The organism is Pseudomonadota bacterium (assembly GCA_026390555.1).
Lineage (GTDB): Bacteria > Bdellovibrionota_C > UBA2361 > UBA2361 > OMII01 > OMII01.
This window is the reverse complement of sequence record JAPLFS010000063.1, coordinates 1-88,629: the sequence shown is the minus strand read 5'-3', so window position 1 is coordinate 88,629 and position 88,629 is coordinate 1. Positions and strand designations below refer to the sequence as shown.

Here is an 88,629-nt window from a genome sequence, read left to right as displayed (position 1 = left end):
CGCTAGATCTGGCGCGAGCAGTAAGGCAGAGCTGCGTGAGGTAATCTGCCTGGTTCCAGATCTTAGCGTGCCAGTATATGCCCGCTTGCGGCTAATCGCGAGTACAGCTCTGCAGGCCCTTCTGACTGTTGTATATGAGGGTGGATGTCGACTCTCCTTTGTGCCGCTAGCTCCCCGCATCGTACGGTCTAAGATTGAGGTGCTTGAGCAGATGCGCCTGGCTGTAGAGCGTTGTCTCGCGCACGAAGGGGAGGCACGGCTCGATATATTGGATGTTTTTGAGCTCTCATCAAACGGCACTAATGACACTCTTCCCGCCGCTATTCTTACGGCGCACCACTATCATGAACGGCTCTCTGAGAGATCCAAGAGCTACCTGGCAGAGCAACGTAAGGCCGGGAGGTGTAACCTTAGAATGCCGAGTGATGCCTGGCTTATCAGTAGGGACCGCGCTCTCTCAGAGCTCTTAAACACCCCCTCTATGCGCGCCGTGATAGGGGAGCTGCGCGGGGATGATGGCTGGATGCGCTGGATCTTTCACGCAGCCTCATCGATCCCCTCAGGTGATTTCGACCCAGCGGTCGCGCTTTTTGATGAATGCGCCTCGCCGCTATGGAACGTGCAGGTGCTGATTGAGCGCTTTAGGCAGCTATGTGCCAGCCAGTTGAGCGGGGTTGATCGGAATACCTTGGCGGGCATAATTGGTATCGATCAGCTCCTTAAAGGGAGTAGAGAGCGAGATTTGGCGTTGCGGTGTGTATTTATGCCCCTTTGGATCAGCCGGGCTATCCGTAATGGGGGAGTTTTAGAGTGGATAACTGTGCTAGAGGAGCTTGCTAGCCGGGGGCACGCCTTTCTTAATAGGCCCCAAACCCGCATGGCACTAGCCCAGGAGATAGATTCTCAAGGGACAACGCAGATTGCCGCTAGTCTAGCCCTCGGTCTTTCCAGTATACTACCGGTTGTTTCGGGTGGCGTATGTGTAGATCAGTTGTAGAGGACTCAGTATGAACAGCGGTGCAAAGAGTAATAGCGGAGCAGAGCTCTCTAATTCCACACCAGCGGGTATTCGTGCTGGTTCCGGTTATAGAATGAGATCCTCCGATGAGAGGCAGAGGATTCCCATGACAGGTCGCAGGCTAGGTGGTGATAAGTTAGAGATCCGGCTCGGGGCACTGCAGATCGTAGTCTGGTTGGGGCTCGCGCTCGGAGCGATATTCGGCTCTTACGGACTCGGCTTCGTTTCAGGGCGCGCGGTGGGCTTCGATAACGCCCGTAGCGCTTCGGGGGTTGAGGTAGCAAAGCTCACAATTAGCGACGTTCTTCCAGAGAGCTCCAATCAGAACATCTCAGGTATATACGACAAACTTAATGCTCCAGCGATTCTGGAGCAGGGTAGCACCTCATCTAAGGGTGCAAATGGCGCAGCCGAATCAAGACTAGCTAAGGAGGAGCGCGATCTAACCGCATCAAGGGTTAAAGAGATCCAGCAGGAGACGATCCCAGAGATAGAGGATGTATTCTCGAACGCTGAGTCAGTAGAGCAGCTCGAGGCGACAACTCCACGGAACGTGCGCCTTTTAGGTGGCGAGCAAGAGCAGGCAGTAGAGATCCCCTCACAACCTAAAGCTAGGGCTTATGAGCGCAGCGGGACCGTTGGAACTTTGCTTGATGAGCGTCTAGCTAAGGATGAAGAGCAGGAGAGTGGCCAGAAGCTTCTTGGTAACGTCACTAGTGGGGTAATAACTAAAATAGTTAAGGGTGATGAGGAGCTACAGGAGAAGGTAAATGTAGCGGCGCTTGCGAAGGTTCAGAAGCAGCCCGAGCCGGCTCTTAAAATTGCGGTAAAGAAGCGTCTTCCAAATGGGTATTTCGCCCAGGTTGCTGCGCCAAAGCAGCTGACACAGGCCGAACAGATCGCAAAGAAGCTTCAAAAGTCTGGATTTCCTGTAGTAATCGAATCAACAACGGTTAAGGGAGAGAACTTCTATCGCGTTGTGGTTGGTCCAGAAGATAATAAGATCCAGGCGCAGCGGCTAATAGCTCAACTGAAGGGCGAAAAATACCTAGTCAGCTCTCCGTTTATTATTAGGCGTACAAGCACCCCATAAACCTAAGCTCGGCAAAACTGCGTTCTATAAGCGAGCCTGACTAGCTAAATAGTTGCCTAATAGAACCTTTTTAAAGGCTTTTTACCTCTAATAAGCCGTGTGCTCTCAAGTTTAGCAGCCACAATGTCGATCATAACAAACAGTGGTTAGAGGCAGACTTCTCGAAAGAGAGAGCGCTTCAGTAGTGTATGGGGACCCTTAATATGAAGATCGGAGTTACAGTCGGTATTCCCAAGGAAACTGGGCACGGTGAAACCCGTGTTGCAGCGACCCCCGATTCGGTCAAGAGACTCATGAAATGTGGGTTTGACCTGAATATTGAAACAGGCGCTGGGGTAGCCGCCGGCTTTCTCGATAGCGATTACGAAGCTGCGGGTGCCAAGATCGTCTCAACTGAGGATGCCTGGTCAACCCCAATTGTAGCGAAGATTGCGCCGCCCACCTCAAAGGAGGCGCCTGCGTTACAGTCAGGGGCTATGATCGTTTCACTCATGGAGCCTTTTAGAAACGGCCCGCTGCTTGAATGGTTCGCGCAGCACAAAGTAGATGCTCTAGCACTTGAGGCGATCCCCAGAACCTCTCGTGCTCAATCGATGGACGTTCTCTCATCACAGGCTGGCATCGCGGGCTACCGCGCTGTACTTGAAGCCGCGCAGCACTACGGGCGCTTCTTTCCGATGATGATGACATCGGCTGGATCTGCGAAAGCTACAAAGGTAACAGTTCTTGGAGTCGGAGTAGCGGGGCTACAGGCGATAGCAACAGCTAAAAAACTTGGGGCAACGGTAGAGGCATACGATGTACGTCCAGAGGTTCGCGATCAGATCCTATCTCTCGGTGCCAAGCCAATTGAGATTAAACTCGATGAGTCCGGGGTCGGAGAGGGTGGCTACGCCAAGGAGCTCTCAGCCGAGTCAAAACAGAGGATACAGGCTGTACTAGATGATCACCTTTCTAAGAGCGACATTATCATTAGCACCGCAAATGTTCCTGGACGCAAAGCTCCGATCCTTATCTCTGAGGCGGTCGTAGCAAAGATGCGCTGTGGCTCAGTTATAGTAGATATGGCCACGCCCAGTGGTGGGAATTGCACCTTGAGCAAACCTGACGAAGTGGTTGAGGTGCATGGTGTAAAGATAATCGGGTACACAAATTATCCAGCTATGATGGCGACCGATTCAAGTAGCTTCTTTGCAAGAAATATCGTCTCGTTGTTAGATCTCTTTGTCGCGCCGCAGGAGAATGGAGGGGCGACCTATATCGTAAACCTGGAGGATGATATTATCGAAGCATCGATCCTCGTTCACCAGGGTATTATGCGTATGAAGGGAAAATAGGCTCTCTATGTCAGAAACAATGATAGCGATCTACGTTTTTACACTAGCATGCCTCGTAGGCTACCACGTAATTTGGGGGGTAACGCCAGCGCTGCACACCCCACTGATGGCCGTTACCAACGCCATAAGTGCGATTCTTGTGATCGGCGCCATGTTTGTAGCCGGCTCTGTCGAAGCATCTAACTCTGTCTGGATCCAGATGCTCGGTTTTTCTGCCGTAGTGTTGGCCTCAATTAATATCTTTGGTGGGTTCGTTGTGACCAATCGTATCTTAGCGATGTTTAAAAAGAGATCTTAAAAAAGATATACCATGCATCTAAATACCGATTTTTTCGCGTTTGCGTACCTCGTTGCGACTATCTTATTTATCTTCGGCCTTAAGAGCTTGAGCCATCCTAAGACAGCGCTGCGCGGTAACCGTTTATCTATGTTGAGTATGGGGCTCGCCGTCATGGTGACGTTCTTTCACCCGAGCGTAAGCAACTACGGCCTTATTCTTGCGGGACTCGCGATCGGCGCGCTGATCGGGGTGCCACTGGCTGTTAGGATTAAGATGACGGCGATGCCGCAGCTAGTAGCCATGTTGCATAGTTTTGTAGGTTTGGCAGCGGTTCTGGTAGCTGCTGGAACCTATCTGATGCATGCGCAGCAGGGGCATCTTAATGCCGTTCTCCTGCTTGAATTGATTATAGGAAGCGCTATTGGAGCTGTGACGTTCACCGGGTCACTGATCGCATTTGGCAAACTTCAGGCGCTGCTTGGCTCGGCTCCATTAGTATTCAAGGGGCAGCATCTGGTGAACGCGCTCTTAATCCTTGCGGTCTTTGTGCTTTCAGCGCTCTTTGCGGTTAACCACAGCGTAGTTTTATTTGCAACTGTGACGGCGCTCTCGCTACTCTTGGGATTCTTGATAGTTCTTCCGATCGGGGGCTCAGATATGCCCGTGGTTGTCTCAATGCTTAACTCTTATTCCGGCTGGGCGGCATCCGCCACAGGCTTTACCCTCAACAATCCCCTCCTGATAGCAACCGGAGCTTTGGTTGGCTCTAGCGGTGCGATCCTCTCTTATATCATGTGTAAAGCCATGAATCGCTCGTTGCTCAACGTTATCTTGGGTGGTTTCGGGAACACCGCCCAGGCAGCGGTTGCAGGTGCTAGCGCCAAGTCGTGTCGCTCCGCCAGCACCGAGGATGCCGCGTTTATGTTTGAGAACGCCTCAAGCCTGATAGTTATTCCCGGCTACGGAATGGCGGTCGCACAAGCGCAGCACGCTGTAAAGGAGCTCTACGAGCAGCTTCAGCACAGGGGGGTTGATGTTAAGTTTGCAATACATCCGGTGGCTGGTCGAATGCCGGGCCATATGAACGTGCTGCTAGCTGAGTCTGAGATTCCATACGATTCAGTGCTTGAGCTAGAGGATATTAACCCCGAGTTTGCACGGGCTGATGCGGTGCTTATCATCGGCGCGAACGATGTCGTAAACCCTGCGGCACGTACTAATAAAGCGAGCCCCCTATACGGGATGCCTATCCTCGAAGCCTACAAAGCTAAGATGGTGTACGTTATCAAGCGCTCTATGAATCCGGGCTACTCCGGGGTCGAAAACGATCTCTTTTACCTCGATAACTGTGCCCTTATATTCGGCGATGCTAAGAAGGTCTGTGAGGGGCTTGTTAACTGCCTCAAGTCAGCCTAATAAAAAAGGTGCGCACCTAACTTCAGCTAGTTGCCATATTTTCTAGCTACATTCACTTTAGCCAGCAGAGAACTATTCCGATATCTGATTCATATTGGGGGATAAAGCCGATATGGATTAAGCTATTAGTGTGTCCCAGTGGCACTCTCTGGCTTGCCTAAGTAACGCCATCCCCGCACGATGATCTTTATAAGCGATGACAACTCTAAGCGAACAAAATCCCTTTAATCTGGCGCTGCTGAGGTGTGCTGCGGGTACCGATGTCGGTATGCGGCGCGATGAGAACCAGGATTCGTTCGGAATTGTAAAGCACCAGAACTTTCAAGGCTATTTTATCGCCGATGGTATGGGCGGGGTGCATGGCGGTGCAACGGCCTCGCGACTGGCGATCTCAACCCTCGATGAGCTCCTGCCAACTAAGGGGAACGCCATCACGCCAGATGCTTTAATTGAGGTAGCGCAGGCGGCTAACGCCAAGATCTTTGAAAAGGGTATAGACGATCCATCGTTAGCGGGTATGGGCACGACCCTAGTCGGGTTAATCTTTACCCAATACGGATTGGTTTGTTTGAACGTTGGGGACTCGCGTGCTTACCGGGTACGTGGCAACTCAATTCAGCAACTCTCTGAGGACCACACCCTGGTGCGGGAGCTGTTACGTTCAGGGGCAATTAGTCCCGATGAGGTGGAGAACCATCCGGTCTCGCATATGTTGACGCGCTCAATGGGGCCGGTAATGGATGTTCAGATCGAAGCCAACATTGTACCGGAGCAGCCGGAGCTTGGAGATATATACCTACTCTGCTCGGATGGTCTCTATAATCTTGTGCGTGATCAGGAGATGCTCGGAGTTCTTCGAAAGAATCCCCTTGATGATGCCAATCAGATCCTGATTAATCTGGCAAATCAACGCGGTGGTGCCGATAATATTACGGTGCTCGTTATCTCTGTCGGAGAGCGTATCGGTAAGGGCCGCACGCATGAGTATCGTAAAGCGCGTGATAGCGCTGTTGCAAGTTCAAGTGCAGAGCTGCACGCTGATAAGTCTGATAGTCTTGAGTCTGCTGCACAGGCATTGGCCAGCAGTGAAGCGCTCTCTCTGTCGAGCATAGCGATCAGAGCACAACTAGATCAGATACCTCCCCCGGTGCAGGAACCGCAGGACCCCCGTTTGCGACGCGAGCAGGTTATTAAGAGTAGAGCTGAGATCGGTAAACAGAAGAATCGTCTCCCGGTTATTCTGTTGGTTGTAATGGCGCTAGTTTTTGGATTAACGGCGGGTGACATAGCGCGGCGTTTTGGGCTGGGCCTCGGTTCGTTTTCTCTCGGTAGCTATACTAGCTCTCAGGTGGAGCCAGGTGGTCCAACCTCCCTTACGCAGCTCTCAGCCGATCTTCTGATCAAGCGCGAACCTGGCAAAGTGGATCTAGGATTGCCCGATATTATCAAGCAGGTTCGTGAGCCGAGCGATACACAACTTGGTTTACGTCCGAGTGTTGAGGGGGCGTCTACAAAAACAAAGCTTATTCTGGAGCGCTCGGTAGGTAACCTTGAACAGCAGATTAAGCTGCTAGAGGGAGGTGGGCAGGCTGTTAATGCAGCCGAGCGCGCTGCCGCGCTTAAGCGAGCGGAGCAGCTAAAGCAGGACTTAGAGCAGGTGCAGCTTAAGGTCGAAGAGACCTCTCGGCGCGTATCGCAGTGGTACGGACGGCGTAAGCGTCTCGATGAGCCGGGGCAGGATGATATCTTTAAGGCTGCAAATCAACTTAAAGCTGCAGGCGCTTTTTCTGCGGCGAGTAAGAGCAAGCTAGAGGAGATCGAGGAACTTTCGTTCGGGTATTCGGAAAAAGAGGGTGAGCTAGAGCTCTATCCGGCCAAAGAAGCGCTACGGGCCGAGATGAATCAGATGCTTGAAAAGCGCACGCAATTAATGCGTGGGCTGCTGACCGATCTGAGTAGCTCAGTTGAGCAGGTTCTTGCCGGTATTTACGCCGAGTTTGAGGGGCTTAAAACACAACGTGACTCCCTCAATCTAGAGCTTCAAAACGCTATCCAGGAGATTGAAATTCATAACGCGATATTAGATCCGTCGCCAACTCGCCGTAACGTGCTGCGTCAGAAGCTTGAGGCGCAATTGGCAGATATCCGAGCAACCCTGGTGGGTGTTGAGGCCCGTTTGTAGGGGAACATTGCGCCGTAATAAGGCTAAAGCCCTGGGAACGCCGTTCTCCAGAACGGCTGGGTATAAATTCAGGAGTGCGATCTTTTTCATGGCCGGTTAGATACCGGTGCGTCCATAATAATTTGACAACGATGCTAGAATACTAGGCGACGGCGATGTATCCTATTAGCGGTTATGGAGGCCATAGTATTCTATGAAAAAGTTTGCGCTCTTAAGTGTCTCTGATCGAACCGGGTTGCCTAATCTCGCCGCTGCCTTAAGTAGGGCAGGGTATACCCTTTTAGCTACCTCCGGGACCGGCAAGGCGCTCGATGAAGCGCAGATCCCCTGGACCTCGGTTGAGTCCTACACCGGACTGGCGGAGCTGCTCGATGGACGGGTCAAGACCCTTCATCCTAAGATTCATGCTGGAATTCTCGCCAGACGGGATCAGAAGCACCATCTCGAGCAGATGGCGGCCGCCGAGATCGGCCAGATCGATATAGTAGTTGTAAATCTCTATCCCTTTATTAAGTACCTAGCCTCTGAGCGCGCACTAGATCCCCAGGAGATGACGGAGTTGGTTGATGTAGGTGGCCCAACTATGATTCGCGCAGCCGCTAAGAACCACCGCTTTGTACTCCCTCTGATCGATCCCTCTGATTATCCAGAGGTGATTGAGCAGCTCAGTGCTGGTACCCGTGTAGGTAACGGCGCAGAAGATAGCTTCTCAATTGAAACTAGAAGGCGCTACGCAGCTAAGGTATTCGCTACCCTTTCGCAGTACGACGGTGCCATCGCCACCTATTTTTCAAGTCTGTGTGGTTTTTCAAGCCAGTGTGGTGCTACGTCAACGCCAGGAGCGCTACCGCAGCAGGCGCAGGTCTCATTTGAGAAAAGAACGGAGCTACGCTACGGAGAAAACCCACACCAGAAAGCTGCAATCTACTCCGCTAAATCAGGCGAGCTAGCTCTCTTTGCTGGCCCGCACTGGACGCAGCTCGGCGGTAAGGAGCTCTCATATAATAATATGCTCGACCTCGATGCGGGGCTACGGCTGCTCTCGGATCTTACCAAGGACAAAACAACTGTCGCCATCTTAAAGCACCTTAATCCGTGTGGTGTGGCTAACGGTAGCGATGTGAGGGATGCCATTGAGCGCGCCAAGGAGTGCGATCCACGAAGCCATTTTGGTGGCGTGTTGGTGTCTAACACTAGGATTGATCTGGGCGCGGCAGAGGAGATTCGGGGCGACTTCGCTGAGATAGTGATAGCGCCGGGCTATACCCCCGAGGCGCTTGAGATGCTCCGTACCAGTAAGAACCTTAGGATCATTGAAGTCAATGGAGGCGAACTGCGCGGCTATGATCTACGAACCGTTGCAGGCGGGGTCTTGATTCAGGAGCCCGATATCAATCGCGTAACCATCTCGCGTGCTAACCTAGTAACGCCCCGTTCTCCGAGCGATGAGGAGCTCGCGGATCTCGATCTGGCGTGGCGCCTAGTGGGGCATGTTAAGTCAAATGCTATCGTGCTGGTTAGGGATGGATTGCTAATCGGAGTAGGGGCCGGCCAGATGAGTCGCATCGATTCAGTTGAGCTAGCAATTAGAAAGGCCAATCTGCACGGGCACCTCCTTAACGGAGCGGTTGCGGCATCGGATGCCTTCTTTCCATTCCCAGATTCTGTCGAGGCGCTTAGTGCTGTTGGAATAACGTCTATAGTTGCTCCGGCTGGCTCGCGGCGGGACGATGACGTTAAGGGGGCAGCGGCAGCCAAAAACGTGAGTCTGTTTTTTGCGGCCGATAGGCACTTTCGCCACTAAAGGAGACCGGTATGAAGGTTCTAGTTATCGGAGCTGGTGCCAGAGAGCATGCCCTTAGTTGGCGTATCGCGGCATCCCCACGCGTCTCAAAGGTCTTCTGTGCCCCTGGAAACCCGGGCATAGCGGAGGTAGCCGAGCTTCTTCCGATCGCACCAACCGCCACTAAAGAGCTGCTGCAAGCCGTGATCGATAACGGAATTGGTCTAACGGTGGTAGGTCCAGAGGTGGCGCTTGAGGCCGGAGTGGTAGATCTATTCGAGGCTAACGGTAAGGTTATAGTTGGTCCGACTAAGGCTGCGGCCCTACTTGAAAGCTCCAAGGCCTTTGCCAAGGAGATTATGCTTGAGGCTGGTGTGCCAACAGCCTCCCACCATGTTTTTAGCGAGTGTCGCGCGCTAGAGCGGCACTGTGCAGAGGTTGGTGCGCCCTTGGTGCTTAAGGCTGATGGGCTCGCTGCTGGTAAGGGTGTTTTTGTGATAGAGCGTGCTGCTGATTTTCCGGCGGCGATTGAGGCCCTCTTTGGAACACTAAGAGCCGAGCGGGTGGTTGTGGAGGAGTTTCTAAGCGGCGTAGAGGTAAGCTGCATCTTTGCTTCAAACGGCACGGAGCTTATTCCGCTTGCTCCTGCCCACGACTATAAGCGTCTCTGTGATAACGATCTTGGCCCTAACACCGGTGGAATGGGTTCGGTCTGCCCCTCACCCCGTATCGATGAGCAGGAGCTCACCTGGATTCAGGAGCATTGCGCAAATCCTATCCTAAGGGTGATGCGCGCGCGGGGTGCTCCATTTAAGGGCTTCCTGTATGCCGGGATGATGGTTCCAGCAGGCTTAGAGGGGCGGCCAGATGGGATACGGGTGCTTGAGTACAATACGAGGCTCGGTGACCCTGAGTGTCAGGCTATCCTGGTTAGGTTAGAGAGCGATCCGATTGAGCTCTTTGAGTGGATGGCGGGGGTTCGATCTGAGCGGCCTAAGCTTGTTTGGCGTAAGCAGGTAAGCACCTGTGTTGTTATAGCGTCGGATGGATACCCAGAGCAGCCTGTTAAGGGGGGCCAGATAACGGGGCTCGAGCTGGCGGCGCTTGTTCCTGGGGCGGTTGTTTTTCATGCTGCCACTACCCTTGATGCTCGTGGTAACCTGGTATCAAACGGTGGTCGTACGCTGACCATCGTTGGGCTTGGAGCGGATAGCGATAGCGCTCGTAGCGCTGCCTACAAGGCGGTCGATCTGGTGCAGCTACGTGGCCGTAGGGTTAGGCGCGATATAGGTATAGGTATAGGTAAAGGCGCATAAGGATGCTAGCTATGAATATTATATGGGCGAAGATTATCTCGCCGGCTACATTTACTATAGGACTAGTTGCTCTCTTCGCCTTCAACACTGCGGCCGTTGCAGATGAGCTTAGAATCCTTGATAGCACAGGCCTTGTTCGGGCGGTGCGCGTTGTGCGTGGGGCCGCCGCGGTGACCGTTAAGGTAGAGGGCGCGCAGCCTCCTGCAGGGGAGTGCGTCGCAGCAAATCTGGATGGTCTCGCTACAGAGAAGCGGCAGCCGATCTCTACCACAGGGGTATGCTTATTTACGGAGCTGGGCTCCGGCACATGGCAGATCGATCTTCCCCGTAAGCTTAGGTGGCGGGTTACTATCAGTGAATAGCAACTCAAGCCGCCTGCTCTATACTTCCGAGTTTGAAGAACAGCCAAACCTTGATTCACGACCGTTCTCTACCCTAACGAGCCGCGCGGGATGTTTAGAGCAGCTCGGTGAGAACAGGAACTTCGATCTGGTTATATTAGGTGGTGGGCTTACTGCGGCCCTGACTGCACACCAACTAGCGCTCAGAGGAATACGGGTGCTTGTACTTGAGGCTCGATACTTCGGTGCGCATGGGGTGGCGTGGCGTAACTCACTCTCAGGTGCAGTTTGCACTAAGCCCCTCGATATTATGCGAGGTCTAGCTAGTCTGCGGGCGTTCTCGCACACCATCGCACCGCATCTGATCTCGCTAACATCGCCAGATCTTCCAAGTGCAAAAACCATCTGGAGCGGCTTGGCGCTGAGAGGCTTAAGGTATCTATGGAGAGGGGCGGGGCGTCGGGCACCTACGACTAGCAAAGGATTTCCGGACCTTGATGAGGTTCTACTAATCCGCGAACTTATCCTAGCGGCGCGCCAGGAGGGGGCGTTAGCGCTCTCCTATGCGCAACCTATCTACGTAGAGGCTGAATCAGAGAGCGGATGTTATAACGTAGGCTTTCGCGATCTCTGCTCGAATAATAGCTATGAGGTTAGGGCTGGTGGTCTACTGATCGATCCGACCGACGGCACATTCCCAGCAACAAGGCTCGGCACTCATATCTTGAAGGTTCCAGAGAGGCTGCCCTCAACCGCGCAGGTTGTTTTTCAGGTAGAGCCCCGCACACTTAAGGGTGCGGGTCGTTTCGTGTCCTTTGAGCTGCCAGATAGCTCCTTAGTAACGGTCTCGTATATCAATGATGGTGTTATTGAGGTAGCGCTAGTGTGTGCTTTGAAGATGCCGGCGCCCACGGCGGTGCTAGCTATAGCGCGTGAAGCGTGTGAGCAGGCGGGGTGGGCCATTCGCGCGACCCTTAGTAGATGGAGCTCTGGGTGCAGCTACTCCAGAGACCTTAAGGTTAGGGAGCAGCAGGGGATCTTTACTATTGAGGAGCGGGGGCCGTGGGACTCTTTTAAGAGCTCCGCCAAGGTGGTGCGGACCATGGTGTTGTTAGCAGGCGAGAGGAAAACAGGTATCACTAGCAGGGCTTTGCCCGGTGTTGAGCGCGCCTGTGAGCTCGATGCCTTTCGCGCACTAGCGCGCACAAAGGGTCTCTCGGAGGGTACTATAGAGCTCGTGATTCAACGCTGGCGTGGGCGGGTACGTTATATAGATGAGTGCGTTGATGGCTTTAGAGAGGTTGTGCCTGGGGTGCTGCAGGGTGAGCTTGAGCTGGCTGTAGTTGGTGATCAGGTTCAATCGATTGAGGAGCTATGTTTTGGAACACTCGCGTTACACTACCTACCGGGCTGGCAGGAATTGGTAGCTCCATTAGCGCAGAGATTATCTGAGAGCTTTAATATTACGGTAGGAGCTGCTGCTATAACGCAGTCTATAGAGGAGCGGATAGAGGCGCGGATAGAGGAGCGCAGCTGAGGCCTTACGTCCTAAGCACTATCTTTCCAAACTGCTTGCCGTCCTCTAAGCGCTTAATCATCTTTATGCCGTCAGCGAGGGGCGCTACGGAATCGATCGGGGCTTTGATTTTATGTTGAAACATAAACTCCATCGCTTCGATAAAGTCCTGACGACCCCCCATGGTTGAGCCGATTAGCGAAACCTGTTTTGTGAATAGGATACGGTTATCGAATGAGAGCTCGTAGCCCTTGGTGTTACCGACAGTAACGATCCTGCCGCCACGCGCTACGGCACGCAGGCTTTTCGGCATGGTGCGTGAACCAACGTTGTCGACAACAACATCAACGCCGCGCCCCTTAGTGAGCTTAAGAACCTCGGTATGCCATTCCGGTTGTGCGACGTAATCAATAACAGAGGCAGCGCCCAACTCGTAGGCCTTCTCACGCTTCTCGCTACCAGAGGTCAGGGCGATTACGGTTGCTCCGGCTGCGCGTGACAGCAGTATAGAGAGCGAATTAACCCCACCTCCAGCACCCACTACCAGTACGGTCTCTCCAGCACGCAGAGCGGCGCGCTTAAACAACATACGCCAGCAGGTAAGGCCAACCAGGAGTGGAGCAGCGCCGTCCTCAAATGAAACTGTTTCGGGAAGTTTAAAGAGATTAGCTACAGGGACGCAAACGAAGTCGGCCATGCCGCCGCGCAACTGCTCACCCAGGATCTTAAAGCCGGGGCTAAGGCTATCCTCACCCTTACGGGTCCATTCGTCCTCTGATGTTAAGATTCCTGGATTAACTATCACACGGGTGCCAGGCGTCCAGGTTGTTCCGGGGGTATTAACCGCAACGATCTCACCCGATACATCAGATCCGGTTATATGGGGCATCTCAAGGTGCAGGCCGGGCCAACCTTTACGGACCCAGATATCGAGGTGATTAAGCGCCGCGGCGCGGACCCTTATCAGCGCCTCTCCTGGCTTAGGCTCAGGTTGTGGAAGATCTGCGTATTTAAGGGTGTCTATCTCGCCATGCTTCTCAAAAAATATCGCTTTCATATGCCACCTTGGTAAGAAATATCCACTAGATAAACATCCTTGAGGCCAGCCAAGCAAGAGAAAATTGTGTTAGTTATGAGTTGCACCTTAAAACTAAACAGATCCAACCCGAGTCCGAGAGCTCCTGTTCTAGAATCCAGCCGTGCTTTGAGCTGTATGTATCTATTACATGCTCCCACATTAATTCCGTAATCCCTGAAAGTATAAGAACGCATCCTGGTGCCGCCAGTCGTGTCACCTCTGCGCTAAGGGTAACGAGCGCCTCTCCGTAAAGATTAGCTAGGATAAGCGGAAAGGATTGGGTAATGGTTTGAATCGGATCGGTCGAGGCGTGAACTAATTCCTGAACCCTGTTGAGAGAGATATTATCAAGGGCGTTGTTAATAGCGAGTGGATCATTATCGATAGCTATTACCTGAGCGTTAAATAACTTGGCTGCGGCGATGGCTAGAATGCCGCTGCCGGTGCCGAGATCAAAGACCGAGCTAAATGTCTGAGAAGTAGAGATGCTACTTAGTAGCGTTAAGATCATCCGTGTTGTGGCGTGATGGCCCGTGCCAAAGCCGAGCCCAGGTATAATCTTGAGCGCATCCGAATCAACCTGACGTGGATCTTCGGCCGATTCTACCGGTACGATCTTTAGTTTTCCGGCCTCAAGTGGAAGCCATAGTTCGGGACACGCAGCCGACCAGTTTTTCTCCAAAACCTCCTCGCGCGATAGCACGTCGCAGCCGAGCTCCTCTGCCGCGGCAATTATGTGTAGCATCGAGTTGGCATTACCCTCAACGAAGCAGCAGATCTCAGGTGCGAGCTCAATGCTGGTGCCAACAGCCCCGGCCTCGATTAGCGTAGCGCAGATCGAATCAAGCTCATCAGTACTGAGCTGTGAGTCGTTAGGTGTGATAGTTATTTTGTACCAGGACATTTGGGGCTACTAAAGCACCTTCTTAATCTTCTCTATAAGTTCATTCTTTGGAACTGCACCAACAACCCGGTCAACCTCAACCCCACCCTTAAAGATGATTAGATTAGGGATAGCACGGACGCTATACTGCGAGGGGCTTTTTGGATTTTCATCTACATTGACCTTATAGATGGCCACCAGGCTACCAAGCTCTGTTGCAATCTCTTCCAGTACCGGAGCGATGCTCTTGCATGGGCCGCACCACGGCGCCCAGAAATCAACTACAACCGGTGTAGTTGCCTTAAGTACCTTATCTGCAAACTCTGCATCCCCAATCTCTAAAACATGACCGCTCATGGAAACTCCTTTTAAAAAACTTACTTATGCGTACCTACGCTCCACCTATATCGTCTGTGTAATGCCCATAAGGGCGGTCCTGACCGCAAGTGAGTAGAGCGGCCGTGGTGCCGCCGGCCGCTCAGCCGTATGGGGATTATTCAACAAGGTGCCACGGGAAGTAAATGCCCCAAATTAGAGCTTCGACTCCAGTTAGGGGCACAGGGCTAGCTAACTTTAAGCAATTTGAACCTATTTAGCCCTATGCGGCTTCTTAAGTTTAACGGAGTTAAAGTTAGACTCTGGCGCAGGGTACTAAGTTTATAAGGCATAATAAGGGGGGGGCTATGAGCAAGCTACTGCAAACTACGGGACTTAAGTCCAGTTATCCGATCCTTGCAGTTGATTCGTATGAGCGCGGTATCTCCATTGGCAGGATTGATCGCTGCGAGGATGGGCTTGATTTACAGATTGATGGTGAAAAGAGAGCCTTGATGCCACTAAGAAGTCGGTATGTGATGCGCTCAGGTGAGCCGCTAGCGGATCTTGAGCGTCATTTGGAGCGACTCTCCTCTCAGGGAGAGCTGCGACGTGCAACGGTAGTTTTCGGGGTAACAACTGACCCCTTTCATCCCTTCGATCAGAAGTTTGCGAGCAGTATGAAGTTCCTCGAGCTCTTTGAGCGCTATGCTCCTGGGCAGTTAATTATTCAGACCCGCTCACCCCTGGTTGTGATCGGATTGCCGGTGCTAAAGCGGATTAAGCAGAGCGTCTGCGTAACTATAGGGATCGAAACTCCGCTAGAGCAGGTGCATCGACGTTACACCCCAGATCTTCCAACGATTGAGGAGCGCTGGAAAACTGCACGCGCATTACGCCGCTTCGGGATCAGGGTGGGTATTCAGGTTGCACCGTTACTGCCTTACGGAGACTGGCGGGGCAGCGCCAAGGCCTTTGCTTCTGAGTTATGCGAGAACGGGGATTTTGTGACAGTTCGCTCAGTAGTGCAGGGCTGTGGAACCGCTAGAGCCACTACCCCGATAGCTAGGAAGCTGGCGCAGGATAGGCAGTTCTTCTGGTTACGACACGATACGCAGACCCCCCTAGTTGATGCGATTCAGGAGATCTCAGCCGAGCACCTGATTCACCCAGCATCAATGGAGCCCCAAGATCCTCAGATGAAGTTGTTTGGGCGGGGGTAGGGAATTATGGAGACCGGCCCTTTCATGGCCGTTATTTTCTATCTATAGCCCGCCACCTCTATACGCTACACTAGCGCTAAAATTGATCAGATTAGTGTGGGGTACGAGATGAGGGTAGCGATAGTTGGTGGGGTTCGAACCCCCTTTGTAAAGGCGGGCGGGGCGTTCTCGCGTTATTCGGCGCTTGAGCTTGGCAAGCATGTTGTTGTCGGCTGCGTTGAGAAGCTTGGGCTCGATGCCGCCCAGATTGATGAGCTGTATTTCGGTACAGTGCTGCTCGATCCCCGTATACCTAATCTAGCTCGCGAGATAATCCTGCGCTCCGGATTGCCGAAGTCTATTAACGGGCACTTCGTTTCTAACAACTGCATTACCGGATTGCTGGCAGCCAATGCTGCGTATGAGGCGATTAAATCAGGCCGCATCTCGTGTGCTATTATCGGCGGCAGTGAATCGATGTCGCAACCGACCCTGACCTTTCCCAGAAGGGGTGAGGAGCTATTTATTCGCATGAGTCGGGCGCGCTCACTCGGCCAGAGGCTTGCACTATTGGCTAAATTCCGCCCTGGGTTTATCGCCCCCCAGGCCCCAAGCCCCAAGGAGCCCTCAACCGGGCTAACGATGGGGCAGCACTGCGAGTTAATGGCGCAGGAGTTTAAGATTAGTAGAGAGGAACAGGACGCCCTGGCCCTGAGGAGCCATAGAAATGCTGGCGAGGCCCGTAGTGCTGGGGAGCTTTCCCAACAGATCCTAGCGTTAGGAGATGTGGCTGAAGATAACCTTATCCGCGCAGATACAACCCTTGCAAAGCTGCAAGCATTGCCTGCGGTCTTCGATCGCAGCGCGCTTGGTACGATTAGCGCTGGGAACGCTAGCGCACTTACCGATGGGGCTTCGGCTGTTTGCTTAATGTCAGAGAAGATGGCGCGTGAGCAGGGCATGCCGATCCTCGGTTTTATCGATGGTGTGCAATTTTCCTCGCTGCCCCCCGGGGATGGCCTCCTGATGGCTCCGGCGCTGGCCTTGCCTACACTCTTTAATCGCCTCGGGCTTACGGCTGCACAGGTCGATATATTTGAGATCCACGAGGCCTTTGCCGCGCAGGTGTTGTGTAACCTCAGGGTCTGGAAAGATGGCTGGCCTCGTTACGCAACGGCCGCAGTGCTTGGTGCAATTCCGCAGGAGAAGATCAACGTGCTTGGAGGTTCTTTAGCGCTCGGACATCCCTTTGCCGCTACCGGAGGCCGATTGTTGCTCAATACCTGCCAGGCCCTGCGCAACCGTAACGGTAGAAGGGGCGCTATCAGTGTCTGTGCTGCTGGGGGTGGAGCTGCTGCGCTAGCGATCTCAGTTGAGTAGGGGGGGGTGTGGCTAATATCGATAGTCGTTACGATCGTTGTTATTTTTAGGCTCGTACCCGTCGTTGTAGTCGTAGCGGTCCCTATCGTTATAGCTGTCGTTCGAGCGACCCCGTCTAATATCATCGATCTCCCGTTGCTGACGGCGAATCTCTTCTTGTTGTCTGCGTAGCTTCTCATCCTGTTGATCGGTGCGGTCCTCTTGGCGATCAGATTGTCCACCGATTAGCGCGCCTCCAAGCGCACCTGCCGCAGCTCCTACCGCGATACCACCACCGGTATTACCGGTCTGGTTTCCGACGATAGCTCCGAGTCCAGCTCCAAGGACCGAGCCGGTTAGGGCACCGGTCTCAGCGCCTGAAAGCTGCGGGCCGTTTTGAGAGCATCCGCTTATTATGACCGCGAGAGCTAGAGTTGTAAGGATGGCAGCACTTTTATTGTTTATATTCATAACAGCTATAATTATCTCTTGATATCTTTAGCAGCGCAACATGGTAGCTGCACAGACAATTGCCTCAAAGCATCTGCTACTTTTTATATCTATTTGAAACAACTAGATCTTTAAGGTAAATCAAAAAACACTCAAGCTCTTACAAAAAGTAGCCGTATGTACTTGTATCGGGGACAGCTTCCCCGAAAGTCGTAGCAGCTGTTGCAGTATCTTCGCTGAGTCTTGCAGTTGCAGTACCCAAACAATCGTGTTCCAGAAGTTAACTATTTCGTAGCTGTTTCCGCATTTGAGGTCTACTTGACAAAGGCAGACCTCTAAGAGCGGTAATCGTTGCGGTCGGTGTTGTAGCCTTACGACAATTAGTCGTGGGTTCCTGTCAAAGGATTGATGGGGAAACACCGAATATTTCAAGGAGGAAATACCTGTGTCAATAACTATTAACTCGAACTTGGCGTCTCTAAGAGGTCAGAGACTCCTATCCAATTCGTCCGAACAACTAACCCAAGTATACGCCAAATTGAGCTCTGGGCAGCGTATAAATCGGCCAAGCGATGATGCTGCCGGTTTAGCTATCGCTGATTCCTTGAGAGCTTCTCAGCGTGTAGCGACAGTCGCGGTCCGTAATGCACAAGACGGAATCTCGACGATCACTATCGCTGATGGTGCACTTAGCCAGATCGGCCAGGTGCTTACTCGATTGGCGGAACTGTCTGAACAGGCAGCTAACGGAACGTACTCGACTCAGCAGCGCTCTGCGATGCATAGCGAGTTCATAGCGTTGGGCTCTGAAATTGAACGTATCGCTACAACGACAACGTTCAATGGAGTGGCTCTACTCTCCGGTAATTCGCAGCTTGTTTTGCAGGTTGGGTTTGATTCAAAGTCAACGTCACAGATAACTGTAAGCCAACTGACTGGAACCCTTGCTGGGCTCGGTCTAGCAGCTTCGGGTGTATCTGCGATGTCGTACTCCATCACTGGAGATACGGCAGATGTTGCGCAGTCTGCAGCTAGGTTCGCACTAGAGGGTGTAAACGGTGCTATCTCATCGCTTACAAACCTTAGAGGAACCCTAGGAGCTGTAGAATCGCGACTCCTAACGACCATTAATAATCTCTCTGTTGCACGCGAAAACTTCGCATCTGCAGAGAGCCGCATCCGCGACATAGATGTCGCTGCGGAGGCTGCTGAGTTAACTCGACTCAACATCCTACAGCAGGCTGGTGCTGCCGTACTCGCTCAGGCGAATGCGCAACCACAGCTAGCACTTCAGCTCCTACGAGGATAATAATTGGGGCGGCTGTTCAGATCTGAACGGCCGCCCCTCGTTGTACCAGTAGGATTCACCCGTTCAGAGAAGGTTTGTCTGAGGAGCTCCCTGAGAAATAGAGGGAGTCGCTACGGGTACGTACAGAATTTGTGAAGTACTTGGATACGGAAGTAGACAGAGGCGTGACCACCCCGGGGAGCCGGGCCGGGAGTTGCTTAATAGAGAACTCACAGGCAGTTGCCGGGTCGGTACACGTTGTTTGTCCCTAGAAGTGGTCAAGTCCTTTGTCGTGGGGTGTGGGCTTCTCCCACACCCCTTTTTTAATCGATGAATTTCAGCTCGTTAGCCAACCTCTCTGACCCCCCTCATTTTTAGTTAAAGAATAAATCAAAAGATGCCGTAGGTATCTTTGAAGCAGTTGTAGTGTTGCAGTAAAAAGGTTGTACAGAAGTTTGATTTACTGAGGTCCCCAAAGTGGTTCTTAGCAGTTCTGATTTTGTACTCCTCCATAATTTACAGGGCAGGGATGTTCTGTAGAGATTCGGCGCATACATAACGGAGATAGCCTTCGGCTCTCTCCGCTGCCTACGGGAAACCGTGCATAGTGCCAATTTGTTCAAGGAGGAATAAGGCATGGCTATTACATTAGGCAATAATATCTCGTCTTTGCGAGCGCAATCGCGACTAGCAAAAACTGACCTTGCGTTAAACAAAACCTACGAAAAGTTAAGCTCCGGTCTTCGGATCAATTCAGCGAGTGACGATGCCGCAGGCCTCGCCATCGCTGATGATCTGAGAGCGAAGATTCGCATCGGTCAGGTAGCGGTGCGAAACGCAAACGACGGCATATCAACGATAGCGATCGCAGACTCTGCGCTGGGGGAGGTCGAAGGTGTGTTAACACGCCTTGCAGAGCTCGCGCAGCAGTCTTCAACCGGTACGTTCTCGTCGACTCAGCGTTCTGCGCTGCAAAGTGAATTTACGGCGCTTAGCTCAGAAATTGAGCGAATCGCGGTAACCACTGAGTTCAACGGGATAAAGATCCTGTCGGGCTCAACCAGCATAACGTTGCAGGTTGGATTTGATTCCGCCTCGACATCCCAGATTACGATTAATAACGTAACTGGAACGTTGGCGGCGCTCGGCTTGGCAAGTTCTGGTTCCTCGGTTCTGACCTATTCGCTTAATGCGAGTAGTCTTGAGCTGAGCCAGAGCGCGTCGCGCATAACGCTCGATGCAGTAACTGGCGCGATTCAGTCGCTAGCTCAAACGCGGGGTTCGTTGGGAGCTATTGAGTCTCGGTTGCACTTAGCGGTGAGTAACCTCTCAGTTGCACGTGAGAACTTCGCCGCTGCTGAGAGTCGCATCCGTGACCTCGACATCGCTGAAGAGGCGGCAAACCTGACCAGACTGAACATTCTCCAGAATGCTGGAGTGGCTGTTCTTGCTCAGGCTAACCAGGCTCCAGCGTTGGCGCTCAAGCTCCTAAGTTAATTGGGAGTGTAGGGCGGGGTATGAGCCCTGCGCGGGAGTAATCCTGCGCGGGGCTCATCTTTTTCGTGTATTAATGACCCTTAATCGTAATATGCGAGCCCGGGCGCGGCTTGCGGTAGGTGTGCCAGGCCGAGCCGCCACGCTGAAAAATCTCCCAGTACTTACGCGAGTGTCCACTTGAGCCGGGAGAGAGAGCGATATCGCCCTCCTGAACATTGAAGCTTCCGGTCGCAACGGTAACAGCCATCTCGACACCGTTAATCGAAACGAGCAGACGTTGACCGGGGCGCAGGTCGCAAAGTTCAGCATCGCCGTCCCTGATGGTGGTTTTAAGGTTACCAAATGAGTCTATATAGCCGACAGCAGAGAGCGGAGTGGCTGGGATAACAGTGTGCGGATCGAGCTGCTTTAATAAAAAGCCCCGCTCTTCACGCGCGGCGCGTCCGACTAACTGCGGAAAGTTATCCCTTGAACGGAACTGAGAACCGCTACAGTCAACGGCTATCGTCCAGAGCTCCGCCAGATCGTCGCGTATAAACGAGCAGGAGTGCCCTGCATTTACCGCCAGCACCCTGACCCCATTTTTAAGTACGCCGTATAGAAAACCCTCACCCTCGTTATTGACGCGCGCCTCGCTGCGATCCTTACGGGGAGCACAATTGGCGTAGATTAGGGTTTCGCTAGGTCTTAGGGCGGTCGACTGCATACCGAGTTGAGCCATAACGAACCCCGTCGATATCGTATCAAAGGATACAACGGAGGTAACGTGCCAGTGATAGTCGCCCGGGATCTGAGCCGCTAGGGCAGAGACGACCTCTGCGCATGCCAAATCACCCGGGGCGTAATCCAAGATCATGTGAATTAATTTCTGCATAGCACCTACCACTCCGTAATAGTAATTAAAATCCGCAGCGACTTGGCTAAAAGCCTCGTTGGGGTCGGTTGTTTCGCCAACATAACCCGTACAAATGTACCAAAAGAGAGATCCTTAGTCGCATATATCTTCAATCTAGAGCCGTAACTTGTTAGTCTAACCAGTTGAAATGCGGTAACATAACGGTGAGATAATGCAGATTATAGGGAGCGAGCGCCGGGGTATTGGAATCTTCCCTCCAAAAGTTGGCAGTACAACCCTAACGGTGCTATAAGGCTCGACAATTATCGCACCCGCATCGGTCTTAGTGCTTCGTAGATTGCGCTCCTTAGGAGTACAGTCTTCGCGGTCAATCGTGCGGGGAGGTCAAACTAAGACAACATAAAGGTAAAAAATGACAATTAGCAAGGACGCACAGCCGTCTGTTTCACCACTTCCGTCAACTGCTTCAGCAGTGCCGTCTCAAGCAGCAGCAGCTCCAATATCTGCAAGTGAGCCGAGACTTCCAATAACAATTAAAAATTTAATGGATGCCGGCGCACATTACGGTCACCAGACACAGCGCTGGAACCCTAAGATGCTTCCATTCATCTACGGCGCTCGTAACGGTGTACATATTATCAATCTCGATCTGACCATGAAGAAGTGGGAGATCGCTCGTAAGTATATCCTTGATCGCATAGCACTTGGCGGAAATATACTCTTCGTTGGAACGAAGCTTCAGGCTAAGGACATCATCCGTGAGGAGGCGATTCGTTGCGGAGCTTTCTACATCGCATCTCGATGGTTAGGTGGATGCTTGAGTAACTTTCAAACGATGAAGCATTCGATTGAGCGCATGCGCAAACTTGAAAACATGCTCGCTGAGGCAGCAACAGAGAACTCAAAGATACGCCTCACCAAAAAGGAGCGCCTAGATATCAGTCGCCAGGTTGGAAAGCTTGAGACCAATCTCGGTGGTATCCGTAACATGAGGAAGATTCCTGACGTTATTTTTCTAGTCGATGTGGTGAAAGAGGAGATCTCTATCGCCGAAGCACATAGACTACACATCCCAGTAGTGGCGCTCGTTGATACCAACGCAGATCCAGGAGAGGTCTCCTTTCCGATCCCATCAAACGATGATGCATCGCGCACGATCCGGCTCTTCGTAGCCGCAGTAGCAGATGCTGTTATTGAGGGTAGGGCGATCTATCAGGCTCGTGGAACAGCAAATGGTGGACAGAACGGTGGAGAGAGTAGCAAGCACAAGGATTCAGCTAACGGCAGCCACGGCGCAACCGTAACTGAGGGTGGCGCAGCTCTCGCATAGTTTTTAAGGGGTACCGCCCCCAGTTTCGACATATGTAGCCAGTTTTTGGCGCATGCGTTTGGGACTGGGGCGGATGCTCAAGCACCGATTGAATTTTCTTTTCTTCCATAGTTAGGAGTAATAGGTATGTCACAGATAACAAGTGGTATGATTAAAGAGCTTCGCGATATGACCGGAGCAGGGATGATGGATTGCAAGGCGGCTCTCAGCGAGGCTGAGGGCTCTATAGACAAGGCCATAGAGGTTCTTCGCAAGAAGGGGTTAAAGGATATTGAGAAGCGCTCCGGTAAGACCGCAGCCGAGGGCAGCATGGGTGTTTACACTCACCCAGGAGATCAAGTTGTGGCGATCGTAGAGCTTAACTGCGAGACGGATTTCGTTGCGCGTGGTGATGAGTTCCGCGCCTTGGCGCGCGATTTAGCTATGCACGTTGCCGCAATGAAGCCTACATATCTGTCGGTAGAGGATGTTCCCGAAGAGGTGCTCGCAAAAGAGCGTGAGATCCTGCTTGAGCAACTTAACGAAGAGCAGAAGAAGAAGGCTGATCGCATACTTCCCGGCAAGATTGAGAAGTTCCTTGAGGGCGCGGTGCTACTGCGTCAGATATTCATCAAGGATGAGACCGATTCAAAGACCATCAAGGATATGGTTGATGCGTTCGGTATACGGTGCGGTGAGAAGGTTTCATTGCGTCGTTTCTCTCGCCTTGAGATTGGAGAGGGTATCGAGAAGGTGCAGAGCAATATCGCTGCTGATGTAGCGGCGATGGTTGGAGAGCGATAACTATCATTCATAGGGATTCAGGATGGTAGAGATTCAGGAAGCAGGGGTAAAGTATAAGCGGATAATGCTTAAGCTCAGTGGCGAGATACTAGCCGGAGAGAACTCCGGCGGTATCGATCCAGATATCCTGAATCGGCTCGTAGCGCAGATCCGCGAGGTAAGTAGACTCGGTGTTCAGATCGCTATCGTAATCGGTGGCGGTAATATCTTTCGAGGTATTCAGGCTGGCTCGCAGGGGCTCGATCGTATCACCGGCGATTATATGGGCATGTTGGCAACCGCCATCAATGCACTCGCCCTGCAGGACAGACTCGAAGCTGAGGGGGTTGATACCCGCGTACTTTCTGCTATCGAGATGAAGGAGATCTCTGAGCCCTACATCAAGCGCCGCGCAACCCGACATCTCGAAAAGGGGCGGGTCGTTATCTTCGCGTGTGGCACCGGGAACCCATTCTTTACGACCGATACAGCAGCGAGTCTGCGTGCCATGGAGATGGGGGCCGAGATCCTGCTTAAGGGTACCAAGGTAGATGCAATCTACGACTGTGATCCGGTTAAGAACAAAGATGCGAAGCCCTTTACCAAGATATCATTTATGGATGTGTTGCAGCGGGGATTGCGGGTGATGGACACCGCCGCTATCTCTCTCTGTATGGATAACAACCTCCCTATAGTTGTCTTTAATGTGGGAGTTGAGGGTAATTTACGACGGATTGTGTGTGGTGAATCGGTGGGTACGCTTGTTCAGGGGTAGTCGCTGTTACTGAGGAGACTAAAATACTATGAGTTCTCAATTTGATAACTACAAGGCGCAGTGCGCCAAGGCGATAGAGCACTTCAAGAGGGATCTTGGGCGGTTGCGTTCGGGGCGTGCAACTCCAACTTTGCTTGAGGGGCTACAGGTAGAGTACTACGGCTCTATGGTTCCCCTTCAGCAGCTCGGTCTTGTAGCGGCACCAGAGTCGCGCATGCTCACCATACAGGTTTACGATGCGAGTGCGATTGAGAGTATCGAGAAGGCTATTCGACAATCGGAGCTTGGCTTTAATCCATCGCGTGATGGGGGGCTAATCAGAATCGTTATTCCAGCCCTGAATGAGGAACGTCGTAAGGATCTGATCAAGAAGGTCAATAAGATGTCGGAAGAGACCAAGATCTCTCTGCGTAATCTCCGTCGTGATGAGGTAGAAAACGTTAAGAAAAAGACCAAGGCCAAGGAGATGTCTGAGGACGATTCCCGCCGCGCTCAGGAGGAAATTCAGAAGATTATCGATAGATTTATCGTCGACGTTGATGCTGCTGCCGCAAGCAAAGAGAAGGAGTTGATAGAGGTCTAGCCCTCGTCAGATATCTTATGAGCAGTAACGTAAACGATGCGAGCTTTGCCACTGCAGCAGATAAATCAGTGCTGGGTAATTCAGAAAAGGGTGAGCCGGTTGAGTCTAGTCCTATTCTGGCTCTGAAGGTCGTTCCACGTCACATAGCTATCATCATGGATGGTAACGGGCGCTGGGCGAAGCGCCGGTTTCTTCCCCGTATCGAAGGGCACCGTAACGGCGCCAAGAGTGTCCGTGCCGTTGTAGAGGAGTGCCGCCGCCTAGGGGTGCGTTATCTGACACTATTTGCATTTTCGACCGAGAACTGGCGGCGTCCTCAGGAGGAGGTCGGTGGGTTGATGGGTCTCTTCGTTCAGTACCTTGAGGGCGAGCTTGAGCTGCTGCTTAAACATGATATTCGTCTGCGTGCTATGGGGGACCTAGCACGCTTGCCGCAAGCGGTGCGCGAGATTCTTGAGCGCAACGAGCAGCGGACCAAAGATCTTACTGGAATGGAGCTAATACTGGCGGTATCGTACGGTGGTCGAGATGAGTTGGTGCAGGCTGTTAAGAAGATCGGGCGGGGGATAAAAGCGGGCGAGATTAATCCGGAGGATATCACCGAGGAGTCTTTCTCAAAGGCGCTCTACCTGCCGGATGTTCCGGATCCTGACCTTCTGATTAGGACCAGCGATGAGACTAGAATCTCTAACTTTTTGCTGTGGCAGTTGGCATACTCTGAGATAGTAGTTTCGCCAGTGTTATGGCCGGATTTTTCGCGTGATGAATTTCATAGGTGTCTGAATGTCTTCGCAGGACGTAATCGTAGATTCGGGCTCACGCAGGAGCAGATTAAAGGGGCGTAGTATGAACCTTAATCTCTTCTCGTTTGAGCATAGTGGTGGGCTAAAAGATCGTCTACTGACGGCGCTAATCGTGCTTTCAGTTGCGCTAGCACTTTCGCTACTGGCGATCTATCTGCCCTATGGCCGGCTGCTGTGTGTGGCGTGGGCCATGACGGTGGTGGTGGTAAGTATATTTGAGGTGGTACGGCTCTTCGCACGTAATAACGACACCCTGGCATATCGACCCTTGCACGCTATTATTGTTTACACAGTGCTTGTGTTGCCCGGTCTTGCTGCGGCAAGCGTTGCAGCAACGAGCGTTTTTGGCTACGCAATCGATTGGACTCTGCTCTATCTCTCGCTTCTAGTTGCTGGGGTGGGTCTGGTGATAGTGCAGGTGTTTGAGGGACGAACGCAGCTCGATAACGCATCCCGTTTTGCTGAACGGTACGGAGTGGCGTTTTTGTTACTAGGCGTCTGCGCACCACAACTTATAGTACTAAGCGCGTTACCTAATGGGGTGCAGCTTGTATGGTGGCTCGCGGGGGTAGTTGCGCTCAACGATACGAGCGCTTACTTCGCTGGGCGCGCCTTTGGACGCCATACGATGGCGCCTGCGCTCTCGCCCAAGAAAACAGTGGAGGGTATGCTGACCGGTCTCGTTGTTGGAGCACTAGCCGGCGTAGTCTTATGGAGGTTCCTGTTGGGAGATGGAGTATCGACTGGAAAGCTTGTTTTTATCTCGCTCTTAGCAACTCTCGCGGCGCAGGCCGCCGATCTCTCTAAATCGTACCTAAAGCGCTTGCGTGGTGTTAAGGATACGGGGGCCTTCTTTCCTGGGCACGGCGGAATTCTCGATCGATTTGACGGCATGATCGGGGCCGCTCCGGTAGTTTTGGTAGCGCTGGCGCTACTTGGGGGGCTTTAGTAGCCATGAAACGGATCGCGATCCTCGGTTCAACCGGTTCGATCGGAAGATCTGCGCTGGAGGTAGTGCGGAATCATTCAGAATTCTTCTCAATTGAGCTACTCGTTGCAGGGCAACAGCACCTTGAATTAGCACAACAGATCCGAACTTTACGCCCGGCCATAGCGGGGCTCGCTAATCGTGCCGCTTTTACAGAGCTCTGCCGCGAGTTGGGGGTATCGGATGGGGCATCCCACTGGCAGGACACGCAACTTATCTGCGGAGAGGATCAGATCCTCTCGGCGATTAAGTCCTGTAAGGCCGAGGTCGTGTTGGCCGCTGTTGTTGGAATGGCCGGATTGTCTGGCGTGCTGGCAGCGCTAGAGGCTGGCAAAGACGTAGCGCTTGCTAATAAGGAGAGCCTGGTTGTTGCAGGGGCCCTGGTGCTTGAAAAGGCGCGCCAGAGTGGTGCTAGGATTATCCCCGTTGATAGCGAGCACTCCGCTATCTTTCAGGTGCTACAGGGGGCGCGGCGCTCGGAGCTCTCATGCTTAATCCTAACCGCCTCCGGTGGACCGTTTCTCCATACGCCGCTCGATCAGTTTGCAGGGATAACTCCAGAGCAGGCCCTTAAGCATCCGCAGTGGAGTATGGGGGCCAAGGTAACGATTGACTCGGCTACTATGATGAACAAGGCGCTGGAGGTGATAGAGGCGCGCTGGCTCTTTGATATTTCAAGCGCTGCAATCGAGGTCCTGATTCATCCACAAAGTATCGTGCACTCTATGATACGGCTCAGAGATGAAACGATTCTAGCACAGCTATCACTCCCCGATATGAAGGGGCCCATAGCCTATGCGCTGCGGTACCCAGAAGATCGTCTCCCTGGCATAATGCGTCCATTGGATCTTACAAAGATTAGGGAGCTGACCTTCCTACCGGTAGATGACGAGCGTTTCCCAAGTATTAAACGCGCGCGCGCCTGCCTTGAGGGAGCAGCCGGTGCCTGCGCCGTTCTTAACGCTGCTAATGAGGTTGCGGTTCACCTCTTCCTGAGTCATCGTATACCCTTTACCTCGATTCATATTATCATAGAGCGGGCCTTAGAGCGCTTTGGGGATATGGGGTATGAGTCTCTAGGGGAGCTTATGGAGCTCTGCGCAACGGTCAGTGAGTGGGCGCAGCAGCAGGCGAGTTAGCGATATTTAATTGTAGGTCTTATTATGGGAATCGTATTAGCGATTATTATCCTCGGTATTTTGGTTACGGTCCATGAATTTGGGCACTTCATCGTCGCAAAGTGGTGTGGTGTGGGGGTGCTTGAGTTCTCGGTCGGATTTGGTCCGAAATTATTTGCTTGTACAATTGGCGAAACTACCTACTCGCTACGCGCTATTCCGTTGGGTGGTTTTGTGCGCATGGCTGGAGATGACCCGGGGTTGGTGCATCACGGCAGAGCTCCTGGCGAGCAGGCCGGTGGAGCCTCTCCTATAGAGGGAACGCAGTCTACGCTCTCGCCGGAGCAGGAGCGGTTGTTGCAGGACGAATCGAAGTGGTTTCTTAAGAAGTCCTACCTAGCACGCTGCGCTATTGTTTTGGCTGGGCCAGTATTTAACTTTCTCTTCGCCTGGCTACTTGCTGCGGGCGTGTATTATGTAGTTGGACTACCTCATGTTCAGGACGGACCCGTAACGGTCGGGATGGTTCAGAGCGGGATGCCTGCAGAGAAGGCCGGCATTAAAAGTGGCGACAATGTGCTAACCGTTAATGGACTAACGGTAGCTACCTTTAAGGAATTCGTCGAGATCGTGCGTGGCTCGGGCGGTAAGCCCCTTGAGTTCAAGATTAATCGACCAAAGGAATCTAATGCTGCGGAGTTCGATGCCTTGACCATACAGGTACAGCCAGCCGCAGGCATGGCCGAGCTCGATGTGCTTGAGGGACGAACCGCTGAGACGACCTATCGGATTGGAATCTCTCCGGCGATGCACAACGTTACCTATGAGCCCGTTGGGCTCTTCGGTGCGATGACTGCTGGCAAGGATCAGGTAGTAGGACTATCGCTACAGACCCTGCGGGTGCTTAAGGCGCTACTAACTGGAATTCTTTCGCCAACCAAGACCCTCGGTGGGCCGCTAGAGATTATTAAACAGACAGCTGCCAGCGCTAATGAGGGGATCTTGGCGGTTATAGGGATTATGATCTTTCTTAACGTGAGCCTTGGGGTTATGAACCTGCTCCCCATTCCGGTGCTCGATGGTGGACATCTAACTATATTTACAATCGAGCTTCTGAAGGGCAAACCGCTCAGTATTCGTTTTCAGGAGACAGTGACTCAGATAGGAATGGTGCTCCTTCTAACCCTGATGATATTTGCATTTGGCAATGATCTGGTGCGGTACATCTTATAGATAAAATTGGTATAGAGTGACTAGCGTCGTTTTAGCTATCGATACATCGGGATCTTTTTGTAGCCTCGCGTTGCAAGATAAAGATGCCATCGCTACAGAGCTCTCGTCATCAGGTGAGGGCGATCATTTCGAGCAACTCCCCCGTTTGGTGCAACAGCTTTGCTTAGCAGCCTCTATAGCACTTAGCGATATAGATCAGATTAGGATAGGAACCGGACCTGGCTCCTTTACCGGATTGCGGATCGGACTAAGCTTCGCCAAGGGGCTCGCTAGCTCCCTGCGTATTGGGTTGGTCGGAGCCCCGTCGTTTGATGGGATGGCGGCGGCAGCGCTGCAGGGCGATGCTACAAGTAAGCGGGTCGTGGTGCTCTCAGATGCTAGACGAGACGAGGTTTTCGCTGCCATATATAAGCGTGGGGTTAACGGAGAGCTACTCACAGTAGAGAAGCCCCAGATAGTGCCTATCAGTAGCCTCCTAGAGCCACCCTGGAGTACATTAGAGCAGGGTGGTGATGCGTGGTATTCGCCGCTACGTGACTTCGTTCTGCCGGGAATAGCGCTTCGACCAATGGGGGCCGCTGCGCGTGGGTTGTTAGCGCTGGAGCTACCCAAGGAGCCCTTTTCTCTAGGTGCTATTGCTGCGTTGGAGCCCATATATATTCGGGAGGTTGCGGCCAAAACGATCGAAGAACGTCGATTAGGGGCTTGACACAGCCTTCAACCCTAGTTATGAGAAGGGTGGAAGATGTCTTGAGGCATCCTTCTTTGCGCCGCGGTATATACCGTTTTGGCGTACATATCGTTCAAGCGCATGCACCGTTCAGGTTGAGGCGCTGTACTTCATAAGTTCCATTCAGCATGATTCTGCCAGATTACCTTAATGGATAGGGCTTAAGAGCTAACTTGTAAGTCGTAACACGTAACAATTGTCCGCGTAATAATTGTCCCCGTAATAATCGTCCGCGTAATAATCGTCCGCCTAATAATCGTCTAACCCTACCTGGTTGAATTAAAAAACATGAATCTTAATGAACTAAAGCGACTGAAGCCTGAGGAGCTGATGAAGCTCGCAGCCGAGATGAATATCGAAGCTGCTAATACGATGCGTCGTCAGGAGCTGATCTTCGCTATACTAACAGTACAATCCGAGTCAAACGGCAGCATCTATGCCGGAGGCGTTCTTGAGAGCCTTCCAGATGGCTTCGGATTCCTACGCTCTCCCGATTACAACTATCTGCCAGGTCCAGATGATGTGTACCTCTCCCCAGCGCAGCTCCGCCGCTATGGGCTAAAGACCGGAGACATTATAGAGGGGCAGATCCGTCCACCACGTGAGAAGGAGGGTGAACGTTACTTCGCGCTACTTAAGGTAACCTCGGTAAATTACGACTCGCCAGATGTTCTTAAAACTAAGACCCACTTTGATAACCTTACTCCGCTCTATCCGAATGAGCGCTTAAAGCTTGAGAGCCAGAAGGGGGGCATTTCAACCCGTATCATGGATCTCTTCTGTCCGGTTGGTAAGGGACAGCGCGCGCTGATCGTAGCGCCACCACGTACCGGTAAGACGGTATTGCTACAGAATATTGCAAACGCGATTACTGAGAACCACAAAGAGGTGGTGCTTATAGTGCTTCTGATCGACGAACGTCCTGAGGAGGTGACCGATATGGCGCGCTCCGTTAAGGGCGAGGTGATTAGCTCAACCTTTGATGAGCCAGCTCAGCGTCACGTACAGGTGGCAGAGATGGTTATCGAGAAGGCCAAGCGTTTGGTCGAGCACAAGCGCGACGTTGTAATACTACTCGATTCGATCACCCGCTTAGCGCGTGCCTACAACACGGTAGTTCCGCCGAGCGGAAAGATCCTCTCGGGAGGTGTGGATTCAAATGCGCTGCATAAGCCCAAGAGATTCTTCGGTGCTGCTCGAAACGTTGAGGAGGGTGGTAGTTTAACTATCATCGGTACCGCGTTAATTGAGACCGGAAGCCGCATGGATGAGGTTATCTTCGAGGAGTTCAAAGGAACTGGTAACATGGAGATCGTGCTCGATCGTAAGTTAAACGAGCGTCGTATCTATCCAGCACTCGATCTGAAGGCATCGGGAACTCGCAAAGAGGAGCTGTTGCTAGAGAGCGACGTGATGCAAAAGGTGTGGCTCCTTCGTAAGGTGCTCAACCCGCTTAACACCGTTGAGGCGATGGAGTGGTTGATGAGCAAGATCGAGAACACCAAGAGTAACAAAGAGTTCCTCGATATGATGAAAGGCTAACTAGGGCTGAGAGCAGCAATGTCACCAGACCGGCCCGCTATAAAGATCTTAGCTGTAGATGATACGCCGGAGGGAGCATTTCTTCTGGAGCAGATACTGTCAGCGCGTGGGTATGAGGTGGTGATCGCCACCTCCGGAGCAGAAACCTTAGCCAAGGCCGAGAGTGAGCGACCGGATCTGATCCTGCTCGATGTCGTTATGCCTGGGCCGGATGGTTACGAGGTTACGAAGATCCTTAAATCGAATGCGGAGCTGCGCTATATCCCGATAGTGCTTCTGACCGGTAAGGATGCCCTAAAGGATATTATCTACGGACTCGATCAGGGTGCTGATGACTACGTTTGCAAACCGTACGATGCGCAGGAGCTAATTGCGCGCGTGCATGCTGCTGTGCGTACCAGCAAGCTTTACACTGAGCTACACGATACTAAGCAGGCAAACAACCAACTACAGGCCCGTCTGCAAGAGAATTTCTCCTTTGGTAATATAATCGGAAAGAGCAAAGCGATGGCGGAGCTCTATCAGGTGATGGCAAAGGTTGTTGATAGCGATGTCTCCGTGCTTATAACTGGAGAGTCCGGAACGGGAAAAGAGATGGTAGCAACGGCGTTGCATGTCAACGGCTCACGTAGCGCTAAGGCCTTCGTTGTTCAGAACTGTGCGGCATTTAATGAAAACCTACTGGAGTCCGAGCTGTTCGGGCATGTTAAGGGCGCCTTTACCGGAGCGATGCGCGATAAGCAGGGGCTTTTTGAGGTGGCGGATGGCGGAACGTTCTTTTTAGATGAGCTTGGCGAGATGAGTCCGGCCTTGCAGGTGAAGCTGCTGCGAGTTCTTCAGGACGGTACATTTATGCCGGTTGGTGGCACAAAGATGAAGCAGGTTAATGTGCGCATCATAGCGGCCACGAATAGAAACCTAGAGGAGATGGTCAGGAAGGGCACCTTTCGAGAGGATCTCTACTATCGACTGAACGTAGTTAACCTGATCCTTCCTGCACTCAGGGAGCGCAGCGGTGATATTCCACTTTTAGTTGAATCGTTCCTAACTAAGCTTGCCCACAAGAGCAATCGTGCTCGTAAAGCTATCGCTAAGGACGCCGTTTTTGCCCTTGAAAGTTATGCGTGGCCCGGCAATATCAGGCAGCTTGAGAACGAGCTGCAACGCGCCCACGTTATGAGCGGTAACGACGATATTATTACCCGTAGCTGCCTCTCGCCCTCTATCCTTAATGTTTCAGAGGCAGGTGAGGGGCCTGCCGTAGAGCGCGATGGTCGTCTTAAGGAGGCGCTTGAGGCGCTTGAGCGCGAGATGATTATAGCAGCACTTGAGCGTAGTAAGGGAAACAAGAGTGAGGCGGCGCGTCAGCTCGGAGTTTCGCGTTCTAACCTGATCGCCAAGGCGCAAAGCTTTGGGATGGATAATGAGTAGCGGTAGAGAGCCATGACTAGCGCCGTTCTACTCGTCTCATCGGATCTCTTCTTTATCTCAAAGATTAAGGAGGCCGCTGCCAACTGTTCACTCCAGGTTGTAGTTGCCCGTTCTCAAGTGGCGCTTGAAAAGGCGCTGCTTGAGGCACAGGGGAGCAAGGGGCTGTTTATAATCGATCTTGAGAAGGTTACGGCGCCGCTTGAATTCTTGAGCCGGATTGTAGCGGAGCTATCAGGTAGGGGCTGGAGCTGTGTTAGCTTCTTTTCGCATGTGCACCTTGAGACTGCGGCACAGGCTGAGGCTCTGGCGCTAGGGGAGGTGATGCCACGTTCGCGCTTCGTTAAGGTATTGCCAGATCTTCTGGCCTCCTTGTAACGTTGGGCAAGTCGTTCGATGTAACCGGCCTATCTGTCCCAATTCTTCAGGAGGACCATCATGATCCCTAGAACTATTAAAGCCGTTGCTATCGTAGTCTGTGTGGCTATTATAACGGGTGTTGCCGTTGGAGTATTGCTAGATAGACGTGTTCAGTACGCGACGAGCCGCTCGGAGCCCTCCGATATTGATCGAGCCTCCTTGGACATTTCAAAGCTTAGTAGGCCGTAACTCCACAAACATATCTCTTTATAACGCCGTTTCCTTTAGGTTAGATCTATATTTACCTGCAGCTAATTGCCCCCCTTCTATTCAGCGCTGCATCTTATCATGTAGGGTCGTAAATAGGAGCGGTTAAAGGACAAGGTTGGTCCCATTTAAAATGGAGGCTACTAGTATGATGGATCTGCTCTCACAATCCTGGCTCACCATAGCCCTTCCGGTTGTTATTCTTATAGGTTCGCTGCTTGTCAGCAAACTCCTGAAGCTCTCTCTTATAGGAACTATCATAGCAGCCTGTCTTCCACTTGGGCTGCCCTTTATTGAGTTGCCGTTCTCTGAGTTAATAACTCATCGAAATCCTGAATACCTGATTGGGGCGGGGTGGCTGGTGCTGCTTAGCGTTGCGGTCGGTTGGATACTAGTTCGTCCCCTGGCATCGGCGGCAGTACAGAGCTTCGGTATCGTTAAGCTCTCTTACTGTGTGGTGCTTGCAGCGGCCTTGGTTGTTGTGGCGTTGCTCCTTAGTGATTCAAAGTTGCTTAATACATATGCCCCTGGCTGGCGCGGGACGGCAGGGATAGTGCTGTTGTGTGCCTCCCTCCTAAGCATGTCGTTTGCGCTTGCAAGATTCTTTAAGGCCGCGGTGTTCTTAGCGTTATGGTCCTTCGTGTCCCTTGTATTGGCCAGCGAGATTTTGCTCGGAAAATTGCCGCAGAAGGTGCTACGCGGTGATATCAAACAGATTGAGCAGATGTTTCCATCCCAGAAGCTAAACGCAGTGCTTAAGGGACTTGGCGTTGAGGATGAGATCGCTAGGGTCAAAGAGGTTGTTCTGCAAGAGTCGTAGCAACCTATTCTACAGGCCTGACTCGCGTGTTAGCGGGCACTTCCTTTAAATCGCTCGGTAGCAAGGATCACTAGCGCTACGAGTAGGAATCCAACGCCACCCAGCTCCACTAGTTTATAAAACTCAGTCCGTGATCTAAGACGCCGCAGAAAGACGGTCTCGTTGTGGTTTGGTTCCTGAGTGGTGGCGAGGGTCTGTTTAAGTAGCTCCTCATGGTACGTCACCTTTGAATAGCCGAGGCCGATATTCCCAAGCCCTAGCAGCGTAAACAGTATGGCGCTAAGGCGGTATGTTGTAAGAAGGCGTTTTGAACTCATAGGCTGTAATGCCATAGTTTACCGCATACCACGACCCCGCAAGGTGCCATTTGTGATCAAAAAAGACTAGTGCAAACTGAGGTTTGATTGGTAGAAGTAGCTGGGTGATATGGTAGGGGGACGCAAAAAGTTATTTATTGCCTTATTAGGCGTGGTAACGATCGTGCTAGTCGTGTCTCTGCTATACGTAGTAGTGCCATTTTACTACTATTACTTCGACCTGAGGAATCATATGCGGCAAGCTACAGCAACTGCCGCAGTGTACTCGGATGAGGAGATCCGGCGCTCGCTAATGGAGGTAGTCAGGCAGCATGGAATAACATGTGGTGATCGGGACATGCAGATCCGACGTGAGGGTGGTACTATCAAGCTTTCGTTAAGTTATATAGAGAGGCTTGGATTTACTGTGATGGGGAGCGAGGTTACCCTATATAGTTTGCACTTTAATGCTGCGGCGGAGGGTAGTTTTAGGTAATTGGGGGAATGATTTTTCTATGAACACTAAGTACAAACCGATCCCGCGTGAATGGCAACTAGTTATGGACGAAGAGACCATAGCTCGCGCCATCTCGCGCATGAGCTTTGAGATCTTAGAGAAGGATCGCGATCTTAAGAACCTAGCCATCGTCGGTATTCGTACTGGAGGAGAGTTCCTGGGCAAGCGGCTTCAGGAGGAGATTCAGCGTATCGAAAAGATCGAGGTTCCTTATGGTGTTATCGATATCACCCTCTACCGTGATGATCTCTCTAGCGCACAGTCGCAGCCAACGTTGCGTGGCACCGATCTGCCGTTTAGGATAGCGGGTTCGCGTATTATCCTAGTGGATGACGTTCTTTTTACGGGGCGCACTATCCGTTCAGCGCTTGATGCGATTATAGATTTTGGTCGGCCACACAGGGTTGAGCTGGCGGTTCTGGCAGACCGAGGATATCGCGAGCTTCCGATTCAGGCTGACTATGTGGGCAAAGTTATACCCACGCAACGCTCGCAACTTGTGCGGGTTCGCTTGACTGAGATGGGGTATCGGGATGGCACATACCTAATTGAGCGTGAGGAGAAGTAGGGGGGTGCAGGGAGTCCCACTTATACTCCTAGGCAGGTCGCCTGGTTGATACCAGCAACGAATATCACTAGGGAGCTAAAAAACACCCCTCCAACCCCTTGTAAATTTGGCAGCACTCGGCTTAACTCAACTCTCGATGGTCGACCACTTGTTGGGAATAGAAGGGCTTTCGAAAAACGAAATAAATCGGTACCTCGATGCGGCACATTCGTTTGTAGAGGTATCTGAGCGGGACATCAAAAAGGTCCCAACCCTGCGCGGAAAGACGATAGTCAACATCTTTTTCGAGCCATCCACCCGAACCCTAGCCAGTTTTGATATCGCAGGAAAGCGTCTCTCTGCTGACACTATTAATGTTAGCGCTGGCTCCAGTTCCGTTAAGAAGGGCGAGACCCTACTAGATACAGTACGTACCCTTGAATCGATGAACCCAGATATCTTAGTGATCCGACACTCCGAGAGTGGGGCGGCGCACTTTGTGGCACGTCACCTCCACCGAGCCTCGGTTGTAAACGCAGGGGATGGTGCGCACGAGCATCCAACTCAGGCGCTTTTGGATCTTCTGACCCTGCGCCAGCACTTTGCTAAGAGTAAGCGCAGCATAGAGGGGTTGCGGATCGGATTTGTCGGTGACGTTAGGCATTCCCGCGTTGCTCGTAGTAATATCTGGGCGCATCTTGCGCTTGGTAACGAGGTGCGGCTAGTTGGGCCTCCAACGCTGGTGCCATTTGAAATGTCTGCCGTTTTCGGTGGGGGCTCGGTGCACGTTGTTCATAACATAGTAGATGGGCTGCGCGATCTCGACGTTGTGGTGTGTCTCCGTATGCAGCTCGAACGACAGGACCAGCACTTTATCCCGAGCCTTGATGAGTACAGTAAGGAGTACTGCGTCTCTGAAAAGTTACTGGAGCGCTATGCGCCAGAGAGCGTAGTGCTGCACCCCGGGCCGATCAATCGTGGGACTGAGATCTCTGGCGAGGTGGCGGATGGGCCACGCTCATTGATTAGGCAACAGGTTAATAACGGCGTAGCGGTTAGGATGGCGGTGCTCTACCTCTTGGCGCGTAGCGCACAGTCGCATGAGGAGATAATCAAATGAGTATCCTAGCTCCGATAGTTATTCAGGGGGGAACGGTTATCGATGCCGCCACGGATCGTGAGGGGTTATTCGATATCCTCGTTCAGGATGGCAGAGTTGCCGCAATTGAGAAGCCTGGGGTGTTACAGAGTCATGCTACGGCCGAGAAGATCGATGCCAAAGGTCAGTGGGTAATACCGGGTTGTATCGACCTGCACGTGCATCTGCGTGAGCCGGGAGAGGAGTGGAAGGAGACAATTCAGACCGGCGCTGAGGCGGCGGTGCTCGGTGGATTTACCAGTATCTGTTGTATGCCGAACACCAAGCCGGCCAACGATTCGGCCGAGGTAACGCGCTTTATTTTAGAGAAAGCAAAGGCTGCCGGTGCAGCTAGAGTTCTGCCGATAGGTGCGATCTCAATGGGGCGCAAGGGGCAGCAGCTTGCTCCGTACTCAGAGTTAGCGAAGGCTGGATGTGTGGCGTTTTCAGATGACGGCGATCCGGTTGCGGATGCTGGTCTGATGCGGCGCGCTTTGGAGTGGTGCTTGATGCTTGGGCTACCACTTTCGTGTCACGAGGAGGACAAGAGTTTAAGTTGCGGTGGGTGTATGAACGAGTCCCCACTCTCGCTCCGTCTTGGGCTGAATGGGTTTCCGGGTATCGCTGAGGATGTGATGATCGCGCGCGATATAGAGCTGGCCCGTTTTACAAAGGGCAGGGTTCATATCTGCCACGTCTCTACGGCGCGTGGCATTGAGCTTATCCGTCGAGCAAAGAACGATGGAATTAATATAACGTGTGAGGTTGCTCCGCATCACTTGGTGCTCGATGAGACTAGCGTTAGTAGCTACGATACGAACTATAAGATGATGCCACCCCTTAAGCCCTGCGAGGATATTGAGGGACTTTTTAAGGGGATTGAGGATGGAACCGTCGATGCTATCGCAAGCGATCATGCTCCGCACGATCTCGATAGTAAATTAGTCGAGTTCTCGCGCGCTACGGTGGGGATACTGGGGTTACAAACCAGCCTGCCGTTATTCGTAGAGCTGTGTTCCCAGGGTAAGGTCTCTCGGCGCCGGATGGTTGAGCTGCTCTGTTACGGACCGGCGCGATCTTTTGGGCTCTCTTCTGGAACTCTGCGTGTCGGCAGTGAGGCGGATATTACCGTGCTAGATCCGAAGCGTCGTTGGCGCTTTGCGGTTGAGCAGGTTCGTTCAAAATCAAAGAATAGTCCATTTCTCGGTCGTGAGTTAATGGGATTGGCTACGCATGTGCTCGTAGCTGGTCGGCGTGTTGTTCGAGATGGAAAATTGGCGGCTGAGCAGACTGAGCAGCAAGATATTCGGGGTTAGTATTTGTGATGAGAAGCGAGAGGAGACAGATACAGGAGGCTAGGGGAGAGCAGGGCTACTTAGCACTTGCAGATGGACGGATCTTTAAGGGGCGCTGCTTCGGCGCGCTGCGCGGGCCCTCTAATCCGGTTGAGGGGGAGGCGGTATTTAACACCTCTATGTACGGCTATCAGGAGATTTTGACGGACCCGAGCTATGCCGGGCAGATTATGTCCTTTACCTATCCGCATATTGGAAATGTTGGATGTAACGAAGAGGATGTTGAGTCTTCAAAGGTATACACCGAGGGTATCATCGTGCGGGCAGCACATAAGACTCCTTCAAATTTTCGCGCAACGATCTCACTTCCTGCCTACTTAGCACGACACGGTGTAATGGGGATTGAGGGGATCGATACGCGCGAGATCGTATCGCACCTGAGGGATAACGGCGCTCAGATGGCGGTCATGGCGGGTGGATTGGATCTAAATCCAGATGAGTTGGTCGATCGTGCCAAGAAGCTCAGCTCTATGGAGGGGCGAGATTACGTACGGCAGGTTGCTTGCAAAGAGATCTATACCTGGGATGCACCCTCCTGGACCCTCAAAGATGGTAATTCACGGCGCTTATCGCAGGAGCAGCTCGTTGCGCGACCGCACGTTGTAGCGATTGATTGCGGCATCAAGATAAATATTTTGCGGCTTCTGATCGATGTTGGATTTCGTGTAACGGTAGTTCCTGCTGGAACTACGTCGGCAGATATTATGGCGCTCAGGCCAGATGGGCTCTTTCTTTCTAACGGCCCTGGAGATCCAGGCACCCTTGGTTATGTGGTAAAGCCTGTGCAGGAGCTGCTCGGTAAGGTACCTATGTTTGGGATCTGCCTTGGCCATCAGATCCTTGGACAGGCGCTTGGTGGAAGCACCTACAAGCTTAAGTTTGGGCATCGTGGTGGTAATCATCCGGTGCGGGACGAGACCACCGGTAAGGTTGAGATTACGGTTCAGAACCACGGCTTTGCGGTTTACAAGCAGGGCTTGTCGAAGGATGTTTTTGTCTCGCATATTAATCTTAACGATCAGACGATTGAGGGCTTAGAGTCCAAGCAGGCTCGCATCTTCTCGGTGCAGTATCATCCTGAAGCCTCACCGGGGCCGCACGATTCGCGCTATCTTTTTCAGAGATTCCATGACCTGGTATTGGGAACTGAGTAGCTAATTTGAGGACTTATGCCAAGAAGAAACGATATAAAATCGATATTGCTTATAGGCTCTGGGCCGATAGTAATCGGACAGGCGTGTGAGTTCGATTATTCGGGCACACAGGCCATTAAGGCTCTGAAGAACGAGGGGTATCGGGTCATCCTTGTTAACTCGAATCCGGCAACTATAATGACCGATCCTGAGTTTGCAGACAGGACCTATATCGAGCCGATTACGGCTGATTTCGTAGAAGAGATCATTAGGATTGAGCGTCCAGACGCTGTGCTTCCGACTATGGGGGGGCAAACTGCGCTTAACATTGCGCTGGAGCTAGATGAGCGTGGGGTATTTGAACGCTACGGCTGTGAGCTGATCGGCGCCAAGATAGACGCTATCAAGACAGCAGAAGATAGAGATCTATTTAAAAAAGCGATGGATCAGATCGGGCTAGAGTCGGCGCGCTCGATAATTGCAACCTCTATTGGGGAGGCTGAAGATGCGGCCAAGAAGCTCGGATATCCATTGGTGCTACGGCCCTCTCGTACGCTTGGTGGAACGGGGAGCGGTATTGTATATGCGCCAGATGAGCTGCACCGTAAGGTTGCGATAGCGTTGGCAGCGAGTCCTAACCGTGAGGTTCTGGTTGAGGAGTCGTTGCTTGGTTGGAAGGAGGTCGAGCTTGAGGTCATGCGCGATCTTAAGGACAACGTTGTGATCGTCTGTGGTATTGAGAACTTCGATCCGATGGGGGTTCATACCGGAGATTCGATCACAGTTGCACCGATTCAGACCCTGACAGACAAGGAGTATCAGTTACTGCGCGATGCGGCCATCAAGGTAATTCGTCGGATCGGTGTTGATACCGGTGGATCGAACGTGCAGTTTGCGCTTAATCCAACTAACGGTCGCATAATTGTAATCGAGATGAACCCACGTGTTTCGCGCAGCTCAGCGCTGGCATCAAAGGCGACCGGATTTCCTATTGCAAAGATCGCAGCCAAGCTAGCTGTTGGATATACCTTAGATGAGATTCCTAACGATATCACACGCGAAACGCCGGCCTGTTTTGAGCCCTCAATTGATTACGTTGTGGTAAAGATCCCGCGCTTTAACTTTGAAAAATTTCCGATGGCTGACCGCGCGCTCGGAACTCAGATGAAATCGGTAGGAGAGGTGCTTTCGTTCGGTGCGACATTTAAAGAGGCGCTGCAAAAAGCGATCTGCTCAATGGAGCTTGATACCTACGGATTCGATCGTTTCAAACTGACCAAGGATCTCGGCCGTGGTGAGTTGCTTGAGGCCTGTTCGATCGGTGCGCCAGACCGTCTATGGCTTGTTGGAGAGGCCTTCCGCGCTGGGTTCTCGATGCGCGAGCTGTTCCAGGCAACTAAGATTGATCCCTGGTTCCTGGGGGAGATTGAGGAGATTATTCAACAGGAGCAGCAGCTCTCTGGTACTAAATTTGCGACACTTTCAGCGGATGAGCTACGCGAGTTAAAGTCTCAGGGCTTCTCCGATCGTAGAATTGCGGGACTGACGCAGAGTCGTGAGATAGAGGTCCGCGCAAGACGAAGGCAGTTCGGTATTAAGCCCTCCTTTAGGAAGGTCGATACCTGTGCGGCGGAGTTCGTTGCAAATACCCCCTATCTATACTCAACCTATGGCGGAGTATCAGAGGCGCCCCCTACCGATAAAAAGAAGATCATTATTTTAGGTGCAGGGCCTAACCGTATCGGACAGGGTATTGAATTTGACTACTGTTGTGTTCACGCAGCGATGGCGCTTAAAGCCGATGGTTATGAGACCATAATGGTAAACTGCAATCCTGAAACTGTTTCTACCGATTATGATACTAGCGATCGGCTCTACTTTGAGCCCCTGACCGTCGAGTCGGTAATGAATATAGTTGACCGTGAGCAGCCCTACGGTGTCATAGTTCAGTTCGGTGGGCAGACCCCTCTGCGCATATCAGGCGAGTTAGCGGCGCTCGGGGTGCCTGTAATCGGAACCTCCGTAGATTCAATTGATGCGGCAGAGGACCGCGAGCGCTTCTCTGCACTGGTGGAAGCTCTCAAATTAAAGCAGCCCCAATATGCAACGGCGCGTTCTACAGAGGAGGCGCTTAAGGCGGCCAGAAAGGTCGGATTTCCCCTTATGATTCGCCCCTCCTTCGTTCTTGGTGGTCGTGCGATGCGGGTTATCTACTCAGAGGAGGAGGTGCTTAGCTACATGCATGAGGGGGTCGAGGTATCACACGATCGGCCCGTTCTGCTTGATAGGTTTCTCGATGGCGCTATCGAGGTCGACGTTGACGCTGTCAGTGATGGCAAGCAGGTTATGATTGCAGGGGTGATGGAGCATATAGAGCCGGCCGGTATTCACTCCGGTGATAGCTCATGTTGCTTACCTCCACAGACGTTAAGTAGGGAAATAATTGAGGAGTTAAAGCGTCAGGCGCGGCTTTTAGCTGCAGAGCTGCAGGTCGTTGGATTGATGAACATCCAGTTTGCGGTGGCCAAGGGTGGAGAGATCTATATCCTTGAGGTTAATCCACGCGCATCAAGAACGGTGCCATTTGTCAGCAAGGCGACCGGCATTCCATGGGCCAAGGTTGCATCACGGGTGATGGCTGGAAAGAGTTTAAAAGAGATCGGGGTACGGGAGTGTGAGCCCAAGGGCTATGTTTCGGTCAAGGCCTCTGTTTTTCCGTTCAGTAAGTTTCCAGGGGTTGATACGATCCTTGGTCCTGAGATGAAGTCAACGGGAGAGGTGATGGGGTTGCACACCAACTTTGGTGGGGCCTTTGCAAAGAGCCAGTTTGCAGCAAACATTACGTTGCCTACTAAGGGCGCAGTGTTTCTCAGTATCAAGGAGGAGGATAAGGAGGGGTTGGGCGCCATCGTCGAACGCCTTGCAAAGCTTGGCTTCTCGATCATTGCGACGAAGGGCACCGCACAGTACCTAACGAAGATGGGTTTCAGGGTAGAGATAGTGAATAAGGTCAGGGATGGATCTCCGCACGTTGTCGACAAGCTTGGTAGGGGGGAGTTGGTGCTAGTTATCAATACTCCGGAGGGTGGTTCAAAGCCCAATATGGATTCAAAATCGATCAGAATTGTTGCGAACGAGCTCCGAATTCCAACCTACACAACCATCGCCGCTGCCGGGGCCGTCTCTCAGGCGCTAGAGATGGTAAAGGATAGCAGTTTTCTGACGGTAAAGGCGCTGCAGGATTACTACGAGATTAATTAGCAGGGATGATAAGTATTCACCCCTAAAATGAGCATCTCTAATCAGGAGACGATGTTGTTATTATGATAGGTAGCATTCAGTGCGTATTGTGCTGCTATCTCAGCAAGATTAATTTTTATCTTTGTTAGCGCCAGTTTGATAATGGGTAAGGGGTACTCTAAACGTGAGGCTGTGCTTCCTACCGATAGACATGCAGCTTCAGTTAAGGCATTAAAATCAGCGCGTTCAATCGCTTCACGCATCTTAGAAATCTGTCTTAGATGCGTAGGCAGCTTCTCTATCGTATCAGTAATACAGTCAGGAATATCGGTAGCAGGCGGAAATATGCTAGCAACCTTATTAGGAAATTCAAGTGTAGCGGACACCTGCTCTATAAATTCGCGTGCATTATCTATATGAAAGCTTCGATTCACTGATGTTTTCGCTTTGTCTATTTCCCCAAAGGCGGCCCATAAACAGAGTGTAGAGCTGTGAAGGTTCGTGTATATGAAGGATAGACTATCGTAACGTCGGAAAAGAACGCTCTCATCAGCAGTGTACATCTTGGCAACACCGCTAGGCACCGACGGCATGACCAAGAAGTCCGTGGGACTCTCCTGTTTTACCCTTAGATTACTGGGAAGAAACACCATATGTGTACCTTGGCTACGGTAGCAGATCGCTACTCATTGCAGAGAGAGCATAAGTTTCAGTTGATGAGACCCATAATATAACATGCGTATCTGCCACCGCAAATCTACCTAAAAACAACCGCCTTAATCAATAGTTTCGTTATCTTAGCGGCATAAATAACACGGAAAGGTGGTTTTTGCTCTGTAATATGGCCGGGTTGTGGGCATTTACAGCCTGAAGAGGCTTTGCTAGTGTCCATAATACCGTAGAAATATCGGTCGTTTATCCATCCAGGGGGCGCCGTAGTTAAGGTGTCCATCAGCTGATAGGGAGTTTGTATTTATGGCTCGAATTACCGTTGAAGATTGCCTCGTCCAAGAGAATAACCGTTTCTCATTAGTGCAGCTTGCATCCAAGCGTACTAAGCAGATTCTACAGGGTGGCACGATTCAGATCGCTGATAGAAGGAACAAGGCTGTAGTGACAGCACTGCGTGAGATCGCAGCCAGCAAGGTTCGCTTCATGACCCCAGAAGAGACGGAGGCATACGAGGAGCAGCGTGCACGTGAGCTCGAGGCTCAGCGCTCAGTAGAGATAGCGGAGCGTGAGCGTCGTCCAGAGATCGGAGCAGGGCTCTTCTCTAATGGCGGCGATGTGCGTTCGGTGGATTTTCTTAAGGACTCTCTGATGAAGACCGGATCTCTGCCTGCGTCTGATGACGAGAACGAGGTATAGTTGCTTCTCAATACTGATCGAATAGAGGGCTAGGGCGTTCATCATGTCCTTTGAGCAGATCGCTGAGGCTGTTAAAAAATATCATCCGACTCCGGATCTAGTTACCTTAAAAAAAGCATATGACTTTGCAGTCGAGTGCCACGCCGGACAGGTGCGTGCATCGGGTGATCCGTACTTTAAGCACGTCGAAGAAACGGCGCTGTTAGTATGTCAACTAAAGCTTGATGAGCCATCAGTAATTGCCTCTCTGCTGCACGATACGATTGAAGATAGTGAGATAACGCGAGAGGAGATTCAGAAACATTTCGGCCCAGGGGTGGCCGATATAGTTGAGGGGGTAACCAAGCTTACCCGTATTGAGTTTGAATCGCGCGAGGAAAAGCAGGCCGAGAACTTCCGTAAGATGCTGCTTGCGATGGCCAAGGATATCCGAGTGGTGCTGGTTAAGCTTTGCGACCGTCTGCACAACATGCGAACGCTCAGTTTTTTTAGCGAGGATAAGCAGCGGCGTATCGCAACCGAGACTCAAGAGATCTACGCACCACTGGCGAACAGGCTTGGTATTCACTGGCTGAAATCAGAGCTAGAGGATCTTTGTCTCCTTTATCTTCGTCCAGAGATGCATGCGCAGATTAATCAATACATTACAACGACAGCCCCAGAGCGTGATGCCTATGTTGAGCGCGTAACACAGGAGATTCAAAAGCAGCTTGCAGAGGCAGGGGTCTCAGCTGCAGTAAAGGGGCGCGGTAAGCACCATTACTCGATCTGGCAGAAGATGGATCGTGATAAACTCTCATTTGAAGAGGTCTACGATCTGCTTGGATTCAGGGTGGTGGTTCCAACTGTACGTGCCTGTTATGAGTCGCTCGGTGTTGTGCACTCAACCTGGAAACCTGTTCCTGGACGCTTCAAAGACCTGATAGCCATGCCCAAGCCAAACATGTATCAGTCGCTCCATACTACGGTGATCGGCCCGGATGGTCAGCGCATTGAGATTCAGATTAGAACCCCAGAGATGCATCGTATTGCTGAGGAGGGGATCGCTGCACATTGGCGTTACAAGGAGGGCGAGGGTGCGCCAACTTTTGATCTGCAGTGGGTCAAGGAGCTTGTTGAAACGCAACAATATCTCAAGAATCCCGATGAGTTTATCCAATCTGTTAAGGGCGAGCTTTATCCTGAAGAGGTATTTATCTTCACGCCAAAGGGGGATCTCGTACGTCTTTCGTCCGGCGCGACCCCAGTTGATTTTGCATACTCGGTTCATACCGATGTTGGCCACCATACGATAGGCGCACGGGTAAACGGGCAGATGGTTTCACTTGAGCATGTGCTTTCAAATGGTGATACCGTTGAGGTTATCACCTCTAAGAACCATGTGCCGAGCAAGGACTGGCTTAAGTTCGTACGCTCTACAAAGGCCAAGCAACGCATAAGAGCCTTCCTTAAGGCCGATGAGAATGTTCGCTCGCTGGCGCTCGGTATAGAGATCCTCTCTAAGGACCTACGCAAGGTCAAACTGAGCGTTAAGAAACTTGAAAAGGATGGTCGACTTCTACAGGTGGCTAACGATCTTGGCCTGAAAACAGAGGGCGAGCTATTCGCCGGTGTTGGGTACGGGCGTATCAGCACTGCAAAGATTATAGCCAAGCTGCTTCCAGAGGGCACCAATGTTGAGGAGAAGTTAACGGCAACAGCTACGCCGATGCAGCGCATCTTCCAGCGCGCAGCACTATCTAGCCGTGAGCGTATCGGTGTGCAGGTCTCCGGTATTGATAATATCCTGGTACGGTTTGCGAAATGCTGCGAACCACTGCCGGGAGATCGGATCGTTGGATTTATCACACATGGGCGCGGCGTAACGGTACATAATGCTGACTGTGGGCAGATACTTAATAGCGATCCGCAGCGGCGTGTGGATGTCAACTGGGATAAGGTCGTAAAAACCTCTCGTCGTGTGCGCATTACGGTTGCATCGCAGGACCAGATGGGACTACTTGCGAATGTGACCCAGGCTATTACCGCAAATGGAGCTAATATTACCAGCGCACAGATCAAGACCGAGCATGGTAGAGCAGCTATTAATTTTGAATTAGTTATCGATGATGCTCAACAGCTGCATAAAATAAAGCGGGCGATTGAAATGGTGCCCGGCGTTATCAAGGTGGAGCGGGTGCGACACCTTTCGCCATCTTCCAGTGCAGACGATATGGAGAATGATGCGTGAAGAGGTTGCTTCTGACGCTTGCACTAATCTTTTTTACTGCGCCGTCACTATACGCAGCCCCTTCTGTAGTTGCATCCCGTACGCAGGATGAGCAAAGTACTATCGACACTTACAAGCGTGCTAATCAGTCGGTGGTCTTTATTACCACCCGTACGTTCGTAGTTGATTCATTTACGTTCTTTGATGAGCTTAAGCCGCAAGAGGGAACTGGCACTGGAACTATAGTCGATGTGCAACGTGGTATAGTACTTACGAACCTGCATGTAATCGAGGGCGCGTTGGAGTCTGGGGGCAGCGTTGAGATTATGCTCCCTAATGGACACAACAGTAAGGCGAAGCTGCTTGGTTTTGATGTAGAGAGCGATATCGCTGTGTTGCAGCTCTCAGAGATCCCGAAGAGTATCGTGGCGCTGCCATACGGTGATTCATCGCGGCTTGAGGTTGGTCAACGGGTGCTCGCCATCGGAAATCCGTTCGGGCTTTATCGCAGTTTGACAGCCGGAATTATCTCCTCACTCGATCGAACCATGAAGACCCCGAGGGGCGCACTTTTAAAGGATCTGATTCAGACCGACGCTTCGATTAATCCGGGGAATTCCGGTGGCCCGTTACTTGATTCTGAGGGGAGGTTAATCGGAATAAATACGGCTATCTTAAGTCAATCTGGAGATTCTGCCGGGATCGGATTCGCAGTACCGATTAATAGCATAAAACGCATCCTGCCTGAACTAATATCGACCGGAAAGGTCAAGCGCCCCCGCATGGGATGGCAGTTAGTTGATACCGATCAAGGTCCTATGGCGCTCAGAACGATGGCAGATGGGGCGGCTGAGCTGGGGGGTATTAAAGCCGTTGAACGGGAGCTAAGTGAGAGGGGCTTCGTGCGGGGATATCAACGCGATATAGAGGGGGCGGACCTTATTTATAAAGTAAATAGAGAAAGAGTTCACAATCGAGATGAGGTGGAGGATAGTATCCGTCGATCGGCACGCTTAGAGAGTATCCGCTTTACTCTGCGGCGTGGGGGCATGTACGGGAAGGAGCGAGAGATATCAATCGTTCCGAAGTGGGAATAGATCCTAGCAGATGAAGATTAAAGTTCTTTCAGATACGGTAATTAATCAGATCGCAGCGGGCGAGGTGGTCGAGCGTCCATCATCGGTTGTGCGCGAGCTGGTAGATAATGCCGCTGATGCTGGCGCTAAGGATATCTGCGTAACCTTAGAGGCTGGAGGTCACAGCCGCATGCGTGTGCGTGATGATGGCTGCGGTATGACCCGTGATGAGGCCATCCTCGCGTTTGAGCGACACGCCACCTCGAAGGTCTCTGCAATCGAGGATCTGCTTAACCTGGCAACGCTCGGATTTCGCGGTGAGGCGCTCGCCTCTATCGCCGCCGTCTCTAAGGTCAAGCTTATAACTAGGAGCCGTGAGGCAGAGGTTGGAACCTCGATTACATTCAGGGGTGGAAAGCTCATAGATGTGCAGAGTTGCGCTTGGAACGAGGGGACCGAGATCGAGGTTGAGCACCTATTTTTTAATACACCTGCACGCAGAAAGTTTCTAAAGTCGCCCCGTGCTGAGCTGGCCCGTATTCGCACCTGGCTAATGCAGTCAAGTTTAGGACGGTTCGACGTACGATACCGATTGATATCGGATGGAGATGAGGTGCTGAACTTAGCACGGGCTAGGAGCATCGCTGAACGGGGAGCGCAGGTGTGCGCTGGGGACCTTATGCCGGTAGCGCTCGAAGAGGGTGGCATCTCGGTAACCGGTATGGTCGGCCATCCTGGGCAGGCGCTAGCTGATTCAACTGGACTTAGCATCCTTATTAATGGACGACTCGTCTCTGACAAATTGGTTGTTAGGGCGGTGCGTGAGGGCTACGACTCGATGTTAAAGGACCGTGAGTTCCCGGTCGGATATATCTCGCTCGCTCTTCTAGCGGAGGACGTCGATGTAAACGTGCACCCGCAGAAAAGTGAGGTCCGTTTCAGGCATCCTAACCAGATCTTTGCTGTGGTTCGTGGGGCGGTGCTGGCTGCGGTGCGGGGTATTCGTCAACCGATGTCGTTTGCTGCCGCTACTGTGGGTAACATGGCTACGCCCCCTGTGTTGATCTATCAGGGAGCAGTTGTAGGGTCACCGCAGCCGCTAGTGTTTGAGGCCCCGCGTTCGCTTGAGGACATGGTAAGGGAGGTTTTTCCTGACCCACCACGCTCCTTACTAGCTTCTGGGCAGCCAGTACAGAGGCAACCCTCCTTCTTTAAGCTTGAAGCGCCAGAGGGCTACGCAAATCCAAACCGTTATAGCAGCCCTCATAATACGGGGCCGTTTCGTTTCTCTGACATGCGCTACGTCGGGCAGGTGCTTGAGTGTTATCTGATCTGCGAATTAAACGACAAACTGGTAGTGCTTGATATGCACGCGGCACATGAGCGGGTCAATTATAATAAGATCCGACGCGCACGAGCAGAGCACACCCTGCAGGTACAGAAGCTCCTTATTCCGGAGGTTGTGCAGCTTACAGAGGAGCAGGTTACGGTGATTATGGAGCAGGAGGATGCGCTTAAGGCCCTCGCGTTTGAGGTAGAGCAGCTCTCTAGTGATACCGTTCGGGTGTGTGGAGTGCCGGGAATAATTTCACACCTTCGTCCAGCGAGTCTGATTAAGGAGTTCGCAGTTGAGCCGGTTATCGCTGGGTGGCGTGAGCGGCTTGAGGAGCGGATCGATCATATGGTGGCCCGTATCGCCTGTCACGCCAGCGTTCGCTCAGGTGATACGATGTCGCGTCCAGAGGCGTATGCGCTCTTTGTGCAGTTAGATGATGCAGAACTTTCCGCGGCCTGTCCGCACGGCAGGCCGGTGGTGACAGAATTTAGTCGTGATGGCGTAGAGCGGTGGTTCGGAAGGGACCGTTAGCTCATGACTATCCCCTACAAGACCGTCGCGGTGTGTGGACCAACCGCTGCTGGTAAAAGTGCGCTCTCGATATCGCTTGCACGCGCCCTTGCTGCAGAGGTAGTTAACGTTGATTCGGTGCAGCTCTACAAGGGGTTCGATATAGGCTCGGCAAAGCTAACAGAGCGTGAGCGGGGCGGGGTCTCGCACCATCTGCTCGATATCTTTGAGCCCACGACGCCGGTCAACGTGGCGCTTTTTAGAGCTGCGGCGCTTGATGCGATTAGTAACATCTCAGCCCGTGGTAAGATCCCGCTATTAGTTGGGGGTTCTGGGATGTATCTGACGGTTCTGCTGCATGGGTTGGCGGATGTTCCGGCAACTCCTGTAGAGATCCGAGAGGCGATCGCTATGCTTAGTCCAGAGGGGAGGTATGCCGAGCTTTCAGTAGCGGATCCGCAAACTGCAGAGCGTCTTAATCCAGGGGATCTTCAACGCGTTTCGCGAGCACTTGAGATCGTGCGGGTAACGGGCAAAAAGCCGAGCGAGCTATTTGCACAGCATAACTTTGCGCCAGTGGAGGTCGTTTCACTGGTGCTTGTAATCTGTCGACCCCGTGATGAGCTGTATAAACGGATCGAGGCGCGCTCTGCGTTGATGGTAGAGGGGGGGCTAGTTGAGGAGAGCCGCAATCTTCTTGAGCGCTATGGAGAGGTGTCAGCTCTGAATACCCTTGGTTATAAACAGGCCTGCGATCTACTTAAGGGGAAACTTGAGCTTAAGAACCTTGCTGCTGAGATATCGCTGCATACTAGACGGTTCGCCAAGAGGCAGATGACCTACTGGCGTAATGAGCCGCTTAAACGGGGCTGGCTAGTAAGACCGGGTCCTCAGGAGCTGGCACAGGAGGTAACTGGATTTGAATCCTTTCCTGCCCGCGCACAGTCACGCATAAAGAGCTTTCGCACCTTTGCCCTAACGCCAGCTGCCTTAGAGCAGGCTGTTAAGCAGCGGCTAGAGGAGCCTCTGGAGCGGACAGAGGTTTGGTATATCGTTTCTGCGGAAACTAATTCCAACTAATTCGAACACCTTTATTACGATTTTGACTAAGGAATGGGTAAGGACGATCATCTATACATAACAGCTATAGATGGGTGTCTTGTGAGCAGTAGGACTGAAGAAAAATTTACCAGAAAGCTAGAGGATCCCTTCTATAAGGAGTCTATTAAGATTAGCGATCTTCCGCTCGCCAAGCTTCTAAATCAAATCAAAAAGGTAGCTTCGAGCATAGATAACGAAGCCGATAAAGAGCAGTTCTTAAGTGAGGTATTGTGCAAGAGCTTCTTTAGCTTTTACCGCGCCGGCAAATCTTCTAGTATAACGACACTTCTAAAAAGCGCCACAGATCTGAAGGAACTACAGGCATCAAGTTGGAAGCTTATAGAGTGGTATGCAGAACACCCCCTACGGGCATCAATATCTAGCATGTATAATAATCTAGGGATGCCGGACAGGAGAGAGGTCGAAGAACTAGTAGCGTGGTGTTCAGACGATAAAGGTAAGCTTAATGAAAAGCTCTTTAGCTCCATTACCGGGATGCAGGCTGGCAGTGGCTCGCCGGATCTCAAAGCTCTAGGGGCATTAAAAGATTTCTGCATAGAGAATGATACGTTTAATCAGGATCTCTTTCGCTCTATTACCGGCATGCAGGCTGGCTGTGGCATCCCGGATCTCAAATCTCTAGGGGCATTAAAGGATTCCTGCGCAAAGAATGATACGTTTAATCAGGATCTTTTTCGCTCCATTACCGGGATGCAGGCTGGCCGTGGTATGCCGAATCTTTCAGCTCTTACGGCATTAAAAGATTTTTGCATAGAGGATGAAAAGTTTAATCAGACCCTCTTTAGCTCGATTACTGGGATGCAGTGTCGGTGTGGTGTACCGATGCTCTCAGAGCTAACGGCATTAAAGGATTTCTGTACAGAGAATGATAAGTTTAATCAGGCCCTCTTTAGCTCGATTACCGGGATGCAGGGTGGCTGTGGTATGCCGAAGCTCTTAGATCTAGAGGCATTAAAGGGTTTCTGCACAGAGAATGAAAAGTTTAATCAGGCACTATTTAGCTCAATTACCGGGATGCAGTATGGCTGTGGCGTGCCGGATCTCGAAGATTTAGAGGCATTAAAGGATTTCTGCACAGAGAATAGACAGTTTAATCAGGATTTCTTTCGCGCGATTACCGGGATGCAGAATGGCTATGGCGTGCCAGATCTCGAAGATCTATCGGCATTAAAGGATTTCTGCACAAAGAATAAAGAGTTTAATCAGGATCTCTTTCGCTCCATTACCGGGATGCAGGCTAGCTGTGGCGTACCAGATCTGAAAGAGCTATCGGCATTCAAGGATTTCTGCACAAAGAATGAAGAGTTTAATCAGGCTCTCTTTCGCTCCATTTGCGGTATGCAGCGTGGCAAGGGCGTTCCGAATCTCAAAGCTCTAGCTGCATTAAAGGATTTCTGCACAGAGGGCGAAGACTTTAATCAGGCCCTCTTTAGCTCCATTACCGGGATGCAGAATAGCCGTGGTGTGCCGGATCTTAAAGCTATAGGGGCATTAAAGGATTTCTGCACAGAGGATGGAGAGTTTAATCAGGAGCTCTTTAGGTGGAGTGTCCAGAGACAACACAAACTGGGCATCCCCAGTTTAGAGGAGTTCAAGCACTTAAAAGCGTTATACTACGAGCAAACTGCTGCGTAGATAAGATAATTGTTACGGCAGCTATAGGGGTATCTCTTGTGAGCAGTAGGATCGAAGAAAAATTTACGAAGAAGCTAGAGGATTCCTTCTACAAGGAGTCTATTAAGATTAGCGATCGTCCGCTCGCTATACTTCTCGATCGAATCAGAAAGGTAGCTTCGAGCATAGATAATGAAGCCGATAAAGAGCAGTTCTTAAGTGATATACTGTGCAAGAGCTTCTTTAGTTTTTACCGCGCCGGAAAATCCACCAGTATAACGGCGCTTGTAAACAGTACAACACGCCTGAATCAACTACAGGCAGCAAGTTGGGAGCTGATAGAGTGGTATGCAGAACACCCACTACGGGCATCAATCTCTAGCATGTACGCTAATCTAGGCATGCCGGACAGGAGAGAGGTCGAAAAACTAGTGGCGTGGTGTTCAAAGGATACAGCTGAGTTAAATCAAAAGCTCTTTCGCTCTATTACCGGGATGCAGGCTGGCTGTGGTGTGCCGGATCTAAAATCTCTAGGGGCATTAAAGGATTTCTGCATAGAGGATGAAAAGTTTAATCAGGCACTCTTTAGCTCTATTACCGGGATGCAGGCTGGCTGTGGCGTGCCGGATCTCAAATCTCTAGGGGCATTAAAAGATTTCTGCATAGAGGATGAAAAGTTTAATCAGGATCTCTTTCGCTCTATTACAGGGATGCAGGCTGGCTGTGGCGTGCCGGATCTAAAATCTCTAGGGGCATTAAAGGATTTCTGCATAGAGAATGAAAAGTTTAATCAGGATCTCTTTCGCTCTATTACCGGGATGCAGGCTGGCTGTGGTGTGCCGGATCTTGAATCTCTAGGGGCATTAAAGGATTTCTGCATAGAAAATAGAGAGTTTAATCAGGTTCTCTTTCGCTCGATTACCGGGATGCAGAATGGCAGTGGAGTGCCGGATCTCAAATCTCTAGGGGAATTAAAGGATTTCTGCGTAGAGAATGAAGAGTTTAATCAGGATCTCTTTCGCTCTATTACCGGGATGCAGGGTGGCTACGGCGTGCCGGATCTCGCAGCTCTAAAGGCATTAAAGGGTTTCTGCATAGAGGATGAAAAGTTTAATCAGGGTCTATTTCGTTCCATTACTGGGATGCAGAATGGCTACGGCGTACCGGAGCTCTCAGCGCTAGCGGCATTAAAGGGTTTCTGTATAGAGGATGAAAAGTTTAATCAGGCCCTCTTTCGCTCCATTACTGGGATGCAGAATGGCTATGGCATACCGGATCTCGAAGCTCTAGCGGTATTAAAGGGTTTCTGCATAGAGGATGATACGTTTAATCAGGCACTATTTCGCTCCATTACCGGGATGCAGAATGGCTGTGGTATGCCGAAGCTCTCAGATCTAGCGGCATTAAAGGATTTCTGCACAGAGAATGATAAGTTTAATCACGATCTCTTTCGCTCCATTACTGGGATGCAGGCTGGCTGTGGTATGCCGAAGTTCTCAGCTCTAGCGGCAGTTAAAAGATTTCGGCACAAAGGGCATAGACTTTAATCAGGCTCTCTTTAGGTGGAGTATCCAGAGAAAACACAAACTGGGCATCCCCAGTTTCGAGGAGTTGAAGCGGTTAAAAGCGTTATACTACAAGCAAACTGCTGCGTAGATAAGATAAATGTTACGGCAACTATAGGGGTATCTTGTGAGCAGTAGGATCGAAGAAAAATTTACGAAGAAGCTAGAGGATACCTTCTATAAGGAGTCTATTAAGATTAGCGATCGTCCTCTCACCAAGCTTCTAGATCGAATCAGAAAGGTAGCTTCGAGCATAGATAATGAAGCCGATAAAGAGCAGTTCTTAAGTGAGGTATTGTGCAAGAGCTTCTTTATCTTTTACCGCGCCGGAAAATCCACCAGTATAACTGCGATTGTAAACAGTTCATCACGCCTGAATCAACTACAGGCAGCAAGTTGGGAGCTGATAGAGTGGTATGCTGAACACCCACTACGGACATCGATCTCTAGCATGTACGCTAATCTAGGGATACCGGACAGGAGAGAGGTCGAAGAACTAGTGGCGTGGTGCTCCAAGGATACAGGAGAGTTAAATCAAAAGCTCTTTCGCTCGATTACCGGGATGCAGGCTGGCTGTGGCGTGCCGGATCTCAAAGCTCTAGGGGTATTAAAGGATTTCTGCATAGAGGATAATAAGTTTAATCAGGATCTCTTTCGCTCCATTACCGGGATGCAGAATGGCTATGGCGTGCCGAATCTCAAAGATCTTTGGGCATTAAAGGATTTCTGCATAGAGGATAACAAGTTTAATCAGGGCCTCTTTAGCTCGATTACCGGGATGCAGAATGGCCGTGGAGTTCCGGATCTCAAAGCTCTAGGGGTATTAAAGGATTTCTGCACAGAGGATAACAAGTTTAATCAGGCCCTCTTTAGCTCCATTACCGGGATGCAGAGTGGGTGTGGTATGCCGAAACTCTCAGCTCTGGCGCCATTAAAGGATTTCTGCACAGAGAATGATACGTTTAATCAGGATCTCTTTCGCTCGATTACCGGGATGCAGCGTGGCTGTGGTATGCCGAATCTCTCAGCTCTAGCGGCATTAAAGGGTTTCTGCATAGAGAATGATAAGTTTAATCAGGATCTCTTTCGCTCGATTACCGGGATGCAGAATAGCCAGGGTGTGCCGGATCTCAAAGCTCTAGCGGCATTAAAGGGTTTCTGCATAGAGAATTATACGTTTAATCAGGAGCTCTTTCGCTCCATTACTGGGATGCAGAATGGCTGTGGCGTGCCGAAGCTTTCAGCTCTAGCGGCATTAAAGGATTTTTGCATAGAGAATGAGGAGTTTAACCAGGATCTCTTTCGCTCCATTACCGGGATGCAATCTGGCCGTAGAGTTCCGGATCTCAAAGATTTACAGGCATTAAAAGATTTCTGCATAGAGAATGAAGAGTTTAATCAGGGTCTTTTTCGCTCAATTACCGGGATGCAGAATCGCTGCGGCGTGCCGGATCTCGAAGCTCTAGCGGCATTAAAGGATTTTTGCATAGAGAATGAAGAGTTTAACCAGGATCTCTTTCGCTCGATTACCGGGATGCAGGCTGGCAGAGGTATGCCGAAGCTCTCAGATCTAGCCGCATTAAAGGGTTTCTGCTCAGAGAATGATACGTTTAATCAGGATCTCTTTCGCTCTATTACCGGGATGCAGAATGTCTGTGGCATGCCGGATCTCAAAGCTCTAGGGGAATTAAAGGATTTCTGCACAGAGAATGATACGTTTAACCAGGATCTCTTTCGCTCAATTACCGGGATGCAGGCTGGCCGTGGTATCCCAAATCTCTCAGATCTATACGAATTAAAGGGTTTCTGCATAGAGAATGATACGTTTAATCAGGATCTCTTTCGCGCCATTACCGGGATGCAGCGTAGCTGTGGTATGCCGGATCTCGAAGCTCTAGCGGCATTAAAGGATTTCTGCACAGAGAATGATAAGTTTAATCAGGATCTCTTTCGCTCGATTACCGGGATGCAGAATAGCCGTGGTTTGCCGGATCTCAAAGCTCTAGCGGCATTTAAAAGACTTCGGCACAAAGGACGTAGACTTTAATCAGGCGCTCTTTAGGTTGAGTATCCAGAGAAAACGCCAACCTGGCATCCCCAGTCGCGAGAATTTAGCGCAAAAGAGTTATAATATAAGCAACATGGTGACGAGCCCCCTGCAATAGTAGCTGCTGCGTAGATCTCTTTTGTGCGCAGTGGCGCTCTGAGGTGCATGATTAACCGCAAGATATATCATAACTTTAATGTGTTATGCCCCGCATGTTGGGTTTGACCAGTAGCGCCTAGTTGTGGAATGATCCGACCTTGGAAGATCTGTTATCGTTAAAGGTGTACACGCATGAGTCCGATTGAACATCCGCTCGATTTTGAACGACCATTGGTAGAGCTTGAGTATCAACTTGAGCGTTTAAAGGATGAGTTAGCCAGCGGTAACCAGTCGCGGCGAGCCGAGTACGCAGCGCTTGAGACTAAGGTCTCAAAGATAAGAAAGGAGATCTACAGCAAGTTGACCCCATATCAGCGGGTACAGCTCTCTAGACACTTCGATCGACCATTTACCCTCGATTATATCAAATTCATATTTTCTGATTTTATCGAACTGCACGGTGACAGACTCTTTAGGGACGACCCAGCTATAGTAGGCGGGACCGCCCGTCTGGGAGAGGTTCCGATCATGATTATCGGACACCAACGGGGACGCACTACCGCAGAGCGGCTGAAACGAAACTTCGGCATGGCTAATCCTGAGGGGTATCGTAAGGCTCTCAGGCTCTTCCGGATGGCTGAGAAGTTCGGTTTACCCCTGTTCACCTTTATCGATACGCAGGGTGCTTTCCCAGGCCTTGAGGCCGAAGAGCGTGGCCAGGCTGAAGCGATCGCCCGTAATTTAGCCGAACTCTCTGAGCTTACAGTTCCAATTATAAGCGTCGTAATCGGAGAGGGGGGCAGCGGCGGAGCGCTGGCACTCGGAGTTTCCGACCGTATCCTGATGCTTGAGAATGCGTGCTATTCCGTTATTACCCCTGAGGGTTGTGCATCGATCCTCTGGCACTCGGCTGGTAAGGCAGAGGTCTCTACTGAGCAGGCATCCCTGGCAGCAGAGGCCCTGAACGTTACAGCACAGGACCTTAAACGGCTTAACCTGATAGATGAGATAGTTCCTGAGCCAAGCGGTGGAGCGCATAGCAACCACAAGGAGGCGGCTGAAATACTACGGGCCGCCCTGGTTAGAAACCTCGATCCACTCTCGAAATTAACGGTTAAGGACCTTGTAGCCCAACGTTACGAGAAGTTCCGCCGGATTGGCCCCTTTGTTGGGTAGCTAGATCGCATCTTTTCAGCGAGTTGCATAAGATTTCAAGCAGGGGTACTCTCACTCAAACGACAGGTGCGCTACGGCGTGCATTTTAACTGTCAAGTACAGATGTAAAGGTCATAGGTCGCATGGCATCAAAGGACGCAATCGAGTTGAACGGAGTTGTTAAGGAGTGCTTTCCCAACGCATTTCGTGTGCAGTGTGATAATGGGCACGAGGTGCTAGCGCACCTTGCTGGCAAGATGCGTAAGTTCTACATCCGCGTTCTGCCTGGTGATAAGGTCATAGTTGAGATCTCACCATACGATCTCTCAAAGGGGCGTATCGTTAAGCGCCTAGTTGAGGTGCGTGGTCGTGGCCCAGGCTAAGCTTAGATAATCTAGCGATATCTAAATACTAGCGTTGTCCTAGTTCCAACAGTAGATTGAAGGGATAGATACCGGTCTCGTGACCATCACCCCAACGTATCCCTAGCGCGTATTGGCCAATCCCCCAGATCTCTTGCAGCTTTAACTCCTCCTCAAGACTACTATCAATGATAGCAAGAGAGCGCTTCTTGCCCGTCAGCGGTTTGGTATGTGTCGTATCGCCGCGCACCTCTCTGCAGGCCGCACAGGGGCACTCGCGGCGTAACAGCTCGCTACTTAAGGTAGTAACGGCTCCGTCTAGCCAGGTGATTGTCAGGCCTGAGGTTGCGTTTCGTCTGATCTCGGTTGGAGTTGGAAAAGCTGGGGAGGGGTGCGTCATAATGTTGTATTTTGGTACGATGATGCCACCTTATGGTTCCATATGAGAACCTATTCGACGTGGCGATAGTTATATAGTATAACTATTACTAAGTTTAGAGCTATGGCGCCCAATACTGGCGCTAGATCAATTATAATGTATATCTAAAGTAGTGGAGTTTTTATGGGTAGGGGAGATAAGAGCACTCGTCGAGGAAAGACCTTCAGCGCATCGTACGGCAATGCGCGTCCTCACAAGAGCAAGCAGGCAGCTTATAAGCCGACTGCAAAGACAGCTACAAAAGTAGCTACAAAAACAACTGGCACTGCAGTAAAGAAGGCTCCAGTAGCAAAGAAAAGCAAGTAATACAGCTTGCTACTTGGTCTGTGACGGAGCAATCGTCACACGGTTATCAACTAGAAACTTAAAGAGCTTTAGCTCTGTATCCCGTGCTAGGTGACGGTCGTACTGTCGTGCAAAGCGTGCGGCAGTTGGATCGACCCCCGTATGTTTAGCGGCGCGGCCCTCTTGCAGAGCACGCCAGGCATCACGGGAGCTTTTTGCAGACTCAGTTGCGTTGATCTTCCACAGTCCTTGCAGCGCTGTTTCTAATACCTGCGGCGGGGTGGTTTCAAGAACCTGGTAGAGTCCAAAGGTGCGCGCACGTTCGTTAACCTCATAGGTAGTTGCAAAGATATTCTGATCGCTCGTTAGAGCCTGATTATAGAGCGTAGTGCCCAAGCTCTTTGACTTTTCAAACGATCCACCTAGCGCCGAATATGCATTGAGCAGTTGTGACTTTCTGTCACGGTCGGCAAGTTTAATTTTATAGCCAACAACGGTGGCGGTTGATCCCGAGGCGATTAAAAGAGTAGCCATGAAGGTCATGGCGATCCAGTTATCCCGAAGTGGTCGGCGCTCTCTTGTTTGAATGGTAGTAGGGGGGCGTATATCTGTCATAGGGGCTCTTAGGTAACGTTTGACCTCAGGTGGGCCTGATTATACAGGGCATCGAGCTCTCGCTCTAGTGAGCCAAGCACAAAGATGTCCTGCTCGGTTATCTTTTGCTCCTTCCAGCAGTTGGCAAGGGCACCTTTATACTTAGCCAGTACCTTGAGAAGATTAGGTTTTATGGAGGAATCTAGCACCTCACTCTCTGTAAAGAGCAGAACATCCATGTAGCGCTTCTGTTTCGCCGCTAAGCGTGATAACTCCATGTCGTTAGACCTTTTCATATATTTAAAGAATACTTACTATTTACCATAGTCAATCAGAGGGGTCATGGCAAAATCTAATAGTCGAAAAGATTCAGCGCGTGCTACTGCTATTTCAGCAGATATTTCTACAGTGGTCTTTCCCGGATCCTTCGATCCGTTAACCAACGGACATGTTGATATAATCGAGCGCTCAAGCGAGATCTTTAGCAAGGTTATAGTGGCCGTTCTCTTTAACCCCTCCAAGGACTCCCTTTTTACAGAGCAGGAGCGGGTAGCGCTGATTACCAAGCAGTTCGTCAAGTATAAGGGCAGGGTCTCGGTTGTAAGCTTCTCGGGATTGCTCGTAGAGTTCGTACAGAGCACAGCAAGTCGGGTGGTTATCCGTGGCCTAAGGGCTATCTCAGACTTCGATTACGAAGCACAGATGGCGCTCGTTAATCGCAAGCTTGCCCCAGGTATAGAGACCTTCTTTCTTACCGCGCGGGAGGAGCACTCCTACATCAGCTCTACGGTCGTTAAACAGGTCGCCATGCTGGGCGGGGATGTTTCAAATATGGTTCCAAAGGTGGTCAGCAAGGCACTTGAGGCAAAGCATCGCGAGAGAAAGCGGCTGCAGGGGCTCTCCAGGTAGCCTAGAGTGCCCCTTGATAGGGGCTAACGGACACGGTCTGGCCAGGTAAATAGTTGCATTGATTCTAAAAACTCCCCTGACTTGAGTTAGATGCGGGTCCCGTTTATAGTAGTCGGGCCGCTCCGCGTATCTCGCTAGGAGCGCATCTCCCGCAAACGTAATAGGTAATAAGACCATGTCAATGCAACGTACCCTCTCTATCATCAAACCAGATGCAACTGCCCGTAACCTCGTTGGTAAGATCCTTGCCCATTTTGAGGAGGCTGGCCTTACTATCGTTACGGCGAAGATGATGACCCTAACCCCGGAGCAGTCCGGAGAGTTCTATATTATTCACAAGGAGCGGCCTTTCTACGGAGAGCTGATCGACTATATGTGCTCCGGTCGGGTGCTCGTATCGATACTTGAGGGTGAGGACGCTGTTAACCTAAATAGAAAGCTGATGGGTGCTACGGATCCTAAGAAGGCCGATGCTGGAACTATCCGTAATCTTTATGCTGAGAGCATAGCTGCAAATGCAGTGCACGGTTCAGATAGCCTTGAGAACGCAGCAACTGAGATTAAGCTTTTCTTTCCCGAGCTTAGTTAGTCTCTCTTTGCGTAACAAAGGAAACGATCGTGTTGGAATCAGCTATTGTGTCGGAACCAACCATTACATCCGAGCCAACTAAATCCGAGCTAAAGGATTTCTTTAACTATAGCTATGCCGAGCTGGTGGAGCTCCTCGATCTGGAGTTCGGAGCCACTAAGTTTCGCGCTACACAGCTCTTTGAGTGGGTATATCGTAAAGGAGTTACCGACATTCAAGAGATGACTAACATTAGTCGTGAGTTGCGTGAGCGTCTCTCGCAGGTGTTCGTTTTTCCTAAGGCGCGGATACATGATCGCCAGATTAGCTCGGATGGAACCCGTAAGTACCTCTTTGAGGTAGAGGGGGGAGATCTGGTCGAGTCGGTTATGATAAAGCAACCGAATCGCATGACCTTGTGTTTATCTTCTCAGGTAGGGTGCGCGATGGCGTGTACCTTTTGTCGCACCGGCACGATGGGGCTTAAACGGAGCCTCTCGACCTCAGAGATCCTGCGGCAGGTGAACGGAGTTCTTGAGGATGCCAAGAACTACGGAGATTCGTTCCAGAATATCGTATTTATGGGCATGGGAGAGCCGCTGCATAACTTCGATGGAGTAACCCGCGCTGTGCGTAACCTGACCGACCCGCTCGGATACGGCATGTCTCCACGCAAGGTTACGGTATCAACGGTTGGGCTCGTTCCGGCCATTAGAAAGTTGGCAGCTAGTGGAGTCTCGGTCAGTTTGGCGGTATCGCTCAACGCAACAACCGATGAGGTGCGTTCACGGATCATGCCGATTAATCACCGATTCCCGATTAGTGAGTTGTTGGCCGCAGTAAAGGACTTCCCAGTTGGGCCACGCAAGAAGGTCACGATTGAGTACGTGATGCTCGGCGGTGTGAACGATACCAACGACGATATGAAGCGACTCGCCAAGTTAATGCGCGGATTGCCGGTCAAGGTGAACCTTATTCCGTACAACGAGAACGCCGGACTCGGATATCTTTCGCCAAGCCGTGAGTGGGTCTTCGCTTGGCAGCGTTATCTTAACTCACAGGGGCTGCAGACCTTTATTCGCTGGTCAAAGGGGGCTGATATCGGGGCGGCGTGTGGGCAGTTGGCGACAGAATCAAAGCGGCCATCGCGCCTTGTGGTGCTAGATGAGCAACAGGTAGCAGCGTAATCAGGATATAGCGTGGCGAGTAATATTCTCTTAATTCCAAAGGGATTTCTTGGCGATATACTACTGCTGACGCCCACTATTGAGGCGCTCAAGTTGAGCGACCCCGAGGTGCGTATCTCAGTTCTCTGTTCAGATAAATTAGCTGAATTTGTGCAGCGCGATCCATACGTCGATGAAACTATCGTGCTAGATCGAACCGTTGAGGGTGCTGGCTGGAGCGGGCTAAAGCGTTTTGCAGCACGTCTTAAGGAGCGGCGTTTCGATCGGGTCTACTCGTTTCATAATTCTCCCAGAACGGCGCTGATGTTGTTTTTGGCTAGAATTCCAGAGCGCGTCGGCTACAGCGGAGCGTGGCTAAGTTTTCTCTACACCAGACGGGTTACCAAGACACCCAAGCAGCACGAGGTTATCCGTAACCTGGAGCTGGTACGAGCCGATCTTATATCATCAATTCAAGCGCAGGTTGATAAGGAGGCGCGCATGGGGCCCGCGCACGTATCGAGCTTCGCTACGCTAAGGCTTCCAGCGCAGGATGAAGCGCGGGTATCACAACGGGTACGCGAGATCTATCACGATGTAACCCCCTATGTGGTGCTTGCACCGGGCAGCGCCTGGGAGACCAAGCGTTGGTACGCTGAGGGGTTTAGAGAGGTTGCAGAGGGGTTTATTGCGCGCGGCATTCGGGTTGTTTTAAGCGGGGCTGAGAGCGATCGAAAGCGATGCCTTGAGATTGCAGAGGGCCTCTCAGTTATAAACCTATGCGGAGAAAGCTCGCTAGAGGAGCTGACCGCACTTATACGGCGAGCAGGCTGCCTTGTATGCAACGACAGTATGACGCTGCATCTAGCCTCTGCTCAACAGGTCCCAAGTGTTGTAGTGTTCTGTGCAACCTCGCCCAAGTTTGGTTTCGGTCCATGGAAAAACCGCGCGACGATCCTTGAAAAACAGGATCTATTCTGTAAGCCGTGTCGTAGGCACGGCTCAAGGCGCTGTCCAACCGGAACGAACGCATGTATGACGGGTGTGCCTGGAGGTGAGGTATTATCAGCAGCACTTGCTTTAATGGGATTAAGTAAGGGTGCTGTATTGAGGGAGAGATTACATGTCGTTGAGTAGTGAGATGGCTATGCAAAATATGATCGGGGCTAGTCAGGAGGAGTTAACGTTCGTTGAGGCGATACGTGGACCATACAGTGTAGCGAGTTTAACCGCGATGCCGGATCCGGTCGCAACTAAGATCGTTCAGTTAGTGCTGAGAGGTCTCGAATATCTGCCCAAAGAGGTGCTCGGTGGGCGTGGGCAGACCGGAGCACATGAGCTCCCGCATTACGGACGTGTTTTTGTAAAGCGCTATGCACACGGCGGACTGCTGCGCTCGATAACAAGGGGACGCTTTCTCTGCGTTGGTCCGATCAGATCGCGCGCAGAGTTTGAGATGTTAGAGCGCGTACGCGCAGTGGGGGTTAATGCGCCTAAGCCCTATGTGTATGTGACCTGCGGATCTTTCGTGTACAGCACCTGGCTAATCATGGAGGAGATCCCAAACACTAAATCGCTCGTTGAGCTTAGTGCGCAGGATTCAGACGGCTTGCAAGATGCGATGAAGAAGCTCTCAGTACAGCTCCTGACCCTTATTAAGAACAATATCCTCCACGTAGATCTACATCCGGGTAACGTTCTGGTAAACGAAGCAGGGGCTGTCTTTATCATTGACTTCGATAAGGCCCGAGTTTTTAGCGGCACACAGCATCAATTGCGCGATCTATACCTGACCCGTTGGAGACGGGCGGTTATTAAGCACGGATTATCGCCACTGCTTACTGAGCTAATGTCGCTGACCATGAGGAGTTACGATGACTAGAGCGACAGCCGCACAGGCTCCCCGTAACGTTCTTATCGTTCTGATGGGATCGTTGGGCGATGTCGTGCGGGGGCTAGCTCTTGTAGATGCTTGCAAAGCCGCATGGAGTGAATGTTCAATCACCTGGCTTGTGGAGCCGGCCTGCGCCGGTATCGTTAGGCTCCATCCCAGGATAGATCGAGTAGTTGTGTTTGAGAGGAGTAGGGGGCTTGCAGGGGTACTTAATCTCAGACGCGAGCTCAGAAGGGAGCATTTCGACGTAACCCTTGATCTGCAACGTCATTTAAAGAGCGGAATATTCTCGTGGCTCTCTGGCGCTAAAAGAAGGGTAGGGTTTAATCCAAAGGATACGAAGGAGTGCAACTGGCTCTTTAATACCGAATTTATTGCTGAGAGCGCCGAAAGTATCCCGAAGGTCGAGCACTACCTGAAATTTCTAGGCGTACTCGGTATCCCTGTTCCGGAACAGCTTTCAAGCGGACTGGAACATATCACCCTGGCAAATATCACTGCAGATTGGAAAGGGGAGCTCTCAGAACCCTACCTTGGCCTAGTGTTGGGCTCCTCATGGGATTCTAAGGATTGGCCAGAGGAGGGTTATGCAGGGCTGCTGGGCGCGCTTGAGGCAGAGGGCCTGCGCAGCGTTGTTCTATTGGGGGACCGCTCCAAGGTGGAGATGGCAGCGCGGCTTGAGGCTAGTGCGACTGCACTCAAGATCGTTAATCTTGCAGGAAAAACTACCCTTAAGGAGTTAGTTGGTGTGCTGCAGGGTGCGCGGGTATGTGTTGGCCCCGATTCCGGTCCGGCGCATATCTGCGGAGCCGTCGGTACACGCCATATAACCCTTTTCGGGCCGACCCCGATGATTAGGAACGCTCCACGGGGGAGCGAGGAGCTCTCGCTCTCATCATTAGTAGGGTGCTCCCCATGCAAGCGCCGCACCTGTCCGGGGCTCAATAAGGTCTGTATGAGGCTGATTAGCCCAGAGAGCGTTCTGCAGCGGATCGGGGATGTTATAAGCGAAAAGCGGCCCTAACGCTGTAACCGGTCACCGTCATTAAGCTCGGTAGCATCTACGAGCCTCCCTTGCTATAACCTCCTATATGCTCGGAAATAAGAAAGATCTACTAGCGACCCTCGATCGTATCGTCTCTACCCCCATACTGGTGGTGGGTGACCTGATCCTGGATAGATATATCTGGGGTAAGGTAGAGCGCATCTCGCCCGAGGCCCCGGTGCCGGTGGTTGAGGTACAGAGAACCGAGGACCGACTCGGCGGTGCGGGCAACGTGGTTAGAAACCTCGCTACCATCGGGGCAAAGCCTACCGTCTGCGGAATCGTTGGAAGTGATGAGGATGCGCAAGCCATGCTGCGGCTCTTCGCCGAGATCGGAGCGGACGTTAGAGGAGTTATAGTTGATGACTCGCGACCGACCGTACTTAAGACCCGCGTTATAGCTCACACACAACAGATTGTGCGTATCGATCGAGAGAGGTGTAACGGCGAGTCCCCGCAGGTAAATGAGCGAATTTCAGCAGCTATTGAGAGCTCAATAGATGGAGCAAAGGCCGTAATCCTCTCCGATTACGGCAAGGGCACCGTTTCTTCTCATGTGCTCGCAACGCTTCACCGTGCTTATGAGCAGCACAGACTTGGGCTATCAGTCAGGCCGCTCTTCGTTGATCCGCATCCCCGTAACTACGATAACTATCGTCGTATGAGTGTTGCAAAGCCGAATCGCAAGGAGGCTGAGATCGCCTCCGGTCGTAGTATCTCAAGCGTTGAGGATGCCTTTAAGGCCGCAGATATTTTGATGGAGCGCTGGAACTCTGAGATGATGGTAATTACGCTCGGCGAGGACGGTATGATAGTCCAACAGGCCGGAGGTCAAGCCGGGGTTCATCTTGAGACTATGGCGCAAGAGGTCTTCGACGTGAGCGGGGCAGGGGATACCGTCACGGCCGTATTCTGTGCCGCGCTAGCTACCGGAGCATCGCCGGTTATTGCGGGTGTGCTAGCAAATATCGCAGCCGGTATCGTTGTCTCTGAGGTCGGCACAGTGGCAATTGATATCGAGCGGTTGCGCAACGAAGTTTCACGATTTGGAGCCATCTAATGAATGCCGCCGCCGTAAAGGTATCAGTAAAGAGTATGACCGGCTTCGCGCGCGTTTCATTTGGAGCTGAAACGCTCGAGATCGATATCGAGGTTAAGTCCGTAAACCAGCGCTATCTGGAGATTATCTTTAAGGCTCCCAGACACTACTCGGCGATCGAGCGGGACGTTAAAGCTATCTTTCAACAACAGCATAGACGTGGACGTATTGAGATCTCCGTTACTCGACGCAGTAAGGATGTTGGGAACGGATCTGGGATTGAGTTTTCTCTCCCCTTCGATAGCGCTGTAAAGCGCTATTCAGCAGCTTGTAAGCGCTACGGAGCGCACGGCGATAGCTTGGCTGACTTTATCGGTGAACTGGTTCTGCGAGACGGTATGGCGGGTGAGGATAGCGATCTTCTATCCCAAGATGAAACATTTAACCTGTTACGAATTATCTCTGAGGCGAGTGAGGCGCTTGTTGTAATGCGCGAGACCGAGGGGCTCGGCTTGGTCTCTGATATCGTGCAGCGACTCTCTACGATAGAGTCGTTACGGAGCGAGATCGGAGTTATTATGGAGGGTGCTCCGACTAGGATTAAAGAGAGGATGGAGGAGCGGCTTAAAGTAGTAGCTTCTGATCTTAGACTCGATCCGGAGCGGCTAGCGCTTGAGGTGGCGTTATTAGCTGAGCGGGTGGATGTAAGTGAGGAGCTTGCGCGCCTTGATATTCACCTTGCGCAGTTTAGGGCGACCCTTAAGGGGCATCTCGATGGAATCGGACGAAAGCTAGACTTTATGACCCAAGAGATCGGGCGGGAGCTAAATACGGTCGCCTCAAAGGCGCAGGATGCGCGGGTCCAGGGCTTCGTTGTTGATGCCAAGGTTGCGTTAGAGCGAATTAGAGAGCAGGTTCAAAACGTAGAGTAAGACTATGCAGCGACAGTTAATTAGAAAGGGGATACTTTTTGTTTTAATGGGACCAACCGGTTCCGGTAAGTCAACCTTTTGTGGAAGGCTGATTAAAGAGAATCCTGAGACGATGCAGTATTCGATCTCCGCAACAACCCGTGCCCCACGAGCCAGCGAGGTGCAGGGCAAGAGCTATCACTTTATGTCTCGTGAGGAGTTTATCGAGCGCCGCACAAAGGGCGAGTTCTTTGAGTGGGAGGAGAATCACGGTAACCTTTACGGCACTCTACGCGCTAGCCTTGAAGATGGTATTAATGCCGGCAAAGATCTCCTCTTTCAGATCGATATTCGGGGCGCGTTGAATTTCAAGCAAAACTTTCCGCAAAATACCGTCACAATTTTCATTATTCCACCCACCTTTGCGGACCTTCAGAAACGTTTGCAGGGGCGCGGTACCGTTGATCCGCTCGAACTAGAGAGGCGCTTTGCAACGGCCAAGGGTGAATACGGGGCCTTGCTTAGCTTAGGGGGTGACACAGGTAAGATCGATTATCTGGTAGTTAATAACGAGCTAGACCAGACATACGAGGCGATCTATTCGATAGTGCTTGCGGAGCGTTCCCGCTATCATCGTATGGAACGTTCGTCGGTGGAGCAGTTTTGTGATATTTCAGCTTAGGGGCATAAGATTATGATTAAGACAGCGCTGATGGTTCTTCTCGTGGCATGTATCGCCTGTAGCTCGCGCGCACCACAGGCGCCCAAGTTTATCGACGATATCAGGCCGGTAGCGCCGATGCGTAAAGAGGTCTCGTATTCTATTCAGCGCAGGGACTTTGATAGCGCACTGGTGCGATCAGCCGAGTTTCCCGTGCGCCTTGTGCCGGTGTATGCCACGGTCTCTTCGCGCGAGAGCTACGAGTACCGGATCTTTGATCTTAAGCCAGGCAGCCCCTATGCGCTTCTTGGGCTAGAGAATTCGGACATTATCGTAGCGGCTAATGGCTACTTAATTAAACGGCCCGATCAGTTTAGCACCTTCATACAGCTCTTAGCCCGTGAGAATGAGGCCTCAATCGAGATCCGCCGCATGGGTGAGGCGCGCTTATTTAAGTACGCCTTCCTGCCGGCCGCTAAGTTGAATTAGAGCGCTCTGGGGAGATTTTAACTTCATCAGATAAGCAAGCGTTCTCTGTTCAAGTAGCGTGTCTATTGCGCTGCGCAGCTCCTGCCATACCGTATGTAGGCTGCAGTTTTCCTGGGTTGAGCAACAACCGGGGCTCTCTGTAGTTGGGTGAATAGGGGCGTAGTCGCAGATAATTTGAAAGGTATCGCCCTCTGCTGCATAGAGGATATCTTTTAAGGTTATCTCCTCAGGGGGACGCACTAGGCTGTAGCCGCCGTGCGGACCGCGCATGCTGTCGATAATTGCGCCCTTGCGCAGCCGTTGTAAGATCTGTTGAGTGTACTGTAGATCTAAACCCTGGCTCTTTGCGATCTCAGCCGCTCCAATAGAGCCTTCCTTATAGTGTTGTGCGAGGTATAGCGAACATAGAATTCCGCACTCTCCCCACTTAGTAATGCGCATTAAATGTCCCTCACCAATTATTGGCCGCAAGCGAAGTTGCTCGCTTAGTAAAGCATACGCCGCAGGTTGGTAACGATCCAGCGCTTATAATAGGAATTCAAGGGTCAGGATGTAGCTCCACGGAGCGACGGCAAACGCAATATAGATCGCGATAACCCCCCGCAATGCGGTTTTAATCCAATAAACGTTGTGAGCCTGCCAGCACAGCATGGTGACCATACCGAGTGAGAATCCCTTAACTAGGATAAGGGCTGGAAGATAACCTATAGTTTGCATAAGGGTGCGCAGTAGTACATTACCCTCCATGCCGGTACCGAATGATGCCATGCCGATAGCTGTTAGAATTCCGTCTAAGATCTGAAGAGTTGCAAGAATAGCACCGAGTAGAAAGATCTCGCGCTGAGTTGATGAGGCGAGGCCCCCATTAATAACCGCTAGCTGCGGTCTGGCAGGGCGTTGTGCGCAATTATCTGCGCTATATTCGTACCGGTATTTAACAGCTACTTGATTCATACAACCCTTAGGTAAGAGCCACAGTGTGGCTACATATACCTATCAGGCTGGAATTGAAAGATGCTTCAGGTTCTCTTGTAAGGAGCTGATATTAGGTTAGTTTTTTTGCGAGCTGATTAGTGAGAGCTCTCTAGCTCTGCGATCTGCTCAAGATCCGAAACAAGGGCTGTGATCCTATCACGAATATCCTCTGCTAGAACCGAGATCAGGGTACCGGTTTGTGAAACGGAGTTATCGGTATGCACGCTTTCACGAGCTATCCACTCGGCACATGTACCTAGATGATCAAGTCTGCTAGCAATTTCAAGTACCTGGGCCATGGTCTTCATATATCTTCCCCAAAAAGATGGCTACGTAATCAATCCTTAAGATGACCGAGCTCTCCGTAGGGCTTCGAGATATATGGGTAGTGTGCGGCTAGCGCGCTCCCTGGGGCCCATCCATTACGGACTCGAGCAAAAAGAGCCCATTTGCATAGGAGACGCTGCCCGTTATCAAGCCAAGCTTCTTTAGACGGGTAGAATCGAGCGCCTGATCGAGCTCTGCGGAGCCCCCTGTAAACATGGCGAGGCTACTCTTGGCTGAATCGAGGAGGCTTCCTAGCTGCGGCAGGTTAGCGTAATACGAGATTAATTTTTGCGGTGCAAGGTTTGCCTTAAGGGGGGCTGAAAGGCTAGCAGCGATGCCAGGCCGCGCCCCACTTGAGGCGGCTATAAGCTCCTTGATAGCGCGCTCTGAGGAGCTGATAAGGAGCGAGTTGGAACCTTTAGGAGAGCCTAGATAGACGCCAGCTCCGAACATCGTATTGATAAATTTAGTTGGAACACCCTCGATCTCCTTTGCTGACCACTGCATTGCTGATTGGCCGGTCGCTCCCGCCATCCCCTGACCCATAAGCCCCTCAGCCATAGAGCCGAGGGCATCACGATTAGTTGCCTCAATAACTACAAATAGATCTGGAATCGGTGAGCTACCATCGCCGTTCTTAAGTCCAAAGGTAATGCCCTGCAGAGGCTTGGCCTGCTGGAATGCAGCGGCAGCCTCGGCCGCCTTGTCTGGAGAGAACGATTTGACCACATCTTCAAGCTTCGAGATGAACTTGGTATCAAAGGCAAAAGCTATTGCGGTGTCTGATGGCAGGCGTGCCATGCTTAGAGGGAGCGAGCTACCCTCAAGCGCTTGCAGAACCTTAGTCTGCGTATCGGTGCGTCCTGAGACGCTAGCGCTTATTGCTGTAATTAACTGAGTTCCAAACCCCTGCTGCATAGCGATGGCATCGATAGGGATGTCTTTCGGCTCGAACTCCCGCACTCCGCTAGGGCCGGCTGCTGGTAGACCCATAGTCTCAGCAAGGGCAGATATTTTCTTGAGGTCCATAAATGTAAACGACATACAGGGAACAGCGGAGTTAACGGCAGTTGCTGCCTTCTGAAACTCCGGAGAGCGTTGCATGTTTTGTAGCGTATCGGTTTCAGCCGAAGAGAAGAGCGACTCAGCGCCGCTCTTTGACGATGAGATCGCCATCAGTGAGTCTGTTGCTGCAACATAGATAGCAGCCCTCGCGGTCATCGCCTCAGGAACTCCAGGAATCTTTGCAACGAGGCCATCAACTCCCCCGATCTTCTGAGCTGATACGAGGAGATCCATCTCGCCAAGCGCCTGTTCAAGGAGCTGTAGTTTGCTTTTAAGGGAAACACCAGGGGCTGCCGTCAGGTATAGGCCGGCCTCTACCGGCACTTCATCCTGCGGTGCAAGGGCAAAAAAGCCCACTGACCTGCTCATTACGGTATCAACGGTGCTCTCTCCAGTGGCAGAGAGCAGACCAAGCTTCTGAACTGTTTCGTAGAGGGCCTGCACGGTCTTAAGCGAGCTCTCGCTAGCACCGGAGCTCTTTATTTGATCGATTACCTGCTGGAGCGAGCCAGTTCCGGTGGCTTTCATCCAAGGAGTTTTTTTTACACCTTGGTAGGCAGCTCCAGAGGCATCGAAGATAGAGAAGATGGCGGTAGAGGGGGGCAGTTTCTTGAGGAGCGGGTCTTGGAGAAGGGTCAGCCCTTGAGACTTGGCGGCGCTAGGTTGCTGGTCTGATCCCTTGGAACAGCCTGTAAGAGCCGTAGTGAACACGGTTACTGCGATTAGGGTGGCGAGGATTAGTCTCATAGCGTTCCTTATCTGATTTAGGGGCACGACCTGTTTTAGCTTTAATATAAAGCCATTAGCAAGTACGTACTACATAGCGAAATAGCATTTTGGGGTAGATCCATGTAGAGCCTATTGGAGCACGGATTGCATGCTTGCAACAGCGATTCTGCTATGACACAGTTTCTAGTATGAAGAAGGCTAGGTTATGGCGTTAACCCGTTTGGATTGCCACCTCTACCGAGGAGCAAATGCTGCGCATGACGGCTCATCTTTCGTGGCCTTTAATCCATCCTTACAACCTGCTCAGATGGTTTTTGCAGGCTCAGCAGCGGTGCGTGAGAGCGTTGGAAGTCAGGTCGCATACCGCCTAGCGCTCGACTACTTTATGCTCGGGGTTGAGGCGCACTATGCGCAGCCAGCCGGGGAGGAGCGCGTACCTGGGGACGAGGGGACAGTTGTTAAGGCGCTTGAAGATGCCTTTCGCAGTGCGAATACCTCGGTCTACGGCTTTGGTCATAAGCTGGCCGCCGGAGGCCGCATGGCGGCCTCTCTGCTTGGAGTTGTGATTGAGGAGGGGCGGCTTGCTACGGGGCGGGTAGGGTACGGGAGCGTTTATCTTTTTCGCAATAACGAGCTCTTTCCCTTCTTCGATACCCCTGAGAGCGAGGTGGCCAAGGTCGGCGATGCCAGGGAGTGTCCAGATGAATTCGAGAGTCGAAGAAGCTCCTTTATCGGCTCTAATTCGATGGTCGACGTTGAGCTGGCCTCGGTGATGCTTCAGGCCGATGACGTTCTATGCGTATTCTCGCGCCCCCTTACAACCCTTAATGAGACCGTGCTCTTTGAGTGCTTGGAATCCCTAAGCTTCGATACTCCAGCCGCAAAACAACCCGCAGAGGTCGCCGAACGGCTCTGTAACGAGGTCTTTACGGAGCCTGAGAGCTTAGCCTTTGCGATGGTGGCGCGTGTTGGCCCAGAGGCGATCTATTGCAATGAAGTGCTTGGGTAGCTAGCCCAAACGTGCTGCTCGCGTAAAGGCCTCCTGACCCCATTGATGCTACATTTAGGGGCGGGGCATTTTTATAATCAGATAGACCCGCAGTCCACTTGCTAGTACAACTGCTTGCATGACTAATGGAAAAAACCTACTAGGCCAAGAGAGTAGCCCCTACCTATTACAGCACAAGAATAACCCGGTCTGGTGGCACCCATGGGGTGAGGAGGCCTTTGCGCGCGCAGAAAGCGAGGATAAACCGATCTTTCTTTCGATCGGATATTCGACCTGTTATTGGTGCCACGTTATGGAGTCCGACTCCTTTGAGCAGCAGAGTGTAGCGGATGTTCTGAACGAACACTTTGTGTGTATCAAGGTCGACCGTGAGGAGCTGCCCGACGTCGATCAAATTTATATGGACGTTGTGGTCGGAATTCATGGTCACGGCGGGTGGCCAATGTCGGTATTTCTGACCTCCGATCGCAAGCCCTTCTGGGGCGGGACCTTCTTTTACCGAGATACCTTTATTGCAATTCTACGCGGTGTGGCAGAGAAGTGGCAAAAAAATAACGATAACGATAACGGTAGGGCCAGTGTCCTGGCAGCAAGCTCTGAGTTAATGCGTTACCTTGAGTCAAAGCATGCGAGTCGCCAATACACACTAGGCACTAATGCAGTAACAAAGGAGGTGCTTAAGTTCGGCGTTGAGCAGCTCCTCATGCGTTTCGACACCCAACACGGGGGCTTTGGCGGCGCGCCGAAGTTTCCAGCGGCGCAACAGCTACTCTTTCTTATGCGGGCGCAGGCGATACAGGGCGATGCCGCAACGCTCTCTGCCAGTAACTTAACCCTCTCGTGCATGGCCAGAGGGGGCATCTTTGATCACGTTGGTGGCGGATTCCATCGCTACGCAGTTGATGCGGAGTGGTTAATTCCGCACTTTGAGAAGATGCTCTATGACAATGCGCTCTTGGTGCCGGTCTATCTTGAGGCTTATCAGTTAACAGGAACGGAGCTCTATAAAGCAGTAGCAGAGCGTACCCTCGACTATATGTTACGCGATATGAGGGATTCGGCAGGGGGGTTTTACTCGGCTGAGGATGCTGGCGAGGTTGATAAGGAGGGGGAGTTTTATGCCTGGAAGCCTGAACAGATACAGGCCTTACTGGGTGAGGAGCTCGGAGCTCGGTGCTGCAATCTGTTCGGTATCACTGAGCAGGGGAACTTTGAGCACGCAAGCTCCGTACTCACTATCTCAGATCCTGCTAGATGGAGCGAAAGTAGGGACCCTGCGATCTTAAAAGCGTTAGAGATGCTCTACGCCGCAAGGCTTGAGCGAAAGAGGCCGCACCGCGATACCAAGGTGCTTACAGGTTGGAACGGATTAGCTATTACGGCCCTTGCACGGGGCTATCAGCTCTTGGGTGATAGGCGCTATCTGGATGGAGCGCTCGAAGCGGCTACATTTATCTGCGAACACCTATGGAGCAAAGAGACGTTGTTGCGGCGCTTCTGTGTTGATAGCTACGGTGCGGGCAACGCTGCAATAGCTGCAGTACTCGAGGACTATGCCTATCTGATCGAGGGGTTCCTTGCTCTCTTTCAGGCCAGCTCAGATGAGCTCTGGCTTGAGCGTGCCGTGCGGCTGCAGGATGAGCAGGATAAACGTCTATGGAGCGCGCAGCACGGAGCCTATATTAGCTCCGCCGCTGAGGGGTTAATCGTTAAGGTTTGCGAGTGGAGCGATGGCGCAACCCCTGCTCCGAACGGGATCTCACTCTCTAACCTGACTATCCTGGCAGAGCTTACCGGGGAGTCCCGCTTTGCGGCGCGTGGGGAGCGCTTGGAGCGCGGGGTTCCGCAGGAGGTGACAACCTATCCAGCTCAATTTTGTTCAACGCTTAGAGCCTGCATGTTAAGGGCCACCGGTGCTTCGGTTTGTGTTGTGATAAGTAACGAGGGGGGCGAGGAGCCTCCGCAGGAGGTGCGCGCACTATGGGCGCACTATCTGCCATTTACTGCCCTCATTTGGGGCCAGGCTAGCCCTGTGGACCACCAGGTAAGCCCAGTGGGCCAGGTAAGACAGAGCAGCGCTAAGTTATTCGCAGGTAGGGGGGCTATTAACGGCAAACCAACCTTCTACCTCTGTAAAAATGAGAGCTGCCTTGAACCTATGGTTGCTGTTAGTGCAGTAGTGGACGTATGCTCTTTAGCGAAGATTTCTAACGGTATGGTGTTATGAGACAATATTTAGAGCTAGTAAAAGACGTTCTTGATAACGGCAAGCCTGAAGCTGGGGTTGAGAAAAACGGCGTAGTAGTTCGCCCCGATCGTACCGGGGTCGGTACCTATTCGGTCTTTGGGCGTCAGGTACGCTTTAATGTGAGCGCGGGCTTTCCTTTAGTCACGACCAAGAAGGTTCATCTAAAATCAATTATCTATGAGCTGCTCTGGTTCCTTAAGGGGGACACCAATATCGGCTACCTTAAGGATAATAAGGTCTCAATCTGGGATGAGTGGGCCGATGCAAACGGGGATCTCGGGCCGGTCTACGGAAAGCAGTGGCGCTCGTGGGAGGGACCAAAGGGGCGGGTTGATCAGATTACGCGAGCGGTTGAAGCTATAAAAAACACCCCATTGAGTCGTCGTATCGTTGTGATCGCATTTAATCCAGCAGATCTGCCCGAGGTTGCGCCGCCTGCCTGCCACACTCTGTTTCAATTCTATGTAGCGGGGGATAAGCTTAGCTTGCAGCTCTATCAGCGCTCAGCAGATCTAATGCTCGGTGTGCCGTTTAATATCGCAAGCTACGCCCTTTTACTGATGATGGTAGCGCAGGTTACCGGGCTTAAGGCGCATGAGTTCGTGCATACCTTTGGTGATCTGCATATCTATTCAAATCATGTAGAGGGGGCGCGTTTACAGCTTTTAAGGGAGCCGCGAGCGTTACCGAATATGAAGCTTAATCCAGAAGTTAAGGATCTGTTCTCATTTAAATACGAGGACTTTACCCTTGAGGGCTATGAGGCGCACGAACGAATTAAATTTGATATTGCGGTGTAGGTTCTTATGAACAGAGTAATTGATGCTGCGATAGTTGCTGCCATAGTTGCTATGGACGATGATCGGCTGATCGGGAAAAATGGCGCGCTTCCGTGGCACCTGCCTGAGGACCTTAAGCATTTTAAGGCGCTCACAAGTGGACATATCGTTGTAATGGGAAGAAAGACCTGGGAGTCAATTCCTTCAAAATTCCGCCCCCTACCCGGGCGTACCAATATCGTTATTTCACGTAATCCAGCGGCTTTGTCAGTGCCTGTTGGTGTCCTGCTAGCGTCCTCTCCCGAAGGGGCGATTGAGATGGCGAGCGAGCTTGCCCAACATGGCCAAAAGATCTGGATCATTGGAGGGGCCGAGATCTACCGCTCAACCTTGCCGCTCTGTACTGAGCTGCATCTTACAGTTGTTTCTGGCAAGCACGATGGGGATGCTTGGTTGACAGAGTTCGAGCACGAGTTCTCTCTAGCTGCAGAGAGTAGGGGCGAGAGCTGCGTGTTTCGCACCTATCAACGTCGGTAGTGGGGCGGCTTCTTCTCTATTGCCCCAGCAACTTTCTAATCATGGTGATTCGTTCCCGGAGCTGCTTCTCTGTACAGGCGGTTTGAGTCTTTACCTTTTGCTGAGCGTTCAGTTGGGAGTGCACCTGAGCATGCGAGCGACCACTTCGTTTGTGGTAGATATTAATTAGCTTGCGCATCTCATTCACAAGGACGGTTTTCTCCTCGGTGCGGGTGCGGCGCTCACCTAGTCGCGCGCTAACCTTTTGATTAACGACCTGCTGAATCTCATCCTGATATCCGGCTGCGCTAAAGAGGGTTAGTTGGTTACCGTGTACGATAACTGAGTTTAAGCCACTATTCTGCGAGGCTAAAGCCTCCCACTCCGGTTGATCTGGTTTCTCTGTATCTGATACCTCTTTGCGCTCAAACTCGTCATCGTTATCTCCCTTGGTTCGAATACAGTGGCGAATCTCCTGCTCGATCTCTTCAGCAAGTCTGATTAGGGAGGGATCGGCGGGCAGATAGCAGTATGCAACCTGCAAAGTTTTAAGGCTCGGAATACGGCGCACGATGCGCCCAAGGAACTGCCGAAAATACATCTTAGTGCGCACAGTAGTGGCGTACACTCCAACACGCAGCCGTGGAATATCAACCCCCTCACTCACCATGTTACAGGCGACCAGCCACGGCTCAGAGGAGTCCCTAAAGTTTCTGAGCTTGCGAGCTGATTCTGCTTCATCTGAAAGAACAACAACGGGGGTTGTATTCGTAATGGTTGAGAGAAGTTTGGCAAACTTGCGCGCGCTTGTTTGGTCCGCTGCAACTAGTAGCGCTCCGGCGTCAGGATGCTCACGGCGGGTTGTCATGAGCATCTGATGGGCCTCCTTTAGTAGCGGCTCAATCCAGCCACTCTGCGCCGTCAGGGCTGCTCGTAGCCGCCTTGATTGACCGATCTTATCAAGCTCGTCGCTAAAGAGGGCGCTCGCATCCCCGGCCTCTTCACGCCACGCCACCTGGCCGCCGTAAGTAAAGAATGCGGTCGGGCGACAGACCCCCTCCTCAACGGCGCGGCTGTATGGGTAGGAATAATCTGGCAGGCTAAAGCCCAGCTCGTCGTAGGGGATAAATGGGATAGGGCAGTTGTCGCTACGAAATGGGGTGCCACTTAGGCAGATAATAAAGCTTGCCTCGTGAAAGGCTATCCTTAAGCCAGCACCCCACGCCAGTCCATCTCCAGCATGATGCACCTCATCGAGGATGATGCAGCCGTTTGCGGTCAGGCGTTTAAAGAGCGTGGGCTTCTGTGCGACCTGTTGGTAGGTAACTATAAAACCTGAGTAGTCACCGGCAAGGACTCCTGTGCTATTTGAGAATGAGCTATCGAGGTGCAGATCCAGGGCAGCCGCAGCGCGCGCCCACTGTAATTTAAGATGCGCTGTTGGCACAACGATACCGAGACACCGCGCGCCCCGTTTTTTAAGTTGATGCAACGCAAACACTAGGGCCGCGGTTGTTTTCCCAGAGCCTGGTGTGGCCTCTATCAGCAGCGTTCGTTCGCCGCGTAGTACGCAATCCCGGTAGCACCCAAAGGCCTCCTGTTGCCAGGGCCTGAGCTTTATATCAGCGTTAGGTAGGATGGGGGATGGGGTGACGGTTTTAATAGCTCTCATGAAACAACAGCACACAGATCAACGAGTCCCCCTTGGTAATCAACCTAGAGAGCTCTGTCGAGGGGATAAAGTGCTTCAAAAATAAATTAACTCTCTTGCGTGTGTGGTTAGAGACTGTATGGGATGAAATCAGTTTGCATCTCAATATTTATTTTGTAAGGGGGCTTGCTTTAAGATTGAATTGCATGTTGAAAACAAGGAAGCTAGTGTTCTAGTCAGAAATTTATGAACGGTATGCAAACCAGCCAAGATTTAGCGCACACAGTTGGTGGTAGTTTCTCGACAGATCGAGAGAGGACCGTTATTTCGGCCGTGCTCGAAAGCCCGCCGCAATTAGCTGCCCAGATAGCTCAGCCATTCCTTGAGCATAATCCCGGACGGATCGCTATCGTACTTGCAACCCTTTTTAGTCACCACGATCTTGAAACAGCGCACGCGGTTCTCTCTATAAGTGGGTTCGCCTGGAGCGTAGATCTGCAGAGCAATGTCAGGCAACTTGTGATAATGGAACTTCAGCAGGTAGGGACGTTACCGTGTATTGAGCAGCGTCAGCCAAGTGAGGTGAGCTTAAGGTTGCTTGATAGATACATTGATAACGGTGCTGCAGCGTTTGCGCAGGAGTCGGTGGTGCTTTCGAGCAAAAACTCTGAGAAGTTCATGCTGATTGAGATCGGAGGAGAGCTTTTCTTTCGAGCAGGTGGTCCCCGTCACTACGATATTATCATGACCACGAAGAGGGAGTGCGTTGAGGCAGGGTGTCTAAAGAGGTCGAGTACCGTTACGCCGCGGGGTGGTGGTTTTGTTGAACTGTACCAAGAAGGTATCCGATTAGATGGTGCAAGTGGTGATTATGGCTATCCTGATTATCCACGGGTGAAGGAGCTAATCTTAAGCCGCATTCCGAACCTACTTGTAAGGATTCCCCAGGATGATTAGATTTAAGGCAAGACCAGCAGGGCTTTCAGGCTCTGATAGTCGGTCTTGCCGCTGCCGAGTACCGGAATGCTGCGTAGTTTCTTTGCTGTAGAGATGTGAATCAAAGGGGGAAAGCCCTCCTCTTTTAGGATCTCATTTGCTTTCTCAACTGAGATCTCGCTCTCTACAAAGAGCACAAGGCTTGGGCGCGAGTCGCCCTCACTGCCACGGGCAAGAATGGCTAAGGATGGTGCTCCCTCAACCGATGGAATATGTTTCTGGAGCGCCTCCTCTACGGCACCCAGGCTCACCATCTCGCCCGCTATCTTAATAAAGCGCTTAAGGCGCCCAGTTATAATAAGTGATCCGTTCTCAAAACGGCCGAGGTCTCCTGTATTGTACCACTCAGATTTGCGGTAATTAATAAATGGGGTTAGTTGAGATTCAAGATACCCGGGAAAGATCGATGGACCCTGAACAAGGATTAGCCCCTGTTCGCCCGCAGTAACCTCTAAGAGCGTTTCGGGATGGACTATTGCGACCGAAACTCCGCTCAGCGGCTTTCCAACTCCGATATTTGGCTGACCGGGACGATTCATGCACACCACCGGACTACATTCGGTGATGCCGTAGCCCTCAAGTAGATTGATCGGATGTGGGAGGGTCTTGATCAGGTCGAATAGATCCTGTGGTGCTCGCTCGGCACCAGAGACAAGGGCCCGCAGCGAGGTAAAGTTTTCGGGCTTTCCAGCACGTAGTATTGAGCGCAGAAAGGTCGGTGTTCCAGCAGCGATCGTAGCTCCCCAGAGCTTGATTGCTTTGGCGATCTTTCTACTTTCGTTAGGATTAGGATAGTAGGCAACCCGTAGGCCAGTTAGCATGGGCAGGAGGGTACAGACCGTCAAACCGAAGGAGTGAAAGGGGGGAAGAAATCCGAGCAATACGTCGGTTTTCTTGAGGGGGAAAGCCTCCAGTATGCCAGCCACGTTAGAGAGGATATTACGGTGGGTGAGGGGCACACCCTTTGGCAGCGCCTCTGAGCCGCTCGTAAAGAGAACTACGCAGGTTGAGTTGCTATTGATCTTGCGTTGGCCGAAGGCATCCAGTATTTGCGGAGTAGATTCACTGGCTAGTCGTTTGCAGGCCAACTTATCCTTAAGGCTTAGTTGCTCCCGTATGTCCTCAATCAGTAGTAGCTTTTCTTCTAGAAATTGAAGATCGGTCGCAACGATATCAAGAAAGGCGCGTGAGGTTAGGATCGATTCAATATTAGTAGAGTCACAGGCGTGCAGGAGCGCCCTTTTCCCGGCTGTCCAGTTAAGGAGCACCGGGATCTTGCCAGCAAGTATTGTGGCCATTACCGCAATTGATCCAATACATGAGGCGGGAAAGAGTAGTGCAATATGCGAGCCCGGAAGCTTTGAGATATGGCGCGCTATTGTTACTACCCGCAGCTTTACGTCGTTGTACGACATCACGCCAACCCTAGCATCTCCAAGAGCTGGCTTGTTGCTAAAGAGTGTGCACGCAGTCAGAAAGGCTTCATGAACACTTGTAGCGCCCCGTAGATCAGGCGCGGGGCGTTGCTCGAGCCCCTCAGTCCAGATCGCAGGGGGAATAAATTCAGCTCCTGGTGCTGTTGAGCCCAACATTCCTGCCGCTGCTTTCAGAACTGATTCAACTGAGACTATCTCACTCATCTCAACGTCGTGCACCTCGAACTCTCGGTCAACCCATAGGAGCAACTCAGCTATGGTGAGTGAATCGAGCCCCAGATCATCACCGAGCCTAGTCTTTGGCGAGATCGAATCAACCGGAACACTCGCTGCGTGCGCTATGTGCTTCAGTACCCGTGTCTGAATGTCGGCAGGGATCTCATCTTGAGTGCTTTGTTCCGCAGGTTTTTCTGGAAGGCTTGGGCAGCGCCCGGTCCAACGGCTGTGAGGTACCAGGCTTGCTGACTCCGGCTCTGGGTCGTTGTAAAATTTCTCAAGGTACCTGTTGAGCGTTAGGGCATCGGCGTAGCGGGGTAGATCTGATGGATTAAATAAGATCTCGATCTCAACTTTACGCCGCGGCGCAAAGAAGAATAGGTTTTCAGCCAAGATCCTTAGCCCCTGCTTGCTTGTAGATACAACATCTGGAGTAACGTTACCGGTAAAGGCCTTAGAGAAGATACTCCCGTAGAGGCCACGGATTCGGATCAGAGCTATATTAACCTGCGGATGAGACTTAAGGATCGTTGCCAATCCAGAGTTACCCCCGAGGCTCTCCTCTCCAGTAATCGAGAGGCGTCCTGATGGGTACATAAGTACATTCTCGCCGTCCTTAAGAATCTCAATTATATCCTCAACGGTGCGCTGAATTCGCCGGCGCTTGTAGGGGCCAGCCTCATAGTTCATATCAGCCATCGGGATCGCATCTATCCGCTTCATAAGCGGTTTTAGGAACGGGAGATTATACATCGATTCAATCACGACCGGGCGTGGTCGTAGGGTATCCCAGAGGTAGGTTGAGACGATAATGGGATCGATCTCGGCTGGATGATTTGGGAGCACAAGCACGCCCCGGGTGGTGTCGATCTGTTCCAGGCCATGTACGGTTATTGAGTAGCGGAGGCCTAGAGCTTTTTTGATCAGGGTAGAAAGCATGGATCCCATTAGGATCCCGCGAGATGGCTAGGTACGCAAGTAAAAATCGACTAAAAGCTGTATTGTCCCCAGGTGCTTAGAGATCTTGATGGGGGGCAGGCTATCCTTTACCTAGCGGTAATGATTGTGTAGGCTCGGCGCTCATTCCCGTGTGCGTCCTTAGCTCAGCTGGATAGAGCACCTGGCTTCGAACCAGGGGGTCGGGGGTTCGAATCCCTCAGGGCGCATTTCTTAACCATGCACATACCGCTACATCGACCTTTTCATCGCTAACATTGGGTAGTACCTGGTGATTTGGTAAAATGCCCTCGTAGGTCATGCCAGCCTTCTCCATAACCTTGCCCGAAGCTGGATTATCAGGATGATGGGTAGCCTCAATGCGCAACACCTCCGGTTGTGTTTTGGCCCACTCGACCAAGCATTTCCAAGCCTCGCTTGCATATCCCTTACCCCAAAAATTTTGATTTAGGATGTAGCCACCTGAGATCGTTGTAGGGCCTGTGGGACCTAACCCACACGAGCCGATATATTCAGAGCTATCCTTAATCTGAATTAGCCAGGCAAAGTGTTTAATCGAGGAGGGTTGCCCGGCAAAGGATAGGGCAGCCTGAGTAAGAAAGGGCTGAGTATCCTCAATCTTACCGGTGCATTTAAAGGACATATATTTGGTCGCGGTGGGGTCTTTCGCGTAGAGATTAAAGATTAGTGGTGCATCACTAATCTCTACTGCACGGAGTCGTAGCCTCTCTGTCAAGAACTCCCGTGGTGGGATTCTTGATAACGGGGCGATATCTGTTCTCTGGAGGGGCGTAGTTTGGATGCTCATAGGTGCATTCTAGCATAGTTAGAGTTAGCTGTGTGGTAAATCGGAGGGGCTAATGCATATTTACTACAGGAGGAAAGGGGGGTAATCTTTCACTTGCAGAGCTGTTTTATTGCATTTTCAAGGATAGTTTATGGCTAAAGTTTTAGTGACCGGTGGAGCTGGATTTATAGGATCCCATATCGTGGATCGTCTCTGTGCGCGCTCACATGAGGTGCATGTACTAGATGACCTTTCAAGTGGAGCGCAGAGGAACCTTGCGGCGGGCGTTCCGCTACATAAGCTTGATATGCGATCTGATGAGGCGCGCAAGATAGTTACGGAGCTTAAGCCTGATTTTATAGTTCACGCGGCGGCACAGGTCTCTGTGCGGGTCAGTATGGATCAGCCAGCTCTTGATACCGATCTTAATGTTACCGGACTTGTTAATATCCTTACCCCACTGCGCGGTAGAAAGGGGACACACGTTGTGTTCCTCTCCTCTGGTGGTGCTGTCTACGGTGAGCAGGAGTGCTTCCCTGCTCCAGAGGGTCATACCGTTAACCCGGAGAGCGTATACGGACTCTCGAAGCGAGTTGGAGAGATGTATCTAGAGTTTTGGTCGCGTGTGTGGGGCGTAACGAGCACAGCACTACGCCTATCAAATGTTTACGGGCCGCGCCAAAATCCCCACGGCGAGGCGGGGGTTGTTGCGATCTTCTGTGAAAGGCTCCTTGCTGGGAAATCAATAGCAGTGAATGGCACAGGGATGCAGACCAGAGATTTCGTCTACGTTGAGGATGTTGCTGAAGCGGTTGGGCGCGCAGTTGATACTCAAAGTGTCGGAGAATTTAATATCGGAACGGCTCAAGAAACAACGGTGATGGAGCTAGCTGAGCGCCTTAGGGATCTCGCCTGTCCAACAGCCGAGGTTCAATCTGCACCCGCCAAGGCCGGTGAGCAGATGCGTAGCTGTATCGATAATTCTAAGGCCAAAAAGGTTCTTGGATGGGCCCCAACGATGGAGTTTGCTAAGGGGTTAGCGCATACCCTTGAGTGGTACCGAACTGCAGCGCGCTAGAGGATACTGGGTCTGATAGCCTGTAATTTATGCTGAATAGCGACATCGCATGAAAACTGTTCTTGTTACTGGTGCTGCAGGATTTATCGGCTCACATGTAGCCGAGCATCTCTTGGCACGTGGAGATACCGTAATTGGTATCGATAATATCAACGACTACTATCCTGTCTCCTACAAGCGAGAAAACCTAGCGCAACTAGCTGCTCATGCAAGGTTCAGCTTTGTTGAGGGCGATATCTGTGATAGAGATCTTCTCAAACGGGTATTTGCAGGGCGTTCAATTACGCATGTAGCGCACCTGGCGGCAAGAGCGGGGGTGCGACCGTCGATCGAAGATCCCTTTATCTATCAGGAGGCGAACATACGTGGCACCCTCTCGGTTCTTGAGGCGGCGCGCAACGCGCAGGTACTAAACACGGTCGTTACATCATCATCATCCGTCTACGGTAACTCAAAACAGGTTCCGTTTAGGGAGGATGACTCGGCTACGGATCGACCTATATCGCCCTATGCCGCAACTAAGAAGGCTACAGAGGTTTTGAGTTATACCTATTACAGCCTCTATGGCATGAATATTAATGTGGTTCGTCCATTTACCGTATACGGCCCACGCGGAAGGCCGGATATGGCACCCTGGCTGTTTTTATCGGCGGCTCTAAGTGGATCAACGATCAGAAAGTTCGGTGATGGCTCAACTCGCAGAGATTATACCTACATCGATGACTTTGTTTGTGGTTTCGTAAATGCGCTCGACCGGGAGTTCGGTTTTGAGATCTTTAATCTAGGAAACTCGGCTACCGTTTCGCTCAATGAAGCGCTTGAAACTGTCGAAGAGGTAGCGAGCAAGAAATTGGCGATAGAGCTACTTCCAGCACAATTGGGGGATGTTGATATTACAAGCGCTGATATCTCAAAGGCTAGGCGTCTGCTAGATTATGATCCTAAGACATCATTCCGTCACGGAATGCAGCTCTTTTGCGACTGGTTTGTGAAAAATCGAGCAGGATAAATATTACCCGAATAACTTTATTCGCCGGGAGGAAGGTTTGCTTCCTTTTGGCTGAGCCGCAGCAGGTTCTGCCTGATAGCTAGCCTTGCTTGTTGTAGGCTTTTGCGAAGAGGTAAATGTTTCTCCAGTTGCCTCAGCCAACCGTTGCTGAATTTGAACCTGGGCTATTCCAAAGGAGGTGACGGCGATTGAATTATCGAGTCCACGAAAATCGTCCCACAGAGGTGCCTTATCATCGAGTTGCGCAACTTGGGTTGCAATATTCCGAATTGACCTGGCCTCTTCTTTGGTGATGATCGTAGCCTTTACGAAGAATTTTAAAGCCTCTTTGGTAGCGCGCTCCGCTGAGGGAAGCCTTTCGTTTTTTGTCTTGTCAATCAGAGTGAGCTTAAACGTAGATTTAAAGTCCTGCGCCATCTCTGAGCCAAATTTGCTCTTGATCTGGCTAAATACAGCGGCGGCAAAAAGCCCCTCCTCACTTACCTTCTCATTAGGGCTTTTTTTGCCTAGTAGCGACTGGATAGTACGACCGAACTCAGTCATCTCCATCTCACCAGGTGCCGGACGCGTGCGGCGTTGCTCAGCTAGGAGGGCCACCTGGGCTATTTTGCTACTGGTAGAGGGTGTTTTCATATGTTCCTTAGGTATGCTCGTAGGTCCTATAACGTTATGTTGCCATCGTCCTTATCACTACTCCAAACTACAGCAAGCAGTGTGCCAAGAGGGGGACAGACATACTCTCCCCAATAAAAAGAGTGGAGCACATCTATATAGGATGGTTTTAAGGGGAATGTGGATTCGGATAAATCGTCTTAGCCCAACAGATGCAACGTTACTGAGGGCAGACCGTTACGCTCTTTGGAAGCTTCCTCAATAGTTCCTCAAGACGTTTTTTACGCCTCTCCTTGTCATATCCTAGGGATTCAAGACCCTTCGGCACCCTAGTATAGAGGCCACTAAAGATAACCCTGATCTTAGCCTTATCTATCTTGATAGTGCTGCACTCTGCCGCTACAACCTCGCAGGAGTACGTATTGTAGTAAGGAACTACCGCCTTCCTTATGGCCGCAAGGACCCTTGCCCCACGTGTAGGGGTAAAGAGACGGGTAGCTGGATTTGGTTTCCATGTCTCACCAGCGCGGGAGTTGGCCAGGTTAATTTGTGCGATGACTACCCTGCTTGTAAAGCGCCAGATCTCATCGAACACCTTCTCATCAGTTGGTGAGCAGGATTCGCCATCTCCTCGATCTTCACAGATCGGAGGTAGGCCCTCGAAACCTACCTGTTCGCCAAGGAAGTTCCATTTACCAGCATATTCACCTTTGGCTGTTTCAAAGGCAGCTAGGTTTAGAGGAAATCCTTGCTTATTACCGATGGCGAATAGGGTCTCAGGTGCTGGAGCTGGATTTGGATTACCGACCGGTGAGAAGATCTGATTTAGTGCGCTGTAATCAAGCGGTACCACTATAGGTACACCATCCGGCATGCCTGGAATTGAGCTTGTTGTGTTCTTGTATGAGAAGAAGGCCTTCTCTATACCGTCCTGGAGAATGCGACAGACAGGACCATCGATTTCGACGTGTCTCTGCATGGCGATTTCAAGCGGGCTTTGTGCATGCAGGTTCGCACCAGATTCGAATATATTATTGATGAAGGATATTGCAGCTACTCCCCCAGGATCGGTTGGTAGTCCAGACTTGATCTCGTAATTACCGTTCTCTTGTAGTGTAACGACAATCTCTCCATTTTCATCGGCTGTTACAATGGCTCCGTTAATATCGACTGGCATGTAGGCGATCGGAGTTTCATTGATCTTAACAATTCCTGAAACGATAACATCTCGGATAATTGGAGTGTCTGTAGGTGTTGGTGTGATAGTTGGGGTGGATGTTGCCGTGCTAGTTGGGGTAGCCGTTGGAGTTGATGTTGGAGTGTTTGTTCGTGTAGCGGTTGGAGTCACTGTATTGGTTGGCGTAGTCGTTGGCGTATTAGTTGCCGTTGGCGTTGCCGTTGGTGTACTGGTTGGTGTGCTAGTTGGAGTCGCTGTTGGTGTGTTAGTTGGTGTACTAGTTGGCGTGATAGTCGGTGTCGAGGTTGATGTTGGAGTAGCTGTTGGAGTAGCTGTTGGAGTGCTTGTTGGAGTGTTTGTTGGAGTGCTTGTTGGTGTAGCCGTTGAAGTTGCTGTTGGAGTGCTGCTCGGTGTAGCTGTTGGAGTTGATGTTGGTGTTGCAGATGGTGTGTTGGTGCTCGTTGGCGTATTGGTTGGCGTATTGGTTGGCGTAGTCGTTGGCGTATTAGTTGGAGTCTGAGTAGGTGTATTAGTTGGCGTATTGGTAGGGGTGGCAGTTGGCGTATTAGTTGAGGTTGGGGTTGCAGTTGGTGTGTTAGTTGGAGTCTGAGTTGGAGTACTTGTTGGGGTGTTTGTTGGTGTAGTTGTTGGTGTATTTGTTGGTGTTGCAGTTTGAGTTGATGTTGGCGTGTTAGTTGGAGTCTGAGTTGGGGTATCAGTTGGCGTATTGGTAGGTGTAGCGGTTGGGGTATTAGTTGAGGTTGGGGTTGCAGTAGGTGTATTAGTTGGAGTACCCGTTGGGGTTGATGTTGGTGTACTAGTTGGAGTAGCGGTTGGAGTTACGGTTGGCGTGTTAGTTGAGGTTGGGGTTGCAGTAGGGGTATTAGTTGAGGTTGGGGTTGCAGTAGGCGTATTAGTTGGAGTCTGAGTTGGTGTATTAGTTGGCGTATTGGTAGGTGTATTAGTTGGCGTATTGGTTGGTGTATCTGTTGGTGTATTAGTTGAGGTTGGGGTTGCAGTAGGCGTATTAGTTGGAGTCTGAGTTGGTGTATTAGTTGGTGTATTTGTAGGTGTGTTAGTTGGAGTCTGAGTTGGTGTATTAGTTGGCGTATTGGTTGGTGTATCTGTTGGGGTATTAGTTGAGGTTGGGGTTGCAGTTGGCGTATTAGTTGGAGTCTGAGTAGGTGTATTAGTTGGAGTATTTGTAGGTGTATTAGTTGGCGTATTGGTAGGTGTAGCGGTTGGTGTATTAGTTGAGGTTGGGGTTGCAGTAGGCGTGTTAGTTGGAGTTAGAGTTGGTGTATTAGTTGGCGTATTTGTAGGCGTGTTAGTTGGAGTTTGAGTTGGTGTATCAGTTGGCGTATTGGTAGGTGTAGCGGTTGGTGTATTAGTTGAGGTTGGGGTTGCAGTAGGCGTATTAGTTGGAGTCTGAGTTGGTGTATTAGTTGGCGTATTTGTAGGCGTGTTAGTTGGCGTATTGGTAGGTGTATTAGTTGAGGTAGGGGTTGCAGTAGGCGTATTAGTTGGAGTCTGAGTTGGAGTATTAGTTGGCGTATTTGTAGGTGTATTAGTTGGAGTCTGAGTTGGTGTATTAGTTGGCGTATTGGTTGAGGTTGGGGTAGCAGTAGGTGTGTTAGTTGGAGTTAGAGTTGGTGTATTGGTTGGGGTATTGGTAGGTGTGCTAGTTGGAGTTTCAGTTGGTGTATTTGTAGGTGTATTAGTTGGAGTTTGAGTTGGTGTATTAGTTGAGGTTGGGGTTGCAGTAGGCGTATTAGTTGGAGTCTGAGTTGGGGTATTAGTTGGCGTATTTGTAGGTGTGTTAGTTGGAGTTAGAGTTGGTGTATTAGTTGGTGTATTAGTTGGCGTATTAGTAGGGGTGGCAGTTGGCGTATTAGTTGAGGTTGGGGTAGCAGTAGGTGTGTTAGTTGGAGTCTGAGTTGGTGTATTAGTTGGTGTATTGGTAGGGGTGGCAGTTGGCGTATTAGTTGAGGTTGGGGTAGCAGTAGGTGTGTTAGTTGGAGTTAGAGTTGGTGTATTGGTTGGGGTATTGGTAGGTGTGCTAGCGTATTGGTAGGTGTAGCGGTTGGTGTATTAGTTGAGGTTGGGGTAGCAGTAGGTGTGTTAGTTGGAGTTAGAGTTGGTGTATTGGTTGGGGTATTGGTAGGTGTGCTAGTTGGAGTTTCAGTTGGTGTATTTGTAGGTGTCTTAGTTGGAGTTAGAGTTGGCGTATTGGTTGGGGTAGCGGTTGGCGTATTAGTTGAGGTTGGGGTTGCAGTAGGCGTGTTAGTTGGAGTCTGAGTTGGTGTATTAGTTGGAGTAATCGTAGGAGTTGATGTTGGAGTGCTAGTTGGAGTATCCGTTGGGGTTGATGTTGGGGTACTAGTTGGTGTAGTTGCAGGCGTGTTAGTTGGAGTTTGAGTTGGTGTATTAGTAGGAGTTGATGTTGGTGTTGCTGTCGGTGTTGAAGTCGGAGTGCTAGTAGGAGTAACAGTTGGCGTTATTGTTGGTGTGTTGGTTGCAGTATCTGTTGGCGTATTGGTTGGCGTTGAAGTAGGGCTATTTGTTGGCGTATCTGTTGGTGTACTAGTCGGAGTATTAGTTGGTGTCTGTGTTGGTGTCTGTGTTGGTGTTTCTGTTGGAGTTGTCGTTGGTGTATTAGTTGGTGTGGTAGTTGAAGTCTGAGTAGGAGTCTGAGTAGGAGTCTGAGTTGGGGTGTTGGTAGGAGTATTAGTTGGCGTATTTGTCGGTGTAACGGTTGGAGTGTTGGTTGGAGTGTTGGTTGGAGTGTTTGTTGGTGTATTAGTTGGAGTTTTGGTTGGGGTCTGAGTTGGCGTGTTAGTCGCTGTGCTAGTCGATGTGTTAGTTGGGGTTGCTGTAGGGGTACTAGTTGGAGTGTACGTTGAAGTATCTGTTGGAGTTGCTGTTGGAGTATGAGTTGTAGTGTTAGTTGACGTTACTGTAGGGGTGTTTGTTGGTGTATTAGTTGGGGTCTCCGTTGGAGTGTTAGTCGCGGTATTAGTTGAAGTTGCAGTTGGTGTATTTGTTGGAGTGTTTGTTGGAGTGTTTGTTGGAGTGTTGGTTGGAGTGTATGTTGGGGTTGCTGTTGGAGTATGAGTTGGAGTGTTAGTTGACGTTACTGTAGGGGTGTTAGTTGGTGTATTGGTAGGTGTATTAGTTAGGGTTACTGTAGGTGTATTAGTTGGCGTATTGGTTGGAGTGTTGGTTGAAGTGTTGGTAGGAGTGTTAGTCGGCGTATTGGTTGGCGTATTGGTTGGCGTGTTTGTTGGTGTATCAGTTGGTGTAGTGGTAGGCGTGTTAGTTAGTGTGTTAGTTGGCGTATTAGTTGGTGTAATAGTTGGAGTATTAGTAGGGGTGCTAGTTGGAGTATTAGTTGGAGTTACTGTTGGTGTATTAGTTGGAGTATCAGTTGGGGTTACCGTTGGCGTGTTTGTTGGCGTGTTGGTTGGCGTATTAGTTGGTGTATTTGTCGGGGTATCAGTTGGCGTATTAGTTGGCGTTATCGTTGGCGTGTTGGTTGGCGTATTAGTTGGCGTGTTGGTTGGAGTATTTGTTGGTGTATCAGTTGGTGTGTTAGTTGGTGTATTGGTTGGCGTTAGGGTTGGAGTATTGGTTGGAGTGTTAGTTTGGGTTACCGTTGGCGTGTTTGTTGGCGTATCAGTTGGCGTGTTGGTTGGAGTATTTGTTGGAGTATTGGTTGTAGTATCAGTTGGGGTAACCGTTGGCGTGTTTGTTGGTGTGTTGGTTGGCGTATTGGTTGGTGTATTTGTCGGCGTATCAGTTGGTGTGTTAGTTGGTGTATCTGTTGGTGTATTTGTTCGAGTATTAGTCGGAGTATTAGTTGGCGTTACGGTTGGCGTATTTGTTGGCGTATCAGTTGGCGTATCAGTTGGCGTGTTGGTTGGAGTATTTGTTGGAGTATTGGTTGGAGTATCAGTTGGGGTTACCGTTGGCGTGTTTGTTGGTGTGTTGGTTGGCGTATTGGTTGGTGTATTTGTCGGCGTATCAGTTGGTGTGTTAGTTGGTGTATTGGTTGGAGTGTTTGTTGGAGTGTTAGTCGGCGTATTGGTTGGTGTATTTGTCGGCGTATCAGTTGGTGTGTTTGTTGGTGTATTGGTTGGCGTATTTGTTGGTGTGTTAGTTGGAGTATTAGTTGGTGTAATAGTTGGAGTGTTAGTAGGGGTGCTAGTTGGAGTATTAGTTGGCGTTACGGTTGGAGTATTGGTTGGAGTATCAGTTGGGGTTACCGTTGGCGTGTTTGTTGGCGTGTTTGTTGGCGTGTTAGTTGGCGTATCAGTTGGTGTGCTTGTTGGTGTATTGGTTGGTGTATCTGTTGGTGTGTTAGTTGGAGTATTAGTTGGTGTATTTGTTGAGGTATTAGTAGGTGTGCTAGTTGGAGTATTAGT

87 protein-coding genes, 1 tRNA gene and 1 pseudogene are annotated in these 88,629 nt (G+C 51.3%); 70 read left to right on the top strand and 19 right to left on the bottom strand.

The window, feature by feature from the left end; genetic code table 11:
* The 10 genes from NTV65_08480 to NTV65_08435 all read left to right on the top strand — a co-directional run.
* Positions 1-997 (top strand): hypothetical protein (locus NTV65_08480; GenBank protein MCX6115232.1); only part of this gene is annotated, 997 nt, incomplete at its 5' end.
* A gap of 10 nt (positions 998-1,007) precedes the next feature.
* On the top strand, positions 1,008-2,111 hold the full coding sequence (locus tag NTV65_08475) for an SPOR domain-containing protein (GenBank protein MCX6115231.1): 1,104 nt from the start codon (positions 1,008-1,010) through the stop codon (positions 2,109-2,111).
* 203 nt (positions 2,112-2,314) lie between these two features.
* Positions 2,315-3,448, top strand: a complete 1,134-nt coding sequence (locus NTV65_08470; GenBank protein ID MCX6115230.1) for a Re/Si-specific NAD(P)(+) transhydrogenase subunit alpha — start codon at positions 2,315-2,317, stop codon at positions 3,446-3,448.
* 7 nt (positions 3,449-3,455) lie between these two features.
* Positions 3,456-3,746 (top strand): proton-translocating transhydrogenase family protein, encoded by a 291-nt coding sequence (locus NTV65_08465; GenBank protein MCX6115229.1) that lies wholly within the window; start codon positions 3,456-3,458, stop codon positions 3,744-3,746.
* Between the two features lie 12 nt (positions 3,747-3,758).
* The gene (locus NTV65_08460; GenBank protein MCX6115228.1) at positions 3,759-5,144 is read left to right on the top strand and encodes an NAD(P)(+) transhydrogenase (Re/Si-specific) subunit beta; all 1,386 of its coding nucleotides are present in this window, start codon (positions 3,759-3,761) and stop codon (positions 5,142-5,144) included.
* Between the two features lie 196 nt (positions 5,145-5,340).
* Positions 5,341-7,326 carry a protein phosphatase 2C domain-containing protein gene (locus tag NTV65_08455; GenBank protein ID MCX6115227.1) on the top strand — a complete coding sequence of 662 codons (1,986 nt, stop codon included), beginning with the start codon at positions 5,341-5,343 and terminating at the stop codon, positions 7,324-7,326.
* A gap of 193 nt (positions 7,327-7,519) precedes the next feature.
* Entirely contained in the window at positions 7,520-9,130 is a 1,611-nt protein-coding gene (gene purH, locus NTV65_08450; GenBank protein ID MCX6115226.1) for a bifunctional phosphoribosylaminoimidazolecarboxamide formyltransferase/IMP cyclohydrolase, read from the top strand.
* An 11-nt stretch (positions 9,131-9,141) separates the two neighbouring features.
* Positions 9,142-10,425 (top strand): phosphoribosylamine--glycine ligase, encoded by a 1,284-nt coding sequence (gene purD / locus NTV65_08445; protein MCX6115225.1) that lies wholly within the window; start codon positions 9,142-9,144, stop codon positions 10,423-10,425.
* A gap of 11 nt (positions 10,426-10,436) precedes the next feature.
* Positions 10,437-10,787, top strand: a complete 351-nt coding sequence (locus NTV65_08440) for a hypothetical protein (GenBank protein ID MCX6115224.1) — start codon at positions 10,437-10,439, stop codon at positions 10,785-10,787.
* Complete coding sequence (locus NTV65_08435) at positions 10,780-12,303, top strand: FAD-dependent oxidoreductase (protein ID MCX6115223.1); 1,524 nt, start codon at positions 10,780-10,782, stop codon at positions 12,301-12,303. The genes NTV65_08440 and NTV65_08435 overlap by 8 nt, the downstream gene beginning before the upstream one ends.
* 4 nt (positions 12,304-12,307) lie before the next feature.
* Here the strand turns inward: NTV65_08435 and NTV65_08430 are convergent, their stop codons facing one another.
* The 3 genes from NTV65_08430 to trxA all read right to left on the bottom strand — a co-directional run bounded on the left by NTV65_08430 (position 12,308) and on the right by trxA (position 14,600).
* Positions 12,308-13,339, bottom strand: a complete 1,032-nt coding sequence (locus NTV65_08430) for a zinc-binding dehydrogenase (GenBank protein ID MCX6115222.1) — start codon at positions 13,337-13,339, stop codon at positions 12,308-12,310.
* Positions 13,340-13,412: 73 nt separating this feature from the next.
* Positions 13,413-14,264, bottom strand: a complete 852-nt coding sequence (locus NTV65_08425; GenBank protein MCX6115221.1) for a 50S ribosomal protein L11 methyltransferase — start codon at positions 14,262-14,264, stop codon at positions 13,413-13,415.
* A gap of 9 nt (positions 14,265-14,273) precedes the next feature.
* Positions 14,274-14,600: a thioredoxin gene (trxA, locus tag NTV65_08420; GenBank protein MCX6115220.1), complete on the bottom strand. Its 327-nt coding sequence runs from the start codon at positions 14,598-14,600 to the stop codon at positions 14,274-14,276.
* Between the two features lie 326 nt (positions 14,601-14,926).
* On the opposite strand from trxA, the gene NTV65_08415 reads away from it, so the two are divergent.
* The gene (locus tag NTV65_08415; GenBank protein MCX6115219.1) at positions 14,927-15,781 is read left to right on the top strand and encodes a radical SAM protein; all 855 of its coding nucleotides are present in this window, start codon (positions 14,927-14,929) and stop codon (positions 15,779-15,781) included.
* Between the two features lie 108 nt (positions 15,782-15,889).
* Positions 15,890-17,140, top strand: coding sequence for an acetyl-CoA C-acyltransferase (locus NTV65_08410; protein MCX6115218.1), 1,251 nt, complete (start codon positions 15,890-15,892; stop codon positions 17,138-17,140).
* A 12-nt stretch (positions 17,141-17,152) separates the two neighbouring features.
* Here NTV65_08410 and NTV65_08405 read toward each other — a convergent pair whose 3' ends face one another.
* A complete protein-coding gene (locus NTV65_08405) occupies positions 17,153-17,590 on the bottom strand; it encodes a glycine zipper domain-containing protein (protein MCX6115217.1) in 438 nt (145 codons plus the stop codon).
* Positions 17,591-18,014: 424 nt separating this feature from the next.
* On the opposite strand from NTV65_08405, the gene NTV65_08400 reads away from it, so the two are divergent.
* Positions 18,015-18,878 (top strand): flagellin, encoded by an 864-nt coding sequence (locus NTV65_08400; protein ID MCX6115216.1) that lies wholly within the window; start codon positions 18,015-18,017, stop codon positions 18,876-18,878.
* 615 nt (positions 18,879-19,493) lie between these two features.
* Positions 19,494-20,354: a flagellin gene (locus NTV65_08395; GenBank protein ID MCX6115215.1), complete on the top strand. Its 861-nt coding sequence runs from the start codon at positions 19,494-19,496 to the stop codon at positions 20,352-20,354.
* Positions 20,355-20,424: 70 nt separating this feature from the next.
* Here NTV65_08395 and NTV65_08390 read toward each other — a convergent pair whose 3' ends face one another.
* Positions 20,425-21,228, bottom strand: a complete 804-nt coding sequence (locus NTV65_08390) for a hypothetical protein (protein MCX6115214.1) — start codon at positions 21,226-21,228, stop codon at positions 20,425-20,427.
* Positions 21,229-21,622: 394 nt separating this feature from the next.
* On the opposite strand from NTV65_08390, the gene rpsB reads away from it, so the two are divergent.
* From rpsB to NTV65_08320, 14 genes are all read left to right on the top strand, one after another.
* Positions 21,623-22,540 carry a 30S ribosomal protein S2 gene (rpsB, locus tag NTV65_08385; GenBank protein ID MCX6115213.1) on the top strand — a complete coding sequence of 306 codons (918 nt, stop codon included), beginning with the start codon at positions 21,623-21,625 and terminating at the stop codon, positions 22,538-22,540.
* A gap of 126 nt (positions 22,541-22,666) precedes the next feature.
* Positions 22,667-23,323 (top strand): translation elongation factor Ts, encoded by a 657-nt coding sequence (tsf, locus tag NTV65_08380; protein MCX6115212.1) that lies wholly within the window; start codon positions 22,667-22,669, stop codon positions 23,321-23,323.
* A gap of 22 nt (positions 23,324-23,345) precedes the next feature.
* On the top strand, positions 23,346-24,077 hold the full coding sequence (gene pyrH, locus NTV65_08375; GenBank protein ID MCX6115211.1) for a UMP kinase: 732 nt from the start codon (positions 23,346-23,348) through the stop codon (positions 24,075-24,077).
* A gap of 28 nt (positions 24,078-24,105) precedes the next feature.
* On the top strand, positions 24,106-24,660 hold the full coding sequence (gene frr, locus NTV65_08370) for a ribosome recycling factor (protein ID MCX6115210.1): 555 nt from the start codon (positions 24,106-24,108) through the stop codon (positions 24,658-24,660).
* Between the two features lie 17 nt (positions 24,661-24,677).
* Positions 24,678-25,505, top strand: a complete 828-nt coding sequence (locus NTV65_08365; GenBank protein MCX6115209.1) for an isoprenyl transferase — start codon at positions 24,678-24,680, stop codon at positions 25,503-25,505.
* Position 25,506: 1 nt separating this feature from the next.
* Positions 25,507-26,412, top strand: a complete 906-nt coding sequence (locus tag NTV65_08360; GenBank protein ID MCX6115208.1) for a phosphatidate cytidylyltransferase — start codon at positions 25,507-25,509, stop codon at positions 26,410-26,412.
* 5 nt (positions 26,413-26,417) lie between these two features.
* Positions 26,418-27,590: a 1-deoxy-D-xylulose-5-phosphate reductoisomerase gene (gene dxr, locus NTV65_08355; GenBank protein MCX6115207.1), complete on the top strand. Its 1,173-nt coding sequence runs from the start codon at positions 26,418-26,420 to the stop codon at positions 27,588-27,590.
* A gap of 24 nt (positions 27,591-27,614) precedes the next feature.
* Positions 27,615-28,802, top strand: coding sequence for an RIP metalloprotease RseP (rseP, locus tag NTV65_08350; GenBank protein MCX6115206.1), 1,188 nt, complete (start codon positions 27,615-27,617; stop codon positions 28,800-28,802).
* Between the two features lie 16 nt (positions 28,803-28,818).
* Entirely contained in the window at positions 28,819-29,511 is a 693-nt protein-coding gene (gene tsaB / locus NTV65_08345) for a tRNA (adenosine(37)-N6)-threonylcarbamoyltransferase complex dimerization subunit type 1 TsaB (protein MCX6115205.1), read from the top strand.
* Positions 29,512-29,820: 309 nt separating this feature from the next.
* A complete protein-coding gene (gene rho, locus NTV65_08340; GenBank protein MCX6115204.1) occupies positions 29,821-31,074 on the top strand; it encodes a transcription termination factor Rho in 1,254 nt (417 codons plus the stop codon).
* Positions 31,075-31,092: 18 nt separating this feature from the next.
* Positions 31,093-32,505 carry a sigma-54 dependent transcriptional regulator gene (locus tag NTV65_08335; GenBank protein ID MCX6115203.1) on the top strand — a complete coding sequence of 471 codons (1,413 nt, stop codon included), beginning with the start codon at positions 31,093-31,095 and terminating at the stop codon, positions 32,503-32,505.
* 12 nt (positions 32,506-32,517) lie between these two features.
* Positions 32,518-32,880, top strand: coding sequence for a hypothetical protein (locus NTV65_08330; protein ID MCX6115202.1), 363 nt, complete (start codon positions 32,518-32,520; stop codon positions 32,878-32,880).
* Positions 32,881-32,940: 60 nt separating this feature from the next.
* On the top strand, positions 32,941-33,111 hold the full coding sequence (locus NTV65_08325) for a hypothetical protein (GenBank protein MCX6115201.1): 171 nt from the start codon (positions 32,941-32,943) through the stop codon (positions 33,109-33,111).
* Positions 33,112-33,277: 166 nt separating this feature from the next.
* Positions 33,278-33,949, top strand: coding sequence for a hypothetical protein (locus NTV65_08320; GenBank protein MCX6115200.1), 672 nt, complete (start codon positions 33,278-33,280; stop codon positions 33,947-33,949).
* A 29-nt stretch (positions 33,950-33,978) separates the two neighbouring features.
* Here NTV65_08320 and NTV65_08315 read toward each other — a convergent pair whose 3' ends face one another.
* Positions 33,979-34,266, bottom strand: a complete 288-nt coding sequence (locus NTV65_08315; GenBank protein MCX6115199.1) for a hypothetical protein — start codon at positions 34,264-34,266, stop codon at positions 33,979-33,981.
* A gap of 232 nt (positions 34,267-34,498) precedes the next feature.
* Between NTV65_08315 and NTV65_08310 the strand changes: the two genes are divergently transcribed.
* The 6 genes from NTV65_08310 (at position 34,499) to carB (ending at position 42,196) form a co-directional block, all read left to right on the top strand.
* Positions 34,499-34,741 (top strand): hypothetical protein, encoded by a 243-nt coding sequence (locus NTV65_08310; GenBank protein ID MCX6115198.1) that lies wholly within the window; start codon positions 34,499-34,501, stop codon positions 34,739-34,741.
* Between the two features lie 19 nt (positions 34,742-34,760).
* Positions 34,761-35,330 (top strand): bifunctional pyr operon transcriptional regulator/uracil phosphoribosyltransferase PyrR, encoded by a 570-nt coding sequence (gene pyrR, locus NTV65_08305; protein ID MCX6115197.1) that lies wholly within the window; start codon positions 34,761-34,763, stop codon positions 35,328-35,330.
* A gap of 136 nt (positions 35,331-35,466) precedes the next feature.
* Complete coding sequence (locus NTV65_08300) at positions 35,467-36,429, top strand: aspartate carbamoyltransferase catalytic subunit (GenBank protein MCX6115196.1); 963 nt, start codon at positions 35,467-35,469, stop codon at positions 36,427-36,429.
* The gene (locus tag NTV65_08295) at positions 36,426-37,763 is read left to right on the top strand and encodes a dihydroorotase (GenBank protein ID MCX6115195.1); all 1,338 of its coding nucleotides are present in this window, start codon (positions 36,426-36,428) and stop codon (positions 37,761-37,763) included. Before NTV65_08300 ends, NTV65_08295 begins: the two co-directional genes overlap by 4 nt.
* Positions 37,764-37,771: 8 nt before the next feature.
* Complete coding sequence (gene carA, locus NTV65_08290; protein MCX6115194.1) at positions 37,772-38,956, top strand: glutamine-hydrolyzing carbamoyl-phosphate synthase small subunit; 1,185 nt, start codon at positions 37,772-37,774, stop codon at positions 38,954-38,956.
* A 15-nt stretch (positions 38,957-38,971) separates the two neighbouring features.
* Positions 38,972-42,196: a carbamoyl-phosphate synthase large subunit gene (carB, locus tag NTV65_08285; GenBank protein MCX6115193.1), complete on the top strand. Its 3,225-nt coding sequence runs from the start codon at positions 38,972-38,974 to the stop codon at positions 42,194-42,196.
* Between the two features lie 41 nt (positions 42,197-42,237).
* On the opposite strand, the gene NTV65_08280 is transcribed toward carB, so the two are convergent.
* Positions 42,238-42,609 carry a hypothetical protein gene (locus NTV65_08280; GenBank protein ID MCX6115192.1) on the bottom strand — a complete coding sequence of 124 codons (372 nt, stop codon included), beginning with the start codon at positions 42,607-42,609 and terminating at the stop codon, positions 42,238-42,240.
* Between the two features lie 541 nt (positions 42,610-43,150).
* On the opposite strand from NTV65_08280, the pseudogene rpoZ reads away from it, so the two are divergent.
* From rpoZ to infA, 10 genes and pseudogenes are all read left to right on the top strand, one after another.
* Positions 43,151-43,330: pseudogene (gene rpoZ, locus NTV65_08275) on the top strand (DNA-directed RNA polymerase subunit omega).
* A 256-nt stretch (positions 43,331-43,586) separates the two neighbouring features.
* On the top strand, positions 43,587-45,773 hold the full coding sequence (locus tag NTV65_08270) for a bifunctional (p)ppGpp synthetase/guanosine-3',5'-bis(diphosphate) 3'-pyrophosphohydrolase (GenBank protein MCX6115191.1): 2,187 nt from the start codon (positions 43,587-43,589) through the stop codon (positions 45,771-45,773).
* Positions 45,770-46,849: a trypsin-like peptidase domain-containing protein gene (locus NTV65_08265; protein MCX6115190.1), complete on the top strand. Its 1,080-nt coding sequence runs from the start codon at positions 45,770-45,772 to the stop codon at positions 46,847-46,849. The genes NTV65_08270 and NTV65_08265 overlap by 4 nt, the downstream gene beginning before the upstream one ends.
* A gap of 10 nt (positions 46,850-46,859) precedes the next feature.
* The gene (gene mutL, locus NTV65_08260) at positions 46,860-48,695 is read left to right on the top strand and encodes a DNA mismatch repair endonuclease MutL (GenBank protein MCX6115189.1); all 1,836 of its coding nucleotides are present in this window, start codon (positions 46,860-46,862) and stop codon (positions 48,693-48,695) included.
* 3 nt (positions 48,696-48,698) lie between these two features.
* Complete coding sequence (gene miaA / locus NTV65_08255) at positions 48,699-49,754, top strand: tRNA (adenosine(37)-N6)-dimethylallyltransferase MiaA (protein MCX6115188.1); 1,056 nt, start codon at positions 48,699-48,701, stop codon at positions 49,752-49,754.
* A gap of 81 nt (positions 49,755-49,835) precedes the next feature.
* Complete coding sequence (locus NTV65_08250) at positions 49,836-51,431, top strand: hypothetical protein (GenBank protein ID MCX6115187.1); 1,596 nt, start codon at positions 49,836-49,838, stop codon at positions 51,429-51,431.
* Positions 51,432-51,469: 38 nt separating this feature from the next.
* Entirely contained in the window at positions 51,470-52,957 is a 1,488-nt protein-coding gene (locus NTV65_08245) for a hypothetical protein (GenBank protein ID MCX6115186.1), read from the top strand.
* Between the two features lie 145 nt (positions 52,958-53,102).
* On the top strand, positions 53,103-55,022 hold the full coding sequence (locus tag NTV65_08240) for a hypothetical protein (GenBank protein ID MCX6115185.1): 1,920 nt from the start codon (positions 53,103-53,105) through the stop codon (positions 55,020-55,022).
* Between the two features lie 291 nt (positions 55,023-55,313).
* The gene (locus NTV65_08235; protein ID MCX6115184.1) at positions 55,314-56,297 is read left to right on the top strand and encodes an acetyl-CoA carboxylase carboxyltransferase subunit alpha; all 984 of its coding nucleotides are present in this window, start codon (positions 55,314-55,316) and stop codon (positions 56,295-56,297) included.
* Positions 56,298-56,419: 122 nt separating this feature from the next.
* Positions 56,420-56,659, top strand: coding sequence for a translation initiation factor IF-1 (gene infA, locus NTV65_08230; protein ID MCX6115183.1), 240 nt, complete (start codon positions 56,420-56,422; stop codon positions 56,657-56,659).
* A 28-nt stretch (positions 56,660-56,687) separates the two neighbouring features.
* On the opposite strand, the gene NTV65_08225 is transcribed toward infA, so the two are convergent.
* The gene (locus tag NTV65_08225; protein ID MCX6115182.1) at positions 56,688-57,038 is read right to left on the bottom strand and encodes a DUF971 domain-containing protein; all 351 of its coding nucleotides are present in this window, start codon (positions 57,036-57,038) and stop codon (positions 56,688-56,690) included.
* 162 nt (positions 57,039-57,200) lie between these two features.
* On the opposite strand from NTV65_08225, the gene NTV65_08220 reads away from it, so the two are divergent.
* Positions 57,201-57,383 (top strand): 30S ribosomal protein THX, encoded by a 183-nt coding sequence (locus NTV65_08220; protein MCX6115181.1) that lies wholly within the window; start codon positions 57,201-57,203, stop codon positions 57,381-57,383.
* A 9-nt stretch (positions 57,384-57,392) separates the two neighbouring features.
* On the opposite strand, the gene NTV65_08215 is transcribed toward NTV65_08220, so the two are convergent.
* Complete coding sequence (locus NTV65_08215) at positions 57,393-57,977, bottom strand: hypothetical protein (GenBank protein ID MCX6115180.1); 585 nt, start codon at positions 57,975-57,977, stop codon at positions 57,393-57,395.
* Positions 57,978-57,985: 8 nt separating this feature from the next.
* The gene (locus NTV65_08210) at positions 57,986-58,252 is read right to left on the bottom strand and encodes a hypothetical protein (GenBank protein MCX6115179.1); all 267 of its coding nucleotides are present in this window, start codon (positions 58,250-58,252) and stop codon (positions 57,986-57,988) included.
* Positions 58,253-58,298: 46 nt separating this feature from the next.
* Here NTV65_08210 and coaD point away from each other — a divergent pair, with 46 nt between their 5' ends.
* From coaD to NTV65_08160, 10 genes are all read left to right on the top strand, one after another.
* Positions 58,299-58,865 carry a pantetheine-phosphate adenylyltransferase gene (coaD, locus tag NTV65_08205; GenBank protein ID MCX6115178.1) on the top strand — a complete coding sequence of 189 codons (567 nt, stop codon included), beginning with the start codon at positions 58,299-58,301 and terminating at the stop codon, positions 58,863-58,865.
* 175 nt (positions 58,866-59,040) lie between these two features.
* The gene (ndk, locus tag NTV65_08200) at positions 59,041-59,454 is read left to right on the top strand and encodes a nucleoside-diphosphate kinase (protein ID MCX6115177.1); all 414 of its coding nucleotides are present in this window, start codon (positions 59,041-59,043) and stop codon (positions 59,452-59,454) included.
* 47 nt (positions 59,455-59,501) lie between these two features.
* Complete coding sequence (gene rlmN, locus NTV65_08195) at positions 59,502-60,620, top strand: 23S rRNA (adenine(2503)-C(2))-methyltransferase RlmN (GenBank protein MCX6115176.1); 1,119 nt, start codon at positions 59,502-59,504, stop codon at positions 60,618-60,620.
* 12 nt (positions 60,621-60,632) lie between these two features.
* Positions 60,633-61,736: a glycosyltransferase family 9 protein gene (locus tag NTV65_08190; protein MCX6115175.1), complete on the top strand. Its 1,104-nt coding sequence runs from the start codon at positions 60,633-60,635 to the stop codon at positions 61,734-61,736.
* Complete coding sequence (locus tag NTV65_08185) at positions 61,723-62,481, top strand: AarF/UbiB family protein (protein MCX6115174.1); 759 nt, start codon at positions 61,723-61,725, stop codon at positions 62,479-62,481. The genes NTV65_08190 and NTV65_08185 overlap by 14 nt, the downstream gene beginning before the upstream one ends.
* Complete coding sequence (locus NTV65_08180; GenBank protein ID MCX6115173.1) at positions 62,474-63,517, top strand: glycosyltransferase family 9 protein; 1,044 nt, start codon at positions 62,474-62,476, stop codon at positions 63,515-63,517. Before NTV65_08185 ends, NTV65_08180 begins: the two co-directional genes overlap by 8 nt.
* Before the next feature lie 67 nt (positions 63,518-63,584).
* Positions 63,585-64,598, top strand: a complete 1,014-nt coding sequence (locus NTV65_08175) for a PfkB family carbohydrate kinase (GenBank protein MCX6115172.1) — start codon at positions 63,585-63,587, stop codon at positions 64,596-64,598.
* On the top strand, positions 64,598-65,509 hold the full coding sequence (locus NTV65_08170; GenBank protein MCX6115171.1) for a YicC family protein: 912 nt from the start codon (positions 64,598-64,600) through the stop codon (positions 65,507-65,509). The genes NTV65_08175 and NTV65_08170 overlap by 1 nt, the downstream gene beginning before the upstream one ends.
* 4 nt (positions 65,510-65,513) lie before the next feature.
* Complete coding sequence (gmk, locus tag NTV65_08165) at positions 65,514-66,170, top strand: guanylate kinase (protein ID MCX6115170.1); 657 nt, start codon at positions 65,514-65,516, stop codon at positions 66,168-66,170.
* A 12-nt stretch (positions 66,171-66,182) separates the two neighbouring features.
* Entirely contained in the window at positions 66,183-66,638 is a 456-nt protein-coding gene (locus tag NTV65_08160; GenBank protein ID MCX6115169.1) for a hypothetical protein, read from the top strand.
* On the opposite strand, the gene NTV65_08155 is transcribed toward NTV65_08160, so the two are convergent.
* The 4 genes from NTV65_08155 to NTV65_08140 form a co-directional block, all read right to left on the bottom strand.
* The gene (locus NTV65_08155; GenBank protein ID MCX6115168.1) at positions 66,597-67,079 is read right to left on the bottom strand and encodes an Rrf2 family transcriptional regulator; all 483 of its coding nucleotides are present in this window, start codon (positions 67,077-67,079) and stop codon (positions 66,597-66,599) included. The genes NTV65_08160 and NTV65_08155 overlap by 42 nt on opposite strands.
* Positions 67,080-67,163: 84 nt before the next feature.
* The gene (locus tag NTV65_08150; protein MCX6115167.1) at positions 67,164-67,592 is read right to left on the bottom strand and encodes a DUF5658 family protein; all 429 of its coding nucleotides are present in this window, start codon (positions 67,590-67,592) and stop codon (positions 67,164-67,166) included.
* 116 nt (positions 67,593-67,708) lie between these two features.
* Entirely contained in the window at positions 67,709-67,921 is a 213-nt protein-coding gene (locus NTV65_08145) for a hypothetical protein (protein ID MCX6115166.1), read from the bottom strand.
* Between the two features lie 88 nt (positions 67,922-68,009).
* Entirely contained in the window at positions 68,010-69,752 is a 1,743-nt protein-coding gene (locus NTV65_08140) for a hypothetical protein (protein ID MCX6115165.1), read from the bottom strand.
* 187 nt (positions 69,753-69,939) lie between these two features.
* On the opposite strand from NTV65_08140, the gene NTV65_08135 reads away from it, so the two are divergent.
* The 4 genes from NTV65_08135 to NTV65_08120 all read left to right on the top strand — a co-directional run bounded on the left by NTV65_08135 (position 69,940) and on the right by NTV65_08120 (position 74,307).
* A complete protein-coding gene (locus NTV65_08135) occupies positions 69,940-70,743 on the top strand; it encodes a hypothetical protein (GenBank protein MCX6115164.1) in 804 nt (267 codons plus the stop codon).
* A 118-nt stretch (positions 70,744-70,861) separates the two neighbouring features.
* Positions 70,862-72,970: a thioredoxin domain-containing protein gene (locus tag NTV65_08130; GenBank protein ID MCX6115163.1), complete on the top strand. Its 2,109-nt coding sequence runs from the start codon at positions 70,862-70,864 to the stop codon at positions 72,968-72,970.
* Positions 72,967-73,791, top strand: coding sequence for a thymidylate synthase (locus NTV65_08125; GenBank protein MCX6115162.1), 825 nt, complete (start codon positions 72,967-72,969; stop codon positions 73,789-73,791). The genes NTV65_08130 and NTV65_08125 overlap by 4 nt, the downstream gene beginning before the upstream one ends.
* Before the next feature lie 6 nt (positions 73,792-73,797).
* On the top strand, positions 73,798-74,307 hold the full coding sequence (locus tag NTV65_08120; protein ID MCX6115161.1) for a dihydrofolate reductase: 510 nt from the start codon (positions 73,798-73,800) through the stop codon (positions 74,305-74,307).
* 16 nt (positions 74,308-74,323) lie between these two features.
* On the opposite strand, the gene NTV65_08115 is transcribed toward NTV65_08120, so the two are convergent.
* Complete coding sequence (locus tag NTV65_08115) at positions 74,324-75,958, bottom strand: DEAD/DEAH box helicase family protein (protein MCX6115160.1); 1,635 nt, start codon at positions 75,956-75,958, stop codon at positions 74,324-74,326.
* Between the two features lie 234 nt (positions 75,959-76,192).
* Here NTV65_08115 and NTV65_08110 point away from each other — a divergent pair, with 234 nt between their 5' ends.
* Positions 76,193-76,894 carry a hypothetical protein gene (locus NTV65_08110; protein MCX6115159.1) on the top strand — a complete coding sequence of 234 codons (702 nt, stop codon included), beginning with the start codon at positions 76,193-76,195 and terminating at the stop codon, positions 76,892-76,894.
* Positions 76,895-76,896: 2 nt separating this feature from the next.
* On the opposite strand, the gene NTV65_08105 is transcribed toward NTV65_08110, so the two are convergent.
* A complete protein-coding gene (locus NTV65_08105) occupies positions 76,897-79,524 on the bottom strand; it encodes an AMP-binding protein (GenBank protein ID MCX6115158.1) in 2,628 nt (875 codons plus the stop codon).
* Positions 79,525-79,677: 153 nt separating this feature from the next.
* Between NTV65_08105 and NTV65_08100 the strand changes: the two genes are divergently transcribed.
* Positions 79,678-79,751, top strand: a tRNA-Arg gene (locus tag NTV65_08100).
* Here NTV65_08100 and NTV65_08095 read toward each other — a convergent pair.
* Complete coding sequence (locus NTV65_08095; GenBank protein MCX6115157.1) at positions 79,742-80,350, bottom strand: GNAT family N-acetyltransferase; 609 nt, start codon at positions 80,348-80,350, stop codon at positions 79,742-79,744. The genes NTV65_08100 and NTV65_08095 overlap by 10 nt on opposite strands.
* 130 nt (positions 80,351-80,480) lie before the next feature.
* Between NTV65_08095 and NTV65_08090 the strand changes: the two genes are divergently transcribed.
* Entirely contained in the window at positions 80,481-81,407 is a 927-nt protein-coding gene (locus NTV65_08090; protein MCX6115156.1) for a GDP-mannose 4,6-dehydratase, read from the top strand.
* Positions 81,408-81,456: 49 nt separating this feature from the next.
* Positions 81,457-82,416: a GDP-mannose 4,6-dehydratase gene (locus tag NTV65_08085; protein ID MCX6115155.1), complete on the top strand. Its 960-nt coding sequence runs from the start codon at positions 81,457-81,459 to the stop codon at positions 82,414-82,416.
* 3 nt (positions 82,417-82,419) lie between these two features.
* On the opposite strand, the gene NTV65_08080 is transcribed toward NTV65_08085, so the two are convergent.
* Entirely contained in the window at positions 82,420-83,049 is a 630-nt protein-coding gene (locus tag NTV65_08080; protein ID MCX6115154.1) for a hypothetical protein, read from the bottom strand.
* 199 nt (positions 83,050-83,248) lie between these two features.
* Positions 83,249-84,205 carry a hypothetical protein gene (locus tag NTV65_08075; GenBank protein MCX6115153.1) on the bottom strand — a complete coding sequence of 319 codons (957 nt, stop codon included), beginning with the start codon at positions 84,203-84,205 and terminating at the stop codon, positions 83,249-83,251.
* A gap of 19 nt (positions 84,206-84,224) precedes the next feature.
* Between NTV65_08075 and NTV65_08070 the strand changes: the two genes are divergently transcribed.
* From NTV65_08070 to NTV65_08040, 7 genes are all read left to right on the top strand, one after another.
* A complete protein-coding gene (locus NTV65_08070) occupies positions 84,225-84,725 on the top strand; it encodes a hypothetical protein (GenBank protein ID MCX6115152.1) in 501 nt (166 codons plus the stop codon).
* 207 nt (positions 84,726-84,932) lie between these two features.
* Positions 84,933-85,133 carry a hypothetical protein gene (locus NTV65_08065; GenBank protein ID MCX6115151.1) on the top strand — a complete coding sequence of 67 codons (201 nt, stop codon included), beginning with the start codon at positions 84,933-84,935 and terminating at the stop codon, positions 85,131-85,133.
* Positions 85,134-85,808: 675 nt separating this feature from the next.
* Entirely contained in the window at positions 85,809-85,937 is a 129-nt protein-coding gene (locus NTV65_08060) for a hypothetical protein (protein ID MCX6115150.1), read from the top strand.
* A gap of 335 nt (positions 85,938-86,272) precedes the next feature.
* Entirely contained in the window at positions 86,273-86,503 is a 231-nt protein-coding gene (locus tag NTV65_08055) for a hypothetical protein (protein MCX6115149.1), read from the top strand.
* A gap of 174 nt (positions 86,504-86,677) precedes the next feature.
* Positions 86,678-86,887, top strand: a complete 210-nt coding sequence (locus tag NTV65_08050; protein ID MCX6115148.1) for a hypothetical protein — start codon at positions 86,678-86,680, stop codon at positions 86,885-86,887.
* 258 nt (positions 86,888-87,145) lie between these two features.
* Positions 87,146-87,319 carry a hypothetical protein gene (locus NTV65_08045; protein ID MCX6115147.1) on the top strand — a complete coding sequence of 58 codons (174 nt, stop codon included), beginning with the start codon at positions 87,146-87,148 and terminating at the stop codon, positions 87,317-87,319.
* A gap of 6 nt (positions 87,320-87,325) precedes the next feature.
* Positions 87,326-88,629 (top strand): hypothetical protein (locus NTV65_08040; protein MCX6115146.1); only part of this gene is annotated, 1,304 nt, incomplete at its 3' end.

What these genes read in the sequence shown, in the direction of transcription:
- NTV65_08475 (MCX6115231.1), top strand. Translation starts at nt 1,008, where the DNA reads ATGAACAGCGGTGCAAAGAGTAATAGCGGAGCAGAGCTCTCTAATTCC.
- NTV65_08470 (MCX6115230.1), top strand. Translation starts at nt 2,315, where the DNA reads ATGAAGATCGGAGTTACAGTCGGTATTCCCAAGGAAACTGGGCACGGT.
- NTV65_08465 (MCX6115229.1), top strand. Translation starts at nt 3,456, where the DNA reads ATGTCAGAAACAATGATAGCGATCTACGTTTTTACACTAGCATGCCTC.
- NTV65_08460 (MCX6115228.1), top strand. Translation starts at nt 3,759, where the DNA reads ATGCATCTAAATACCGATTTTTTCGCGTTTGCGTACCTCGTTGCGACT.
- NTV65_08455 (MCX6115227.1), top strand. Translation starts at nt 5,341, where the DNA reads ATGACAACTCTAAGCGAACAAAATCCCTTTAATCTGGCGCTGCTGAGG.
- purH (MCX6115226.1), top strand. Translation starts at nt 7,520, where the DNA reads ATGAAAAAGTTTGCGCTCTTAAGTGTCTCTGATCGAACCGGGTTGCCT.
- purD (MCX6115225.1), top strand. Translation starts at nt 9,142, where the DNA reads ATGAAGGTTCTAGTTATCGGAGCTGGTGCCAGAGAGCATGCCCTTAGT.
- NTV65_08440 (MCX6115224.1), top strand. Translation starts at nt 10,437, where the DNA reads ATGAATATTATATGGGCGAAGATTATCTCGCCGGCTACATTTACTATA.
- NTV65_08430 (MCX6115222.1), bottom strand. Translation starts at nt 13,339, where the DNA reads ATGAAAGCGATATTTTTTGAGAAGCATGGCGAGATAGACACCCTTAAA.
- NTV65_08425 (MCX6115221.1), bottom strand. Translation starts at nt 14,264, where the DNA reads ATGTCCTGGTACAAAATAACTATCACACCTAACGACTCACAGCTCAGT.
- trxA (MCX6115220.1), bottom strand. Translation starts at nt 14,600, where the DNA reads ATGAGCGGTCATGTTTTAGAGATTGGGGATGCAGAGTTTGCAGATAAG.
- NTV65_08415 (MCX6115219.1), top strand. Translation starts at nt 14,927, where the DNA reads ATGAGCAAGCTACTGCAAACTACGGGACTTAAGTCCAGTTATCCGATC.
- NTV65_08410 (MCX6115218.1), top strand. Translation starts at nt 15,890, where the DNA reads ATGAGGGTAGCGATAGTTGGTGGGGTTCGAACCCCCTTTGTAAAGGCG.
- NTV65_08405 (MCX6115217.1), bottom strand. Translation starts at nt 17,590, where the DNA reads ATGAATATAAACAATAAAAGTGCTGCCATCCTTACAACTCTAGCTCTC.
- NTV65_08395 (MCX6115215.1), top strand. Translation starts at nt 19,494, where the DNA reads ATGGCTATTACATTAGGCAATAATATCTCGTCTTTGCGAGCGCAATCG.
- NTV65_08390 (MCX6115214.1), bottom strand. Translation starts at nt 21,228, where the DNA reads ATGCAGAAATTAATTCACATGATCTTGGATTACGCCCCGGGTGATTTG.
- rpsB (MCX6115213.1), top strand. Translation starts at nt 21,623, where the DNA reads ATGACAATTAGCAAGGACGCACAGCCGTCTGTTTCACCACTTCCGTCA.
- tsf (MCX6115212.1), top strand. Translation starts at nt 22,667, where the DNA reads ATGTCACAGATAACAAGTGGTATGATTAAAGAGCTTCGCGATATGACC.
- pyrH (MCX6115211.1), top strand. Translation starts at nt 23,346, where the DNA reads ATGGTAGAGATTCAGGAAGCAGGGGTAAAGTATAAGCGGATAATGCTT.
- frr (MCX6115210.1), top strand. Translation starts at nt 24,106, where the DNA reads ATGAGTTCTCAATTTGATAACTACAAGGCGCAGTGCGCCAAGGCGATA.
- NTV65_08365 (MCX6115209.1), top strand. Translation starts at nt 24,678, where the DNA reads ATGAGCAGTAACGTAAACGATGCGAGCTTTGCCACTGCAGCAGATAAA.
- NTV65_08360 (MCX6115208.1), top strand. Translation starts at nt 25,507, where the DNA reads ATGAACCTTAATCTCTTCTCGTTTGAGCATAGTGGTGGGCTAAAAGAT.
- dxr (MCX6115207.1), top strand. Translation starts at nt 26,418, where the DNA reads ATGAAACGGATCGCGATCCTCGGTTCAACCGGTTCGATCGGAAGATCT.
- rseP (MCX6115206.1), top strand. Translation starts at nt 27,615, where the DNA reads ATGGGAATCGTATTAGCGATTATTATCCTCGGTATTTTGGTTACGGTC.
- rho (MCX6115204.1), top strand. Translation starts at nt 29,821, where the DNA reads ATGAATCTTAATGAACTAAAGCGACTGAAGCCTGAGGAGCTGATGAAG.
- NTV65_08335 (MCX6115203.1), top strand. Translation starts at nt 31,093, where the DNA reads ATGTCACCAGACCGGCCCGCTATAAAGATCTTAGCTGTAGATGATACG.
- NTV65_08330 (MCX6115202.1), top strand. Translation starts at nt 32,518, where the DNA reads ATGACTAGCGCCGTTCTACTCGTCTCATCGGATCTCTTCTTTATCTCA.
- NTV65_08325 (MCX6115201.1), top strand. Translation starts at nt 32,941, where the DNA reads ATGATCCCTAGAACTATTAAAGCCGTTGCTATCGTAGTCTGTGTGGCT.
- NTV65_08320 (MCX6115200.1), top strand. Translation starts at nt 33,278, where the DNA reads ATGATGGATCTGCTCTCACAATCCTGGCTCACCATAGCCCTTCCGGTT.
- NTV65_08315 (MCX6115199.1), bottom strand. Translation starts at nt 34,266, where the DNA reads ATGAGTTCAAAACGCCTTCTTACAACATACCGCCTTAGCGCCATACTG.
- NTV65_08310 (MCX6115198.1), top strand. Translation starts at nt 34,499, where the DNA reads ATGCGGCAAGCTACAGCAACTGCCGCAGTGTACTCGGATGAGGAGATC.
- pyrR (MCX6115197.1), top strand. Translation starts at nt 34,761, where the DNA reads ATGAACACTAAGTACAAACCGATCCCGCGTGAATGGCAACTAGTTATG.
- NTV65_08300 (MCX6115196.1), top strand. Translation starts at nt 35,467, where the DNA reads ATGGTCGACCACTTGTTGGGAATAGAAGGGCTTTCGAAAAACGAAATA.
- NTV65_08295 (MCX6115195.1), top strand. Translation starts at nt 36,426, where the DNA reads ATGAGTATCCTAGCTCCGATAGTTATTCAGGGGGGAACGGTTATCGAT.
- carA (MCX6115194.1), top strand. Translation starts at nt 37,772, where the DNA reads ATGAGAAGCGAGAGGAGACAGATACAGGAGGCTAGGGGAGAGCAGGGC.
- carB (MCX6115193.1), top strand. Translation starts at nt 38,972, where the DNA reads ATGCCAAGAAGAAACGATATAAAATCGATATTGCTTATAGGCTCTGGG.
- NTV65_08270 (MCX6115191.1), top strand. Translation starts at nt 43,587, where the DNA reads ATGTCCTTTGAGCAGATCGCTGAGGCTGTTAAAAAATATCATCCGACT.
- mutL (MCX6115189.1), top strand. Translation starts at nt 46,860, where the DNA reads ATGAAGATTAAAGTTCTTTCAGATACGGTAATTAATCAGATCGCAGCG.
- miaA (MCX6115188.1), top strand. Translation starts at nt 48,699, where the DNA reads ATGACTATCCCCTACAAGACCGTCGCGGTGTGTGGACCAACCGCTGCT.
- NTV65_08235 (MCX6115184.1), top strand. Translation starts at nt 55,314, where the DNA reads ATGAGTCCGATTGAACATCCGCTCGATTTTGAACGACCATTGGTAGAG.
- infA (MCX6115183.1), top strand. Translation starts at nt 56,420, where the DNA reads ATGGCATCAAAGGACGCAATCGAGTTGAACGGAGTTGTTAAGGAGTGC.
- NTV65_08225 (MCX6115182.1), bottom strand. Translation starts at nt 57,038, where the DNA reads ATGACGCACCCCTCCCCAGCTTTTCCAACTCCAACCGAGATCAGACGA.
- NTV65_08220 (MCX6115181.1), top strand. Translation starts at nt 57,201, where the DNA reads ATGGGTAGGGGAGATAAGAGCACTCGTCGAGGAAAGACCTTCAGCGCA.
- NTV65_08215 (MCX6115180.1), bottom strand. Translation starts at nt 57,977, where the DNA reads ATGACAGATATACGCCCCCCTACTACCATTCAAACAAGAGAGCGCCGA.
- NTV65_08210 (MCX6115179.1), bottom strand. Translation starts at nt 58,252, where the DNA reads ATGAAAAGGTCTAACGACATGGAGTTATCACGCTTAGCGGCGAAACAG.
- coaD (MCX6115178.1), top strand. Translation starts at nt 58,299, where the DNA reads ATGGCAAAATCTAATAGTCGAAAAGATTCAGCGCGTGCTACTGCTATT.
- ndk (MCX6115177.1), top strand. Translation starts at nt 59,041, where the DNA reads ATGTCAATGCAACGTACCCTCTCTATCATCAAACCAGATGCAACTGCC.
- NTV65_08185 (MCX6115174.1), top strand. Translation starts at nt 61,723, where the DNA reads ATGTCGTTGAGTAGTGAGATGGCTATGCAAAATATGATCGGGGCTAGT.
- NTV65_08180 (MCX6115173.1), top strand. Translation starts at nt 62,474, where the DNA reads ATGACTAGAGCGACAGCCGCACAGGCTCCCCGTAACGTTCTTATCGTT.
- NTV65_08175 (MCX6115172.1), top strand. Translation starts at nt 63,585, where the DNA reads ATGCTCGGAAATAAGAAAGATCTACTAGCGACCCTCGATCGTATCGTC.
- NTV65_08170 (MCX6115171.1), top strand. Translation starts at nt 64,598, where the DNA reads ATGAATGCCGCCGCCGTAAAGGTATCAGTAAAGAGTATGACCGGCTTC.
- gmk (MCX6115170.1), top strand. Translation starts at nt 65,514, where the DNA reads ATGCAGCGACAGTTAATTAGAAAGGGGATACTTTTTGTTTTAATGGGA.
- NTV65_08160 (MCX6115169.1), top strand. Translation starts at nt 66,183, where the DNA reads ATGATTAAGACAGCGCTGATGGTTCTTCTCGTGGCATGTATCGCCTGT.
- NTV65_08155 (MCX6115168.1), bottom strand. Translation starts at nt 67,079, where the DNA reads ATGCGCATTACTAAGTGGGGAGAGTGCGGAATTCTATGTTCGCTATAC.
- NTV65_08150 (MCX6115167.1), bottom strand. Translation starts at nt 67,592, where the DNA reads ATGAATCAAGTAGCTGTTAAATACCGGTACGAATATAGCGCAGATAAT.
- NTV65_08145 (MCX6115166.1), bottom strand. Translation starts at nt 67,921, where the DNA reads ATGAAGACCATGGCCCAGGTACTTGAAATTGCTAGCAGACTTGATCAT.
- NTV65_08140 (MCX6115165.1), bottom strand. Translation starts at nt 69,752, where the DNA reads ATGAGACTAATCCTCGCCACCCTAATCGCAGTAACCGTGTTCACTACG.
- NTV65_08135 (MCX6115164.1), top strand. Translation starts at nt 69,940, where the DNA reads ATGGCGTTAACCCGTTTGGATTGCCACCTCTACCGAGGAGCAAATGCT.
- NTV65_08130 (MCX6115163.1), top strand. Translation starts at nt 70,862, where the DNA reads ATGACTAATGGAAAAAACCTACTAGGCCAAGAGAGTAGCCCCTACCTA.
- NTV65_08125 (MCX6115162.1), top strand. Translation starts at nt 72,967, where the DNA reads ATGAGACAATATTTAGAGCTAGTAAAAGACGTTCTTGATAACGGCAAG.
- NTV65_08120 (MCX6115161.1), top strand. Translation starts at nt 73,798, where the DNA reads ATGAACAGAGTAATTGATGCTGCGATAGTTGCTGCCATAGTTGCTATG.
- NTV65_08115 (MCX6115160.1), bottom strand. Translation starts at nt 75,958, where the DNA reads ATGAGAGCTATTAAAACCGTCACCCCATCCCCCATCCTACCTAACGCT.
- NTV65_08110 (MCX6115159.1), top strand. Translation starts at nt 76,193, where the DNA reads ATGCAAACCAGCCAAGATTTAGCGCACACAGTTGGTGGTAGTTTCTCG.
- NTV65_08105 (MCX6115158.1), bottom strand. Translation starts at nt 79,524, where the DNA reads ATGCTTTCTACCCTGATCAAAAAAGCTCTAGGCCTCCGCTACTCAATA.
- NTV65_08095 (MCX6115157.1), bottom strand. Translation starts at nt 80,350, where the DNA reads ATGAGCATCCAAACTACGCCCCTCCAGAGAACAGATATCGCCCCGTTA.
- NTV65_08090 (MCX6115156.1), top strand. Translation starts at nt 80,481, where the DNA reads ATGGCTAAAGTTTTAGTGACCGGTGGAGCTGGATTTATAGGATCCCAT.
- NTV65_08085 (MCX6115155.1), top strand. Translation starts at nt 81,457, where the DNA reads ATGAAAACTGTTCTTGTTACTGGTGCTGCAGGATTTATCGGCTCACAT.
- NTV65_08080 (MCX6115154.1), bottom strand. Translation starts at nt 83,049, where the DNA reads ATGAAAACACCCTCTACCAGTAGCAAAATAGCCCAGGTGGCCCTCCTA.
- NTV65_08075 (MCX6115153.1), bottom strand. Translation starts at nt 84,205, where the DNA reads ATGCCAGTCGATATTAACGGAGCCATTGTAACAGCCGATGAAAATGGA.